The sequence below is a fragment of the Micromonospora sp. DSM 45708 genome, assembly GCF_039566955.1.
GTDB lineage: Bacteria > Actinomycetota > Actinomycetes > Mycobacteriales > Micromonosporaceae > Micromonospora.
This window is the reverse complement of sequence record NZ_CP154796.1, coordinates 2904378-3014464: the sequence shown is the minus strand read 5'-3', so window position 1 is coordinate 3014464 and position 110087 is coordinate 2904378. Positions and strand designations below refer to the sequence as shown.

The following is a 110087-nucleotide window of genomic DNA, read 5'->3' as shown; positions in this document are numbered from 1 at the left end:
CTCGGCCCGCCAGCCGGCCGGGGTGTCGCGTGGGCCGACGACCGCGCTGCCGCCGACCTCGGCCAGGCCGGCGACCCAGTCGACCTCGTCGTCCAGCACGTTCCACAGGCCGGCTAGGACGCCGCCGGGTGCGAGGACCCGGGCGATCTCCGGGCCGGCGAGCGCCATGTCGAACCGGTGCATGGCGTTGCCGGCCAGCACCGCGTCGACGGACGCGTCCGGCAGCGGGACCGCCTCGGCGCTGCCGGGCAGCGCGCGAACGCCCGGCAGCGCGCGGCGCAGCTCGGCCAGCATCGCCGGGTCCGGTTCGACGGCGGTGACGTCGGCGCCGACCGCGCCCAGCGTGGCGGTCAGTTTGCCGGTGCCGGCGCCGAGGTCCAGCACCCGGCGGCCGGGGGCGGGCTCGATCGCCCACCGCACTGCGGCCTGCGCGTAGTCCGGGCGGTGCTCGGCGTACGCGGTCGCCGCCGCGCCGAACGACGAGGAGTGCCGGCGCCGGTCGTCCTGGTCCACGCGGGTGCTCCTGTCGTCCGGCTCAACGCCCGTCGGTGGCGCCGGCGAGCGCCGCCATCAGGGGCAGGGGATTGACGTAGTCGCGGTACGACACGATCAGACCGGCCCGGACCCGGAACACCGCGATCACGGTCTGCGTGAACGGCGCGCCGGTCGCGACCACGGTGCCGTGGGCCTCGTACTCGACGATGACCACCTCGGGATCGGTGGTCTCGTGCCGCACCAGGTCGCGGTGCTCGTGGACCGTGATCAGGGAGCCGGCCGTCCCGGTCAGGTGCCGGCGGATCGCCGGGCGCCCCTGCACCCGCCCGGGCACGCCCGCCGGCCGGAACGGCCACTCGAGGTATCCGTCCGGGGCCATCAGGCCCACGAACGTCTCGACGTCCTGCTCGCGGCCGGCGCGCAGGACCCGCTCGACGACCTCGCGTGACGGTGGTGCCATTCCGGCCTCCTGAGTGGATCCGTCGGGATCTCACCACCGTAGGCGAATCCCCGGCGCACCGGCGCCCGCCCGGCGCAGCCACTTATTGGATTACCGGTAATGACATTACGAAAATTAGGTGGCCCAAATGGGGGCAAACCGTCGAGACACCATAATGACAGTTCTTGTGCGTAATGATTCAAGCTGGTGTGACCGCCCGCGTACCGCGCGGCGCGGGTCGACAGGAGGCCACGGTGCGCGGCATCGACAAGGTCGCCTGGAGCCGGCTGGGGCACGGCGCGATCCTCACGAGCAGATCGCCTGGCTCCCCCACGCCGACCGGCACCGCGTCGCCCCGGTCGACCAGATTCCTTCGATCACCTGCACCGCGCCGAGCAGCTCCGCTGAGGACCGGATCGCCGTTCAGGGTCGATAACCGGCCCTGGCGGCGGCCACCTCGGCGGCGCGGCGCTCGCGCCACCGCCGCTGGGCGTCGCTGTTGCAGTGCCGGCACACCTTCCGGAACCGCCCGGTGCCGGGGTCGACCTCCCGCTCGTGCCCGTTGCGGCACGTCGGCTGCTGCCGCCGCTCGCGGCGGTTGTCGCCACGGCCGAGCTGACGCAGGTGGGTCGGCTCGATGCAGTCGAGCACGCCGCAGTCGTGGCGCACCTCCAGACCCGGCCGGTACCCGCCGACGAAGACCGCGTACGCGGCGACGTGCGCCCACGCCCGGCCGGCCACCTTCTGGTGCACCCCGCGTCGGCTGCCGTAACCGCGCACGACCAGGCAGCCGCCGGGCTGGCGGGTCGACCGCGCCAACAGGTAGGCCCGCAGGGACTCCTGCGTGAAGTGTCGGGACAGCCCGGTCACCTGGGACAGCATCCGGCGAGCATAGGCCGGCGGCATCGACCACCGCGCGGACCTTCCAGGCCCCGGACTCCCGAAGCTGCGGCGAGCCCCAAAGTAGCCGATCATCCGAGTTCGTGGATGGGTGGCGGGTCGTTGGTCGATGCATGCGCCGTGACTGGGATCCCGAGGATCTGATCGCGTACTGGACGTTGCTGGATTCGGACTGGGAGTTGGTGGCCAACAAGACCGGGGTGACCCGGCTGGGGTTCGTCGCTTTGCTGAAGTTCTTCGAGATCGAAGGCCGATTCCCGCAGTACGCGGCCGAGGTACCGGAACCGGCGGTGAGCTACCTGGCCGAGCAGGTCAAGGTCGATCCGCAACTGTTCGCCGACTACAGGTGGTCCGGGCGGACGATCGAAAGTCACCGGGCACAGATTCGTGCTGCCCTGGGGTTCCGGGAGTGTTCCGAGGCCGACCAACAGAAGCTGACCGAGTGGCTGGCCCGGGATGTGTGCGCCAGCGAGCAGTTGCGGGATGCGGTGCTGGCGCAGTGCCGGGTGCTGCACCTGGAGCCGCCGTCGTTCGGGCAGATCTCGCGGCTGGCCGGGTCGGCGCTGACCTGTTCGAGAAACGGTTCTGCACCACGATCGAGCAGCGGTTGGACGCAGTCGAGGCCGGCGGCCGTCTGGAGTCGCTGTACCGGCCGTCGCCGGACGCGGCCGGTGGCGGGGAGACGTTCCTGTCGGAGTTGAAGGCCGACCCGGGGCCGCTGGGGGTGGATACATTCCTTGCCGAGGTCGGCAAGCTGCGCCGGGTCCGGGCGCTGGGCCTGCCGGTGGCGTTGTTCGAGGGCTGGTCGGAACGCCTCGCCGACGAGTGGCGGCACCGGGCTGCCCGTAGCTACCCCTCAGATCTGGAGGAGTCGAACCGGGACGTGCGGCTGACGCTGCTGGCCCCGTTGCGCCACCGGCGGACGACGGAGATCACCGATGGGTTGGTGGATCTGTTGGTTCAGCTGGTCGACAAGATCGGCTACCAGCGGTTTGGCTTCCGGTAGGCAAGGCCGAGCTTTTCGGCCGTGTCCTTGCTGCCACCGATCATCTCTGCGGTGGACTTCGGATCGACGTTCTTCATCGACTCGATGATCTCGGTGGCCAGCAGGTCCGGGTCTTGACCATAAACATCGACCACGAGGCCGAACTGTATGGACGGATCGCTGAACGAGTTGGTGCGGGCTGGGTGGTTGAACGTCAGGCGTGCGAGGTCGTACTCCTTTAACCAGGCTGTGCACCAGCCGGGGGCGCAGTCCCACCGGTTCAAGATCGTCGGATCAGCGCGGAGGCGATCGGCGACCCGCCGGGCCAAGGTTCTGGCCGGCCATTCCCAGGTATGGTCCTGCTCGGCTCGGATGATCTCCCGGTCGTATTGTGTCGCGTCGAACCGCATTTCCGGTGGCGGGTCGCCTGGCGTGGAGGAGCGCCAGTCCTTCCAGATCACCTCGGGCCCGTCACGCACGATCGTGACGTACAGCCCACCGCAGCAGCCCTCGGTGCAGTACGCCTCGGCGAGCCGGACCTCTTTGGGTTCGGTCGTAGCTCTGAGTCGCCCGCTGTAGATCAGCCGTTCTGGTTCCTCGGCGGGGCCTTTGTCGAAGATGGTCGCGACGATCGGCATTCCGGCGATGATGATCCGAGCCTCGATTTGCGGGAATCCGGCTGGACTCGGGTCGGGAACCACGACACGGATGGCGAATCGTTGCTCGGGGACGCCGTTGCGGGCCGTCTGGTCGATGATCCAGGCGGCGCGTCTGGCCTCGATCGGATCGTCGGCACCCGCGCTTCGGTTCAGCATGTCGGTCCACGGTGCGGAGGTCAGAACGTCGTTGATCTGGTCGATGAGGCCTTGGCGGATACCGCAGGCTACTGGTGCTGCCGGGCCGGTGCGCAGGTCCTCGGCGATCATGGTCAGCAGAGCTGCCCGTTCCAGCGTGGCCGGTCTCGTGCCGGCGAGGGCGACCCACCGCTGATAGGCAACAGCGGCCTGGTCGTACCGGTTGATCTCATACCGGTAGTTGCGGGTGCTGGTCATCGCGAGCAGCAGATTTCCCGCCTGATCCCACGTGCGGTCGTCCACGACCGGGCGGCCGAGTGTCTCCGCCAGTGAGTACCTTTCGGCGATCTGCCGCGCGAGGTCGCTGGACAGCAGGTCTCGTGGCGTCGACAGCACCCATTGACGTACCGCCGGGTCGGGATGTCCGGCCAACGCGGCCGCGGCGACGGTCCGGGAGTGGTTCCGTGATCGTTCGGCGAGCCAGATGAGGTCTTGCGCAGCGGTGGGGATCTTCGCCAGTGCCTCGATGGCCGGCCGTTCCGCGAAGCGCAGCAGCCCAATGGTCCTGATCGAGTCGGCGTCACTCTGCTCCGCGTTGCCGTCGAACAGCCCCAGCCCGAGCAGGACTGCCCGCCGGTCCGTGCCGTTCATGACGAGCCACCGGGCCGTCTGCAGAAGCCGCGGCGAGACCTCGGGAGCGAGTTCTTGCAGTGCTCGAGTCACGGCCCTGGCGCCGAACGCCAGATGGGTGCATTGCTCGTGCAGGTCCTGGGGCGACAGCGCCGGGTTGCTGATGAACACCCGCAGCACGGTCAGCAAGGCCTGTTTACGTTCGGAGCTCGGAGTATTCGGATGGTCGCCATTGTCCGGAAGAGGCTGCCCTCCGTCAGGCAGTGGCCCCCGCGGCGTCAGCAGATGCAGTCGCCGTGCATGCTCAAACAACGACACCGGGTGGTCGAGCGCACTACGCTCGTCGGTCGCGCTCACTGGACGGGGAAAGACTCGATTCTCTTCGTCATGCCCGCAACAGTACCGGTCCGATGATATTGGCGGCGACGGACTTTCTTCTCCAACGTCGCGATGAACGGTCAGATGTGACCCCAGCCCAGTCATCACCATTTGCCCGAGGAAGCTTCCAACCAGCCCACGAGCCGTTGCGTGATAACTTCGGTTATCAGGCAACACCGGGACCGAGCCCGGCACCCGACTCGCGATCTCCCCTGGTCGGCGCCGGTGAGGGCCGACCGCCGGGCTCGCGCCGATGCCGGTTCGATTCCCGGTTATCAGGCAACCTGGAGAATCACGGCATGGACGAGGCGATCCGCGAGCAACTCGGCACCGGGCACCCCCTCGCCGCGGCGCTCGACGCGTTCCTCGGCGACCTGGCCAACGGCAACGCCTCCGCGCACACCATCCGCGCCTACCGCGGCGACCTCCTCCAGTTCGCCGCGCACCACGACGCCGGGCCCGGCGAACTGACCGTCGCCCCGGTGCGCGCCTTCCTCGCCGAGACCGCCGGCCTCGCGCCGGCCACCCGCAAACCCAAACGCGCCGCGGTCGCCTCGTTCTGCCGCTGGGCGGTCCGCCACGACCTGCTCGACGCGAACCCGATGGACCGCATCGACACCGTCAAAGTCCCCAAGCGGCTGCCCCGCCCCGCGGCCGCCGCCGACGTCGCCAAGGTCCTCGCCGCCATCTGCCCCCGCCGCCCGCGCAAGGACCTCCCGGACGACCGGCTGCGCGACCGGGTGCTGTTCGAAACCATCTACGTGTGCGGGGCCGGGGCCGGCGAGGTCTGCGGCCTCTACGTCGAGGACCTCGACCTGCGCCTGGACGACGAACACGTACGCATCCACGGCAAGGGCGGCACCGTACGCACCGTGCTGCTCGACGACCGCGGCTACGTCGCCCTGCTCTAGCTCTACCTGCAGCGCACCGGCTACACGGCCGGGCCGCTGTTCCGCGCCTCCATCAACGGCTCCGGCGGGCCGCTGTCCTACGATGCCGCCCAGCACCGGTGGACCCGCTACTGCACGGCCGCCGGCGTCGACATCCACCAGCTACGCCACTCCCACGCCACCGAACTGATCAACGCCGGAGTCTCCATCGAAGCCGTACGCCGCAGGCTCGGGCACGCCTCCACCGAGACCACCCAGCTGTACGCCCTGCTCGACGACAAGGTCGCCGACGACGAAATCCGCGCCGCCCGGCGCCGTACTCGGGCACGAGGCTGACCCGCACGGTCTGCGGGTCGGCGACCCCCATCCCAACTTCCGGTCAAGATCGCCTACCTTGCGGCTCGCCGCAGCTTCGGGAGTTCCGGGCCTTCCACGGCCGCCGCCGGATCGGCGGCGGCCCGCCAGCCGTACGCGGTCAGCGCTGCGTACGGTCGTCGATCTCGGTGCCGGACTCGCCGGGTCGGGCGCCGATCGCCTCCTCGGCGGCGCGCCCACCGGTGCTCTCGTCGCCCTGCCGCAGCGAGCTACGCGGCAGCCCGGCCAGGTGCGCCGGGTCCTCGACCGGCTGGTCCGGCCAGTCGTCCGAGGTGCCGTCGGCCAGGCCGGCCCGGCGCAACACCTCGACCAGGTCGTCGTGCGACAGGCGCTCGGCCTCGGGAATCCCGGCCCCGCGCGCCATGGACCGCAGCGTCTTCAGGTCTTCGCTCGCGAATGTCTCGGCCATGCCGGAGCCTTCCCGCCGCTGCGGACAAGGAAACCCGCCTCAGGCGCGGGCCCCGCCGAGACCGAGGAGCACGGCCAGGCCGAGCGCGCTGCGCGGCGCGTACGGGATCCGCCACAGCCCGCCGTGCGCCGCCGCGTACGCTTCGTCCCGCCACGGGTGCTCCTGCGTCGGACCGCCGCCGGTGCGCAGGTCGTGCACGAGCAGCGCGGCCATCAGCGTGTTGCTGGTGGCCGGCTCGAACACCTCGACGCCGAAGCGGTGCGCGCCGGCGTACGCGGCGGCGAGCGCGCGGTTGCGCAGCACGGACCGGGTGCGGGTGGGCGGCGCGACGGTGAACGACACCGTCGCGCCGGCGTCGCGGGCCACCGCCGCGCGCCAGCGTTGCAGCCGCTTGGCCAGGGCGTAGTTGGGGCCCTGCTGGGGGACCAGGCTGTCGTTGACGCCCGGGTCGGCGCCGGGCGGGTAGTTGCGGCGCAGCAGCCGGCCGCCGGAGATCAAGCGCAGGGACCGGCGGGCCGGGCCGCGCGCGGCGTACCCGCGTCCGGCGTGGTCGACCGCGTCGCCGGGCACCGCGTACACGTCGGTGGGGGTGGCCAGGAACGCCAGCGCCGCGTCCGGGCGTTGCCGGGTCAGCTCGACGGTGAGCGCGTCGACGGCGGTGGCCACCCGGACGTTGGTGGCGCCGTCGGCGTAGACGTAGTTGCCGAGCACGAGCCGGCCGTCGACGCCGGCCAGCCAGCGGGCGGCCTGCGGCAGACGGTGCAGCAGGTCCGCGCCGGCGGCGGCGCTCAGCGCGGCGTCGTCGTCGCCGGTGCCGGCCGGCACCGGCAGGTGCAGGCGGCCACCGTGGCGGCGCGCGGTGCGCAGCACCCGGCGCCAGATCTCCGGGCGGGGCAGGTCGAGCGCGACCACGTCGCCGCCCCAGCGCAGCACCGACGGCAGCGGGCCCATCTCGGCGCCCGCGCCGAGCACCACGACCCGCTGGTCGCGCAGGTCCAGCCAGTCGGGGTTGGCCAGCACCGCGCCGACCGCCTCGGCGCAGCTCGGCTCGACCACACCCGCGGCCACCCAGGCGTCGAGGCGGCGGCGCAGGTCGTCGCCGCGCAGGCGTTGCCCCCGGTACGGCAGGGACAGTTCCCGTTCCACCGGCCCGACGCCGGTCACCGTGGCGGTGCGCAGCGGCGGTTGCGGGTCGGTCGAGGTGACCGCCGCGTCGAGCGGGACGTCGGGGCCGCCGCCGGGCGGCGCGTACCGCATGCGGGTGTGCAGCGCGGTCAGGCCGTCGCGGGCGACGGTGAGCGCGGCGGCGCGCGAGAGCAGGCCGGCCTCGACCAGTCGGCGGAAGTGGGTGAGGTAGCCGCGCCGCCAGTCGGTCTCGTGCTCGGCGGAGCGGGCGCCGACCGGGTCGACCGCGCGTAGCGCGTCGGCGACCACGGCGCGGCCCAGCGCGGTCGTGCTGCGCCGGCCGTCGCCGGTCGCGGGGAACACCACCCCGTCCACGGCTCACCTCCCTGCCCTGCGGTCGTGGGGTCACTCTGCCGCATCGGCGGCGGCGGCGCCCGTCGAGGGTCCGTCGCGGAGCCGGTCAGCGGCGGGCGGGGCGGCGTTCCGGTCGGGGGCGACCACGCTCCGGATCGACGCCGACCTGGACCGCGAAGGCCGGGTCGACGGCGAGCAGCGGTCGCGGGCCGAACAGCGCCATGGCGGTCAGCAACGCGTCGGTGTCCCGGCCCTGCCAGGTGGGACGGCGTTCGGGGTCGAGGTCGGCGTGTTCGTGGCGCAGCCGGCGCAGCAGGCGGCGCGCGGCGGCGCCGGTCTCCGGCACCTCGGTCAGCCACCACCCGCCCAGCGCGGTGGCCAGGCAGCAGAGCAGCAGCCCGGCGACCGAGGCGGGGCCGCCGGCGGCGCGGCCCTCGACCGCGCTGTCCACCAGCCGGGTCACGCCGACGGCGGCGACCAGGAACAGCGGCAGCGTGCCCAGGGCGACCCGCCGGCGCTGGGCGCGGGTGAGCAGCCAGCCGTCGCGGACCAGCCGGCCGACCATCCGGCGCAGCGCCCGCCCGACGTCGGGGTCGGCCAGGACGGCGGCCCAGGTCTGCGGGCGGCGCAGCGCGGTGTGCAGGGCGCGGACCAGGGTCGGCGGCCGGGCCGGCGGCGGACCCTCCGCGTGCAGGGTGGCGAGTTCGCCGACGGTCACCCCGCCGGTGCGGCGCAACGCGGCCACGCCCACCTGGCAGGCCAGCAGCGCCCGGTCGGTGAGGTACGCCAGCTCGACCCGGTCGGGTGTCTCACCCCGGGCCCGGCGGCCGGTCAGCTCCCGCACCGCCAGGGCGAGTGCGACGGCCACGGCGACCGCGCCCAGGTAGTCGAGGAGGAAGACCGGTCCGCTGACACCCCAGAGCATGGCGACAAGTATGGCCGTACGGTGATCCGGGGCGGGGGCCGGTGGAAACGGGTGGCCGGGTGCGACGCCGCCGGGCTAGCGTGCCGGCCGTGCGCATCCGTGACCATGTCGACGCCGACTGGGGCCAGGTCTGGCCGATCGTCGAGGGCGTCATCACCGCCGGGGACACTTTTCCCTACGACCCGGGCTGGTCGGCCGAGGTGGCACGGGAGGTGTGGGTGGAACGGCCGCCGGGGCGTACCTCGGTGGCGGTGGACCCCGACGGCGTCGTGCTGGGCACCGCCAAGATGGGCGCCAACCGGCCCGGCCCGGGCGCGCACGTGGCGACCGCGAGCTTCATGGTGGCCGCCGGCGCCCGGGGTCGCGGTGTGGGCCGGGCGCTGTGCGAGGACGCGCTGGACTGGGCCCGCCGGCAGGGTTTCGCCGCGATGCAGTTCAACGCCGTGGTGGAGACCAACACCGCGGCGGTGCGGCTCTACCGGCGGCTCGGGTTCACCGTGGTCGGCACCGTGCCGGAGTCGTTCGCCCATCCCACCCTGGGCCGGGTGGGCCTGCACCTCATGCACCGGTTCCTGTGACCGCCGAAAGTGTCGGGGGTGGTCGTTAAGTTGGCGGGGATCGCCGTCGTCGAAGGAGCCCCGCCATGACCACGCTCACCGACCGTCCACGCACCGCGCTGCTCGTCATCGACGTGCAGAACGGCGTGGTGCGCGGCGCCCACGACCGGGACCGGGTGGTCGCCAACATCGCCACCCTGGTCGACCGCGCCCGCGCGGCGGGTGTCCCGGTCGTCTGGGTGCAGCATCGCAGCGAGGAGTTGCCCACCGGCAGTGAGCAGTGGCGGATCGTGCCGGAGCTGGTGCGCCGCGACGACGAACCGCTGGTGCACAAGGCCTACGGCGACTCGTTCGAGGCCACCGACCTGGAGCAGGTGCTCGCCGCCGGGGGTGTCGGGCGGCTCGTCGTGACCGGCGCGCAGACCGACGCCTGTGTCCGTTCCACGCTGCACGGCGCGTTCACCCGCGGCTACGACACCACGCTGGTCGCCGACGCCCACACCACCGAGGACCTTTCCGCCTACGGCGCGCCCCCACCGGCGCAGGTGATCGCGCACACCAACCTCTACTGGAGCTTCCAGCGCGCTCCGGGCCGCCGCGCCGGCACGATCGACGCCGCCGACGTCGACTTCGCCGCCGGCGTACCGGCCTGACCGTCAGCGGCCCGCCGAGGCACCCGGGTGCGGCCGAGGAAAATGGCCTGGCCGGCACGGTGGCCGTCATGGATGACCCGCGGTGCGGGTATCGGCGATGATCTGCTCGGCCGTGGCGAGCGCATCTTCTATCTGTCGACGTTGCAGGCGCAGCTCCGAATGGTGTTGCCGAACGATGGATTCCTGCGCTCGTGCCTCCGCCGTGGCCAGCTTCGACACCAGACCTAGTTCGGTCTTGCAACGTACGTCGAGCATCGCGATGCGGCGGCTCTCCTCGGTCTCGGTCGGAAGTGCACCGTCCGGTGCCCAGATCCGGTCCGGGGCGTCGTGGGTCGTCACCCCGTGGCCCGCCAGGCACTGCCGCCACGATCCGATCAGCGTGCGCCCGTCGGCCGAGGAGATGGTCTCGCGATAGGTCTGCATGGCAAAGTGCTGCGACTGCAACGCCGGTAGCCGAAGGTCGCGCATGGGTGCCGACTTCGCACACGCGACGTAGCGACGCCGTTCGGCCTCGCTGAACGGGCGGGCGTTCTGCTCGGCGAGTTGCTGCTGTTCCGGGCCTGACGGTGGCCCGGCATAACCGTACCGGGCCGCTTCCGCCTCGACCCACAATCCATAGCGCAGGTTGGACCGTTGCGCGCTGGCGCGATTGTCGATCGCGGCGAACGTGTGTCCCGCCTGGGCCATGCACCGGGACAGAAGCACATTGATCGCGTAGTCGATGGTGCGCTGTTCGACCGTGGACACGTCGAACCGGTCCAATGGCAGAACGATCCGGCCATTGGTCGGGTCGACCTGTGCCGACAGGTCCGCGAGGGTCGGTGGGGCGGTGTCCTCGGGGCGGGCGGGACCTTGCTGCGGGGAGCAGCCGTTGAGGAGGAGCGCGAGCGTGACCAGCGTCATGCTGATCACACTCGCGCGCCTGACGAATGATGCCATTTCTCAGCAGAAAAGGTGGCTGCTGATGCGGTCCTGCCAGTTCTGCCCGCTCGAGCTGCCGGTGCCACCACCGTTGGCCAGATACGGGTCACGGAAGTTCGCCCCGTCGAGTTCCCGGTTGAACAGGATGAAGCTTCCCGACTGGTTGACGCCGTCGTAGAGGCGTACGGAACAGGAGGTGCCCTCGTTCTTGACCGAGTTGGCTCCGTTGTCGATGCGGGCCGTACACGGACTCGCCCACCGGATCGTGGCGTAGTCGTCGACCTTGGTGGTGGACATACCCCTGAAGCAGCCGGAGTAGTCGTCCTCACCCCACAGGCACACGCTGGTGGAGCCACACTGGCTCTCGGTCGCGTAGGCGGGTGCCTCGAACGCGATCGCGGTGCCCCCCAGGAGGGCGACGATCACCAGAATGCGACTCAGAACTCGTTTCACGATTGTTCCTCTCACTCAGAGCTAGCGGTGGCGTCGAATATCGGAGTCAAATTTCTTGCTCGACCTCCTCGTCGCACTCTCGTCGAATTGCCGACAGGTGTCCCGTACGGGTGCCGGGAAATCGCCGGTCAGTGCCAAGGTGCGCCGGACAGGACAAAAGTCTGCTGACGGCGAAGCGAGCGGGTCAAGCCATTGACAGCTTCTCGGACAGTCCGGCGCTGTCCGAGCACGCCGAGACTCTGTCCGGGTTTCTGTCCGACGCCTGTCCGGCGCCCCGGACAGGATGATCAATAGTGCTTGCTCGATGAGCAGCGGATCGTGAGAATGGTCGACATGGTCCGACGAGGAGCACCGAGGCCGCAGAATGCCAACGACGCCATCGAATTCGTCGCGCTGTTGCGTGAACTCAAGGAGTGGTCAGGGCTGACCTATCGGAAACTGGAACGGCTCGCGTCCCAGCGGGGCGATGTGCTCCCGCGCAGCACGTTGTCCGATGTGCTGAGCGGGCGGGCGACGCCCCGCCCCGAACTCCTCGTCGCGTTCGTCCGCGCGTGTGGTGACGGTGATCGGGTCGAGGAGTGGCTCCGGGTGTGGAGTCAACTCGCCGAGCAGGGACCGGCCGCCGCCGTCGACCCGGCCGAGCCGCCCGATGAGATGGTCGAGCGGGCCAGTCCGGCGGCCACGTCCAGAAGGAGGTTCGGCGTCCCGGCGCTCGTGCCCTCGGCCATCGCCGCCGTGGCCCTGGTCACCGCCGGCGCGTGGGGGCTTACCGACGACGACGAACCGCCCGGGAACCGAGGGGCCGTCGGGGGCCCGGCGTCGACGCCCACCGGTGCCGTGCCCGTACCGCCGAACGGTTGGGTGCGCATCCGCCCGGTCAGCGCCCCGCACCTCTGCCTGACCGACGGCCGCGTGCAGGATCGGCGGTACGTCCCGCTGGTGGCCGTGCAACGGCGGTGCGACGCGGTCGCCCCGCAGGACACCATGCTGGAATCGATGGGTGGCGACCTCTACCGAATCCAGTGGCACCATCCCGACTACGGGAAGGGCTGCCTGAAGGCCCTGAGCGACGGACCCGGCGTCGGTCTGCTGGAGCCGATTGACGATTGTCTCCAGGACAGTCGATTCCACCTCGAACCATCCGCACCGTACGGAAGCAACCGGTACGTGCTGCGGGTGGACGGCCAGGGCTGTGTGGGCATCAGGGAATCGGACGCCTCTGAGGGTGCCGAGGCGGTCATGGAACGCTGCGTGGGAAGGGGCGGACAGGTCTTCTTCATCGAGGCGGCGTCGTAACCGAGGTCGGGTCCGGGCAAGGCTGGTCCGGAAGTTGACGACGCGCCAGCGTTGCGCTAAGACAGGAGTCAGAGGTTGAGTCATACCGACTCAACTTGAGATCCCGGGTCAGGAGAACCGAGGAGGCTGAGCCATGTTGATGCGTACCGACCCGTTCCGTGAGATCGACCGGATGGCCGAGCAGTTCTTCGGCACCACCGCCCGACCGGCGGTCATGCACCTCGACGCCTACCGCGACGGCGACCACTTCTACGCCGCCTTCGACCTGCCGGGCGTCGACCCGGACAGCATCGACTGCACGGTCGAGCGCAACGTGCTGACCGTCCGCGCCGAGCGGCGCCGGCCCACCGGCGACAACGTCGAGCTGGTCGCCGCCGAGCGGCCGATGGGCACGTTCACCCGGCGGCTGTTCCTGGGCGACACGCTGGACACCGACCGGCTGGAGGCCGGCTACGACAACGGCGTGCTGACGCTGCGCATCCCGGTCGCCGAGCGCGCCAAGCCGCGCCGGATCGTGGTCACCACCCCCGCCGAGGGCAACGGCCACCGGCAGCTCACCACCGCCTGACGCGCCTGCCGCCGCGGCGAGACGCCGTCACGACGACGCGGGGGACGCCGGAGCGCCGGACGCCCCCGCGTCGGCCGGATAGAGCCGGGCCAGCGCGCCCGCGGTCGCGGTGAACCGGTCCCGCAGCTCCGCCGGGGCCAGCACCTCCACCTCGGCGCCGAGCTTGAGCAACTCGGCGTGGGCGTGCCGCGCCGACTCGATCGGCACGGTGGTCTCCCGCCAGCCGTCCGGGCCGGGTTCGCCGGCCGCCGCGCGGGCCGCCCGCGCCATCTCCGGCGGAAAGACGTAGGGCATGAACTCCAACGCGGCGGTGGTGAGCCGGATGCGCGCCTCGCCGCGGTAGACGTCGCGCTCGTACCGGGCGCTCCACTCCCGCCAGTAGGCGGCCAGGTCGAACCCGTCCGGGCGCTGGTGCCGCTCGTCGGTGACCACCGCGTCGAGCACCGCGCCGACCCGGTAGGTGCGCACCTGCTCCTCGCACCGGGCCACCAGGTACCAGCGGCCGGCCTTGAGCACCACGCCGAGCGGGGCGACCAGCCGGGTCACCTCCCGCGGGGCGCGCCAACGCCGGTAGCGCAGCCGTACCATCCGGTCCGCCCACACCGCGCCGGCCAGCGTGGCCAGGTGCGGGGTGGGTTCCGGGTGCCGGAACCAGCCGGGCGCGTCCAGGTGGAACCGGTCCCGGAGCCGGCCGCTGCGGTCGGCGAGTTCCTCGGGCAACGCGGCGCGCACCTTCAGCTCGGCCGCGGCCACCGTCGTCGCCAGGCCCAGCTCGGCGGCGGGCCCGGGCAGGCCGGCGAGGAACAGCGCCTCGGCCTCCGGCCCGGTCAACCCGGTGAGCCGGGTGCGGTAGCCCGCCAGCAGCCGGTAGCCGCCGGCCGGGCCGCGGTCGGCGTACACCGGGACGCCGGCGGCGCCGAGCGACTCGACGTCGCGGTAGACGGTCCGCACCGACACCTCCAGGGCGTCGGCGAGTTCCTGGGCGGTCATCCGCCCCCGGGCCTGCAACAGCAGCAACAGGGAGACCAGCCGACTGGCGCGCACCGGACGACGGTAACCCGCGCCGCGCATCCGGTCGCGGCGCGCCTCGTCGCGAAACACGCCGCCGACTGAGAGCCTTTCTCACATGCTGCGTCCCGAGGTCCTGCCCCGCGCCCGTGTCGCCCTGTCCGGCGCTCCGGCCGACTTCACCGAGGCGTGGCTGCGCAACCGGCGGCTGTCCGAGCACACCCGCGACGCGTACCGGCGGGACGTCACCGGCTGGCTGCGCTGGTGCGCCGAGCGGGGCCTGGAACCGCTGCGGGTCACCTTCCTCGACGTCAACGCGTACGGCCGGGACCTGGAGTCCACCCCGCGCGGGCGCGACGGCCGCCCGCTGACCCCGGCCACCGTGGCACGCCGGTTGTCCGCGCTGTCGAGCTGGTACGACTTCCTGGTCAAGCTGGGTGCGGTCCCGGCCAACCCGGTCGCCGCGGCCGACCGGCCCCGGGTCGACCGGGACCACTCCGCGACGATCGGCCTCAGCCCGGACGAGGTCGACGCGCTGCTCGCCGCCGCCGAGGCCGACACCGGCCCGACCGCCGCCCGCAACCGGGCCACCCTCGCCCTGCTGGCCGATCTGGGGCTGCGGGTCGGCGAGCTGGTCTCCCTGGACCTGGCCGACCTGGGCGCGGAGCGCGGTCACCGCAGCGTCCGCTTCGTCGGCAAGGGCGGCAAGGTACGCCGTCGCGCGCTCACCCCGGGCACCGCGTACGCGCTGGACGCCTACCTGGCGGAGCGGGCCGCCGCCCAGGGCGTCACGGTGCCGCAGCTGACCGGCCCGTTGCTGGTCACCGCCACCGGGGGCCGGCTGGACCGGCACGCCGTGTTCCGGCTGGTGCGTCGCCTGGCGCAGACCGCCGGGATCGCCGCCTGGGCGCGGTTGTCGCCGCACTCGCTGCGGCACGCGTTCGCCACCACGGCCCGCTCGGAGGGGGTGCCGCTGGAGGACGTGCAGGACGCGATGGGCCACGCCGACCCGCGGACCACCCGTCGCTACGACCGGGACCGGCACAACCTGGACCGCGACCCGGCGTACGCGATCTGGGCCGCCCGCGCCCGCCGTCGCGGCTGAGCGTCGCACCCGCGCCGTAGGGTGCCGGCATGCGACACGGGTTGGAGATCTCCTGCGGCGGCGCCTCGGTGACGGTCGCCGATCTGGTCGCGCTCGGCGAGTTGGCCGAGCGGTCCGGCTGGGACGGCGTGTTCCTGGAGGACTACCTCATCCACCACGCCGGTGACGACCCGCCGACCTGGGATCCCTGGCTGGTGCTGGCGGCGGTGGCCGGGCGCACCGAGCGGGTCCGGCTGGGCACCACGGTGACCGCGCTGCCCCGGCGTCGCCCGGCGAAGCTGGCCCGGGAGGTGCTCACCCTCGACCACCTGTCCTGCGGTCGGGGTCGGCGATCCGGCCGACCGGGGGCTGGCCGCGTTCGGCGAGCCGACCGACGTGCGGACCCGCGCCGCGATGCTCGACGAGGGCCTGGACCTGCTGGTCGCGCTGCTCGGCGGGGAGCGGGTCACCCATCGGGGCGTGCACTACCGTGCCGAGGGCGTGGCGCTGCGACCGGCGCCGGTGCAGTCGCCCCGGGTGCCGGTCTGGGTCGGCGGCAGCACCCAGGCCAAGGCGGTGCTGCGGCGCGCGGCCCGGGCCGACGGGATCGTGCCCTACAAGTTGACCGACACCGACGGCTGGTCCGACTTCACCGCCGACGAGGTGGCCGCCCTGGTCGCCGCGCTGCCGGCGACCCGCGCCGACGGTGAGCCGTTCGACGTGGCGGTCGGCGGCCGGCGGCGGCGCGCGGACGAGCGCGCCGAGCGCGCCTACCTGGCCGACCTGGCGGCGGCGGGCGCCACCTGGTGGCTGGAGTACGTGCCTGCCGGTGACCCGGCCGCGATGCGGGCCGCGGTCGCCCGCGGCCCGCTGCGCTGAGCCGGTCTCACTCCTGGCGGCGGGGGCAGAGGCAGAACGGCTGCCCGATCGGGTCGAGCAGCACGGTCCAGCTCTCGCCGCCCGGCTGGTGCTCCGGTCGGGTCGCGCCGGCCGCCAGCAGGTCCCGCTCCGCGACCGTCACGTCGTCGACGGTCAGGTCCAGGTGGTAGCGCTTGGCGCCGGTCCGGTCCGGCCAGGCCGGCGGCGTGTAGCCGGGCACCAGACCGAACCCGATCGACGTGCCGCCGGAGGTGATCATGGCGTACTCGGCCTCGCTGTGGCTGATCTCCCAGCCGAGGGCGTGGCCGTAGAACGCCGCGTGGGCGGCCGGGTCGGAACTGTCGAGGTTGACCATCGCGAGGTCGGCGTGCGTCGTCATGCCCGGGGAGTCTGCCGCCGGTACCTGTCATCTGCTGTCAGGTACCGGTGACGGGTCGCACGGTCAGCCGGCCGTCCGGGCCCCGGCAGGCCAGCGCGTCGGCGGCCAGGTGGCAGTCGCGGGTGCCGGCGGGCAGCGTCCCGCCCGGGTGTGGGCCGTCGCGGCCGACGGCGACGGCCAGGGTGCGACCGTCGCCGCCCGGGCGCAGCAGCACCTGCCGCGTCGGGTCGGGATCGCCGGGCACCGGCTGCCAGCCGGCCCCACCCGGCCACCGCCACGCCGGCGTGCCGGTGGCCGGGTCGAGCGCGCGCCGGTCCGTCACCCCGGCCAGGCAGAGCACCTGGGGACAGCCGGGCGCGGGCGCCTCCCCGACCGGCAGCAGCCGCCGCCAGCGCGGGGTGAGCGCCGGCAGGTCGTAGCCGGTGAGCGCGGTCCCGCCCGGCGCCGGGTGCCGCAGCACCAGGTGCCCGCCGACGACGAGGGGATTGTCCGGGGCGTACCCGGCCGGTGGCAGGCGGGTCTCGGCGACGGCCGCGCCGTGGCCAACGTCGTGCACCCGGGTCAGCCCGCTGTCGTGGACCACGACGATGCGCCCGGGCGCCGTGACGAGCACCGCCGTCGACGGCACCGGCACCGACCAGCGGTCCGCGCCGGTGGCCGGGTCGACGCCGCGTACCGCGCCCTGGACGCGCTGGCCGGGGTCGGCGACGCTGCGCACCTCGGTCACCGCGACCGCGGCGGCGCCGGCCGGCTGGACGCGGTCGGGGCGACGCCAGCGCCGCTGCCCGGTGTCGGCCGCGTACGCCGTCGTGCCGGTCACCTGGCGGGCGTCGTCGCGCTCGGTGACCAGCACCAGGCCGGCGACGGACGCGGCGGCCCACGCCCCGGCGGGCGCCGGGGCCCGCCACCGCGCCCGGCCGTCCGGACCGTACGCGGTCAGCGTCGACGGATCCGCGACCAGGAACAGCTCGCCGGCGGCCAGCAGGACGGCGCCGGCCGGCAGGACCGGACCGGTGACCGCTGCGGATCGGCCGGGCGGGGCGGCGGCGCCCAGCAGCAGGCATCCGGCGGCCAGCACCGGCGCGGCCCACCGGCGGCGTCGCCGGGGCCGGGCCGGCGGTGCGGGTGGTGGCCGGTCCAGTTCGATGGTCACCGGGTGGTCGGGCTGCCCGTCACGCGTCATCCACGGCTCCTCCCGGGGCGTGCGCCGACGGTAGACGATCCGCCGCCGGGCGGCGCAACCGGCTGCGCTCCGGGCACCGGTTGCCTACCGTCGGTGGTGATGGGCGGGCAGCAGTTGTGGCACCGACCGGCCCGGCGTCGCCGGCCGGTGCGCGCCGGCGTGCTGGTCGCCGGTCTCGGGCTGGGCACCTGCCTGATCGGGGTGGCCGGGCTGGCGGCGTGGAACGCGCAGGTGGTGCTCCAGGCCGACGGGCCGGTGCGGGAGACCGCGGACGGGTTCTTCCGGGACGTCGCCGCCGGCGACACCGACCGGGCGTACGGGCGGCTGTGCGCCGAGGCGCGTACCCGGTGGAGTCAGGCCGGGTTCGGCAGTTGGGTGCGGACCCCGCCGTTGGTCAGCGGCTACGAGATCGTCGACGTGTCGGTGTCGACCCGAGCGGGGCGGCCACGCGGCACGGTGGTGGTGCGGTTGAACCGGGACGGCGGCGGCAGCGAGGAGCGGGAACTGCCGGTGGTGCCGGAGGACGGCGGCTGGCGGGTGTGCGGGGACCCGTTCTGAGCCTCAGGCGCGCGGCCCGAGGTCCCCGGAGCGGTAGTGGCGCCGGCACAGCACCTGGTAGCGCACGTCGGCGGTGTCCACGGTGTCGCCGATGACGACCTGGGCGCCCTCGCGGACCACCCGGCCCTGCACCACCCGGGCGTTGAGCAGCCCTTCCCGGCCGCACCAGCACAGCACCTCGACCTGGATGCGGGCCACCTCGTCGGCCAGTTCGAACAGCCGTTGCGCGGCCGGGAACAGGCAGGAGCGGAAGTCGGTGGCCAGGCCGAAGGCATAGACGTCGACGTCGAACTTGTCGACCAGCTCGGCCATCTGCTCGACGTGGGCCAGGTCGTAGAAGGACGCCTCGTCGCAGATCAGGTAGTCCACGCGTACCCCTTCGGCCCACGCGTCGCGGACCAGGTCCCGCAGGTCGAGGCCGTCGGTGACCTCGATGGCCTCGTGGGCCAGGCCGATGCGCGTGGTGACCTGCGGGCCCAGCGAGCGGTCGATGCGGGTGGTGACCAGGCCGCGGCGGCCCTGCCGGGCGTGGTTGTAGTTCATCTGCAACGCCATGGTGGACTTGCCGCAGTCCATCGGCCCCCAGAAGAACTTCAACGCGGCGGCGTGCAGCGGCCGGCCGTCGACGCCGCGGGCGGCGGCGCAGCCGCCGGCACGGTCGTCGCCGGGCCCCGGCAGGGGGCGGGCCAGGCAGGTCGGGGCGGCAGCGGCGTCGTCGGTCACGTCGGGGCAGCCTAGCCGATCGACGTCGGCGCATCCGGGCCGCGATGATCCACGGCCCCGGCGACGGCCCGTGCTCAGAGCACCCGGGGCGGGGTGTTGCCGGCGGCGATGATGGCGCGGCGCATCGGCACGGCGGCCAGCAGCGCGAAGCCGACCACGAAGAAGATCAGCAGGGAGACCAGCCCCACCCGGTACGACGAGGTGAGCTGGAACACCAGGCCGAACGCGAGCGGGCCGAGCCAACTGGTGCCCTTGTCGCTGATCTCGTAGAAGCCGTAGTACTCGCCCTCCTTGCCGGCGGGGATGAGCTGGCTGAACAGCGAACGGCTCAGCGCCTGGCTGCCGCCGAGCACCAGGCCGATGCAGCCGCCGAGGATCATGAACGGCACGGGCGCCTCGGCGGGCAGCCGGAACGCGGCGATGATCACACCGGTCCAGAGCACGAGCGACAGCAGCACGGTCTTCCAGGCGCCGATGCGTCGGGCGAGCGCGCCGAGCGCGAGCGCGCCGCCGAAGGCGAGGAACTGCACCAGCAGGATGGTCACGATCAGCGTGCTCTGCTCCAGCCGCAGCTCCTCGGTGCCGTACTGGCTGGCGAGGGTGATGACGGTCTGGATGCCGTCGTTGAACACCAGGAACGCGAGCAGGAAGAACAGCGTCAGCGGGTACGCCTTGACCTCGCGCAGCGTGTGGCCGAGCTGCCGGAACCCGTCGGTGAGCACGTTGCCGCCGAGCCGGGCGGCGGCGGTGGGCCGTTCGCGCAGCCAGCGCAGCGGCAGCAGGGTGAACGCGGCCCACCACACGCCGGCCGAGACGATCGACCAGCGGGCCAGGTCGAGGGTGCGCTGGGCGTTGCCCTCCTCGCTGAGCACGGTGACGGCGACCAGGTTGAGCGCGAGCAGCAGCCCGCCGCCGAGGTAGCCGATGGCCCAGCCGCGGCTGGAGATGGCGTCGCGGTCGTCCGGGCCGCCGAGTTGCGGCAGGAACGAGTTGTAGACGACCACGGCGGCGCCGAAGGAGATGTTCGCGATCAGGAACAGCACGCCGCCGAGCAGGTACCGCTCGCCGGTGACGAACGCGAACGCGATGGTCGCGGCGGCGCCGGTGAACGCGGCGGCGGCCAGCAGCCGCTTCTTGTGCGCGGACCGGTCGGCGATCGCGCCGATGACGGGCAGCACGAACACGGTGAGGAAGACCGACAGCGAGATCAGGTACGGGTAGTAGGAGCCGGCCGCGACGCGGATGCCGAGCGGGTGCACCACGCCGTCGCAGCGGTCGGCGCCCAGCTCGCAGCCGGCGGCCAGTTCGGTGACGGTGGTCAGGAACGGCCCGAGGAAGACCGTGATGACGGTGGTCTGGAACGCGGAGTTGGCCCAGTCGTAGAGGTACCAGCCGGTGCGTTCGCGGCGGGTGCTGCCCGGGGGCGTGGGCTCGGCGACGGCGGGGGTGACCGTTTCGGCCATCGGGGCGGTCCTCGGGGGCTCAGGCGGCCCAGTGGCCGCGGCTGCGGTAGACGTCGCGGAGCACGCCGACGTGATCGGTCATGATGCCATCCACACCAAGATCAAGTAACTGGTGCATCCGGGCGGGTTCGTCGATCGTCCAGACGTGCACCTGCAAGCCGATGCGGTGGCAGTAGGCGAGGAACCGCCGGTCGACCACCGGGATCCCCCCGTAGGAGGCCGGGACCTGGGCGGCGGCCACGGACGGCGGCAGCCGCAGCGCCCGACCGTGCAGGGAGGCCATCCGCAGCCGGGCCACGCCGCGCATGCCCAGCCCGGTGGCGACCTTCGGGCCGGCCAGGGCGCGCAGCCGGGTCAGCCGGGCGTCGCTGAACGAGGCGAGCAGCACCCGGTCACCGGCGCCGGCCCGGCCGACCGCGGCGACGGTCGGCTCCACCCCGCCGTCGGCCTTGACGTCGACGTTGAACCGGACCTCCGGCCACGCGCCGAGGACGTCGTCGAGGCGGGGCACCAGGGCGGCGCCGCCGACGCGCACCGAGGCGAGGTCGGCGAAGCGCAGGTCGGCGATGCGGCCGGCCTCGCCGGTGACGCGGCGCAGCGTCGGGTCGTGGAAGACCACCGGCACGCCGTCGGCGGTGGCATGCACGTCGGTCTCGACGTACCGGTAGCCCAGGGCGACCGCGCGGGCGAACGCGGCAGCGGTGTTCTCGTCGCCGTCGGCCGCGCCGCCGCGGTGGGCGAAGGCCAGCGGCGCGGGCGCGTCGAGGTAGCCGTGACGGGGCTGCACGCCGGCAGTATGCCGGGCGACGGCAACCCTCCGGACGGCCGCCCGACAAAAATTCCCTATCGTTCCCTGAAATGGCTAGGATAGGGTGCGATGAGTAACGATATGTATTCGGTGGAGCAGGTGGCGGCGCGGCTCGGGCTGCACGTACGCACCGTGCGCGGCTACATCCGCACCGGCCGGCTGCCCGCGGTGCGCATCGGCAAGCAGTACCGGATCACCCGCGCCGACCTCGACGCGTTCACCGGCACACCTGCGCCACCGGCCGGCCCGGCGGCGCAGGTGTCGAGCATCGTGGCGCTCGACGGCGTCGACCGGGCCGCCGCCGACCGGCTCGCCACGCTGGTGCTGGCCGGCGTCAACACCCACCCCGACCCGGACCGTCCGCTGCGCGTGCAGACCGTCCACGACGAGGAGCGTCACCGCATGACGATCGTGATCCTGGGCGACCTGGCCGCCACCGCCGAACTGCTGCGCCTGCTCGACGCGGTGCTCGACGGCGACAACGGCCTGCTCGCCGGCGAGGCGGCCGGCCGTGGCTGACGAGCTGCGCGAACGCGCCGGCGTCACGGTGCTGGTCTGCGACCCGGCCGGCCCGCCGATCGCCACCGAGGCCGACGCGCTGGACCTGATCGGCGCGGCGTTCGACGGCGCCACGGTGGTGGCGGTGCCCGCCCACCGGCTCGACCCGCGCTTCTTCACGCTGGGCACCCGCTTCGCCGGCGACGTCATGCAGAAGTTCGTCACCTACCGGCTGCGCCTGGTGGTGGTCGGGGACATCTCCGCGTACCTGGCCGGCAGCGGCGCGCTGCGCGCGCTGGTCGCCGAGTCCAACCGGCACGACCAGGTGTGGTTCGTGCCGGACCTGGCCGCGCTCGACGACCGGCTGCGCGCCGCCGGCTGAGCGCTACCGCAGCCAGCCGGCGGTCAGGGCGGTCACCCCGAGCCCGTCGGTGTCGGCGAGCTTGACGCCGACGAACTGCCGGGCGGCGGGGGAGGTCTGCACGCGGGGCGCGGGTTCCGGGTCGGTCAGTGTCGCCACCACCGCCGCGGCGGCCTCGGCCGGCGACTGCGCGGCGGCGAACGCGCCGGCGCTGCGCCGCAGGTACGCCCGCAGCGCCGGCGCGTACGGCCCGGCGGCGGCGACGGCGGTGTCCGGGTCGATCCCGACGTTGGTGACGAACTCGCTGGCCACCGCGCCGGGCTCGACCACGCAGACGCTCACCCCGACGGTGGCCGCCACCGGGGCGAGGGACTCCATGAACCCCTCGACGGCGAACTTCGCCGCGCAGTACGCCTCGTTGAACGGTTGCCCGACCACCCCGCCGACGCTGGTCACCGTGATCAGCCGCCCGTTCGCGGCGCGCAGGTGCGGCAACGCGGCGTGGGTGACGTGCAGGACGCCGAAGAAGTTGACCTCCAGCACCGCCCGTACGTCGTCGACGCTCTCCTGTTCCAGCGTGCCGACGTGGCCGGCGCCGGCGTTGTTGACCACGGCGTCGAGCCGGCCGTGACGGGCCACCACGTCGGCCACGCAGGCGGTCACCGAGGACGGGTCGACCACGTCGAGCCGGCGTACCTCCAGCAGGTCGCCGACCCCGGCGGCGTCGGCGGCGGCGCGCAGCGGGCCGGCGCGGTCGGGGTCGCGCAGCGTGGCGACGGTGCGCCAGCCGGCGCGGGCCGCGCCCACGGCGGTGGCCAGGCCGATGCCGGTGGACGTGCCGGTGATCAGCACGACGGGTGCGCTCACGACTGCCACGGTCTCACCCTATGCCGGGGACGCGCGGCGGATTCAGCCGGTTCGGTGGCGCCGGTGCGCGCGGCTCGGGTCCACCGGGCGGCCGGGGTCGACGTGGCGCGGCCCGTCGGGCTCGTGCGGGCGCAGCGGGGCCAGGTCGTCGGTGATCGCGTCGATGATCCGGTCGGTGGCGCGGCGGGCCGCGCCGGGCACGCCGGGGCTCAGGTCGGCCAGGGGGACCGGGGCGCCGAAGTGCACCCGGATGACCGGGCGGCGGGCGAGCGCGCGGGCCAGGCCGCGCAGCATCCCCTTCGGCGCCCGGTACGGCAGCACCTCGTGCGAGCCCCACTGGGCGACCGGGACGACGGCGGCGCCGCTGGCGAACGCGAGCCGGGCCGCGCCGGTCTTGCCGCGTTCGGGCCACATGCCGGGGGCCAGCCCGATGCGTCCCTCCGGGTAGACCAGCACCACCGACCCGCCGGCCACCGCCTCCGCGGCGATCTCCAGCGAGCGGTGCACGGCGGTGGTGCCGCGGTCGACGCGGATGTGCCCGGCGTGGCGCATCAGCGGCCCGAGCACCGGGGCCCGGAACAGCCCGCCGGTGGCCATGATCCGGGGGGCGACCCGTCGGACCCGGCAGGCGGCGGCGAGCACCACCGGGTCGAACGGGCTGATGTGGTTGGCCGCCAGGATCAGCGGCCCGCGGCGCAACGGCTCCGGCACGTCGCCGGTGACCTCGAGCCGGCCGATCAGCGCGACGGCGGCGCGGGCGAGCGTCTGCGCGCCCCGCCACAGCAGTGGCGCGCGCCAGGGGGAGGTGTCCATCAGTGCTGGATGGTCGCACGGCCACGCCGGCGGAGGTGATCAGGGTCATTGGTCCCGGGTCGGTTCGGGCCCTGCGGCCCTGAACTTTCTTCTACGACGCCGAGTAGTATTTACTACGTCTCGTAGTAAGAAGGCTGGGGGTTCTCAGGTGGACGCGTTGGACGTCGCCCGCTGGCAGTTCGGTGTCACCACCGTCTACCACTTCCTGTTCGTGCCGTTGACCATCGGCCTGTCCGTGCTGGTCGCCGTGCTCCAGAGCAGGTGGCACCGCACCGGCAACGAGCGGTACCTCAAACTCACCAAGTTCTACGGCAAGCTGTTCCTCATCAACTTCGCCATGGGCGTGGTCACCGGCATCGTGCAGGAGTTCCAGTTCGGCATGAACTGGAGCGACTACTCCCGCTTCGTCGGCGACATCTTCGGCGCGCCCCTCGCGATCGAGGCCCTGGTCGCGTTCTTCCTCGAATCCACGTTCATCGGCCTGTGGATCTTCGGCTGGGACCGGCTGCCCAAACGCCTGCACCTCGCCGCGATCTGGGCCGCCGCGATCGGCACCAACCTGTCCGCCTACTTCATCCTCGCCGCGAACTCGTTCATGCAGAACCCCGTCGGGTTCCGCATCAACCCCGACAGCGGACGCGCCGAGCTGACCGACTTCGTCGCCGTGCTCACCAACAAGGTCGCCCTGGTCACCTTCCCGCACACCCTCGCCGGATCGTTCCTGGTCGCCGGCTCCCTCGTGGTCACCGTCGGGCTGTGGCACGTGATGCGCAACCGCGGCAGCGCCGACACCGACGCCTACCGCTTCGCCACGAAGTTCGGCTCCTGGGTGGTGCTGGCCTCCTCCGCGCTGGTGGTGCTCACCGGCGACATCCAAGGCAAGATCATGACCGAGGTGCAGCCGATGAAGATGGCCGCCGCCGAGGGCCTCTACACCACCGAGAGCCCCGCCTCGTTCTCCGTGCTCACCGTCGGCAGCCTCGACGGCAGCCGCGAGGTCTTCGCCCTCAAGATCCCCTACCTGCTGTCGTTCCTCGGCACCGGCGACCCCAACGGCACCGTGCAGGGCATCAACGACCTCCAGGCCCAGTACGCCAGCCAGTACGGCCCCGGCAACTACGCCCCGATCATCCCGGTCACCTACTGGAGCTTCCGCTTCATGATCGGCTTCGGCCTGGCCGCCGCCGCCATCGCGCTGCTGGTGCTCTGGAGCCAACGCAAGGGCCGCACCCCCACCAGCCGCTGGCTGCTGCGCGCCGGCCTGGTCATGCCGGTGCTGCCGCTGCTGGCCAACTCCTTCGGCTGGATCTTCACCGAGATGGGCCGCCAACCCTGGATCGTCTTCGGCGAGATGCTCACCCGCAACGGCGTGTCCCGCAGCGTCTCCCTCACCGAGGTGCTCACCTCCTTCACCGCCTTCACCCTCATCTACGCCACCCTCGCCGTGATCGAGTTCAAGCTGCTGGTCCGCTACGCCCGCGCCGGCGTACCCGACGTCACCCCGCAACCCGACGACGACGACACCGACGACGCGCAGCGCCCGCTCGCGTTCGCCTACTGACCGGAGCCCACCGTGGAACTGACCACCGTCTGGTTTCTCCTCGTCGCCGTGCTGTTCACCGGCTACTTCATCCTCGAAGGCTTCGACTTCGGCGTCGGGATGCTGCTGCCCGTGCTCGGCCGCGACGACCGGCAACGCCGCGTCCTGATCAACACCATCGGCCCCGTCTGGGACGGCAACGAGGTCTGGCTGATCACCGCCGGCGGCGCCATGTTCGCCGCGTTCCCCGAGTGGTACGCCACCCTGTTCTCCGGCTTCTACCTGCCGCTGCTGCTCATCCTGCTCGCCCTGATCGCCCGCGGCGTCGCCTTCGAGTACCGGCACAAACGCCCCGAGGCGTCCTGGAAACGCCGCTGGGACCAGGCCATCTTCGCAGGCTCCGCGATCCCGGCCGTGCTGTGGGGCGTGGCGTTCGCCAACATCTTCCGCGGCGTCCCCCTGGACGCCGACCACGAGTACGTCGGCGGCCTGCTCGACCTGCTGCACCCGTACGCGCTGCTCGGCGGCGTCACCACGCTCGGCCTGTTCGCCACCCACGGCGCGGTGTTCCTCGCGCTCAAGACCACCGGCGACATCCGGCAGCGCGCCGGCACGCTCGCCGTCCGGCTCGGCGCCGGCACCGCCGTGGCCGCCGTGGCGTTCCTCGGCTGGTCACTGACCATCCGCGCCAACGCCGCCGCCGTCGTGCTCGCCGTCGGCGCCGCACTCGCCCTGCTCGGCGGCCTGGCCGCGGCGAGGGTACGCCGGGAGGGCTGGGCGTTCACCGGCACCGCGCTGGCCATCGCGCTGGCCGTGGCGACGCTGTTCGCCGCGCTGTTCCCGAACGTGCTGCCGTCCACGCTCGACCCGGCCGGCACACTCACCGCCACCAACGCCGCGTCCACCCCGTACACCCTGAAGATCATGACGTGGGTGGCGGTGGTGTTCACTCCGATCGTGCTCGCCTATCAAGGTTGGACCTACTGGGTGTTCCGCCGCCGAATCGGGGTACAGAACATTCCGCAACACTGATGGACCTGCGGGCGCAGGGGTGGCGCGGGGCCGGTGCGAGGGGGTCGCACCGGCCCCGCGGGGCGTCCGGGGACCGCTCAGCGCGCCTCGCGCAGCTCCGCCAGCCGCGCCTCGATCTCCGCCAGCTCGGCGCGCAGCTTCTCCGCCTGCTGCTCCGCCTCGGCCCGCTCCGCGCCCAGGATCTGCTCCACCGCCTCCTGCACGCCCGGCACGTCCACCAACGCCACCATCCGCAGCGCCTCGGCCGGCTTCACCACGTACGGCCGGGCCAGCGCCTTCGCGCCCTGCTGCGCGGCGACCGTCCACTCGCCGTCGGCGTAGGCCAGCGTCACCGTCAACCCCGCCGGGCTCTTCGGCTTCGCCGCCTTCGCCACCCGCTTCGCCGGCTTCGGCTCCACCTGCTGCTGCTCCACCCTCGGCTCCTCCCGCCGCGGCGCCGGCACCCGCGGCGTGTCCAACACGAACTCCGGCTCCGGCACGGCCGGCGCCGGCGTCGGCTCCGGCTTCGCCTCGACGGCGGGACGACGGCCGGCGCCCTTCGGCGCGATCGCCACGTCGGTGGGGGAGAACGGCAACTCGTCGCGGCCGAAACGCACCACCACGAACTCCTCCGACGCCGCCGGGTCGGTCAGCTCCACCACCTGCCCGAGCTGCCCGGCCATCTGCCCGGCCGCCTCGGTGAACACCACCCGCGGCTTCCGGCCCGCCGCCAACGACTCACGGATCTGCTGTACCTCGTCAGTGGACAACCCCTGGACCGCCATCACGCCCTCTTCCGTACACCTGTTTGATTGCCGCCCTTGATACCAGGCCGGCACGACAGCACGACGGTCAACCCCCGAGCGCCCGCAACGCCGCGTCGGCGTGCGCGTTCATGTTCAGCTCGCTGCGCACCACCGCCAGCACCCGCCGGTCCGCACCGATCACGAACGTCATCCGCCGGGTGCTCAACGCGCCCAGCGGCACCCGCCGCCGCACCCCGAACGCCGCCGCCACCGCGCCGTCGACGTCCGACAGCAACGGATAGTCGAAACCGTGCCGGTCGGCGAACTCCGCCTGCCGGTCCACCGAGTCCCGGCTGATCCCCACCCGGGACGCGCCCACCGCCGCGAACTCCGCCGCCAGGTCCCGGAAGTGGCAACTCTCCGCCGTGCACCCCCGCGTCATCGCCGCCGGGTAGAAGAACAGCACCACCGGCCCGGCGGTCAGGAACTCCAACAGCCGCCGCGGCGTACCCGTCTGGTCCGGCAACGTGAAATCCTCGACCAGGTCACCCACACCCACCACATCACTCATGCCACGAGGATAGGGAGGCCCCAGCAGCCCGGCTCCGGCGTCCGCCCCGGCCCGGCCGCGCTCACCGCCAGACCGCCGCCACCCCGTCGGCCACGGCCGCGGCCTGCGCGAACCCGGCCCGCGCCGACGCCGCCCGCCGCGTCGGATCCAGCACGTTACGCCCGATCGCCGCCCGCGCCGCCCGATCCGGCGTCACCACCACCACCCGCGCCCCCGCCGAGCGCAACGCCGCCACCTGCGCCGACAGCCGCGGCATCGGCCCCACCGCGGCGCTCGTCGGCGCCAACACCACCACCCGCCCGGCCCCGACGGCCAGGTCCGCGTTCACCGCCGACCGCACCCCACCGTCGACGTAGCGCCGGCCACCGACCGTCACCGGCGGCCACACCCCCGGCACCGCGCAACTGGCCCCCACCGCGTCGACCAGCGACGCCCCGCTGCCGGCGTCGAACACCACGAACTCACCCGAAACCGCGTCGACCGCGGTCACCAGCAGCCGCCGCGGCGGCCACTGCCGCGCCGGCAACCGCGCCGCGATCACCGCCCGCCGCGACTCCTCCGACGGGGTACGCGCCGCCAACGCCACCGCACCCACCCGCGCGCGGGCCCGCACCGCGTCCCGCCCCCACCCGCCGGCCCACGCCCAGCGGGCCAGCACCCCCAACCCGAGCCGTGCCGGCACCTCGTCACGCGCCGGCCGCAACTGCGCCGCGTACCGCTGCGCCGGCGGCACCCCGGCACACACCTGCGCCCCGACCACCGAACCCGCCGACGTGCCCACCACCAGGTCCGCGTCCTCCAGCGACACACCCCGCCCGGCCAGCCCGGCCAGCAGCCCCAACTCCCAGGCCACCCCGGTCACCCCGCCGCCGCCCAGCACCAACGCGCGCCCCATGTGACCGTCCTCTCCGTCCCCACCGGTCCCGCCCACGGTAACGTCGCCCCCACCAGCAGGGCAGGGGAGAGCGCATTGACCTCGGTCACCATCGTCACCGGAGGTGGACGCGGCATCGGCGCGGCCACCGCGCGCCGGCTCGCCGCCGCCGGCCACGACCTGGTCGTCGGCTACCGCGCCGACCACGACGCCGCCGCGGCCGTCGCCGCCGACGTGCGCGCCGCCGGCCGACGCGCCGTCACCGTCGCCGCCGACACCACCGACCCCGACGCGGTACGCCGGCTCTTCGCCGCCGCCGACCAGCTCGGCCCGCTCACCGGCCTGGTCAACAACGCCGGCGTCACCAGCCCGATCGGCCCGTTCACCGACCTGCGCGCCGAGGACCTGCGCGAGGTCGTCGACGTCAACCTCGTCGGCTACGTGCTCTGCGCCCAGCAGGCCGCCCGCCGGATGACCACCGGCGGCGCCATCGTCAACGTGTCCTCCGCCGCCGCCACCCTCGGCAGCCCCGGCGAGTACATCCACTACGCCGCCGTCAAGGCCGCCACCGACACGCTCACCGTCGGCCTGGCCAAGGAACTCGCGCCGCGCGGCATCCGGGTCAACGCGGTCGCCCCCGGCATCATCCGCACCGACATCCACGCCCGTTCCGGCGTGCCGGACCGCCCCGAGAGCGCCGCCGGCCGCATCCCGCTGGGCCGCGCCGGGGAACCCGACGAGGTGGCCGGCGCCATCGCCCACCTGCTCGGCCCCGACGCCTCGTACACCACCGGCGCGGTCCTGCGCGTCGCCGGCGGCCTCTGACCGGCGCGGCGGCCCGGGTCGGACCCCGGGCCGCCGCAGCACGTCACTGCGTGAACAACTTCGCCGCCGTGATCAGCGTCTGCACCACGCCGTAACCCAGCAGCACGGCCACCACCAGCCACGACACCACCAGACGGACCTGCTGCCCGCCACCGCCGCGCTCACTCATGATCCGCTCCGCTCCGCCGTCACCGGCTGCCCGTGCGTCATCTCGTCCCGGCCCGACGCCGGCTCGTGGAACCGCCGCGGCACCGGTCGGATCAGCAGGTTCGCCACCAGCCCCACCGCCAGCACCCCGACCATCGTGAACAGCGCCGGCCGGTACGCCGCCGCGGTCAACGTGCCCGGCTCGCCCTGCGCGTCCAGGAACGCGTTGACGATCAGCGGACCGGCCACCCCGGCCGCCGACCACGCCGTCAGCAGCCGACCGTGGATCGCGCCCACCTCGAACGTGCCGAACAGGTCCCGCAGGTACGCCGGCGCGGTCGCGAACCCGCCGCCGTAGAACGACAGGATCACGCAGGCCAACAACACGAACAACGCCGGCGCGGTCTGCCCGACCAGCGCCAGCACCAGGTACAGCACCAGGCCCACACCCAGATACACCACGTAGATCGGCTTACGGCCGATCACGTCCGACGTCGACGACCAGACGAACCGGCCCGCCATGTTGAACAGCGACAGCAACCCGACGAACCCGCCGGCCGCCGCCACCGACACCGACGAGGCGCCGCCGTCGCGGAAGAAGTCCTGGATCATCGGGCTGGCCTGCTCCAGGATGCCGATGCCCGCCGTCACGTTGCAGAACAGCACCACCCACAGCAGCCAGAACGACCGCGTCCGCACCGCGTTCGCCGCGGACACGTTCGCGGTGGTCACCATCGGCCTCGCCGCCACCTTCGCCGGGTCGAACCCGGCCGGCCGCCAGTCCGGCGCCGGCACCCGCACGTTGAACACCCCGAACATCATGATCACGAAGTAGCCGACACCCAGCGTGACGAACAGCCACACCAGCGCCGACCCCGACGCCGTCGACCCGCTGTTCGACGGGTCGTACGCCGGGTCGAACAACGACAGCAGCTGCCGGGACAGGGGAGAGGCCACCATCGCCCCACCGCCGAACCCCATGATCGCCAGCCCGGTGGCCAGCCCCGGCCGGTCCGGGAACCACTTGATCAACGTGGAGACGGGGGAGATGTACCCGATCCCCAGACCGATCCCGCCCAGCACCCCGTACCCCAGATACAGCAGCCACAGCTGCGAGGTCGCGATGCCCAGCGCGCCCACACCGAAGCCCGCCGCCCAGAAGCACGCCGAGACGAACATCGCCTTACGCGGCCCGTTCGCCTCCACCCAGGTGCCGGCCACCGCGGCCGACAACCCCAGCATCACGATCGCGATGCTGAAGATCACACCGATCGCCGTCTGCCCCGAGTCGAAATGCGCGATCAGGGAGTTCTTGTACACGCTGGTCGCGTAGACCTGCCCGATGCAGAGATGGACCGCCAGCGCCGCCGGCGGGATCAGCCACCGGCTGTACCCCGGCGGCGCGATGGTGTGCCGACGATCGAGTGCGGAAAGCATCAGTGCTTCCTCCGTCCAGATGGCGAGAACCTCTCGCTTCATGCCCCCCGCGCGCGCAGTGCCCAAACCCGCCACGCGCCCGACGGTCGAAACCCGGAGCCGAACGGTCGACCGTACCCGCATCCGTCGCCCGACGACCACCGAGCGTGACCGCCGACCGGGGTGCGAGGATGAGCCCGTGAAGATCCTGTCCATCCAGTCCTCGGTCGCCTACGGCCACGTCGGCAACTCCGCCGCCGTCTTCCCGCTGCAACGCCTCCGCCACGAGGTCTGGCCGGTGCTGACCGTGCACTTCTCCAACCACACCGGCTACGGCGCCTGGCGCGGCCCCCTGCTCGCCCCCACCGACGTCGCCGACGTCATCGCCGGCATCGCCGACCGCGGCGTGCTCGGCACCGCCGACGCCGTCCTCTCCGGCTACCAGGGCGACCCCGCCGTCGGCGCCGTCATCCTCGACGCCGTCGCCCAGGTCAAGGCCGCCAACCCGGCCGCCCTCTACTGCTGCGACCCGGTCATGGGCGACGTCGGCCGCGGCATGTTCGTCCGCCCCGGCATCCCCGAATACCTGCGCGACACCGTCGTCCCCCGCGCCGACATCGTCACCCCCAACCAGTTCGAGCTGGAGTTCCTCGCCGGACGCCCCACCCACACCCTCGACGACCTGCTCGCCGCCGTCGACGCCGTCCGCGCCACCGGCCCCGAACACGTCCTGGTCACCAGCGTCCTGCACGGCGACCTGCCCGCCGACCACCTCGACGTCGTCGCCGTCTCCACCGACGGCGCCTGGGCCGTCACCACCCCGCTGCTGCCGATCAGCCCCAACGGCGGCGGCGACGTCACCGCCGCCCTCTACCTGGCCCACCTCGCCACCACCGGCTCACCCGCGACCGCCCTGGAACACACCACCAACTCCATCTACGCGGTCCTCGAAGCCACCCTCGCCGCCGGCACCCGCGAACTCCAACTCGTCGCCGCCCAGGACGCCATCGCCGACCCACCCACCCGGTTCACCGCCCGCCGACTGCGCTGAACACCTGGACGCCCCCGCCCCCGACCAGCGAAAATGCACACGTGCCAGCCCACCACCCGGCCACCGACGACCCCGCCTTCGCCCAACGCCTGCGCGACCTCACCCGGCTGCGCCGCATCCGCGACCGCATCGACCGCGAACACGCCCAGCCCCTCGACGTCGAAGCCCTCGCCCGCGGCGAACACATGTCCGCCGGCCACCTCAGCCGCCAGTTCCGCCAGACCTACGGCGAAACCCCGTACTCCTATCTCATGACCCGCCGCATCGAACGCGCCATGGCCCTGCTGCGCCGCGGCGACCTCAGCGTCACCGATGTCTGCTTCGCCGTCGGCTGCCAGTCCCTCGGCACGTTCAGCACCCGCTTCACCGAACTCGTCGGCGAACCACCCAGCGCCTACCGCGCCCGCCACACACCCGGCGCCGCCGAACCACCCCCGTGCCTCACCAAACACACCACCCGACCGATCAGGAATCGAGAAGCCCCCCGCCACCCCACCGAACTAGCGTGACCACCATGACCATCACGATCCACTACACCTTCCTGCCCCACACCGACGCCGACGCCGCCCTCGCCTTCTACCGCGACACCCTCGGCTTCGAGCTGCGCAACGACGTCGGCGGCGGCACCACCATGCGCTGGCTCACCGTCGGCCCACCCGAGCAACCCGAGACCGGCATCGTCCTGCACCCCCCGGCCGCCGACCCCGGCATCACCGACGACGAACGCCGCACCATCCTCGAACTCATCGCCAAGGGCACCTACGGCGCGCTCACCCTCGCCACCGACGACCTCGACGCGCTCTTCGACCGTCTCCAGGCCAGCGGCGCCGACGTCGTCCAGGAACCCACCGAACAGCCCTACGGCGTCCGCGACTGCGCCTTCCGGGACCCCACCGGCAACCTCATCCGCATCAACGAGCGGCGCTGAACCCCGGGGGAGGCGTTTCGACGGGCCTTTCCCGCCACCCGTACCGTACTATGTACGCCGGCCGGTGGGCCGCACACCGGCCGGCCCCACACCGCACCAACCGGACGGAGACCCATGACCACGGCCCACGCCGACCGACACGACGTCATCCGCGTCCACGGCGCCCGCGAGAACAACCTCCGCAACGTCGACGTCGAGCTGCCCAAACGCCGCCTCACCGTCTTCACCGGCGTCTCCGGCTCCGGCAAGAGCTCCCTGGTCTTCGGCACCATCGCCGCCGAATCCCAACGCCTCATCAACGAGACCTACAGCGCCTTCCTCCAAGGCTTCATGCCCACCCTGTCCCGCCCCGACGTCGACATCCTCGAAGGCCTCACCACCGCCATCATCGTCGACCAGGAACGCATCGGCACCGACCCCCGCTCCACCGTCGGCACCGCCACCGACGCCAACGCCATGCTCCGCATCCTCTTCAGCCGCCTCGGCCAACCCCACATCGGCCCACCCAACGCCTACTCCTTCAACGTCCCCTCCGTCCGCGCCACCGGCGCCATCACCGTCGACCGCGGTCCCGGCAAGACCCAGACCAAGAAAGGCACCTTCCACCGCCTCGGTGGCATGTGCCCCCGCTGCGAAGGCCGCGGCGCCGTCACCGACTTCGACCTCACCGTCCTCTACGACGCCGACCGCACCCTCAACGAAGGCGCCATCACCATCCCCGGCTACAGCATGGACGGCTGGTACGGCCGCATCTTCCGCGCCAGCGGCATGTTCGACCCCGACAAACCCCTGCGCGACTACACCGACCGCGAACGGCACGACCTCCTCCACAAGGAACCCACCAAGGTCAAGGTCGAGGGCATCAACGTCACCTACACCGGCCTCATCCCCGCCATCCAGAAGTCGATGCTCGCCAAGGACATCGACGCCATGCAGCCACACATCCGCGCCTTCGTCGAACGCGCCGTCACCTTCACCACCTGCCCCGACTGCGCCGGCACCCGACTGAGCCCCGAAGCCCGCTCCTCGAAGATCAACGGCATCACCATCGCCGACGCCTGCGCCATGCAGATCAGCGACCTCGCCACCTGGGTACGCGACCTGCACGAACCCTCCGTCGGCCCACTGCTCACCGCACTGGGGGACACCCTCGACTCCTTCGTCGAGATCGGCCTCGGCTACCTCAGCCTCGACCGCCCCGCCGGCACCCTCTCCGGCGGCGAGGCCCAACGCACCAAGATGATCCGCCACCTCGGCTCATCCCTCACCGACGTCACCTACGTCTTCGACGAACCCACCATCGGCCTGCACCCGCACGACATCGCCCGCATGAACAACCTCCTGCTACGCCTGCGCGACAAGGGCAACACCGTCCTGGTCGTCGAACACAAACCGGAAACCATCGCCATCGCCGACCACGTCGTCGACCTCGGCCCCGGCGCCGGCACCGCCGGCGGCACCATCTGCTACGAAGGCACCGTCGCCGGACTACGCGCCAGCGACACCGTCACCGGCCGCCACCTCGACGACCGGGCCACCCTCAAGGACACCACCCGTACCCCCACCGGCACCCTGCCCATCCGCGGCGCCGCCACCCACAACCTGCGCGACGTCGACGTCGACATCCCACTCGGCGTGCTGGTCGTCGTCACCGGCGTCGCCGGCTCCGGCAAGAGCAGCCTCATCCACGGCTCCCTGGCCCGGCGCGACGACGTCGTCAGCATCGACCAGAGCGCCATCCGCGGCTCCCGCCGCAGCAACCCGGCCACCTACACCGGCCTGCTCGACCCCGTCCGCAAGGCCTTCGCCAAGGCAAACGGCGTCAAACCGGCCCTGTTCAGCGCCAACTCCGAAGGCGCCTGCCCCACCTGCAACGGCGCCGGCGTCATCTACACCGACCTCGGCATGATGGCCGGCGTCGCCAGCACCTGCGAGGACTGCGAGGGCAAGCGGTTCCAGGCCGGCGTGCTCGACTACCACCTCGGTGGCCGCGACATCAGCGAAGTCCTCGCCATGCCGGTCGACGAGGCCGAGACGTTCTTCGGCGCCGGCGACGCGCGCCTCCCGGCCGCCCACACCATCCTCGCCCGACTCGCCGACGTCGGGCTCGGCTACCTCACGCTCGGTCAACCACTGACCACGCTGTCCGGAGGGGAGCGGCAGCGGCTCAAGCTGGCCACCCGGATGGGGGACAAGGGCGACGTCTACGTCCTGGACGAACCGACCACCGGCCTGCACCTGGCCGACGTCGCCCAACTGCTCGGCCTGCTCGACCGGCTCGTCGACGCCGGCAGGTCGGTCATCGTGATCGAGCACCACCAGGCCGTCATGGCGCACGCCGACTGGATCATCGACCTCGGCCCGGGCGCCGGACACGACGGGGGCCGCGTCGTGTTCGAGGGCACCCCGGCCGACCTGGTGGCCAAGCGCTCCACACTCACCGGCGAACACCTCGCCGACTACGTCGGGACCTGAGCCTCGGGCGGCGGTGTCGGACACCTACACCGCCGCCCGAGCCCGCCGCCGCGCGATTCGATAATGCACATTATGTCAAGTAAGGCGGAGCGGGGGTCTCCCCGTCACTCCACCACCGGATCCGCCAGGACCGCCGCCAGCACCCGCAGCGGCTCCGCATCCGAGCTCGACCCGGACACCATCGTGACGAGCGCCTTCCACAGCGCCCAGCCCCGGGCCCGCCGCCACACGTCGGCCGGCAACCCGACCGCCTCCCGGAACGCCGCGCGCTCGACGCCGACGCACCACGTCCAGGCCGGCACCAGATCGCAGGCCGGATCACCCACGCCGCACTGCCCGAAGTCGATCACCGCGGCGAGCCGACCCCGCGCGACCAGCAGGTTCCCGGCCGAGACGTCACCGTGGAACCACACCGGCGCCGCCGGCCAGGCGGACGTCACCGCGCGCGCCCACACCTCCCGGACGCCGGCGGCGTCCACCCGGTCACCCAGCGTGGCCAGGGCCTGCTCCACCTCGTCGCCGTAGACGCTCGGGTGGCAGCCCCGGAACGCCGAGTGCCGGCCCGCGACCGGTCCGCCCACTGTCGGCGCCCGGCGCAGCGCGGCCAGCAGGCCGCCGAGGTCCCGGGCCACGGCGACACGGTCCAGGCCGTCGGCGGCCTCCAGCGTGTCGCCGGGCAGCCAGCGCCGCACCGACCAGGGGTACGGGTAGCCGGCGCCGGGCGTGCCGGTGGCGACCGGCTCGGGTACGGGCAGCGGCAGGTGGCGGGCCAGGGCGGGCAGCCAGCGGTTCTCCTTGGCGACGCCGGGTACGTAACCCTCGGCGCTGGGCAGTCGGGCCAGCAGGTGCTCGCCGAGGCGGAACGTCCGGTTGTCCCATCCCTGGCGCGCGACGGCGGTGACCGGCAGGTGCGCCCACTGCGGGAACTGTGCGGCGACCAGGGCGCGGACGAGTGCGGCGTCGATCTCCACCATGGGTCCAGTCTGCGGGGTGCGGCAATCGCGTTTCCGGGTGCGCTCCCCCGCAGTGGCGACCTGGCGGGGACGCGAAAATCATGCATAATATCCCTTATGCATGACAAACCGGACCAAACGGTTGAGGCGCTGATCGAGGAGTTCCTGACCGCCCGGGCCACCCGCAAGCCCTCCCCGCACACCCTCGCCGCGTACCGGCGGGACCTCACCGGCGTCGCCGCGCTGGAGGTGGCCGACGGTGACGCCACTCCCCTCCCCCTGGGCCGACTGCCGGTCGGCGCGCTGTCCCCCCGGCTGATGCGCGCGGCGTTCGCCCGTTTCGCCGCCCCCCGCGCCGCCGCGTCGGTCCACCGCGCCTGGTCCACCTGGAACAGTTTCTTCACGTTCCTGGTCGCCGACGGCGTGGTGGCCGGGAACCCGATGCCGGCGGTGGGGCGGCCCCGCACGCCGCTCCCCCGGCCCAAGCCGCTGCGGGGCGAGGACACCCCGGAGGAGCTGCTGGCGGCGGTGGCGCGCGCCGAGGGCCGGCAGCGCGACCCGTGGCCGGAGCGGGACGTGGTGGTGCTGGCGTTGGCGCTGTGCGCCGGGTTGCGCCTGTCGGAGTTGCTGGCGCTGCGGGTGTCGTCGCTGGCCGGTCGCGACGGTGAGCGGCGGGTGGACGTGGCCGGTAAGGGCGGCCGGCCGCGCACGGTGCCGATCGAGGCGGGCGTGGACCGGGTGGTGGGTGGTTACCTGGACAGCAGGCGGCGCCGGTTCGGGGTGCGCAGTGTGCGTCCGGACGGGCCGTTGCTGGTGGACCGGCGGGGTGAGCCGTTGCGTCGGGGTGGTCTGCAGTATCTGGTGGAGTCGTGTTTCCGGCGGGCGGGCATCGGTGACCGGGTGCCGCGGGGGGCGCGGTTGCACGCGTTGCGGCACACGTTCGCGACGCGGTTGGCCGAGGACGGGGCGAGCGCGGCGGAGATCATGCGGTTGCTGGGGCATGCGTCGTTGGCGTCGTCGCAGACGTACATCGAGGTGACGGCGGGTCAGCAGCGGGCGGCGGTGGCGGCCAACCGCACGAACCGGGCGTTGTCGGGGTTGGGTCTCTAGTGGCTTGGGGGCGCGCCGGGCGGGCCGAGGTGGTTCGCGACGTGGGCCGGGTGGTGGGAGGTGCCCCGGGCGAGGCAGGGGTTCGGCTCGGGGTCAGGTGGTGTTCGGAGGGTAGCTCGGCGGCGTCGAGGAGCAGGACGGCGTCTTCGGTGTGCAGGTCGATGGCGGACAGGAGCTTGGTGTCTGGTCGGCAACCGTGGGTGTGCGGCTGGTGGTGGCAGGATCGGTCGGATGCGGGTGGATGCGGCGCGGGCGGTGGCGGTCGGCTGGGTGCGGGAGCGGATGCGTACGGATCCGTCGGTGGAGGGGGCGTTGTTCAGCGGCTCGACGGTGGGGTTGCCGGATGACGCGGAGCTGCCGGTGTGGTCGGACGTGGACGTGCTGTTGGTGCGGGAGTCCGCCGGTGTGAAGGTGGGCAAGTTCGTGCATCGGGGGGTGCTGTTGGAGGTCAGCTCGGTCACCTGGGCGGAGGTGGGTGAGCCGGAGGACGTGCTGGGGTCGTGGGTGTTCGCGCCGATGTTCCGTCGCGACGCGGTGATCGCGGATCCGTCGGGGCGGCTGGCGGCGGTGCGGCGGCGGGTGGCGGCGGGGTACGCGGATCCGGTGTGGGTGCGGCGGCGCTGTGCGGGGGTGCGGCGGCGGATCGAGGGTGGGTTGCGGGTGCTGGACGCCGGGGCGCCGCTCGCGGAGCAGGTGTTGGCGTGGGTGTTCCCGACGTCGCTGTTGGCGGTGTGGCCGGCGGTGGCGGGGTTGGTGGATCCGACGGTGCGGCGGCGGTTCGTGCGGGCGTCGGAGGTGTTGACGCGGTTCGGGTTCGGTGGGCGGTATGCGGGGTTGCTGGCGGCGGTGGACGGCGGTGGGGTGGGCGCGGGGCGGGTGCGGGAGCATCTGGCGAGTTTGGCGGTGGTGTTCGACGAGGTGGCGGGGCTGCCGCGGGAGGGGTTCGCGTTCGGGGCGGATCTGAGCGTGGCGGGGCGGCCGGTGGTGTTCGACGGTGGTGCGGCGTTGGTGGCGGCGGGGCGGCACCGGGAGGCGATGTTCTGGGTGGTGGTGACGTACGCGCGGTGTCTGGTGGTGTTGGGGGTGGTGGCGCCGGAGCGGGAGCGGGCGTTGCGGCCGGGGTTGGTGGCGGTGTTGGCGGATCTTCAGGTGGTGTCGGTGGCGGATCGGCGGCGGCGGGCGGATGCGGTGTTGGCGTCGTTGCCGGGGTGGCAGTCGGTGGTGGATGCGATCGTGGCGCGGGCTGTGGCAGGGTGAGGGGGACGCGACTGGCGGCACGGGGATGGGTGAACCATCGGGGAGCTCGTCGTGGGGGTCGACCGCCTGGGCCTCCGCGGGCGAGGTGTCGCATGTCTTCTTCTTCGGTGGTCGCGGGTTCGTCGGCGCGGTTGTTGCCGGGTGGGCCGGTGGCGGAGCGGGTGTTGGGTGAGGTGGCCGCGTCGGTGGCGGAGCTGCGCGCGGTGGGGGTGACGCCGGCGTTGGCGACGGTGCTGGTGGGTGACGACGACGCGAGCGCGGGTTACATCCGGATCAAGCAGCGGCAGGCGGCGGCGTTGGGGTTCGCGTCGCCGCACGTGCATTTGCCGGCGTCGGCGTCGCAGGCGGACCTGCATGCGGTGGTGGCGGATTTCAACGCCGATTCCGGGGTGCACGGGGTGTTGGTGCAGCATCCGATTCCGGGGGGTCTGGATTACGACCGGGCGTTGGCGGTGGTGGATCCGGACAAGGACGTGGACGGGATGCATCCGGTGAACATGGGCCGGTTGGCGTTGGGGTTGCCGGGTCCGTTGCCGTGTACGCCGGCGGGGATCGAGGCGTTGTTGGCGTTCCACGGGGTGCCGGTGTCGGGTCGGGAGGTGGTGGTGCTGGGTCGGGGTGCGACGTTGGGTCGGCCGTTGGCGATGTTGTTGGCGCAGAAGCGGCCGACGGCGAACGCGGCGGTGACGGTGGTGCACACGGGGGTGGCGGACTGGCCTCGGTACACGCGGCGGGCGGAGATCCTGGTGGCGGCGGCGGGGGTGCCGGGGATCGTGCGGCCGGAGCATGTGCGTCCGGGTGCGGTGGTGGTCGGTGGTGGGGTGCGGTACGAGGGGCGGCGGTTGTTGCCGGATGTGGACGAGTCGTGTGCCGCGGTGGCGGGTGCGATCACGCCGCGGGTGGGCGGGGTGGGTCCGACGACGGTGGCGATGTTGTTCCGTAACGCGGTGCAGGCGGCGCGGCGGCGGGTGGGGTTGGGGTGACATGGGCGGGCCCGCCGGTCGTGGCGGCCGGCGGGCCGGGGCAGGGTGTGTTTCGCGGCGGCGGTGTGCCTCAGCCGACGGGGATGCAGCTGTTGTCGGGTCCTGTGGCGCGGGCCCATTGCATCCGGGATCGGGTGGCGGGGCCGTAGACGCCGTCGGCTGTGGCGCCGACCTGGCGTTGTACGTTGATCAGCGCCGAGCGGGTCTGGGCTCCGAACACCTTGTCGACGGTGATGTTCTGCTCGTAGCAGTACTTCATGGTGTATTGCAGGGCCCACACGCCTTCTGAGACGTTTCCGGAGCCCATCACACAGTCCCAGTTGCCGCTGCCGTAGGTGGGGATCCTCGGCCTGGGTTCGTTACCCCAGTTCGTCGCCCACTGGTTGCAGTTGGGCAGCGCGGCGTGGGCGGTCGTGCTGGTCAGGGCGGTCAGGGCGGACGTGGAGAGGGCAAGTGCTGCGGCGGCGTGCAGCAGCCGTGGGGATCGGCGCATCGGTGCTCCTCGATGACGTTTGTCGGTCAGGTTCCACCGGTTGTATGCCGCGGTGTGGCCGTCGGCGGCGGCGACGGTCTATTGCGCGGGGCGACGGCCTATCGGCACGCTGGGGGCATGTCGCGTACGGAGCGTCCGCTTGATGCGTCGTCCGGGCCCGCCGCCGCCTTCGCGATGCAGTTGCGTGCCTTGCGGGTCGCCGCCGGGTCTCCGAAGTATCTGCAGATGGCTCGCCGGACCGGGCGTTCCCGGACCGCGTTGGCCGAAGCCGCGGGCGGCGACCACATTGCGCAGTGGGAGACGGTCGAGGCCTTTGTGCGGGCGTGCGGTGGTGATCCGGCGGAGTGGGTCGTGCGCTGGGAGCAGGCGCGTGCGGCGGCGTCCCGCGGCGCCCGAGCCGTGCCGTCGTCGCCGCGTCCGCATCCGGTGCCGGAGGGGTCAGCGCAGCCGGCCGGTCAGGAGGCGGTCGTGGGGGCGCGCGCGGGCGGCGGCCGGTCCGGGATCCGGCATCGGGCACGTGCCGGCGCTGTGCTGCTGCGGCGGGTGCCGCGACCTGTGCTGGGGGTGGGGGCGGCGGTGGTCCTGGTGCTGTTCGGTATGAGCGTGCCGCGGCCCGGGGCGTTGACGGGTCGCCACGATCCGGCCGGCGCCGCCGGCGGGATCCGTGTCGCCGGGCCGGCAGTGTCGACGCTTGTGGCCGTCAGCCGGTTCGGCAGGTTCGCCACCGGCGATCTCGCCGTGACCGGTGCGGGCGGGGTGGTGGAGGTCTGGGACACCCGCACGGTCGTGCGGCGCCATATTCTCGTCACCGGTGACGAGCAGGTCACTGATGTGCAGTTCGATCCGCTGAACCGCAATGTGCTGGCGACGGCCGGCACGAACGGTTTGTTGCGGCTGTGGAACACCACGGACGGCAAGCCTGTCCTCAGCATCGCCGGCCGGGCCGCCGGAAGCAGGATGGTCTTCGCGTTCGATCCGCGTCGGCGTGGGATCGTCGCGACCGTCGGCGGGGGCGGGACGGTGCGGATCCTGCGGACGGACACCGGCCGGCTCGTGCGGGAACTGCACACCGGGCTGGCCGACATCACCGCGCTGGCGTTCGACTGCCACAACGAGGGCGATCTGGCGGCCGGCGGCGACGGTGCCCTGGAGGTCTGGAGCAGCAGCGACGGCGCCCGCGTCAGCGTCGGGGAACGGATACCGGGGCGGGTCACGTCGATCCGGTTCGACCCGTTGACCCGGAACACCCTTGCCGTCGTCGCGGCGGGCGCGCCGCCGGGCATCTGGGATGCCAGTAACGGCCGTCGGGTGCGTTTTCTGCGCAGCGATGCCGGTCCTGCGGTCGTCGCGTTCAATCCGCTGATCAGGAACAGCATGGCTGTGGGCGACGGCCACGGCCGGGTGCGGATCTTCGACGCCAGTAACGGCTTGCCGGTGCACACTCTCGACGGCCGGTACGGTCCGGTCACCGCCGTGGAGTACGCGTCCGACGGGGCCGTTCTGGCCGTGGGCACCCGCGATGGAGCCGTCCGGCTCGAGGTCGTGGACGACTGGTGACCGGGCGTCGTCGGCGGCTGGTCAGCCGAGGTCGACGACGAGGGGGCGGTGGTCGGAGATGGTGGACGGTGGCGTGGCGACGGCGGTGACGGGTGGGAGCCGGTCGAGGTGGTGGGGGTCGGCGAGGATGTGGTCGAGCTGGACGCGGGGTTGTCCGGCCGGGTAGGTGGGGCGGCGGGCCAGGGGGCGCCAGCGGGACAGCGCGGCGGCGGGGCCGGCGGGGAGGTTGAGGTCGCCGAGCAGGATGCGCGGGGCGGGTAGGGCGCGCAGGGCGCGGACGACGCGGCGCAGTTGCCACACGTTCCAGCCGGGGACGAAGGACAGGTGGGTGGCGGCGACGGTGAGCGGGCCGTGAGGGGTGTCGAGGACGGCGGCGAGGACGACGCGGGGTTCGTCGCGCAGCAGGACGAGTCCGCCGCCGGGGCCGGGGATGTAGATGGGTGAGCGGACGGGCGCGGCGGGTAGGCGGGTGACCTGCCAGGAGCGGACGGGGTGGCGGCTGATGAGGCCGACGCCGTAGAGGGGTTCGCCGTGGCCGTCGTCGTCGTGGGTGAGGGGGCGGAAGTGTTCGCCGGGGGTGCCGACGACGGCGGCGGCGAAGCGGTGGTGGTCGGCGTGCAGGGCGTGGGCGGCGAGGGCGGTGAGGTCGAGTTTGCCGCTGCGGGTCTGGTCGCGGTCGACTTCCTGGAGGGCGAGCACGTCGGCGTCGAGGGCGGTGACGGCGGCGGTGAGTCGGTCGGGGTCGACGAGCCCGTCGGTGAGGGAGCGGCCGTGCAGCAGGTTGAAGGTGGCCAGGCGCACCTGCACACCCTACGTGGTGGTGGCAGGCTGGGCGGATGCTGAAGCTGTTGTGCTGTTCGGTGCTGGTGTTCGTGGCGGTGGCGTCGGTGGGGTTGTGGTTGCGGCGTCGTCGGGGGCGGTGAGGCTGGCCACAGGGGTGCCCGCCGGTGGCGGCGGGGTGGGCAGAATGCGGCCGTGGATGCCGGGTCGTTGACGACGTTGCTGGCCGCTGCCGCGTTGGCGGGGTGGGTGGACGCGGTGGTGGGTGGTGGCGGGTTGCTGCTGTTGCCGGCGTTGTTGCTGGCGGCGCCGGGGGTGCCGGTGGCGACGGCGTTGGGGACGAACAAGTTGGCGGCGATCTTCGGTACGTCGACGGCGGCGGTGACGTATGCGCGGCGGACGAAGCTGGACTGGGCGGTGGCGGGTCCGGCGGCGGGGTTGGCGGTGGTGACGGCCGGGTTGGGTGCGGCGTTGGCGGGTGCGGTGCCGGCGGGGGCGTACCGGCCGGTGGTGCTCGTGGTGTTGGTGGCGGTGGCGGTGTTCGTGGTGGCCCGGCCGCGGTTGGGGGTGGTGGCGTCGCCGGCGCGGCGGACCCGGTGGCGGGTGGTGGTGGCGGTGGCGGTGGCGGGGTTGGGTGTCGCGTTGTACGACGGGTTGATCGGTCCGGGTACGGGCACGTTTCTGGTGTTGGTGTTCACGGCGTTGGTGGGTGCGGATTTCGTGCACGCGTCGGCGATGGCGAAGGTGGTGAACGCGGGGACGAATCTGGGGGCGCTGGTGGTGTTCGGGCTGACGGGGCACGTGTGGTGGTGGTTGGGGGCGGCGATGGCGGTGTGCAACGTGGCCGGGGCGGTGGTGGGTGCGCGGATGGCGTTGCGGCGGGGTGCGGGGTTCGTGCGGGTGGTGTTGTTGGTGGTGGTGCTGGCGTTGGTGGCGCGGTTGGGTTACGACCAGTGGTCGGCGGTGCGGTGATGGCGGTGCGGGCGGAGCATGACCGGGCGGTGCTGGCCGGGTTGTTGGGTCGGGATCCGGTGTTGCACGCGTACCAGTTGGGTGATCTGGACGATTTCTTCTGGCCGTACACGTCGTGGTTCCGCTCGGGTGACGAGGTGGTGTTGCTGTACCACGGGGTGGAGTTGCCGACGTTGTTGGCGTTCGCGGCGCCGGATCGGGTGGCGGCGTTGTCGGGGTTGTTGGTGGCGGTGGCGCCGGTGTTGCCGGCGCGGTTGTGGGCGCACCTGTCCCCTGGTCTGGAGGCGACGGTGGCGCGGTGGTACGGGGTGTCGGACGCGGCGGCGCACGATCGGATGGTGTTGACGGATCCGGTGCGGTTGGCGGCGGTGCCGGCGGTGGGTGAGCCGTTGGGTCGGGCGGACCTGCCGCAGTTGCGGGAGTTGTACGCGGTGGCGTATCCGGGGAACTGGTTCGATCCGCGGATGGTGGACACCGGCCAGTATGTGGGGGTGCGCGAGGGTGGCCGGTTGGTGGCGGTGGCGGGGGTGCACGTGTGGTCGCCGCGGTGGCGGGTGGCGGCGGTGGGGAACGTGACGACGCATCCGGACGTGCGGGGGCGTGGTCTGGGCGCGGGTGTGGTGGCGGCGTTGTGCGCGCGGCTGCGGGCGTCGGTGGATCATGTGACGCTGAACGTGCGGGCGGACAACGCCGCGGCGGTGCGGTTGTACGGGCGGTTGGGTTTCACCCGGGTCGCGGGGTTCACCGAGTGCGCGTTGACGCGGGTGGCCGGCGGGTCGGGCGGGGTGTCAGCGGGCCCGGCTGGGTGAGTCGAACCGGCCGGCGCGGATCTCCCGTAGCGCCCGGCGGCGGGTGTCGCCGCGCAGCGTGTCGACGTAGAGGCGGCCGTGCAGGTGGTCGGTCTCGTGTTGCAGGGCGCGGGCGAGGAAGCCGCTGCCGGTGATGGTGAGGGGTTCGCCGTGCTGGTCGTGGCCGTGGGCGGTGGCGTGCAACGCGCGGGGGGTCGGGAAGTAGAGGCCGGGGATGGACAGGCAGCCCTCGTCGTCGTCCTGGAGTTCCTCGGACAGTTCCAAGGTGGGGTTGACGAGGTGGCCGAGGTGGCCGTCGGCGCCGTAGACGAAGACCTGGGCGTTGACGCCGATCTGGGGGGCGGCGACGCCGGCGCGGCCGGGCGCGCCGAGCAGGGTGTCCATCAGGTCCGCGACGAGGGCGCGGAGTTCGGCGTCGAAGGTGGTGACCGGTTCGCTGGGGGTGCGCAGGACGGGGTCGCCGATGATCCGGATCGGGCGCATAGTCATGCCCGGAAGGCTATCCGTTGCTTACCGGCCCGGGGTGCCCACCCGCCGGTGGGAGCAGCCCGGTGTCGGCGATGCGGTCGCGCAGCGGGCGGTGGCGCAGCGCGGTGAGCACGGCGTACAGCTCGTCGGCGAGCGGGACGGGCAGTTCGGTGTCGAGGTGGCGCATGGCGGCGGTGGTGGCGGCCCATTCGGCTTCGACGGCGGGCAGCAGCGCGCGGGCGCGGTCGGTGAGGGTGACGATGCGGTGGCGGGCGTCGGTGCCGGGGGTGAGGGTGACCAGGCCGGCGCGGCGCATGCCGGCGACGGTCTGGCTGGCGGCGGAGTGGGTGACGCCGACGCGCTCGGCGAGGTCGCGGATGGGCAGGGGTCCGTCGGTGACGAGGACGCGGACCACGGGTGAGTAGCGGGGCCGGTAGTCGGTGAGGCCGAGTCGGTCGTGGACGGCGGCGACGTCGCCGTCGAGCAGTTCCAGGACGTGGCGCAGCAGGGTGCCGAGGGCGTCGCGGTGGGGGGCGGTCACGTCCGCTAATGTAACAGCGCTGTTGTTTCCGGTGGTGGGAGGACCGCGGACATGTATCCCCCGATCGAGCCGTACGCGTCGGGTCACCTGGACGTCGGCGACGGCCAACGCGTGTACTGGGAAACCTGTGGCAATCCGGACGGGCGGCCGGCGCTGGTCGTGCACGGCGGTCCCGGCTCGGGCGCCGGCGCGTCGTGGCGGCAGCTGTTCGACCCGGCCGCCTACCGGGTCGTGCTGTTCGACCAGCGTGGCTGCGGGCGCAGCACCCCGCCGGCCGCCGACCCGGCGACCGACCTGTCGGTGAACACCACCGCCCACCTGGTGGCCGACATGGAGGCGCTGCGCGCGCACCTGGGCGTGGACCGGTGGCTGCTGTGCGGCGCGTCGTGGGGTTCGGCGTTGTCCCTGGCGTACGCGCAGGCGCACCCGCGGCGGGTCACCGCGTTGGTGCTGTTCAGCGTGGTGGCCAACACCCGCCGCGAGATCGAGTGGGTGACCCGGGACATGGGCCGGGTGTTCCCGCAGGAGTGGGCGCGCTTCCGCGACGGGGTGCCCGAGGCCGACCGGGACGGCGACCTGGCCGCCGCGTACGCCCGGCTGGTCAACGATCCCGACCCGGCGGTGCGGGAGCGGGCGGCGCGCGACTGGTGTGACTGGGAGGACGTGCACGTCTCGCTCGCCGGCGGGTACGCGCCCAGCCTGCGCTACGCCGACCCGGTGTTCCGGTACGGGTTCACCCGGCTGGTCACCCACCACTTCGCGAACCTGGGTTTCCTGACCGACGGGCAGTTGCTGCGCGACGCCGGCCGGCTCACCGGCATCCCCGGGGTCCTCGTGCAGGGCCGGCTGGACGTCAGCGGTCCGCCCGACATCGCGTGGCGGTTGACCCAGGACTGGCCGGACGCCCGGCTGGAGATCGTCGAGTCCGGCGGGCACGGCCAGGGCCACGGCATCGGCGAGCGGGTCGTGGCCGCCCTGGACGCGTTCGCCGCCGCCTGAACCGCCGGCGGTCAGCCGGCGGCCAGCAGCGCGCGTACCGGGGCGGCCTTCGCGGCGGCCTCGGCGACCTCGGCGGCGGGGTCGCTGTCCCAGGTGATGCCGCCGCCGGCCCACAGGTGCAGCCGGTGGGCGTCGGCGGCGGCGGTGCGGATGGTCAGTCCCAGGTCGAGCCGGTCCGGCCCGACCCAGCCCAGCGCGCCCATGCCGGCGCCGCGGCCGACCGGCTCCCGCGCCGCCACCTGGGCGAGCGCGGCGTGCTTGGGCGCGCCGGTGACCGACCCGCCGGGGCACAGCGCGCGCAGCAGGTCGGCCAGGCCCAGGCCGTCGGCGGGCGCCGCGGACACCGTCGACTCGGCCTGCCACAGGTCGCACCAGCGGCGTACGGCGAACAGCTCGTCGACGCGGACGGAGCCGGTGCGGGCCACCCGGGCCAGGTCGTTGCGTTCCAGGTCGACGATCATGACGTGTTCGGCGCGTTCCTTGGCGGAGGTGAGCAGGTCACGGCGGCCGGCGGCGGTGGCCGGGCGGGTGCCCTTGATCGGGCGGGTGACCAGCCGGCCGTGTTCGATCGCGACGAGCGTCTCCGGGGAGGCGCAGCCCAACGCCCAGCCGGGCCCGGTGAGGGCGCCGCCGTAGCGGGCGCCGGGCAGCGCGGCGAGGCGGAGCAGCGCCGGACGGGGGTCGCCGGCGTAGTCGGCGGCGGCGTGCCCGACGACGTTGACCTGGTAGACGTCGCCGCGGGCGATGGCGGCGCGGACCGCCTCGACGGCGGCGGCGTGCGCGGCCGGGGTCCAACTGTCCCGCCAGTCCCCCAGTCGCCAGCGGGTCGGCGGCGGCGCCCGGTGCGGGCGGTCGCCGTGGTGGTAGACCACCACGACCAGGTCGGGCAGCGCCGGCACGGGCGTGGGCGCACCGGTCGGCGCGCCGACGGCGTACGCGCCGGCGGCGGCGGACAGGAACAGCGCCGCCCCGCACGGCCCGTCGGGGGTGTGCCGGCCGGGCCGGGTCAGGTCGTCGACGCCGACGCCGTGCGCGGTGAGGAAGCGTTGCGCCAGGTCGGCGGGGTCGCCGCCGTCGCCGACGCGCCACTGCAACCGGGCGGTCTCGACCAGTCGGGACCGACAGCCGGGGGGCGCGCCGGGCACCGCGACCGGCACGTGTGGGAGCGCTTCCACACCGTGTGGACCGTTCCGCCTCATCCGTTCAGCCGATTCTGGGTGAACAAGCCGCGACCTTGCTCGATGGCGCGCGGTTTCGCTTGGTACTGTGCGTCACTGGTCATGTGAACCATGACACAGTGCCCCCACAGTCCGGAGAACCCGATGTGTCAGCACCAACCCACCTGCCCCTCCGCCGACGCGACCGACCGCGAAGCCGCCCGCGTCCTCGCCTGCTTTCCTGAGCAGGGCTGGAGCCTGCTCTGCAACGGCGTCATCATCTTCGAGGACACCGGTGAGCTGCTCCCCGACGGGCGGACCATCGCCCCGCACCGGGGACCGGCCCGCCACGCCCTCGTCGCCTGAGCGCTCACGCAGCGTCAGTGAGCGTACGCGCCGAACGGACACCGTCGGCGCGCCGGCCGGGGCGGCGATCCACCACCGCCCCGGCGTGAACGCCCTCAATCCTCGAACGCCTCCGGCGCCGGACACGAGCAGACCAGGTTCCGGTCGCCGTACGCGCCGTCGACGCGCCGCACCGGAGGCCAGTACTTCCCCGCCCGCTCCACCGCCCCCGGGTAGGCGCCCACCGACCGCGGATACGCGTGCGGCCACTCGTCGCCGGACACCATCGCCGCCGTGTGCGGCGCGTTCGACAGCGGGTTGTCGCCCGCCGGCCACTCCCCCGAGCCCACCTTGTCGATCTCCGCGCGGATGGCGATCATCGCGTCGCAGAACCGGTCCAGCTCGGCCAGGTCCTCACTCTCGGTCGGCTCCACCATCAACGTGCCGGCCACCGGGAACGACATCGTCGGCGCGTGGAACCCGTAGTCGATCAGCCGCTTCGCCACGTCGTCGACGCTCACCCCGGTCGCCTTCGTCAACGGCCGCAGATCCAGGATGCACTCGTGCGCCACCAGGCCCTTGTTGCCGGCGTACAGCACCGGGAAGTGCGCCCGCAGCCGCACCGCCACGTAGTTCGCGGCCAGCACCGCCACGCCGGTGGCCCGCGCCAGGCCGTCCGCGCCCATCATCCGCAGGTACGCCCACGGGATCGGCAGGATCCCCGCCGACCCGTACCGGGCCGCGGAGATCGCCGGCCGGCCGTCGACGGACGCGCCGACCGGATCGCCGGGCAGAAACGGCGCCAGGTGCGCGCGCACCGCCACCGGACCCACCCCCGGGCCGCCGCCGCCGTGCGGAATGCAGAACGTCTTGTGCAGGTTCAGGTGCGACACGTCCGCCCCGAACTTCCCCGGCTTGGCGAACCCGACCAGCGCGTTGAGGTTCGCCCCGTCGACGTACACCTGACCGCCGGCGTCGTGGACCTTCGCGCACAACTGCGCGATGCCCGTCTCGTACACCCCGTGCGTCGACGGGTACGTCACCATGATCGCCGCGAGGGCGTCCCGATGCTTGTCGATCTTCGCGTCGAGGTCGACCAGGTCGACGTTGCCGTCGGCGTCGCAGCCCACCACGACCACCCGCATGCCGGCCATCACCGCCGACGCGGCGTTCGTGCCGTGCGCCGACGACGGGATCAGACACACGTCGCGGTGCCCCGCACCGCGCTCCCGGTGGTAGGCGCGGATCGCCAGCAGCCCGGCCAGCTCCCCCTGCGACCCGGCGTTGGGCTGCACACTGACCGCGTCGTAGCCGGTCACCTCCGCCAGCCAACCCTCCAACTGGCCGATCAGCTCCCGGTAGCCGGCGGTCTGCGCGTCCGGCGCGAACGGATGCAGGTGCGCGAACTCCGGCCAGGTGACCGGCTCCATCTCGGTGGTGGCGTTGAGCTTCATCGTGCACGACCCCAACGGGATCATGCCCCGGTCCAGCGCGTAGTCGAAGTCGGCCAGCCGCCGCAGGTACCGCAGCATCGCCGTCTCCGAGTGGTGACTGCGGAACACCGGGTGGGTGAGCACGTCGCCGGTGCGGGCCAACCCGTCGGGCAGCGCCACCTCCACGTCACCGTCGACACCGTCGACGCCGAACGCCGCCCACACCGCCCGAAGGTGCGCGTCGGTGGTCGTCTCGTCGCAGGACACCCCGACCCGGTCGGCGTCGACCAGCCGCAGGTTCACCGTGCGGGCCGCCGCCGCGGCCACCACCTCGGCGGCGCGACCCGGCACGGTCGCGGTGACCGTGTCGAAGAACGCGACGTTCGCGACCTGCACGCCACCGGCGCGCAGCCCGGCCGCCAACCGCGCCGCCGCCCCATGGGTACGCCGGGCGATGGCACGCAGCCCGTCCGGACCGTGGTAGACCGCGTACATGCCGGCCATCACCGCCAGGAGCACCTGCGCGGTGCAGATGTTGCTGGTCGCCTTCTCCCGCCGGATGTGCTGCTCGCGGGTCTGCAACGCCAGCCGGTACGCCGGGTTGCCGTCCGCGTCGCGGGACACCCCGACGAGGCGGCCCGGCAGCATCCGCTCCAGGCCGGCGCGCACCGCCAGGTAGCCGGCGTGCGGCCCACCGAAGCCCATCGGCACCCCGAACCGCTGGGTGGTGCCGGCGGCGATGTCCGCGCCGATCTCCCCGGGCGCACGCAGCAGCATCAACGCCAACAGGTCCGCCGCGACGGTCACCAACGCGCCCGCGGCGTGCGCCGCCTCGACCAGCGGCGCGTGGTCCCGGACCACCCCGGACGCGCCCGGGTACTGCAGGTGCAGGCCGAAGAACTCCGCCGGCAACTCCTCGGCGTCCACGTCGACGACCCGCACCTGGATACCGAGCGGCTCGGCGCGACTGGTGATCACGGCGATGGTCTGCGGCAACGCGTCGGCGTCCACCACGTACACCGGGCTCCTGCTCTTCGACGCGCGGCGGGCGAGAGTCATCGCCTCCGCCGCGGCGGTGCCCTCGTCGAGCATCGACGCGTTCGCCGTGGCCAACCCGGTCAGATCGGTGACCATGGTCTGGAAGTTCAGCAACGCCTCCAGCCGGCCCTGACTGATCTCCGGCTGGTACGGCGTGTAGGCGGTGTACCAGGCCGGGTTCTCCAACACGTTGCGGCGGATCACCGCCGGGGTGTGCGTGCCGTGGTAGCCCAGGCCGATCATCGACACGGCGACCGTGTTGCGGGCGGCGAGCGCGCGCAGCTCGGCGATCGCCTCCCGCTCACTGGCCGGCGCCGGCAGGTCCAGGGTGCCGTGCCAGCGGATCACCTCGGGGATCGCCGCGTCCATCAGCTCGTCGACGGAGCCGTAGCCGACGGCCTCCAACATGCGGCGCTCGTCGTCCGGGCCGGGGCCGATGTGCCGGTCGGCGAACTGCTCAGCGGTCATGCGCGGCGCTCCTTGCGGGGGCGAGGTCGACGGGTCGGCCTCCCCCTGAGTCGCGCTGACGCGCTCCACAGCGCCTGCCCACGTGGTCCTTTTGCCTGAGAGGTTCCGGGGAGAATCTGCCCCTTCGGCGCCGTCGGGTCGACGGTCTCTCCCACGTGGGTGGTACCGGCACCCCCCACGCTACCAGCGGCCGTGTTTCCGGCTCATGTCCCAGGGTGTGTGATCACACCGGCGCCGGCTCGGCCAGCCCGGCGGCCAACGCGGTCAGCGTGGCGCCCAACGGCGCGTCCAGCCGCACCGTCGCGTACCCGTCACCACGGGTGACGCCCTGGTTGACGATCGCCACCGGAACGCCGAGCTTCGCCGCCCGCAACACGAACCGGCGCCCCGACATGACCGTCAACGACGACCCCAGCACCAGCAACGCCCGGGCCTCCTGCACCAGGGCGAAACAGTCCGCCACCCGGGGCGCCGGCACCGTCTCGCCGAAGAACACCACGTCCGGTTTGAGCATGCCGCCGCCGCACACCCCGCAATCGACGACCCGGAACCCGGCCACCGCCTCGTCCGGCAGCTCCACGTCGCCGTCGGGGTTGACGTGCGCCACCCGCGCGTCGAACCCCGGGTTCGCCTCGGTCAACCGCCGGTGCAGCTCGTCACGGCCGGTCAGGTTGCCGCAGTGCAGGCACGTCACCTCGTCGAGCCGGCCGTGCAACTCGATCACACCGGTCGCGCCGGCGGCGGTGTGCAGCCCGTCGACGTTCTGCGTGATGATGCCGCCGAGCAGCCCCGCGTGCTGCAACCGGGCCACCGCCCGGTGCCCGTCGTTGGGCGCCGCCCGGACGATGGTCCGCCACCCCAGGTGGCTGCGCGCCCAGTAGCGCCGCCGCGCCGCCGGGTCCCGGGTGAACGCCTGGTAGGTCATCGGGGTGTGCCGGCGCGCCGCGCCACTGGGCCCCCGATAGTCCGGAATGCCCGACTCGGTGGACAAGCCGGCGCCGCTGAGCACCACCACACCCCCGCCGGCCACCAGCCCGGCCAACACCTCGAACGCCTCACTCACCCCACCATGCTGCCTCGCCCGCCCCCGCCCGCCCACCCTTCGCCCCCACCCCCGGCGTTGATCATGAAGTTGGCGGTGGGTGACGCGCGGCGGATCGTGCCGCCAACCTCACGATCACCGAAGCCGGTCACCCGGCACGGCAGCCACCGGCGGGCTAGGTTGAGCACATGCGCGTCGTCATCGCCGGAGGCCACGGCAAGATCGCCAAGCTGCTGGAACGGGACCTCGCCGGACGCGGCGACACCCCACTCGGACTGATCCGCAACCCCGACCACGCCGCCGCGCTGCGCGCCGCCGGCGCCGAACCCGTCGTCTGCGACCTCGAACACACCGACGTCGACACCCTCGCCACGCACCTCACCGACGCGGACGCGGTGGTGTTCGCCGCCGGCGCCGGCCCCGGCAGCGGCGCCGACCGCAAGGACACCGTCGACCGGGGCGCCGCCGTGCTGCTCGCCGACGCCGCCGTCCGCGCCGGCGTCCGCCGCTACCTGCTGGTGTCCGCCATGGGCGTCGACGACCCACCCGCCCCCGACACCGACGACGTATGGGCGGCCTACCTGCGGGCCAAGAAAGCCGCCGAAGACGACGTCACCGGCCGCGACCTCGACGTCACCGTGCTACGGCCCGGCCGGCTCACCGACGACGAACCCGCCGGCCGCATCACCCTCGCCCGGCACGTCCCACCCGGCGCGATCAGCCGCGCCGACGTCGCCCGGGTGCTGCTGGCCCTGCTCCAGAACCCCGACACCGCCGGGCACACCCTCGAACTCGTCGCCGGCGACACCCCCATCGCCGACGCCGTCGACGCGCTCACCGGCTGACCCACCACGTCCGGCCCCCGCCGGTCCGGCCCACCCGCCCCACGGCGGGCCGGACCGGCACTCACCGCTGGTGACGCGGCAACGCCGGCTGCGGCGCACCCCCGCCAACCGGCGGCGCCTCCCGCGCGAGACGCTCCATCGTCCGCGCCAACTGCTCACTGCCGTCGTCGAGATGCCGGGCCGCCGCCCGCATGTGCGACATCATCATCTCCCCGAAGATCCGCAACGCCTCCCGCGTGGCCACCGAATCGTCCGCATCGCCACCGGCGGCACGCCGATACTCCATCACCGCCCGCTCGGCCTCCTGCTTCGCCTCCTCCGCCGCCGCCCGCAGATAACTCTCGTACTGCGCCCGGGCGTACTCGGCGACCCGACGGGCGTAGTCGTGAGCCTGCGCGATGATCTGCTCCGCCTCCCGCTGCGCCGCCGACAACAGATTGACCTCCTTGGCCGCCGGCCGCACCGGCTTGTCGGCACTCGGAATCACCCCGTGCCGGTGCAACTCCAGATGGTCGTTGAGCCGCTCGTTCTCCGCCCGCAGATTCGCCACCTGGGTGGCCAGCAGATCCAACTCGTCGGCCACCTGCATCCGGAACCGGTCCACGTCGGCCTGCTCATAGCCACGGCGGGTGAACGCCGCCGACCCGAACTCCCACCGCCGCACCCGGTCCGAGGTCAACCGCACCTGCACCGCGCCGGACACCTGCTGCGCGTCGTAACCACTGATCGGGGCCGCACTCATCGGACCATCTCCGTTCGCGACTGCGGGGCTCGCAAACCCAGCTCACTCCTCACGCTCACCGGGCCGTCTCCGTTCGCGACTGCGGGGCACGCAACCCCGGCTCACTCCTCACGCTCACCGGGCCGCTCCGGACTCGTCAGAGGCCGCCACGGCACGCCACGCCGGCCCGTACCACTGCTTGCCGAAACCCTCGTGGTGCAGCTGACCCGACCGGTAACCGGCCCCCGTCAACGCCGCCACCGAATGACTCACCATCTCGTCGGACCCGCACAGGTACACGTGCCGTGACCGCCAGTCCCCGTCGGCCAACACCCGGTCCACGACCCGCGCCGGCTCACCCGGCCGCACCGGATCCGACCCCGCCACATACGACACCCGCAACCACGGATGCGACGCGGCCACCTTGTCGATCGCCTCGCTGTCGTAGAACTCCAACCTCGACCGCGCCCCCACATACAGGTCCACCCGCCGGCCCGAACCCTCCGCCGCGACCTGCTCCACCAACGCCTTCACCGGCGCCCAACCGGTCCCACCGGCCAACAACAGCAGATCCGACGACCCGGCCCGCCGCAACGTCAACCCGTCCCCCACCGGCGCCGCCAGATGGATCTGGTCACCCGCCGCGCACCCGTACACCAACCGCGACGACACCGCGCCCCCCGGCGCGGCCCGCACGTGCAACTCCACCGTGCCGTCCGCGCGCGGCGCGTTCGCCGGCGAGTAGTACCGCCACGACCGCACCGCCGGATGCGACACCCCGATCGACTGACCCGGCGTGAACGGCAACAGGTACTGCGGTCGCACCGTCAACACCGCCACGTCGAACGTGCGCTGCTCATGGGTCAACACCTCCGCCACCCACCACGGCGGCGAATGCGCCTCCGCCGCCTGCGCGGCCTCCGTCATCACCCGGGCGACCAACCCGTACGCCGCCGCCCAGTCGGCGGCCAACTCCTCGGACCAGCCGTCACCGCAGAAATGCCGCAGCGTCTCCACCAGCGCCTCGCCGACCGCCGGGTAATGCTCGGCGCGCACCGCGAACTTGCGGTGATCCGCGCCCAGCTGCCGCAGGAAACCGACCAGCCGATCCACCTGGTCCACATGCGACACGATGTGCCCCAACGCCGACACCAGCCGGTCCCGCTGCCCGGCCATGTTCGTCGGGAACATCTGCCGGGTTTCCGGATGCGCCAGGAACAACGTCGAATAGAAGTAGAGCGGCACCTGGTCACCGTGCCCGGCGACCACCGACCAGCTCTGCTTGAGCCGATCCGCGTCCACGCTCAGGCGTTCCCCGCCGACACGATCTGACCCCGCACCTGGCCCAACACCACCTGCACGTCGGCGATCACCTCCGCCGGCACCCCCAACTCCACCAACGTGGCGCTCAGGTGCTCACCGACCTTCGCGTAGTGCGCCCCCGGAATACCCAACGGCTGGTGCGCCTCGGCCAACTCCCGGCCCGCGTACTCGTTCGGCCCACCCAGCACCACCGCCAGCATCAACGCCAGATGCCGCCGCTGCGCCACCATGTCCACGTCGGCGAAGTAGCCGGCCAACTCCCGATCCGCCAACACCCGGTCGTAGAACAGCTCCACCGCCGCCTTCACCGCCGCCGCGCCGCCGATGCGGTCGTAGTGGGAGATCGGGGTGGTCTCATTCGTCACCGTCATGCTCGGTCCTTCCGCCAAGGGGTCCGCGGCAACGCCGCGGCAGGGACAACGCCAGTCGACGCAACATCACACACCGTGACATCAACACGTCGACGACAGTGACGGACCATAGCGTGCCCGCCGCCACCGTTCACGCCGGCCCTATCAGAATCCCGACAACCCTCAACTACGGACAGTCAACGAAACGGCCCGAGGCGACGCACCCACCCCACCCATCCGGCCCACCCACCGTCTCTTTCGGACACTGCGCGGCTACCCATCGCGACCTGCGCACATCCCGCCCACCACCGACGCGACCCGACACCGACCCCCGGACCCACCCCGCACACCCCACCACGACCACGCACCGTCATCAAACGACAGATCGCGCCGGGCCGAAAAGCCACGACGCGATCCCACATACGAGACGCTGACGAATCACCCGGCCCGACGCCGCGCACGACGCGCCGCCAACTCGTCCCCCACCGAATCCGCCTCCGGCTCCGGCTCCACCGGAACCTCCCGACCCGACCCACCCACCGGCTCCGCCGGCAGATGCGACAACGAACCCTGGATCTCCTTGAACGCCCCACCGATCGCGATGCCGAACACGCCCTGGCCACCCTGCAACAGATCGACCACCTCCTCCGGCGACCGGCACTCGTACACCGTCGTCCCATCGGAGATCAACGTGATGCCCGCCAGATCGTCCACCCCACGCGACCGCAACGCCTCGATCGCCCGACGGATGTTCTGCAACGACACCCCGGCATCCAACAACCGCTTCACGACCTTCAACACCACCAGGTCGCGGAACGAATACAACCGGGACGTCCCCGAACCCGACGCGTCCCGCACACTCGGCACCACCAGCGACGTCCGCGCCCAGTAGTCCAACTGCCGGTAACTGATGCCCACCGCCGAACACGCGGTCACACCCCGGTAACCCACCTCGCCGTCACCGAACGACTCGGGCCCCACACCCGCCTGCTGCTCCGAATTCGGACCAGGATCCCGCGGCTCGTGCATCCGGACCAACCTCCCCGCCCGTGCGGTGCCACGTCGACTTCCCCGTACGCGCACCCCTCGACACGGCAACCCTAACGCCGCGCCACCGACAACGCCGACAGGAGACACCCGACACGCCGCGCCACCGAACCACGACAGCACACACGGCGGCCAGCCGCCACCACCGTGACAACCACCGCCGCGCACCCCCGGCCACCCGGCCGGCCACCGGTCAGCCCGCGAAATCCTCCGGACGCACCTGCTCCAGGAACTCCCGGAACTTCTCCACCTCGTCCTCCTGCTCGTCCGGAATCACGATCCCCGCCTCACTCAGGACCTGCTCCGCACAACGAATCGGCGCACCCACCCGCAACGCCAACGCGATGGAGTCACTCGGCCGCGCCGACACCCGCACCCCGTCACCCAGCAGCAGGTCCGCGTAGAAGACGTTCTCCTTCAACTCGGTGATCTCCACCGCCTGCAACGGCGCCTGCAACGCCGCCAACACATCCCGCAGAAGATCATGCGTCAACGGCCGCGCCGGCTTGACCCCCTGCTGCTCATAGGCGATGGCCGTCGCCTCGACCGCGCCGATCCAGATCGGCAGATAGCGGTCCCCCTCGACCTCCCGCAGCAGGACGATCGGCTGGTTGCTCGGCAACTCCACCCGAACTCCGACCACGCTCAGCTCGCGCACCGCCGCCTCCGTGTCGTCGTCACCTGCGCACCGCGCCCTTCCCTGCACGGTACACGGACCAGGACGCGAGAGTCCCACGCGCTACGTGCACCACGCCTCGACAGACGGGCTTACCCCGGCAAGCCTACGACACGCCCACCCCCGCCCGATCTTTCCGCGCCCACCCACGACGAAAGGGGCCGGGCACCCACCGGCACCCGACCCCCACCGACCACCTCACCGACCCAACGTCGACCGCAGCCCCACCCGCACCAACGCCGCGTGCAACTGCTGCGACAACGCCATCAACTCCCGCGCCGTCTCCGCCGCCCGCGCCCGCGCCGCCGGATCACTCTGCCGCGCCAACGGCGCCACCAACTGCGCGAACAGACCGACCTCCCGATCCGCCGCCGACCGGTACGCCCGCAGATGCCGCGGCTGGAACCCGTACGCCGCCAACCCCGCCACCGCACTCGCGATGATCAACGCATCCGCGTCGTACCACCCCGGCGGATCCGACACCAGCACACCGAGCCGCTCCAACTCGACCAACGTCGACTCGTCGACCCCGCTGCGGGCGATCAACTCCGCCCGGCCCAGCCGCACCTCCGGCGACTCCACCGGCTCCGCCGACTCCCGACCCGGCACCACGCCACCCGGACCGACCGCCACCAGATTCGGCCGCGCCCGCCCCGACGGCACATCCGAGCCGTCCCACTGCGCCAACTGATCCCGGATCACCCGCAACGGCAGATACTGATCCCGCTGCGCGGCCAACACGAACCGCAACCGCGCCACGTCGTCCCAGCCGTACTTCCGGTAACCCGACGGCGTCCGCTGCGGCTCCACCAGGCCCTCGGCCTCCAGGAACCGCAACTTCGAGATCGTCACGTCCGGAAACTCCGCCCGCAACTGCGCCAACACCTCGCCGATACTCATCAGCGCAGGCGCACGCGCCGCCCCGGCCGGCCTCGAAGCCGCAGGCTCGTTCACCCCCGGCCGGCCTCCTCCTCCGGGCGCGGACCGGCGATGAACACCACCCGGAACTTGCCGATCTGCACCTCGTCACCGTTGCTCAACGTCGCCGCCTCGACCCGCTCACGATTCACGTACGTGCCGTTCAGGCTGCCCACATCCCGCACCGTGAACGTGCCACCGTCCCGGTGGAACTCCGCATGCCGCCGCGACACCGTCACGTCGTCGAGGAAGATGTCACTGTCCGGGTGCCGACCACTGGTCGTCACATCGTGATCCAACAGGAACCGGGCACCCGCATTCGGGCCCCGCCGAACCACCAGCAACGCCATTCCCGGCGGCAACGAACCGGACATGCGGCTCGGCACCACATCGGTGTCCGGCCCCTCCAGCACTTCGTCGAGCGAACCGAGATTGAGCGTCGAAGTGACGTCGAGCGGGGGGAACTCGTCGTCGGGCCGCGTCATGGGACCACCTCACGGATCTGTTCGGTCGGCGTCGGGGAATGGCGGGTCTGGCCGCCGGGCGAACCCACACCCGGCGGCTGGCTCCCCATGCCCGGGAAGGCGCATTCCGCAACGCTCAAACTATTGGGTTCTCGGTCGACTGGGCGAGCCTAGCCAGCGCCGAAATGCAGGGCAACCGGACGCGCGGAACCAACCGCCGCCCGGCACGACACGAACTCAGCTCTCGGTGAGCTCGCGGTACGCGTCAGCGGTCAACAGACCCTCGACCGCCGCCGGATCATCCGGAGTGATCTCCACCAACCAACCCGCACCGTACGGATCCGTGTTGATCACCTCCGGTGTGTCGACCAACGCCTCGTTGCGCGCCGACACCGTGCCGCCCAACGGCGCGTAGATCTCCGACACGCTCTTCGTCGACTCGATCTCCCCCAGCGACTCACCGGCCGCCACCACCGCACCGGGGTCCGGCAGCTGCACGAACACGATGTCACCCAGGGCGTCCTGCGCGAAGTGCGTGATACCGACGCGGACGACACCACCGTCACCACCGACGACCCACTCGTGCTCGGCGGTGTACCGCAGATCCTCAGGAATCACCAACTGCGTCCTTCGTCATCGGTGCACCGGGAGAACCGGCGCGGGCCGCGACCGGTCAGGAAACCGGCCGGGCATGGTCCAGCTTGATCGGCGCGTGCAGCTGCGAAACCTCCACAACCTCACGATCCTCGGACGTCACGTTACCGGCGGCGTCCCGCACCGATGAGACCACCCCGCCCGGAATGTTCAACGCCGTACGCATCGTCGCCGGGTCACCGATCACCAGGATCGTGTACGGACCGTTCAACCGCCGCCCGTCCACCACCAGACCCCCACCCGACGCGTCCACGAAATACGTCGACGCGATGATCCGCACCGCGGTGCCGTCCGCACCCTGGATCTGCATCGCCTCCGCGCCGGCACCCCGCAACTCCTGCACCGCGTCCAGGATCCGCGTCGACGACATCGCCTTGTCCGGCCCCGAGAACCGCACCTCCAGCCCCGGGCCCACCGCCGGCAGCGTCCCCGCCAGGATGCCCAGCTCGTCCGCCCGCCGCGTCGCCTCCTCCAACGCCGCCTGCCGACCCTGCTCACCCGAGCGCAACTGGCGCTGACTCTCCTCCAACGCCTCGATGTCCTGCCGCAGCCGCCGCTCCCGCGAATCCAGATCCGACGAGATCCGGACCAGGTCCTCCTCCCGCGTCGCCGCGAGCGTCGGATCCGTCGACGTCGTCTTCAACTGCACCACCAACGTGAACCCCAACAACGCCAGCAGCACCGCGATCATCGCGCCCGCCGACGTCAACCGCCGGGACACCGGCGCACGATCCGCCGCGGCCCCCGGCTCCTCCGCCGGCGCCGGCACGTCCTCCCGCTCGACCGGCTCGACCGGCGCCAACGGGCTCAACTCGTCCGGATCGGGCGCGTCCGGACGCGGGTCCGGCTCACCCGCCGGACCCGCCGGCCGCTCCGGCCCCGCCGGCGACGGCCAACCCGTACCCGTCTCCCTGTGCTCCTCGCTCATCGCCACCAACCTACGCCCGGAACAGGTGCCGGCGGATCGCCGCCACATTCCCGAAGATGCGCACCCCGAGCACGACCACCACACCGGTGGACAACTGACCGCCCACCCCCAACTGGTCACCCAGATACACGATCAGCCCCGCCACCAGCACGTTCGAGATGAACGACACCACGAACTGCTTGTCGTCGAAGATCCGGTCCAGCTTCGCCCGCACCCCACCGAACACCGCGTCCAACGCGGCCACCACCGCGATCGGCAGATACGGCTGCAACGCCGCCGGCACCGTGGGGTCCAGATACACCCCCAGCACCACCCCGGCGAGCAACGCCAGCACCGCGATCATCGGCCACCTCCGGAGGGACTGGGAGAAACACCCGAGCCGGACGGCCCGGGACTGGACGAGCCCGCGACACCCGAACCCGACGGCACCGGACTCGGACTCGCCGACGGCTCGGCGTAGCGTAGCCGTGGCTCAGGAGCCGCCGGCAGGGTGAGGTCGTCGACCTCCTTCACCCCGAACGACAACCCCGTCGTCTTCGCGACCTCACGCATCAACGCCGCCGCCCGACCCTCGTCGAACCGGTCCCGCATCGACCCCGGCCCGATCGCCTGCACCTCGTACGGACTCGTCACCGGCCGGTAGTCCACCAGGATCGCCTCACCGGCCTGCCGGATCGTCGACGTCGCCGTCAGCCGCTGCCCGTTGATCGCCACGGCCTCCGCGCCCGCCGCCCACAGACCGTTCGCCACCTTCTGCAGGTCCGAGTACAACACCTGCGACGGGCCCGCCTCCGCACCCGTGACCGCGTCCTTGTCACGCGGCGCGTCCACCAACCGCACCACCACACCGTCGCCCCGCACCCGCCCCAGACCGGTCCCCGCCTCAAGAGTGCGCAACCGGGACGCCTGCGAGCCGCTCAACGCCGCGTCCCGCTGCCGGCCGACCTCCTCACGCAACTGCTCGGCCCGCTGGGTCAACCGGTCGGTCTCCGCCTCCCGCTGCTTGATCTCCGCGATCAACCCGGCCCGCGCCGTCGCCCGACTCGGCTCCTCCGCCATCGTCTCCTGGTACGCCACCGCGAACAGGAACCCGATCACCGCCAGGACCACCAGACCCACCGGTCGGGCCAGCACCTGCCGCACCCGGGACACCGGGCCGGTCGCACGCCGCGCCGCGGCGTCCCCGTACCCCGGGTCCAGCGGATTACGGAACAGTTCGGTCAGGAAGTCCGGTGCGTACACCCGCGCCGACGGGTCGCGTTCCCCGTCCCGCGGCGGCGCCGCCGTCACGCCGGCGCTCCCGCGCGCCGGGCCCGCATCGCCCGCACCAGCCGGCGCGCCTGCACCACGTACATCGCCCCGGCGGCCCAGTAGAGGACCAGGCCCCACCAGGCCAGCCCCCAGCCGATCGCCCCGGCGGCGGTGGCCACGCCCGGCGCGGCGTCGGCGAGCAGCAGGAGCGGGAACGCCGCCAGCAGCAGGAACGTCGCGGTCTTGCCCACGTAGTGCACCGGCGGCGGGCCGTAGCCGTACCGGCGCAGCACCCCCAGCGAGCCGAGCAGCAGCAGCTCCCGGGCCAGCAGCGCCGCGGTGAACTGCCAGGGCACCACGTCCCGGGCGGTGAACGCGAGCAACGTGGCGAGGATGTACAGCCGGTCGGCCAGCGGGTCCAGCAGCTCCCCCAACCGGCTCACCTGTCGCAGGCGACGGGCGATCCAGCCGTCCACCCAGTCGCTGGTGCCGCCCACGGCCAGCACCACGATGGCGACCACGTCGGCGCGGACCACCAGGAAGAGGTAGAGGAACAGCGGCACGCCCAGCAGCCGGACGAAGCTGATCAGGTTCGGCAACGTGAGGACGCGATCCGCCGCGACCGTCGCCGCATCCCCCGGGTGCTCCTCTGGAGCCGGCCGACGCGACACCCCTCACCCTCCCTCCGCAGCACGGTCCGGCAGCCGAACGAACGGCCGCCGGAGGAACGTGCGCGTTGCCGGCCGGTCAGACGCCGGCAGCTTCTGCGATCCCGGGCTGGGACCTTCCCGATGCGGCCCGGGATCGCTGCGATCACGGGCCGGCCAGTTGCGCTGCCACTATATCGGGCTTCCCGCTCCGTCCCCGGTGCCGTGCTGCGTGGCTGCTCAGCGTGGCGACGGTGGGGACCGTCACATCGCGTAGAGCGTCCTAGGATAGTGATGGAGCGGACGGGCGCGCTGGTCAGGCCGTGCGGGCGGTGGAGTCGGAACCGGCCTGCGGCGCGGTCACGCTCGCCGCCTGACCGAACGCCAGCAACGCCAGCAACAACTCGTGCTGCACCCGGTTGGGCATCCGGTCGAGCACCGCCTGCACCGCCCGGTGCCGCCGCTCCTGCAACTCGCGCAGCAGCGACTCCGCCGCGTTCGTGGGCAGGAGCCGCACCTCGCGCCGGTCCCGCGGGTCGGCGACCCGGCGCAGCAACCCCACCGCCTCCAACCGGTCGCAGAGCCGGCTCGCCGACGAGGGCACCACGTCCAGCAGCTCGGCCAGCCGGTTCACGTTGGTGTCGGGGTGCGACATGATCAGCGACAGCACCCGCAACTGGGTGGGCGAGACGCTGAGGTTGTGCCGCGAGGTGGCCGAGTCGAGCACACCGACGAGCGCCTCGGCAGCCGCCTCGACGGCCGCGGCAAGATTCGGAGGTCGCTCCACCGTTGTCCCCTGCGATCGTCCCGCTCGTGTTCGCCCCGCCGCTCCGGTCACCGCCGCGAGGCGTCGTCCGGCCGGCTGGAACCGCGCCAGTCCAGGCAGACGACGACCGCGTCGTCGCGGAGATCCGCGTCGGCATGGTACGCGTGCAGTTCGCGCATCACCGTACCAACTGCCTCGGTGGCCGGCTGCAACCGAGTGGACCGCATCGCCCGCGCCATCGCCCGCGTGCCGTAGGGCTCCTGCTCGTCCGGCTCCGCCGCGTACACCCCGTCGCTGACCACGAAGAGCCGGTCGCCCGGCTCCAGACCGAACTCCTGCACCGCGTAACGCGTCTCGGCGAACATGCCCAGCGGCAACTGCTGGTCCAATGTGACCGGGGTGACCCGGCCGCCGCGCAGCCGCAGCACGTGCGGGGAACCGGCGTCCACCGCCCGGACCACGCCCCGCCGCCCGTCCAGCTCCAACAGCAGCGTGGCCACGTGCCGGCTCCCCCGGTGCTGGTAGAAGATCGTGTCGGAGGCCAGCTCCGCCTGCTCCACCAGGCTGCCGCCGGAGCGGCGCGCGTTGCGCATCGCGTTGACGGTCACGGCGGTGAGCAGGGACGCGGACAGCCCGTTGCCGGCGCCGTTGAGCACCGTCACGGTGAGCCGGTCCCCGTCGACGGACCAGTCGAAGTGGTCACCGCCCACCGTGTACGCCGGTTCGAGTTGCCCGGCCAGCAGCACGTCACCGTGCCGGACGCTGCGCCCCGGCAGCAGGTCCCACTGCATCTCGGCGGCCATGCTGAGCCGCTCCCGGCGACGCGCCCGACGGTAGCGGTCGGTCTCCCGGTCGGCCGCCCGGATCGCCACCGCCAGGTCGCCGGCGGCGTCGCGGGCCGCCGCCACCGTCGCCGCGTCCGGCACGGCGGGCAGATCGACCATCAGCACCCCGAGCCGTTCGCCCCACACCGACAGCGGCAGGTAGGCACGGCACCGGCCGTCGTCCGCGGTGTCCAACACCGGCTCCTGGCTGCTGAAGCAGCGCTGCGCCACACCGTGGGAACGGAGTGGGCCGCCGTCCGGGCGCTCCGGATCCAGCACCGGCCACAGCCCGCTGGAACGGTAGTCGGCGACGAACACCTCCGCACGCGCGGCGCCGAGCGTGTGGCGCAGCACCGCGTCCGCGGTCTCCGCCAACTGGTCGGGTGGTGCCGTGCGCAGGGCACGCGACACCGATCCGGACGCCTCCGGCATGCTCATCCTCCGATGACGACTATTGCTACAGGGCAAACATCATACGGAGGACAGCCGACACCGGACGCGCCACCTCGGACGGGCGGGGACTCAGTCGGCCGGTCGCCACGCCAGCGCGCCGTGGAACGCGTCCGGCACCCGCTCCGGCTCGCCCACCGGCCGCCACCGCGCCACCGGCACCACACCCTCGACCGTCGGACGCCACCGGCCGAGCAGCGGCGGGAACCGCCCGGGCTCGCGCATCCGGAACGCCGGCCCCATCATGGCCAACGCCTCCGGGTACGCGGCGAGCTCCGTGCCGTCGAAGTCGATCGCCAGCCAACTGCCCGGCGCCGCCGCCTCGTAGAGCTCGTCGAGGGTCCGGGCGAGCGTGTCGTCGTCCAGGAACGCGGCCAGGCCGAGGAAGACCACCCCGACCGGTCCGCTCCCCCAGCCCGGCACGAAACGACGCAGTTGGGCCGGGTCGAGCGTACCGATGTCGGTGGCGTCACCGTAGCCGTAGCCGGCCCGGTCGCTGCCGGCCAACAGGCGCTGGCCGAGCGCGACCGTCCCCGGGTCCGCGTCGGTGTAGAGGACGGTCGCCCCCGGCGCCACCTCGTGCACGTTTCCACAGGTCGGCACGCCGGCACCGAAGACGAGGAACTCGCCCACCCCCGCGTCGGCGACGGCCCGCACCGTGCGGCCCAGAAAGGCGCGCAACGAGCGGAAGATCGCCGCGCACGGCCCGTACGCCGCCTCGAACGCGGTCGCCGCCGCCACGTCCACCGGTCGGTGGTCCCGGCCGCCGAGCCAGTGGTCGATCATGCGGGCGGTGCTGGGCCGGTCCGGCTCGACCATCGACGGGGCTCCCTCCCCTGCGCGCTGCCGCCAGCGTACCGACCGGCCGACTCGCGCGGTATCGCCCCGACGCAGCAGCGCCGGCCGCGATACTGGCGGCGCGGGCCGGCGGGGCGGCCGGCGGCGAGGAGGTACGGGGTGAACTCGGCGAACGGCGCGGCGGTGGTGGTCGGCGTGGACGGCTCCGAGTCGGCGTCGCGGGCGGTCCGGCTGGCCGCCCGGGAGGCCGGTCGCCGGAACCGGCCGCTGCGGGTGGTGCACGGCTTCATCTGGCCGCTGCTGCGGGTGCCGGTGTCGGCCCCTGCCCAGGCGCCACCCGGCGCCGGCCTGCGCCACCAGGCCGAGCAGCTGGTCGGCGACGCGGTCGCGACGGCCGAGGCGGAGTGCCCCGGGCTGCGGATCACCGGTGAGATCATCGACGGGGAGGCCGCCGCCGTGCTGCTCGGCGAGTCCCCCAGCGCCGCCCTGGTGGTGCTCGGCGACCGGGGCCTCGGCGGTTTCGCCGCGCTGGTGCTCGGCTCGGTGGCGGTGCAGGTCGCCTCGTACGCCGACTGCCCGGTGCTGGTCGCCCGCGGGACGGTCCGCGACGCCGGCCCGGTGGTGGTCGGCGTGGACGGCTCCCCGCTGTCGCGCGCCGCCGTCGAGTTCGCCGCCGGCACCGCGTCCTCGCGCGGCGCCCGGCTGCACGCGGTGCACGCCTACACGCACCCGGGCTCGACCGGGCCCGGCGACATGCAGCCCCTGGTGCACGACGAGGGCCAGCTCCGCGACGAGGAGGACCGGGTGCTGGTCGAGGCGCTGGCCGGGATCGCGGAGCGCTGGCCGGACGTGCCGGTGACCCGCGAGGTGGCGCACGCCCGGCCGGTGAAAGCGCTCACCGCGGCCGCACGCGACGCCCAACTGGTGGTGGTGGGCCGGCAGGGTCGCGGCGAGTTCACCGGGCTGCTGCTGGGCTCCGTGAGCCAGGGGCTGCTGCACCACGCCGACTGCCCGGTGGCGGTGGTCCGCGCCCTCGACTGAGCGGCGGCGCAGCGGTGCCCCGCGCCCGCGGCGTCCGGCCACGGTTGGGCCCGGCCCGGGCGGGTAGACGGGGCGGACAGCCACAGCGACCGGAGGAGGCGGCGATGCCAGGACCACGGCCGGGCAGCAACGCGTACGACAAGCAGCGGGCACGGTTGCGCGACCGCATCGAGCAGTCCGGGCGGGCCGCCGACCAGGAGGCGAACCAGGTGGCCAACCGGATCCTGCAGGACGACCGGGGTCAGCGCGGCGTCGTCCGGGGCGAACGGACCTACGGGCCCAAGGGCGAACGCGAACCGGGCGACCCGAAGTGAGGGCGGCACCCCTTGTCGACGGCGCCATTGCGGGCGCCGTCGGCAGTGCCGTGCTCAACGTGGTCAGCTACCTGGACATGACGGTGCGGGCGCGTCCGGCCAGCAGCACCCCGGAGACGACGGCCGGTCGCCTCGCGGACGTGACGCACGTCGACCTCGGGCCCGCCGAGGCGGCGGCGAACCGCCGCGCCGGTCTCGGGCCGGTGCTCGGCTACGCCACCGGCATTCTCGCCGGCGCCGCGTTCGGCCTGCTCGCCGCGCGACGCCGGGTGCCGCTGCCGCTGGCCGTGACGCTGCTCGGCGGCGGCGTGATGGCCACCTCGGACACCTCGATGACGCTGCTCAAGGTGACCGACCCGCGCACCTGGCGGCGGGCCGACTGGGTCTCCGACCTGGTGCCGCACCTGGCGTACGGGCTGACGGCCGCAGCCACCTGGCGGAGGCTGCGGCCGTCGTCGCCCCGCGGCTAGCGGTCGCTGTCGTCCTCGGCCACCGGCTCGCCGGCCGGGCCGTACGGCGACACCTGGCCCTTGGGCACCGGCCGACCGGCGTCGGCGTTGGAGGTGCCCCCGCCGCGTGAGCGGTCACCGCCGCCGACGGCGGACTTCCGGCTGTCCTGACTGGTCGCGCCGAGATCGTTGCGGCGCAACTCCTCCTGCTGGGGCTTGACCACAGGTCTCTCCCTTCCCGGTGGGAGCGCGTGGCCGTCGACCACGCACCCTGACCCGGGGTACCCGTCGCCGCCCGACGCATTCCGATGTCGCCGCGGGGTCTGGGCCGGCCCCGGGCGGGTATCCCGGTCGAATGCCGGACGATCGGAACGTGGCGCGGGCCCTGCTGGACCGGCAGTCCCGCACGTACGCGGAGGAGGCCGGGATCACGCTCGCGGACCGGCCCGGCCCGCTCTACCAACTGCTGGTGCTCACCACGCTGCTGAGCACCCGGATCCGGGCGAGCGTGGCGGTCGCCGCGGCCCGGGAGCTGTTCTCCGCCGGCTGGCGGACCCCGCAGGCGATGGAGGCGGCGAGCTGGCAGGACCGGGTCGACGCGTTGGGCCGGGGCCACTACCGGCGCTACGACGAGCGGACCGCCACCATGCTCGGCACCGGCGCCCGACTGTGCCTGGACCGGTGGCACGGCGACCTGCGCCGGCTGCACCGGGAGGCCGGCGCGGAGCGGACGGTGCTGCGCCGGTTCCTCACCGAGTTCCCCGGCATCGGCCCGACCGGGGCGGACATCTTTCTGCGCGAGGTGCAGGCGGTCTGGTCCGACGTGCGCCCGTACGCGGACCGTCGCACGCTGGCCGGGGCGCGGCGGTTGGGCCTGCCGGCGAATCCGGGCAGCCTGGTCGGCCTGGTCGGGGAGGCCGACTTCGGGCGGTTGGCCTCGGCGCTGGTCCGGGTGGCGCTCGGCGAGGAGTCGGCCGGCGAGGTGAGCCGGTCGGCCGCGGCGGCCCGCTGAGCCGGCGGGCTACTTCGCCGGGCCGGGCCGGGTCAGGTGCCAGGCCAGCAGCGAGGCGAGCAGCGCGAGCAGCACCACCCCGCCGGAGACGCCACCGCCCTCCCCGCCGCTCGCGCGGTGCCCGGTGGCGCCGAAGTAGATCACCGCCAGCCCGGCGAGCACGGTGACGAACGTCCGCATGCCTCGGTCCTTCACGCCCCGGACGGTACGGCCACCGGCGGCGGCGACGGACCGGTTCGCCCCGGTTGTCCCCCGTCCGGGTCAGTCCGTCATCAGGTCGTCGAGGGAGATGGCGTGGGTCATCAGCCAGCGGGCCAGCGCGGCCATCCCGAACAGCCACAGCGGCGCCGACTCGGTGGTGCCGTTCGTGGCGAAGATGGCGAACCGCAGGTCCGGGGCCCGGTACGCCTCGATCCGCCACTTGTGGTTCTTGTCCCGCCAGACCGCGGAAGGGTCCATGGCGTCACGGTAGGTGACCGGGCCGGGCCGTCGTCGCCGGTTGGCTCACCCGCCCGGAACGACGTACCCGCCGAGCAGCATGCGGAGCACCGCCACCGCGATCGACACCGCGATGCCGCCGACGAGCCACCAGCCCAGCCCGGCCCAGCCGGTGCGGCGCGGCCGGGCGGTGGGCACGTCCGCGCGCCACCGTTCCCGGTACGCCCAGGCGAGCGCGCCGAGGCCGAACGGCAGCAACCCGATCCAGAACCAGTACCAGCGCGTCCCGAGCACCGGTGGCGGGCCGGCGACCAGCGCGAGCAGCCAGCCGACGCCGATCACCAGGGCGAACAGCGCGGCCGTGGTCGCGATCGTGTCGGCGCGGGTGTCGCCGCCGTGGGTGGTGGCGTCCCGGGCCCGAGGATCGGCCAGCGGGTCGGGGTCCGGGGCGGGCCACCGGGCGTCGTCGCCGGCGGTCGGGGCGCCGCTGGCCGGGGTGGCGTCGCCGGCGTCCGGGTCGCCCTCGACGGAGCCGCCGTCCGGGACCGACGCGGGCACGTAGGCGTAGCGGAACTGGCCGTCGGGACGGGCCCAGACCACCGTCGAGCCGCCCTGGGCGTACCGGGGCTCGGGGCGGCGGGCCCACGGGCCGGAGTCGTCCCACCCGTCGGCCCGCGCGATCGTCAGCACCCGGCCGGCGGCGAGGTCACGTTCCAGTTCGGCCGCGTCGACCGAGCGCGGGGCCGACCACCAGGCGAGCGCCGCCCAGGCCAGCCAGCAGAGCAGCACCGCCAGCGGAAACACCCGGTTCAGCCACGCCCGGTCGGCCCGCATGGCGCGACGCGCGTCGGTCATGCCGCCACCCTGCCATCCCGGCGCAACGCTCAGCCCGGCCGGCGGACCACCTCGCGGGCGTCGTCGGGCAGCCGGCGGGTGAGACCGCGCCGGTCCAGCAGCTCCAGCAGCGGCACCGCCACCCGGCGGGTGGTGCCCAGCGCCTGCCGGGCGGCGCTGAGCGTGAACGGCTGCGGCAGCCCGGCCAGGACCCGCGCCGCGTCGTCCGGCGCGCCGGGCAGCAGCACCACGTTCTCGGCCAGTTTGAGCAACGCCCCGGCCCGTACGGCCGCGCCGATCTCCTTCGGGCCCAGGCCGAGGCCGGCGAGGTGGTGCGCCTCGGGCGCCTGGAACGGCCGGTCACCGTACTCGGCGCGGACCTTCGCCACCGCGCGGGCGACCGGGTCGGGCAGCGTCCCGGCCGGGGCGGGGGTGACCAGGCCGGCGTGCAGCCGCAGCGGCGGGCGCAGCAACGCGGTCACCAGCGCCCGGTCGGGCAGGCCGAGGCGGTGGCGCAGCGCGTCGACCGGCACGCCGGCGGCGAGCGGGTGCTCGGCGGCGTACCGGGCGACCTCCTCGGTGAGCCGGCGGCCCAGGTCACGCCAGTGCTCGGGGTCGGCCAGCCAGTCGCCGGCCACCGGCGTGGCGGCCGGCGGCACGCCCATCCGGGTGAGCTGCCCGGCCCGGACCAGCCGCCGCCGGCGCAGCTCGCCGACCGGGTCGGGCCGCCCGTCCAGCCCGGCCAGCACGGCGGCGCGGGCGGACGCCGCGCCCCGGCGACGCAGCGGCGGCGGGTCCACGTCCAGCACCGTCACGCCGCCGGCCACGTGGTGCCGGCCCGGGTCGCGCAGCAGCGCCCGGTCGCCGACCAGCAGCGGCAGCGGGCGGGCCAGACGCAGTCGTACCGTGTCCGGGCCCAACGGCCGGACCCGCGCCGGCACCGCCGCGGAACCGACGTGCAGCGTGAGGGTGGCCGGCAGGTCGGCGGCCGGGTCGCCGGCCAGCCGCACGTCGAGCAGGTCGGTGCGGCCGAACCGGCCGGGGCTCAGCAGCGCGTCGCCGCGTCCCACCCGGTCCCGGGGCAGGCCGCGCAGGTTCACCGCCACCCGCGCCACCGCGTCGACCTCGCGGTACGCGGCGCCCAGCGCGTGCAGGCCGCGCACCCGCACCGGCTCGCCGGTGGCGGCGAGTTCGAGTTCGTCGCCGACGCGCAGCCGACCGCCGCCGAGCGTGCCGGTGACCACCGTGCCGCTGCCGTGCACCGTGAAGGACCGGTCCACCCAGAGCCGGACCGGGGCGTCGTGGGCCGGGTCGGGCAGCTGGGCCACCAGGCGGTCCAGCGCGGCGCGCAGCTCGGGCAGACCCGCGCCGGTGACCGCGGAGACCGGCACCGCCTCCACCTGGCCGAGCGAGGTCGCGGCGATCTCCTTCCGGGCCCGCGTCGTCGCCGGCGCCGGGTCGGCCAGGTCCGCGCGGGTCACCGCCAGCAGCCCGTACGACACGCCCAGCGCGTCCAGCGCGGCCAGGTGCTCGGCGGACTGCGGCATCCAGCCCTCGTCGGCGCCGACCACGATCAGCGCGGCCGGCACCGGCCCCACACCGGCCAGCATGTTCGGCACGAACCGCTCGTGCCCGGGCACGTCGACGAACGCCAGCGTGCCGCCGGAGGGCAACGTGGTCCACGCGAAGCCCAGGTCGATGGTCATGCCCCGGCGGCGTTCCTCCGCCCAACGGTCCGGTTCCATCCCGGTCAACGCCCGGACCAGCGTCGACTTGCCGTGGTCGACGTGCCCGGCGGTGGCCACCACCCACACGGCGCTCAGCCCGCCACGCGCAGGATCGCCGCGTGCACGCGGTCGTCGGCGGCGGCCGGCACGGCCCGCAGGTCGAGCAGGAGCCGGCCGCCCAGCACCCGGCCGAGGATCGCCGGCTCGCCGGTGCGCAGCGGCACGGCGTAGCGCTCGGGCAGGCTCAGCGCCCACGAGTCCAGCTCCACGCCGGGCGCGCCGCCCCCGCCGACCACCGCGGCGGCCGGCACCACCTCGGCCTTGCAGCCGTCGGCGCCGAGCCGGTCCCGCAGCCGTTCGGTCCGGGCGCGCAGCCGGCCCGGGTCGGCGTGCAGCGCCGCCCCGGTGGGGGTGGCCGGCGCGTGCAGGGTGGCGGCGAGCGCGGCGAGGGTGAGCTTGTCCACCCGAAGCGCCCGCGCCAGGGGGTGCCGGCGCAGCTGCTCGACCAGCTCGGCGGCACCGAGCAGCAGGCCGGCCTGCGGCCCGCCGAGCAGCTTGTCGCCGCTGGCGGTGACCAGGTGGGCGCCGGCGCGCAGCGTGCTCGCGGCGTCCGGCTCGTCGGGCAGCAGCGGGTCCGGCCGGAGCAGGCCGGAGCCGATGTCGGCGACCACCGGCACGCCGAGTGTGGCCAGTTCCCCGACCGGCACCGCCGAGGTGAAGCCGGTGACCACGAAGTTCGACGGGTGCACCTTGAGCACGAAGCCGGTACGCGGGCCGATCGCGGCGGCGTAGTCGGCCCGGCTGGTGCGGTTGGTGGTGCCCACCTCGCGCAGCCGGGCCCCGGTGCTGGCCAGCAGGTCGGGCAGGCGGAACCCGTCGCCGATCTCGACCAGCTCACCGCGGCTGACCACGATCTCCCGGTCGGCGGCGAGCGCGGTGGCGGCCAGCACCAGCGCGGCGGCGCCGTTGTTGACCACGTGCACGGCGGCGGCGTCGGGCACGGCGGCGGCGAGCGCGTCCAGCGCCTCCCGGCCGCGCCGGGCCCGCCGGCCGGTGGTCAGGTCGAGTTCCACGTCGGTGTGGCCGGCGGCGGCGACGAGCGCGTCCACGGCGGCCGGGGCGAGCGGGGCCCGGCCCAGGTTGGTGTGCAGCACCACGCCGGTGGCGTTCAGCACCGCCCGCGGCGTACGCCGGGGCAGGTCGGCCAGCGCGGCGTCGCGTACCGCCTCGGGGGTGATCTCGCCGCGACGGGCGCGGTGCTGGGCCGCGACGACGGCGGCCTTGACCCGGTCGCGGCCGAACGTGCCGGCGGCGGCCGTCAGCGCCGGGTCGGCGAGCAGCGCGTCGGTGCGCGGCACCCGCCGACGCGGGTCCACCTCACGCATCGGCGCTCCCCCGGGATGATGTGGCGGAGACGGACGGGAATCGAACCCGCCTGGCCCGGATCCCGGACCACACCGGTTTTGAAGACCGGGAGGGGCACCAGCCGCCTGAACGCCTCCACGCAGCAGTCAACCACAGCGGCCCACCTGCCGCCCGGTGAGGTGTCAGGCCCGCCGGTCGGCGCGCTCGCGCTGCGGCACCACCGTGTACTTCGGGTCCCGTGCCGAGGCGACCCCGCCGTGGAAGATGCCGAAGCGGGTGCAGACGGCGGCGGCGAGCAGCGCGCCGCCGGAGGCCGCGGACAGCAGCCGGCTGCGGCGGCCGACCAGCGCGCCGGCCACCCCGGCGGCGGTGAGCACGCGGCCGGCGCGCAGCAGCTTCCCCGGCGTGCCGTCGGCGTAGGGCTCGCTGAGCAGGCCGAGCCGGTTCTCCACCCGGTGCGCGCCCCACAGCTCCAGCGCCGCGCCGGCGACCGCCATGCGTCGCGCCGGGCCGGCCTGCGCGGGCGGCGCGGCCAGCAGCCCGACGCCGGCGCCGCTGGCCAGCGCGCTGCCCGCGAAGATGACCGGCAGTTCCGGGTACGCCTCGTGCCACGACGGCACCGCCGTGTCGGCCAGCAGCACCCCGGTGTACGTGGCCAGCGCCGGCGCGGTGACGGCGGCGACCGGCCCGGCCGCGTGCCCGGCCGGGGGCAGCAGCCGGCGGCCCAGCCCGAGCACCCCGCGCTCCGGCAGGCGGGGCGCGCCCTCGGCGATCGCGGCCAGGCCGGCGGCCGGGCCGAACACGCTGAGGATCCAGGTGCCCACCGACATCGGCGAGGTCACCTTCGCCACCCGCAGCATGTGGTGGAACCGGCTGGGCCGGCCCAGGTCGTTGATGAGGAAGTACGCGCTGGCGCTCACCGCCGCCAGCGACGCGACCCGGCCGCCGCGGCGCAACGCCGGGCGGCCTGTGAGCTGCCCGCCGGCGGCCAGCAGCGAGGACCCGGCGGCGAGCCCGCCGGTGAACAGGTACGCGGCGATGTCCCACCGCCACACCGGTGGCTTGAGGACCGGCCGGCCGTAGTAGGAGGTGAACTCCGCCGGGGGCACGTTGAGCTGCTCGCCGCCCCGGCCGCCGCGTCGGCGGCCGACGGTCGGCGCGGCGTCGCGGGGCGGGTGCGGGGTCAGCCCCGCGTCGTGGGCGCCCGCATCGGTGCGACCGACGCCCGGCCCGGTGCCGGTGGCCCGGCTGTCGCTCTCGCGGCCGGTCGACACGAGCGCGCGGCGCTCGCCGGTGGCCTGCCGCGGCCCGGCGGCGGAGGTCCGCTCGGCGGCCAGGCGCTCGCGGAAGCGGCGGAACAGGGCACCCACCGGACGGTCCGGGTTCACGACGATCCTCCGACGAACGCGGCGACGGTCGCCGCCGCCATGGCCAACGCGGCCAGGCCGGCCCGCTTCCACATCTTCGGCAGGTCCCGGGTGGTGACCACCGGGTCCGGCGGCAGCCCGTACACCTCCGGCTGGTCGAGCAGCAGGAAGAACGCGCCGTCGCCGCCCACCCCGTCGGTCGGGTCGTGGCCGTAGAGCCGGGCCTCCGGCACGCCGCGTTCGTGCAGCGTGGCGACCCGCTCGGCGGCCCGCTCCCGCAGCTCGTCGAGCGGCCCGTACTGGATGGACTCGGTGGGGCACGCCTGCGCGCACGCCGGCGTCATGCCCGCGCCCAGCCGGTCGTAGCAGAGCGTGCACTTCCACGCCCGGCCGTCGTCCTTGCGCTGGTCGATCACGCCGTACGGGCAGGCGGAGATGCAGTAACCGCAGCCGTTGCAGATGTCCTCCTGCACCACGACGGTGCCGAACTCGGTGCGGAACAGCGAACCGGTCGGGCAGACGTCCAGGCAGGCCGCGTGCGTGCAGTGCTTGCAGACGTCGGACATCATCAGCCAGCGGAAGTCGGTGCGGCTCTCCGCGCCGGTGCCCCGCCCCGGTGGCTGCGCCCCGGGCATGCCGAGGAACTCCGGCCCGGCCGCCATCCGCGCCGCCGGCTCGCCGCGCCCCGCCGGCAGTCCCGGGTTCGTGCCGGTGTCGGTGGCCGTGCCGGCGCCCACCGCCGCCGATGCCGGGCTGCCGGCCGTCGGGCCGGTGGGGTCGCCCGCGAACGGCGGCGTCCGGTGCCCGGCCGGGCGGGGCTGCTCGATGAACGCCACGTGCCGCCACGAGTTCGCGGTCAACGCGCCGGTGTTGTCGTACGACATGCCGAGCAGGTCGAAGCCCGAATCCGGGACGCCGTTCCACTCCTTGCAGGCGACCTCGCACGCCTTGCAGCCGATGCAGACGCTGGTGTCGGTGAAGAAGCCCATCCGGGGCGGCGCGGCGACCCAGCCCGCGTCCGGGGCCGGGTCGAGCGGTCCGTACAGGCTGTTGGCGTCAGGCATGGTCTTCTCCGTCGCGCGCCGCGGCCTCGGGCGTCTGCTCGTCGGTGCTGCCGGCCGCGTTCTCGCCGCCCAACACGTCGGTGGTCACGATCGGCACCTTCCGGTCCGCCGTCATCCCGGCCCGCCGCTGGTAGTCACCGACCAGGTCGAGCAACGCCGGCCCGGTGGGCCGCCGGCCCGGCCGGATGTCACACGTGCCGATCTTGCTCTCCTGGATGAGCACGTTCGGGTCCAGCGTGATGCCGAACAGGTCGTTCGCCGAGTCGCCGGTGACCAGGCCCTCGCTGCCGAAGTGGTAGGGCAGCCACACCTGGTGGATGATCCGCCCGTCCACCCGCAGCGGGGTGAGCCGGTCGGTGACCAGCACCCGCGCCTCGATGGCGGCCCGCCCGCTGATCAGGTGGGCCCAGCCGAGATGCGCCAGCCCGACCTCGGCGGCCAGCTCCGGGGACACCTCGACGAACATCTCCGGTTGCAGCTCGGCCAGGCGCGGCACCGTCCGGCTCATCCCGCCGGCCGTGTGGTGCTCGGTGAGCCGGCTGACCGTGAACACGTACGGGAAGACCTCGCTGTGTGGCTCCGGGGGGCTCGGGTTGATCCGGTTCACCGGGTGCTCGTAGATCTTGCGGGTCGGGTTGGCCTGCTGCCCGTAGAGCGGGTTGCGCATCGGCGACTCGGCCGGCTCGTAGTGCGTCGGCAGCGGGCCGTCGAGGACGCCGCTCGGCGCGTACAGCCAGGCCTTGCCGTCGCCCTGCATGACGAACGGATCGTCACCGGCGAGCGCCTCCGGGCCGGAGGCGTCGTCCGGCGGCCGGTACGACGGCGGTTTGGTCTTCTCGAAGTCCGGCACGTCGTAGCCGGTCCACTCGCCGGCGTCCGGGTCCCACCAGACGTACTTCTTGCGGTCGCTCCACGGCCGGCCCTCCGGGTCGGCGGACGCGCGGTTGTAGAGCGTGCGCCGGTTCGCCGGCCAGGCCCAGCCCCACTCGGCGGCCACCCAGTCCTGCTCGTGCCGGGAGATGCGGCGGGCCGCCTGGTTCACCCCGTCGGCGTAGACGCCGGTGTAGATCCAGCAGCCGATCGCGGTGGAGCCGTCGTCCTTCGCCTCGGCGAACGCGTTCAGCGGACGGCCGGTCGCGACGTCGTAGCCGTTGATCTCCCTGAGCACCGCCTCGGCGCTCGGCTCGGCGTGCACGCCGTGCGTCGGATAGTCCCAGGTCAGATCCAGCAGCGCGCGGTCGCGGGGCGTGGTGGAGCCGGCCAGCTTCTCCCGCAGCACCCGGCCGAGGTGGTAGAAGAACCACAGCTCGGAGCGGGCGTCGCCGGGCGGGTTGACGGCCTTCTCCCGCCACTGCAACAGCCGCTGGGTCTGGGTGAAGGTGCCCTCCTTCTCCACGTGCGAGGCCGCCGGCAGGAAGAACACCTCGGTGCGGCACTCCTCCGGCACGATCTCCCCGGTGGCGATCTCCGGGCTGTTCTTCCAGAACGTGGCGCTCTCGATCAGGAACAGGTCGCGGACCACCAGCCAGTCGAGGTTGGCCATGCCGAGGCGCTGGGCCCGGCCGTGCGCGGAGCCGACCGCCGGGTTCTGGCCGAGCAGGAAGTAGCCCTTCACGTGCCCGTCGATCATGTTGAGGACCTGCTGGTACGTCCCGTGGTCGCCGGTCATCCGGGGCAGGTAGCCGTAGCAGAAGTCGTTTTCCGGCGTGGCCGCGTCACCCCAGTACGCCTTGAGCAGGCTGGCCGCGAACGCGCCCGAGTTGCCCCAGAAACCCTTCTGGCCGGGGTGCCGGATGCTGTCCACCCACTTGTCGAACGTCGGGTGGTCGGCGTGGTGCGGCATCGGCAGGTAGCCGGGCAGCAGGTTGAACAACGTCGGGATGTCGGTGGAGCCCTGGATGCTGGCGTGCCCGCGCAGCGCCAGGATGCCGCCGCCCGGCCGGCCCATGTTGCCCAGCAGCGTCTGGATGATCGACCCGGTGCGGATGTACTGCACGCCGACGCTGTGCTGCGTCCACCCGACCGAGTAGACGAGCGCGCCGGTGCGCTCCCGGCCGGAGTTCTCCGTCCAGGCGCGGGCCAGCTCCAGGAACTTCTCCTCCGGAATGCCGCAGACCCGGGCCACCATCTCCGGGGTGTAGCGGGCGAAGTGCCGCTTGAGGATCTGGTAGACGCAGCGCGGATGCCGCAACGTCTCGTCCCGCCGGGTCTGCGCCGGCACCGGCTCGCCGTGCGACTCGTGCTCCAGCCCGGAGGCCGAGTCACGCTCCTTGCCGGTGCCCCGGACCTTGGTGTGCTCCTCCTGCCCCTCGTACTGCCAGCTGACGTGGTCGTAGGAGCCGGTCTCCGGGTTGTAGCCGGAGAAGAGACCGTCCAGGTCCTCGGTGTCGGCGAACTGCTCGCTGACGATGGTCGCCGCGTTGGTGTACGCCAGCACGTACTCCCGGAAGTCCAGCTCGTTGTCCAGGATGTACCGCACCACGCCGCCGAGCAGCGCGATGTCGGTGCCCGCCCGGATCGGCAGGTACGTGTCGGCGAGCGCGCTGGTGCGGGTGAACCGCGGGTCCACGTGGAAGACCTTCGCGCCGCGCTTCTTCGCCTCCATCACCCACTGGAAGCCCACCGGGTGGGCCTCGGCCATGTTCGAGCCCTGGATGACGATGACGTCAGCGTTGGCGAGGTCCTGCTGGAAGTCCGTCGCGCCGCCGCGACCGAAGCTGGTCCCCAGACCGGGGACGGTGGCGGAGTGTCAAATGCGCGCCTGGTTCTCGATCTGGAGTGCCCCCATCGCCGTGAACAGCTTCTTGATGAGGTAGTTCTCCTCGTTGTCCAGCGTCGCGCCGCCCAGGCTGGAGATGCCCAGCGTCCGGTTGAGCGGACGACCGGCGTCGTCGACGTCCTCCCAGGTCTCGTCGCGGGCGGCGAGGATCCGGTCGGCGATCATGTCGAGCGCGACGTCGAGGTCCAGATCCTCCCACTCCGTCGCGTACGGCCGGCGGTAGCGGACCGTGGTCTGACGCAGCGGACTGGTCACCAGGCTCTTGCTGGCGGAGCCCTTCGGGCAGAGCCGGCCGCGGGAGATCGGGCTGTCCGGGTCGCCCTCGATCTGGGTGACCCGGCCGTCGGCGTGGAAGACGCGCTGCCCGCAGCCGACCGCGCAGTAGGGGCAGACCGAGCGGGCCATGCCGTCGGCGGTCTCGGTGCGGGCGGTCAGCTCGGCGGACCGCGCCGAGCGGGCGGCGACGCCGCGCCCCAGCGGGTCGGTGCCGGTGAGTTGCCGGTAGACCGGCCAGCCCTGGATGAACGTCTTCAGACCCACCCGGGCACCCCCTCCACACTGCGAACGGCTGACCCTAAGCACACTAGGCCAGCCGTCCGGCGCCCGCGAGCCGAGCGCGAAACAGCGCCGCCCCGACCGGAAGGTCGGGGCGGCGCTGGGCGTCGGTGTGCAGGTCGCCTCTCGGCGAGTGGCGCGACGCGGCTCCAGCCGAACGGAATTCCGCGAAGGCAATTTAGGTGAGGCCCGGGGACACTGGTCACACCGACGCTCTGCACAACGGTACCGGGGAGGTCCTTCTTCCGCCGGTCGTCGTGACGCCGGTCACCGACGATGGCGCCCGGAAGGCCGGGCACGGGTTACCCTGAGGCCATGTCGGCCGCCGCCAGCGCGTATCTCGCCCGTCCCGGGCGTCCCGCCGTGGTCGCGCGCACGCTGGACGAGCTGGCCGGGCCTACCGTCGGCATCGTCGAGCTGCCGGTGCGCCTGATGTGGAACAGCGAGCGCGCCTTCGACCTCGCCGACCCCGACGAGCTGCTCTGGATGTACGAGAACGTGCTGCGCGAGACCAGCCGGGTGGAGGACCTGCGGGAGTTGATCCACGCGGGGACGCTGCGCCGGGTGTGGCCGCTGCTCAACCTGCCCCGGGGCGTCCGCCTGGCCTGGGAGGGCCGGCACCGGAGTCTGCGTACCGCGTGACGCACCCGCACGACTTCTACCGGGAGGTGGCCCGGGTGGCGCTCGCCGCCGCCGGCCCGCACCGCTTCGTGCTCGGCGGCGGCGTGGCCTGGGCAGCGCACGGTCTGGTCACCCGCCCGACCGAGGACGTCGACCTGTTCGCCGACGTGGAGGGCGCCGCCGCGGCGGCGGCGGCCGACGTACGCGCCGCGCTGGAACGGGCCGGCTACCGGGTCGACGACGCGGACCCGGGCGGCCTGGGCGAGGTGTTCGACGGCTTCGACCGCGACCTGCGGGACTTCGTGGTGAGCCGCGGCGACCGGCGGATCCGGCTCAGCCTGGCCCGGTTGGACCGGCACCGCAGCCCGGTGGTGATGGACTTCGGCCCGGTGATGGACGTCCGGGATCTGCTCGCCAACAAGACCGCCGCGCTGGTCAACCGCCGGGAGGTCCGCGACTACATCGACGTCGCCGCCGCGCTGGACCGGTACGCGGTGGCCGAGCTGCTGGAGCTGGCCCGCCAGGTGGACCCGGCACTGGAGGAGGAGGACGTCCGGGCGGCCGGCCGCTACCTCGACGGGCTGACCGACCGCCGGTTCACCCGCTACGGCCTGGACGCGGCCCGCATCGCCGAGGTGCGCCGCCGGATGTCCGTCTGGCCCCGCTGAGCGAGCGTCACCGCCGACGGCCGGGGCACCGGAACTCCGCCAGCCCGGTACCCCGGCACCCGGTCAGCACGGAACGGCGGATCCCAGGTCGCTGAGGTAGGCGTCGGCGAACCACCCCTCCTGAGTGGTGCCGGCGATCCGCCCGTAGGTCCAGCTCGAATACGAGCCGTTCGGGCCGGTGACCGCGCTGCCGTATTCGAAGCAGTGGTAGTAGATCTTCGTGCCCCGCGCCGCCTGCCCGAGGGAGTCGCAGTGCAGGTAGGGGCCGGAGCGACGGGCCAGAGCGCTCGCGTTGACGTATCCGAAGTCGGCGTCTCCGTTGTAGTGCCCGTAGTTGCACAGCTCCATCGACGCGACATCGGCCTGCCGGGACGCCCCGGCGGCGGCGCTCGCCGGTGCCGCCACCGCGAGGCCCGCGATCGTCGTCAGGGCCGCGGTGGCGACGGACACTCCGCGCTTGATCTTCATCTGATGGTCCTTCCCTGGGTGGGTGTCGGACGGCGCCGGTGGGGTGCCGACCTTCTCAGAGCCACCATCGGGGTGTCGGGAAGGCGATGTCGCCTTGTTTCGGGGCAGATCGAAGGAGGACTATTCGAGCAAGTCGGTCGAACGCCACCTGTCCACGAGGAGCGTCCCGCATGGTCTACCGGATCCACTTCACCATCGACGACCTGGCTCGCACCCGGATGGTCGAGTCGCCACGACCCCTGACGGAACTGGTCCTGGCAGCGTGGGCCCTGCGACGCCGGAGCCAGCCGGCCCGCCTGGCCGCCTGGCGGCAGCAGGTCGTCACCCGTCTGCCGGCGCGGGCGCGCATGGTGTTCGACCTCGCGCCCATCGGTGGTTACACACCGTGTTTCCTGTCGCCCACCCGGCCTGTCGACGTGAAAGAACAACTGGAGTGGGTCCGGCGCACACCTCGATCGCGGATCGACGACCAGATGACCCGTTTCGCCGAGCACCGGCCGGTACCCGGCTGGGCACGCCGGCTCGGCGACGATCCGACGGTGCTGCAACAACTCGTCGACACCCTCGGCGAGCTGCACGGCACCATGATCGAGCCGTACTGGCCCCAGGTGGAGGCCCAGGTCGCGGCGGACAAGGCGGTCCGGGGGCGGGACCTCCTCGACGGCGGCCTGAACCGCCTGCTGAGCGGACTGTGCCCGCCACTGATCCGCTGGGCCCCACCCGTACTCCACGTCGCCACGGCATCCCGGGCCGACCTGGATCTACACCTGGGCGGACGTGGGCTGTTGCTGATCCCGTCGGTGTTCGGTCACCAGAGTCCCACCGTCAGCGACGACGTCGCCGGGGACGTCCCCTGTCTCAGCTACCCCGTCGGCTACCGGGGCGCTCCGCTGGGCCAGGTCGGACAGACCGACGACGCCAGCAGACCCCCCACGCACGTCGCCGCGCTGCTGGGCCGCACCCGCGCCACCATCCTCCACGCCGTCGCCGAACGACCTGGCCGTTCCACGAACGAACTCGCGGCGGCGACGGGCGTCAGCCCGTCCACCGCCAGCGAACACGCGACGGTGCTGCGTACCGCCGGGCTCATCGTCACGGCGCGCCGCCGGCAGACCGCGTTGCACGTACCGACCCAGGCCGGCATGTCGCTGCTCCAGGCCGCGCCCGGGCATGATCACGCGAATTCGCGCGAGGCGGATTCCGCCGCCCGCTGAGCGACGGGCCGGGACGGACCGCCGACCGGGTCACTTCGTCGGCTTGCCGCCGGTGACGCCGAGGATCTCCCCGGTGACGTAGCTGGACTCCTGGGAGGCGAAGAAGACGTACGCCGGGGCCAGCTCGGCCGGCTGGCCGGGGCGGCCCATCGGCACGTCGGTGCCGAACTGCTGCACCTTCTCCGGCGGCATGGTGGCCGGGATCAGCGGGGTCCAGATCGGGCCGGGCGCGACCGCGTTGACCCGGATCCCGCGCTCGGCCAGGTTCAACGCTAGCGCCTTGGTGAAGTTGGCGATGGCTGCCTTGGTGGTGGCGTAGTCGAGTAGCTGCGGCGACGGGTCGAACGCCTGGATCGACGAGGTGTTGATGATCGCCGAGCCCTCCTTCAGGTGCGGCACCGCGAACTTGCTGAGCCAGAACATCGCGTACACGTTGGTCTTGAACACCCGGTCGAACTGCTCGGTGGTGATGTCGTCGATGCCGTTGTCCTGCGCCATCTGGTAGGCCGCGTTGTTGACCAGGATGTCGATGCCGCCCAGGTCGGTGACCGCCCGGTCGATCAGCTCCCGGCAGTTCGCCTCCTCGCGCAGGTCGGTGCGGACCGCCACGCCCCGGCGGCCGGCCCGCTCGATCAGCCCGACCGTCTCGCGGGCGTCCGCCTCCTCCTCCTCGCCCAGGTAGGAGACGAGCACGTCGGCGCCCTCCCGGGCGAACGCGATGGCGACGGCGCGGCCGATGCCGGAGTCACCGCCGGTGATCACCGCCCGATTGCCGGCGAGCCGGTCGGCGCCCCGGTACGACTCCTCGCCGTGATCCGGCTTCGGGCCCATCTCCTGCGTCGAGCCGGGGGTGGACTGCTGCTGAGCGGCCTGCCCCTGCTGCTGGCCGTACTGCTCGGTGGGGTCCTGCGGGGTGTACTGGTCCTCGGTCATATCAGCGCCCCTACCCCGGCGGGTCCCCGGAAAACAGCGGTGGGTGACGGGATCGGAAACATTTGGGGGTGTTGTGGCGTGCGTGACAGCCGGTGGTTATGGTGCGCAGCGGCGCCCACGAGGCGCGTACCCCCATGGAAAGGCACCTCATGACCTCCTCCTCCGGCGCCTCGCGCCGCCAGGTGCTGGCCGTCGCCGCCGCCGCGGCGACCGCTCCGCTGCTCGCCGGCGCGCCCGCCGAGGCGAAGCCGAAGCAGCCGAAGACCTGGGACCTGACCGTCCTCGGCACCTCGGACACCCACGGCAACGTCTACAACTGGGACTACTACAAGGACGCCGAGTTCGACGACAGCAAGCACAACGACGTCGGCGTCGCGAAGCTGGCCACCCTGGTCAACCAGATCCGGGCGGAGCGCACGGGTAAGGCGACGCTGGTCCTGGACGCCGGCGACACCATTCAGGGCACGCCGCTGGCCACCTACTACGCCAAGCAGGAGCCGATCACCAGCACCGGTGAGACGCACCCGATGGCAGGCGCGATGAACGTGCTGCGGTACGACGCCGTCACGCTCGGCAACCACGAGTTCAACTACGGCCTGCCGCTGCTGGCCACCTGGATCAAGCAGCTCGGCTTCCCGGCGCTCGCCGCGAACGCGATCAATGAGAAGACCGGCAAGCCGGCCTTCCTGCCGTACGTGATCAAGGAGGTCCGGCTCGGCGGGCACGGCGCGCCGAAGCTGCGCGTGGGCATCCTCGGCCTGACCAACCCCGGCGTGGCCATCTGGGACAAGGCCAACGTCGAGGGCCGCCTGGTCTTCGCCGACATGGTCGCCACCGCCGCCAAGTGGGTGCCGGTGATGCGCCGGCGCGGCGCCGACGTGGTCATCATCTCCGCCCACGGCGGGGACAGCGGCACCTCCAGCTACGGCCCCGAGCTGCCGAACGAGAACCCGACCGCGCTGATCGCCGAGCAGGTGCCCGGCATCGACGCGATCCTCTTCGGTCACGCCCACAACGAGGTGCCGGAGAAGTTCGTCACCAACCTGAAGACCGGCAAGGCGGTGCTGACCTCCGAGCCGTCGAAGTGGGGCCAGCGCCTCACCCGGATGGACTTCACGCTGACCCGGGAGAAGGGCTGCTGGAAGGTCGTCGACTCGTCGGCCACCACGCTGAACACCAACACCGTGGTCGAGGACCCGGCGGTGCTCGCGGCCGTGCGCGGCCAGCACGCCAAGACGGTCGAGTACGTCAACCGGGTGGTCGCGCAGTCGAGCGTGGAGCTGTCCGCCGCCGAGTCGCGCTACAAGGACACCCCGATCCTGGACTTCATCAACCACGTCCAGACCGAGGTGGTCACCGCGGCGCTGGCCGGCGGCGCGTACGCGGGCCTGCCGGTGCTGTCGATCGCCGCGCCGTTCAGCCGCACCGCGGTCTTCCCGCAGGGCGACGTGCGGATCCGCGACGTGGCCGGCCTGTACGTGTTCGACAACACGCTGGAGGCGGTCGTGCTGACCGGGGCCGAGGTGAAGGCGTACCTGGAGTACTCGGCGAAGTACTTCGTCACCGTCCCGGTGGGCGCCACGGTCGACCCGGAGACGATCAGCGACCCGGCTGTGCCGGACTACAACTACGACGTGTTCTCCGGCGTCGACTACGACATCGACATCTCCAAGCCGGTCGGCCAGCGGATCACCCGCCTGGTGCTGGCCGGCACCGACACGCCGGTCGCGACCGACGCGCAGTTCGTGGTGGCGGTGAACAACTACCGGCGCAGCGGCGGCGGCAACTTCCCCGGCATCGTGAAGACCCAGGTCTACAACGCGCAGCAGGAGATCCGCCAGCTGCTGATCGACTGGGCGCAGGCCAAGGGCACCATCGACCCGGCCGACTTCTTCGTGCCGAACTGGAAGCTGGTCCGCGAGGGCGTACCGGTCTTCTGATCCTCGGGCGAGGGCCCCGGCGTCGCGCCGGGGCCCTCGCCGCGTCCCAGCGTCCAGATGCCGTACGCGACGGCGGCGCCGGAGCAAGCGTCGGCAGGTCGGTCGAGGCGTCTTCGTGGCGTGCGTGTCAGCCCCCGGCGCGCAGGTGCCACTCCGACTCGCCGCCGACCGGGTCGGGCCGGCCCGGGGGGACCTCGGTCTCGGCGGACTCCATTCGTTCCTCCGGACGCACCGGGGCGGGCAGCTCGCCGAAGCGGACATGCCGCAGGAACGCGTACTCCTCGTCGGTGAACGACGCGACCGGTTCGCTCATGCCCGCATTGTGCGCCCGCCCGCCCCGCGCCGGTATCAACCGTGACGGTGCGGGTATGCCGCCGCGACGGTCGTCGGCGACGAGGTGGGAGGGCGCCATGCGCGCGGTACGGATGACCGCTCCGGGGGTGCTGGAGCTGACCGAGGTGCCCACGCCGGAGCCCGGACCCGGCGAGGTGCTGCTGCGCGTCGGCGCGGTCGGCGCCTGCCACTCCGACCTGCACATCCTCGACGCCGAGGCGGGGGTGTTCCCCACCCCGATGACGTTGGGCCACGAGATCGCCGGCACGGTGGAGGCCGCCGGTCCCGGCGTGGACGGCTGGTCACCCGGGGACCGGGCCGCGGTCTACGGCATCATCGGCTGCGGCCGGTGCCGGGCCTGCCTGCGCGGCGAGGAGAACCGCTGCCGGGTCACCCCGGTCGGCGGCATCGGGCTCAGCCGCGACGGCGGGCTGGCCGACCACGTCGTGGTGCCGGCGTCCCGGCTCCTGCACGTGGGCGACATGGACCTGACCCAGGCCGCGCCGCTGACCGACGCCGGGCTGACCCCGTACCACGCGGTGGAGCTGGCCCGGCCCCGGCTGCGTCCCGGCACCACCTGCGTGGTGATCGGCATCGGCGGGCTGGGGCACATGGCGCTCCAGATCCTGCTCGCCACCACCGCGGTGCGGATCGTCGCGGTGGACACCAGCGTCGCCGCGCTGGACCTCGCCGACCGGCTCGGCGCCCACCACGTGGTGCGGGCCGGCGCGGACGCGGTGGAGAAGATCCGCGAGCTGGTCGGCCCGCCGCCGGACGGCGCGGACGTGGTGCTCGACTTCGTCGGCGCGCAACCCAGCCTGGACACCGCCCGGCAGGTCGTCGCCACCGGTGGTCAGCTGCTGCTGGTCGGCCTGGCCGGTGGCACGTTGCCGGTCCGGCCGGTCGCCGACGCGCCGCCCCCGGTGCCGTTGGAGACCGGCGTGGTGGTGCCGTTCTGGGGCACCCGCGCCGAACTCCAGGAGGTCATCGCGCTGGCCCGGGACGGCCGGCTGCGGGCCGACACGCAGACGTTCCCGCTGGACGAGGCGCCGCAGGCGTACGAGGCGTTGCGCCGGGGCGACATCCACGGGCGGGCGGTCATCGTCCCCTGACCGGGGGCAGACGGTCGATCAGCGCCAGCCCGGCCCGCACCGGCCGCCGGTCGAGCGCCTCGGCGAAGCCGACCCGCCCCTGACAGAAACGGACGAACATCCGCCAGCCGGACGGGCTGGCCAGCATCGCGTGGAACACGTCCGGTCGCCGCTCGAACGCGTCCAGCAGCCGGTGCCCGGCCCGCATCTCCGGCGTCAGCAGCCGCGCCACCTCCCGCGGGTACGCGTCCAGGTCACCGGCGGCGACCGCCGCGCCGGCCAGCCGGCCGGAACGCAACGCGTAACTGATGCCCTCCCGGCTCCACGGCTCCAGCAGGCCGGCCGCGTCGCCGGCGACAAGCACCCGGCCGTGACGCAGCGGGGAGTCCTCGGCGCGGCAGCGGGTCAGGTGACCGGAGTCGTGCTCGGGCGCGACCCCGGACAGCCCCAACCGGGCCACGAAGTCCCGCAGGTAGGCGCGGGTCCGCTCGCCGTCGCCGCGGGCGGAGATGACGCCGACGGTCAGCCGGTCCCCCTTCGGGAAGACCCAGGCGTACGAGCCGGGAACCGGGCCCCAGTCGAGCAGCACCCGGCCCCGCCACCGGTCCCGCTCGACGGCGGGCACCGGCAGCTCCAGTTCCAGCCCCAGGTCGACCTGGCGGAAGCGCACCCCCACGTGTCGGGCGGTCACCCCGGAGGAGCCGTCCGCGCCGACCACCGCGCGGGCGCGCACCACCTCGCCGTCGGCCAGCCGCAGGCGTACCTCGTCGGGGTCCTGCTCCACGGCGCGGACCGTGACCCCCTCGCGGACCTCGACGCCGGCGGACACCGCGGCGGCACGCAGCCGGTCGTCGAACTCCTCCCGGCGGATCATCGTGACCACCGGCGTGGCGTGACGGCGGGTGAACGCGCGTCGCCCGTCCCGGGTGAACGTGACCCGGTCGACCCGGTCCTGCGCGGGCACCTCGATCACGTCGCCGGCCTCGGCCAGCGACGTGCCGATCAGGCCGCCGCCGCACGTCTTGTACCGGGGGTGGGTGGCCCGCTCGACCACCAGCGTGCGCACGCCGGCCCGGGCCGCGGTGCGTGCGGCGGAGAGTCCGGCGGGCCCGCCACCGACCACGACGAGATCCCAGATGATCACGGATGCAGCCTAGGGCACCGGCGGGCCGGACGGCCCGGCACGACCCTCGATCGGGTGGGCATCATCGCCGGCCGCCCGGGTAAGCGCCGGTTGCCGACCGTCCGGCGGCCGGGCGGTCCACGCCGAGGAGGGAAACCGATGCCGCAGGTCCAGTTGTCCGCGGTCGAGGAGCGGGTCTACCAGGCGGTCACCGCGCTGGAGGTGCGGGGACACGTCCCCTACCCGGATCTGATCGCCGAGGAGGCCCAGATGACCGAGGAGGAGCTGCGCGAGCCGCTGCACACGCTCACCGAGCGGGGACTGCTGCACCGCGAGGACTCACCGATGACAGGCCTGGACTTCGGGCCCCGGTGGTGCGCGCGCCAGACGGCCTGACCGCGTCGTTTGCCCCACCGGGGTCCGGGTAGCGATCGGGGATGCGTGATCGACGGTCTGTGGGGGGCACGATGAGCGGGAACCGGCCGTCGGCGGACACCGGGTACGACGACCGGCGACGCTGGCGGGCGCTGAGCGTCGGCCTGGTCGCGGCGTTCATGACGCTGCTGGACGTCAGCATCGTCAACGTCGCCGTCCCGTCGATCGACCGGGCGCTGCACGCCACCCCGAGCGACCTGCAATGGGTGCTGTCCGGGTACGCGTTGACCTTCGGCCTGGTGCTGGTGCCGGCCGGGCGGTTCGGGGACGCGCGCGGCCGGCGGACCGCGTTCGTGGTCGGGGTGGGACTGTTCACGCTGACCAGCGCGCTCGCCGGGCTGGCCACGTCGGCGACCTGGCTGATCGTCGCCCGGCTCGTGCAGGGCGCCGCGGCTGGCGTGGTGAACCCGCAGGTCAGCGGCATGATCCAGCAACTGTTCCGGGGCGCCGACCGGGGGCGCGCGTTCGGGCTGCTCGGCGCCACCATCGGCATCTCCACCGCGGTCGGGCCGCTGCTGGGCGGGCTGCTCATCCAGCTCGGCGGCGCCGAGCACGGCTGGCGGTGGGTGTTCTTCGTCAACATCCCGGTCGGCATCCTCGCGATGGTGCTCGGCTGGCGGCTGATTCCGGCCCGGCCCGCCGGCCAGCCCGACCGGCACCGGCTCGACCCGGTCGGCGTGCTGCTGCTCGGTGCCGGGGTCACCGTGGTCCTGCTGCCGCTGGTGCAGCGGGAACAGTGGCAGGGCTCGACGAAGTGGCTGCTCATCCCGCTCGGCCTGCTGCTGCTGGCCGGCTTCGCGCTCTGGGAACGCCGGTACGCCCGGCACACCACGCCCCTGTTCGACCTGCGGCTGTTCGGGCTGCGCTCGTACACGCTGGGCTCGCTGATCGGGCTGGTCTACTTCGCCGGCTTCACCGCGATCTTCTTCATCTTCACGCTCTATCTCCAGATCGGGTTGGACTACAGCGCGCTGGTCGCCGGCCTGGCGATCACCCCGTTCGCGCTCGGCTCGGCGGTCGCCTCCGCGCTGGGCGGACGCGTGGTGACCCGGTACGGCCGACCGCTGGTCGCGATCGGACTGTTCGCCGTGGTGGTCGGGCTGGTCGCCACCGACCTGGTGCTGACCGGCGGGCCGCACCAGAACGTGCCACTGCGTACCGCGTTGCCGCTGCTCGTCGCCGGGCTGGGCAGCGGCCTGGTGATCGCGCCCAACCAGACGCTCACGCTGTCGGAGGTGCCGGTGCCGATGGCCGGCAGCGGCGCCGGCATGCTCCAGACCGGACAACGGATCGGCTCGGCCGCCGGCATCGCGGCGGTGGGCGCGCTGTTCTTCTCCACGCTGGCCGACAACCGGGGCGACTGGTCGGTGGCGTTCCGGCACTCGCTGCTGCTGGCCGCCGGCATCATCGTGCTGGCGCTGGTAGCCGCCGTGGTCGACATCATCGCCGGCCGCCGCCGGAAGGAGGGGCCCCCTGTTCACGCCTCCGGTAGAGGAACGGGCCCCGCTTGACACGTACGGCGCGCTGAAGGCCGGCACCCGTTACCGGGTGCCGGCCTTCATGCCGTCTTAGCTGTTCCAGTACTTGGCGACCAGGTCGGTGGCCTGCTTCTCCCACTGCGCGTACGCATCCGGGTAGGCCGACACCTGCACGGTCTGGGCGGCCTCGGTCAGCGGCATGTCCTGCCAACCGTCGACCTGCTTCAGGCCCTTCAGGAACGCAAGCGTCGAGTACTCGGGATCGGTGATCTGCTCGGCCGTACCCCAACCACTGGACGGACGCTGCTGGAACAGCCCCAGCGAGTCGTGGTCATTACGGTCGCCGAGATGGCCCAGGTTCTCCAACTTCGACTCCTGCAAGCTCGTCGCGATCGAGATGACCGCCGCCCGCTCCGGCAACCCGGCCTTCTTCGTCGCCGCGATGATCGCCTTCACGTTGGCGGTCTGCTCGTCGTCCAGACCGATCGTCGACTGCTCACCCTGCACCGCGGCAACCGCGACCGGCTTACCAGCCGTGGCGGCGTGGGCGGTGTCGGCGTGCGCGGCGATCGGACCGGCGAACACACCACCGGTAAACGCCAGACCAGCAATACCCAGAACGCTCTTACGCAGAATCGTGTTCACGAGGAGGCTCCATTCGGGGGTCGACACACCCCCGGGGGTGGGGGCGCGTGGCACCGTCAGGCGCACAAGAAAGGTTCACGGGGGATCCGGCTACTCACGGGGCAGGGCCTCTACGCGGCGCCGGAAGACTGTCCAACGACCGGGGGCCCACCATCATTCCCGGCGGGGGGTCGGCGGCGCGGGGGCGCTCGCCTTCCTCGGCCGTGCACCGGGATACAACGCCGCGACCCCCCGACCCATTCCACCGCCAGGGTGCCACCCACCACCCCGAAACCAGACATTCCACCCACCCGGCACACTCAGTGACACACCACCGATGCCCACAAACCGCCCCAGACGCCCATGGCGATCCACCCGCCGACGATCGACCACGAGTGGAACGCCACGGTCCGGACATTCCGTGACGCGCCGCCGGCCGGTCGGCGGTCGGCGGCGGAGAGACGGACCGGCCGGCCCCGCATCGGGGCCGGCCGGTTGTGGACGACGTGTCACCAGAGCTGCTGGACGATGTCCGCCGCCTGCTCCTCCCACTGCGCGTACGCGTACGGGTAGGCGGACACCTGGACGGTCTGGGCCGCGCTGGTCAGCGGCAGGTCCCGCCAGCCGCCGACGTTCTTCAGCGCGCCGAAGAACGCCTTGCTGGCGTACTCCGGGTCGGTGATCTGCTCGGACGTGCCCCAACCGGACGACGGGCGCTGCTGGAACAGGCCCTCCGAGTCGTGGTCGTTGTACGCGCCCAGGTGACCCAGGTTGTACAGCTTGGACTCCTGGAGGGAGGTGGCGACGCCGATCACGGCGCCCCGCTCCCCCACGCCGGTCTCCTTGGCCGCCCGGACGATGGCCTTGGCGTTGTCGAGCTGCGCGTCGTCGAGCGGGATGCGCGACTGCGCGCCTTCGACGCCGTGCGGCATGAGCTTCTCCCGGGCGGGCCGGTCGGCCTTCGTGGGCACCTTGTCGCTGCCGGTGGTCAGGCCGGACTTCGCCGCCTCGGCGGCGGTCTTCTTGCCGGTGGCGAGGTCGATGGCGGCCTTGGCGCCGGCGTGGGGTCCGCTGGTCACCGGCGCGGCGACGGCGGTGGGCGCGAAGGCCAGTCCGCCCAGGGCGGCCACGCCCGCGACGGTGAGTGCGGCGCGGCGGTTCTGGGCGACGGCGGTGGTCCTCGCGACGGCGGTCTTCGCGATGGCGGGGAGCCATCGAGTGAGGTGCTGCTGCACGATGGTTGCCCTTTCGGTCGTCACGACGCGCTCCGGGGTGAGCGCCCCTCGGGGGTTGCCAGCATCGGTCGGGTGCCGGGCGTACCGGGGTCACAACCAGGTCGGCCTGTCGGTCATTCCGGAAATGTCAGGCAGGGCCGGAGCTGCGGTCCGGGTCACTCCGGGAACCGCAGGAAACGGGACGATCAGGCCGGCTGGCCGGAGCGGACCAGGACGTGCCAGAGCTGCTTGAGGTGCTGCCGGGTCAGCTCCGCCGGCCCGCGGTCGGCCCAGCGGTGCGGCTCGCGTACCAGGGAGGCGGCGGCGCGGCCGATCAGGGCGGCGTGCAGCGGCTCCCCCGGCCGGCCGAACTCGGCGTGCACACGGACGGCCAGCGGCGGGATGTCCGGTCCGCGAAAATCGGCATCGACGCCGTCGACGGATAGCTGGAAGCCGGGATGCCAGCGCAGCGGGAACCCGTACCGGCCGGCGAGCCCGGCGAGGCGGCGGCCGGCGTCGGTGTCGCGGAACGACGGGTCGACCACGAGGGCCTCGACGTCGCGGGCGAGACGCAGCTCGCCGTGCAGCTGCGCCTCGACGTAGTCGTCCAGGGCGCGGCCGGCCCGCTCGGACGCCCGTTCCCGGCGGGACAGCAGCGTCCGCAGCAGCGTGGCGGTGTCCATCCCGGACACGCCCAGGCTCACGCCGGTGCCGGCGGTGGCGACGAGCAACGCGGCGAGGACCGGCTCGAAGACGGTGGCGGTGCCGACCTCGGTCGGCCCGAGGTGGCTGTCACCGAAGGTGAACGTGGTCCGGGCCAGCACCTCCGGACGCAGCCGCAGGTGGCAGGAGCCGAACCGGGGGCAGGCGCCGTCGGGATGCTCGAGCAGGTTGAGGCCGCCGTACTTCGGGCGCTGGGCGGCGGACACGCCCGGACGTTGGTACGCGCCGCCGAACATCGCCTTCTCCCAGATGTCCCGGTCGCCGCCGGGGAACGCGGTCAGTCCGCCGTTGCCGACGCCGGTCTCGAACTGGCTGCGGTACACGCCCTCGGCGTCGAGCGCCTCGACCACGGTGCGACCGTCGGGCAGCAGCCGGTCGGGGTGGAAGTTGACGGTCAGCCGGCCGTACCCGGTCACGGCCGCGCCGACCTCGTCGCAGCGGACGGTGGCCCCGGAGCCGGCGAGGTGTTCCGCGATCACGGCGAGCGCGGCCGGACGGTCGCGCAGCGCGATGTCGCACACGTGTCGCAGGGCGGCGGACTGCGCGGCGGTCAGGGTCGGTCCGGGCATGCCGGCGAGTATCGCCGGGACGGGCCCGAGGGGCGAGGGGGTTTCCGCGACGTGCGGCTACCGGCCGGCCGCGCCGAGGCGGGCGAGCAGGTGCGCGTTGCCGCCGGTGGTGCCGAGCTGGCGCAGCAGGTGTTCCAGGGCGGCCTGCCGGTCCAGTGTGGACAACGCGGACCGCAACGCGCGCAGGCGTTGCCGATCCGGGTCGGACAGCAGCGCCTCCTCCCGCCGGGTGCCGGAGGCGCGCACGTCGACGGCCGGGAACGTACGGCGGTCGGCGAGCCCCCGGTCCAGTTTCAGCTCCGCGTTGCCGGTGCTCTTGAACTCCTCGAAGATGAGGGTGTCGGCGGCGGAGCCGGTCTCCACCAGCGCGGAGGCCAGGATGGTCAGCGAGCCGCCCTCCTCGACCGCGCGGGCCGCCGCGAGCAGCTGTTTGGGCGGAGTGAGCGCGGCCACGTCGATGCCGCCGGAGAGCGTACGCCCGGCGGAGCGGACGGTGAGGTTGTAGGCGCGGCCGAGCCGGGTCAGCGAGTCGAGCAGCACGACCACGTCGTGTCCCAGCTCGACCAGGCGCTTCGCCCGCTCGATCGCCAGCTCCGCCACCGCGGTGTGGTCCCGGGGCGGACGGTCGAACGTGGCCGCGACGACCTCGCCCTTGATCGACCGGGACATGTCGGTGACCTCTTCGGGCCGCTCGTCCACCAGCACCACCATCAGGTGGCAGTCGGGATGGTTGACGGTGATCGCGTTCGCGCTCGCCTGCAGGACCATCGTCTTGCCGGCTTTCGGCGGTGACACGACCAACGCCCGCTGGCCCTTGCCGATCGGCATGACCAGGTCGATGACCCGGGTGGTCAACACGTGCGGCTCGGTCTCCAGCCGCAGCCGCTCGCGCGGGTGCACGGGGGTGAGCTGGTGGAAGTCGCGACGCCGCCGGGCCTGGTCGGCGACGAGGCCGTTGACGGTGTCCAGCCGGTCCAGCGGGACCGGCCGACCCGGGCGGGAGTCGCCGGTGACCCCGCCGGTGATCAGGTCGCCGCGGCGCAGGCCGTACCGGCGGACCTGACCGGCGCTGACGTGGACGTCGGCGGTGGACGGCAGGTATCCGTCCACCCGGAGCGTGTGGTGCCCACCGACGGTGTCGAGGACACCGCTGACGGGACGGTGCGTGGGGGGCATGGGTGGCCTTTCGTCGAGAGCGGTGTCGGCGGACGCGGACACCGGGGAAGGGCCGCGGTCGGGGACGGCCCGGCGCGGGGGCCGGGGTGTCGCCGCGGCGGAGAGGCCGGTCGGCGGAGGGCCAAGAGGCGGAGAGGACGGTCAGCGACCGGCCACAGGGGAATCGTCGGACGGCGGGCGGCGCATGGCGCCGGCATCCGGGGTCCACGAGCAGGCTAACCCGGCCCGCCCCGGTGGGCAAGCGGATCACCGGTGCGGTCGCGCACGACGCTTCGTTAGAGTGAAGGGCAGCCGCCGCACCGGGAAGGCCCGCACCGTGACTGCTACGACCGTGGTCGACCAGGTCGATCTGGGCGATCACGTCTGCTGGATCCACGACGACGACACCGACGCGCTGGATGCCGTCGCCCGCTTCGCCGCCACCGGTCTCCGCAGCGGCCACAAGGTGATCTGCTTCACCGAGACGTCGACCCCGCAGGCGGTCCGCCTCCGGGTCGACGCCGTCGGGGTCCCCACCGAGGCCGCCGTGGCCGCGGGGCAGCTACGGATCCTGCCCGCCGTGGACGCGTTCCCGGTCGACGGGCGAGCCACCCCGACCGCCCTGGCCGAGACGGTCCGCCGCGAGGTCGACCGGGCCCGACGCGAGGGCTACCCGGGGGTACGCCTCAGCGGCGACATGGCGTGGGTGCTGCGGTCCGGCGTCAGCCTGGACGATCTGCGACGCTACGAGCAGGCGCTCGCCCCGCTCTTCCCCGAGGGTCGGATCGCCGGCCTGTGTCTGTACGACCGCCGACGCTTCCCCGCCGAGCAGCTCCGACTGCTCACCGCGGCCCACCCGGGCACCGCCGGTCCGCACACCCCGCGCACCTGGTCGCCGCTGCTGCGCGCGTACCGCACCGGTGATCCGCGCGGGTTACGGCTGGTGGGACAGGTGGACCGCAGCAACCGCGACGCGTTCGTCGCGTTGCTGGGTGAGCTGACGTCCGGGGCCGGCCCGGCCCCGGTGCTGGACCTGACGGAGCTGAGCTTCGCCGACGCCGGCGCCGCCTCCGAGCTGTCGCGGGCCGGCCGGGTCAGCCGCGCCGGCATCCGGCTGGTGGGTTGCCGTCCGGCGCTGGACCGGCTGTTGCGCGTGTTGGACGGCGTGCCGGCCTGAGCCCGCCACCGGTACGGGCCCGCGACCCGAGCCGGTGGCGGCGGCCACCGCCGGTGCGTCAGCGGTGGCCGCGCCGTTCGTCGGGGCCGGCGGGGTGGTCAGTGACCGCGCGCGATCCACTCGTGCAGGTGCGGCGCCTCCGCGGCGACGGTGGTGTCGTCGCCGTGGCCGGTGTGCACCACCGTCTCCGGCGGCAGCGTGAGCAGCCGGGTGCGGATCGACTCGACGATGAGGCCGAAGTCGCTGTGGGAGCGGCCGGTCGCGCCCGGCCCGCCGGCGAAGAGCGTGTCGCCGGTGAAGACCACGCCCAGTTCCGGGGCGTACAGGCTGCACGCTCCCGGGCTGTGGCCGGGCGTGTGCAGGACCCGCAGCGTGGTGCCGCCGACGGTGACGGTCTGCCCGTCGGTGAGGTCGCCGTCCGGCAGTGTGTCCGGGTGGACCAGGTCCCACAGCACCCGGTCGGCCGGGTGCAGCAGCACCGGCGCGCCGGTGACACGGGCCAGTTCGGGGGCGACCCGGACGTGGTCGTCGTGGGCGTGGGTGGCCAGGATCGCCAGCACCCGCCGGTCGCCGACCACCTTCCGGATGGCGGCCACGTCGTGCGGCGCGTCGACCACCACGCACTCGTGGTCGTCGCCGATCACCCAGACGTTGTTGTCGACGTCGAACGTCTGCCCGTCCAGCGAGAACGTCCCGGAGGTGACGGTGTGGTCCACGTGCGCGGTCACGGGAAGACCACCACCGAGCGGAGCACGTCGCCGTGGTGCATCCGGGTGAACGCCTCCTCGACCTGGTCGAGGGCGATCTCCTCGGTGACGAACGCGTCCAGGTCGAGCCGGCCCTGACGGTAGAGCTCGGTGAGCATCGGGAAGTCGCGGCTGGGCAGGCAGTCGCCGTACCAGCTGGACTTGAGCGCGCCGCCGCGACCGAACACGTCGAGCAGCGGCAGCTCCAGCGTCATCTCCGGGGTCGGCACGCCGACCAGCACGACCGTGCCGGCGAGGTCCCGTGCGTAGAACGCCTGCTTCCACGTCTCCGGGCGGCCCACCGCGTCGATCACCACGTCGGCGCCGAACCCGCCGGTGACCGCGCGGATCGCCTCGACCGGGTCGTCCTCGGAGGCGTTGACGGTGTGCGTGGCGCCGAACTTCCGCGCCCAGTCGAGCTTGCGGGAGTCGGTGTCGACCGCGACGATCGTCGTCGCGCCGGCCAGGGCCGCGCCGGCCACCGCCGCGTCGCCGACACCGCCGCAGCCGATCACCGCGACGGAGTCGCCCCGGGTCACGTTGCCGGTGTTCATGGCCGCGCCGAGACCCGCCATGACGCCGCAGCCGAGCAGGCCGACGGCGGCGGGCCGCGCGGACGGGTCGACCTTGGTGCACTGGCCGGCGTGCACGAGCGTCTTCTCGGCGAACGCGCCGATGCCCAGTGCGGGCGTCAGCTCGGTGCCGTCGGTGAGCGTCATCAGCTGCGCCGCGTTGTGGGTGGCGAAGCAGTACCAGGGACGGCCGCGCCGGCAGGCCCGGCACTGCCCGCAGACGGCCCGCCAGTTGAGCACCACGAAGTCGCCGGGGGCCACGTCGGTGACGCCGTCGCCGACCTGCTCGACGATGCCGGCGGCCTCGTGACCGAGCAGGAACGGGTAGTCGTCGTTGATGCCGCCCTCGCGGTAGTGCAGGTCGGTGTGGCAGACGCCGCAGGACTGGACGCGGACCACCGCCTCACCCGGCCCCGGGTCGGGCACCACGATGGTGGTGACCTCCACCGGCGCGCCCTTGCGCCGCGACACGACTCCCCGGACTTCCTGACCCACGGCAGTTCTCCTTCGGTCTCGGTCCCCCACCGAACCTACCGCCGATCATGACCGACGGCGCGACGCCCGCCGATTGACGTGTCCGCTGGGCGGATTGTCCGGCGGCGGGGTCGTCGGCCCGCTCAGGCCGGCACCGCCACCGGCACCCGTTCGTCGGCCAACCGGCGGCGGGCGGCGTTGCGGTAGCGCAGCACCTGCACCGCCCCGAGTGCCCAGAGCAGGTACTGCACCGCGAACGCCCACCGGAACGCGGACAGCGGCGGGGTGTCCCGGCCGGCCGGGGTGGCCAGGTCGAGCACCACGCCGACGGCCAGGATCAGCACGATGGAGGCGACGAATCCGCCGACGTTGACGATGCCGGTGGCGCTGCCGATGCGGTGCACCGGGTTGAACGTGCGGGCGTAGTCGAAGCCGATCACCGATCCGGGGCCGTTGACCGCGAGCACCACGACCAGCGCGACCAGCAGCGCGTGCGGGGCGCGGCCGGGCCAGAGCAGCACCACCGCCCAGACCGCGGCGGTGGCGGCGGTGATGCTGAAGACCAGCACCGAGCGGTGGAACGGGTGCCGGGCGCACAGGTGCGCGATCACCGGCCCGCAGACCAGCGTCACCACGGTCATCAGGGTGAGCAGCCCGGCCGCGGCGGTCGGCGTGAAGCCCTGCCCCTGCACCAGGAACGGGTAGCCCCAGAGCAGCGCGAACACCGCGCCGGAGAACTGGGTGACGAAGTGCGTCCACAGGCCCAGCCGGGTGCCGGGCTGCGCCCACGCGTCGGCGAGCTGCCGGCGTACGGCCGCCGGGCCGGGAGCCGGCGCGGTGACGTGCGCGGCGTGCGGGGTGTCCCGGACCGCGGCGAGGACCAGCAGCAGCACGGTGCCGCCGAGCGCCGCCGCGGTCAGGAACGCCGGGGTCCAGCCCGCGTGGTGCAGCAGCGCCACCAGGGGTACGGCGCCGAGCACCGCGCCGAGCTGGCCGATGGTGCCGGTGAGCTGCACCAGCAGCGGGTTGCGCCGGCCCGGGAACCAGAACGCCACGATCCGCAGGACGCTGATGAACGTCATCGCGTCCCCGAGACCGACCAGCACCCGGGCGGCGACGGCGAGGCGCACGTCGGTGGCGACCGCGAACACGAGCTGCCCGGCCACCATGAGCGCGCCGCCGGCCAGCAGCAACCGGCGCGACCCGTAGCGGTCCAGCAGCACCCCGACCGGAACCTGCATGGCCGCGTAGACGGCGAGCTGGGCCACGGAGAAGGTGGCCAGCGCGGCGGCGTTGATGCCGAAGCGGTCCGCCGCGTCGACCCCGGTGACGCCGAGCGAGCTGCGGTGGAACACGGCGGCCACGTACGCGGTCACGGCCACCGCGTAGATCAGCGCGGCGGGCCGGCGGGCGACGGTCACCGGAGCGTCCCGAGCATGGTGGCGGCGGAGTCGATGTGCCCCGCCACCGCGTCGCGCCACACCGCCGGGTCGTCGCCGTCGAGCGCGGCGAGCTGGCCGGCGTGCTCGGCGAGGGCGACCTCGGCCCAGCCGGGCGAGAGCCGGAAGCCGGCCTCGCCCATCCGCAGCTGCCGGTCACGCAGCCGGTGGTAGAGCTCGGCGAGGATCTCGTTGCCGGCCGCCTCGACGACCGCCGCGTGGAAGGCCCGGTCGGCGGCCATCAGGGCGGTGAGGTCCCCGGCGGCGTGCGCCCGGCGCATCTCGTCGAGCCGGTCGGCCAGCTCGCCGCGGAGCGCGGCGCGGCGCGGCCACACCCCGCTCGGCGGCGTGCAGCTCCACCAGGCGGCGGGCCTCGATCACGTCGACGATCTCCCGGGCGGACACCGGCCGGATCAGCGCGCCGCGCTTCGGGTAGAGCTTGACCAGGCCCTCGGTCTCCAGCCGCAGCAGCGCCTCCCGGACCGGGGTACGCGACACCCCGGTCGCCTCCGCGATCTCCCCCTCGCTCACCAACCGGCCGCCCGGGTAGACCTGCTCCAGCACGGCCCGCTTGAGGTGCCGGTAGGCCCGCTCGGCGGCGGACAGGCCGGCCACGCTGCTGGGATACGTCATGTATCTATGATGCGCCGGGCCGCTCGGGAGTCGCCGGCGGCGTACCGGCGGGTGGCCTGGACCACGTCGGGCCGCAGCGTCACCCGCCGGGCGACGCCCAGAAGTCGCGCAGCAGCGCCGCCACCTCGGCGGTCCGCTCGATCTGCGGCATGTGCCCGGTGTCGCGGAACAGGTGACTACGCGTCCCCGGCAGCCGGGTCCGGGCGTACGCCAGGTGCGCGGCCGGCAGGATCAGGTCGCGGTCGCCCCAGACCAGCAGCGTGGGCAGGTCGAGCGCGGCCACCGCGTCGAGCAGTTCGGCGCGCCAGCGGGGGCGTACCCCACGCCATGTCCCCAGGTCGCGGACCAGTTCCCGCATCACCCGGGCCGCGTGCGGCTGCCGGGCCACCGCGAGCGCGGTGGCGATCCGCTCCTCGGTGACGTGGGCCGGGTCGACGAAGATCACCCGCTCGGCACGGCGGGCGATCGCCGGATGGGGACGCAGCAGCAGCCGCGCCAGCGGGGGCACCGCGAGCAGCCGCAGCGCCACGGTCACCTCCCGGCCGAAGCCGGCGCTGTTGAGCAGCGCCAGACCGGCCACCCGGTGCGGCGCGTCGGCGGCCAGGCGCATGGCCACCGCCCCGCCGAGCGAGTTGCCGACCAGCCGGGCCGGGCCGGTGACCCCGGCGGCGTCGAGGAACCCGGCGACCGCGCCGGCCAGGGCGGGCAGCGTGTGCGGTCCGGGCAGCGGCGCGGAGCCGCCGTGGCCGGGCAGGTCCACGGCGAGCACGCGGTGGTCGCGGGCCAGCGCGGCGTGCAGCGCGGTGAAGTCGTCGAGGGTACGGCCGATGCCGTGCAGCAGCACCACCGTAGGCCCGTCGCCGGTGATCCGGCAGCGCATCCGCAGACCGGCCACGACGCGCTCGTCGGCCGGCAGCAGTCCGACGGTCACGCCCGGCGTCCCGGCTCCCGCCCGACCGTGTCGCCGGAGATCGGCACGGTCGCGCCGGCGGAACCGGCCGGCACGGTCATGCCAGCGGTAGCCGCCGGCATGGTCGTGCCAGCAGAACCGCCCGGCGCGGTCGCGTCACCGGTGCCGGCCGGCGGGGCCGGTGACGCCGGCCGAGGCGCGGGGACCCGGGCCGGTCGTGGGCGCATGGCCAGGGCCAACACCCGGCCGAAGCCGGCGGGGGCGATGCGGGCGAGCAGGTCGGGCAGCTTGGCCGACCAGCCGATCAGCACCCGGCCGCGCCGCCGCCGCGCAGCGTGCAGGATGACCTCGGCGGCGACCGCCGGGTCGATGGTCAGCAGCTTCTCGAACTGCCGGCGGCCGACCTCGTACTCCTCCCGGGAGACGCCGCTGCCCACCCGCGCGCTGGCGGCGATGCGGGTCCGGATGCCGCCCGGGTGCACCGAGGTGACGCCGACCCCGTCGTCGACCAGCTCGTGCCGCAGCGCCTCGGTGAACCCGCGCACGGCGAACTTGCTGGCCGCGTACGCGGTCTGCCCGGCCGGGGCGATGAGGCCGAAAAGACTGGACACGTTGACCAGGTGGGAGCCCGGCTCGGCCTTGAGCGAGGGCAGCAGCGCGTGGGTCAGCCGCACCACGGCCCGGAAGTTGATCTCAATGACCCAGAGGAACTCGTCCAGCGTGACCTGGTCGAACCGGCCGCCCAACGCGACGCCGGCGTTGTTGATCAGCAGTCGGATCCGGGGATGGGCCCGACGGATCTCGGCGGCGACCCGGTCGGTGGCGTCAGCGTCGGCGAGGTCGACCACGTAGGTGTGGATCTCCCGGTCCGGGTGCCGGGCCCGGATCGACGCGACCACCGCGGCCAGCCCCTCGGCGTCCCGGTCGAGCAGGACCAGGTCGGCGCCGCGCCGGGCCAGGCCGTCGGCCAGCGCCGCGCCGATGCCGCTGGCCGCGCCGGTGACGACCGCGGTGCCGCCGGGAAAGTCGAGATCACGCATCGGTACCTCCGGAGGCGGCCACGGCCGCGGTGGCCGGCGCGCCGGCACGGGCGAACCGGACGCCGTCGGTCAGCGGCCCGTGCCGCATCAGGCGTACGTCGCGAGGGTAGTTCTGGTGCAGCCGCCACGGCGCGCGCGGGCCCTGCTTCGGCAACTGGTCGACCGCGCGCAGCACGTACCCGGACTTCAGGTCGATGATCGGCACCAGGTCGTCGGTGTCCGGGGCGAGCGGGGTGACGATCTGCTGCCCGGTGTCGTCGAGGTGACGCACCAGCCGGCAGACGTACGTGGCGACCAGATCGGCCTTCAGCGTCCAGGACGCGTTGGTGTAGCCGATCGTCATGGCGAAGTTCGGCACGCCGGAGAGCATCATGCCCTTGTAGGCGATGGTGGCGGCGAGGTCGACGTCGGCGCCGTCGACGGTCAGCGTCATGCCGCCGAGCGCCAGCAGGTTGAGGCCGGTGGCGGTGACCACGAGGTCGGCCGGCAACTCGTCGCCGGAGGCGAGCCGGAGGCCGCGCTCGGTGAACGTGTCGATGGTGTCGGTGACCACCGACGCCCGGCCCTCGGCCAGCGCGGTGAACAGGTCACCGTCCGGCACCACGCACAGCCGCTGGTCCCAGGGGTCGTAGCGGGGCGAGAAGTGGCGGTCGACGTCGTACCCGACCGGCAGTTGACCCTTCGCGGCGCGGCGCAGGAACCGCTTCACCAGACCGGGCGCCCGGCGGCTGAGCTGGAAGTTCGCCACCCCCAGCGCGACGTTCTTCCCGCGCGCCACCGCGTACGCGGTCCTCGGGGGCAGCCAGCGCCGCGCGGCCTCGGCGAACCTGTCGCGCGACGGCAGCGCGATGACGTACGTCGGGGAGCGCTGGAGCATGGTGACGTGGGCGGCCCGCTCCGCCATGGCCGGGACCAGGGTCACCGCGGTGGCGCCGCTGCCGATCACCACCACCCGCTTGCCGGTGAAGTCCAGCCGCTCCGGCCAGTGCTGCGGGTGCACCAGCGTGCCGGCGTACCGCTCGACGCCCGGCAGCGGGGGTGTGTAGCCCTCGTCGTAGCGGTAGTAACCGGAGTTGGTGAACAGGAAGCCGCAGGTGACCGTGGTGTCCTCGCCGGTGTCGTCGCGGTGGGCGTGCACGGTCCAGCGGGCGGTGGCGCTGTCCCACTCGGCGCGGGTGACCCGGTGCCGAAAGCGGATGTGGCGTTCCACGTCGTACTCGCGGGCGGTCTGCCGGACGTACCGGCGGATCGATCCGCCGTCGGCGATCGCCTTCGGGTCGGTCCACGGCTTGAACGAGTAGCCGAGCGTGTACATGTCCGAGTCGGAGCGGACGCCCGGGTAGCGGAACAGGTCCCAGGTGCCGCCGATGACGCCCCGGGCCTCCAGCACCGCGTAGGTCTTCCCGGGACACTCGCGTCCCAGGTGGACGGCGGCGCCGATGCCGGACAGGCCGGCGCCGACGATGAGAACGTCGACGTGGTCGGAGGCCATGGCTTCTCCCGTTCTCCCGCGGTGACCGGACCCTATCCACCGCCCCGGACCGCGGTCAACACCCTGTCGAGTCCGATCGACAGGGTGTTGAGCGGGTGTAGCATCGGCCGACATGACCACCGCCCGGACGCCGACCGGCGCCACGCCGAACCGTGGGCGGCGGGCCGGCCGCTCCACCGGCGACGACCGGGAGGTGGCGATCCTGGCCACCGCCGAGCGGCTGCTGCGGGAGCGCACGTTCGGCGACATCTCCATCGACGACCTGGCGCGGGGCGCCGGCATCAGCCGGCCCACGTTCTACTTCTACTTCCCGTCCAAGGACGCGGTGCTGCTCACCCTGCTCGACCGGGTCACCGAGGAGGCCGACACCGCCGCCGGCGACGTGCTGGACCGGCTCGCCGAGGATCCGCGCGCCCGGTGGCGGGAGCTGATCGCCCGGTTCCACGCCACCTTCGGCGGCCACCGCGACGTGGTGCTCGCCTGCGCCCAGGTGCGCGGCACCAACGCCGAGGTCCGGCGGCTCTGGGCCGAGGTGCTGGAACGCTGGGTCCGCGCGGTGCAGGCCGCGATCGAGATGGAACGCGCACGCGGCGCGGCCCCGGACGGGCTGCCCGCCCGGGACCTCGCCATCGCGCTGAACTCGATGAACGAGCGGGTCTGGTACGCGACGTTCGCCGGCGACGGCCCGGCGGTGGCCGAGCGGGACGTGGTCGACGTGCTGCTCGACGTCTGGCTGACCGCGATCTACCGCACCACCACGCCCCCGGTCGGGCCGGCCTGAGCCGCGGTGTGCGCCGCACGCAGCCGCTCCAGGGTCAGCGCGAAGTCGGCGCGGGACAGCACCGGACCGTTGTTCTTGCGCCAGCCGGGCCGCCACGAGTGTTGCTGAACCGGCACCTCCCAGAGACCGTCGCGGGTCCGCACCCAGATCGCCGCGCGCACTGTCGTCCCACCTGGCATCCGGGCCGCGCGCACCTCGAAGCCGGTGACCTCGGACCACGGCAGCAACCGGGACCGGTGCACGTGGCGCAGCAACAGCCCGCGCTCGTTGCGGTAGATACCGACCAGGTAGAGCCGGACCGCGAAGGTGAGCCAGACGGCCAGGAAGGCCGACGCCACCAGCAACCCCGCCCCCGCCGCCAGGTCGACGCCCCGCGCCACCGCCCGAGCGCCGGTCACCACCAGCACGGTCGCCATCGCGACGCCGACCAGGACGAACATCCCGGTGAACGCCTGCCATGGTCCCCATGGATTCGCCCGCTGCCATCGCCGCACGCCGTCACGCTAGCGCCGCCGGGCGAACTCCATGATCCAGTTGGTTTCCCAGGTGCGTTCGCCGTCGGTGGAGAACGCCTGCTCCCAGCGGCAGGAGGCGGGGGTGATCGCCGACCAGAGGAACCGGCAGCGCACCGGCCGTCCCTCGTCGGAGTCGTCGGCGTGGAACGTGCCGACGCCGTCGGTGAACCGGCCCACCACCGGCGGCAGCTCCAGCACCCCGCGGCGGCTGTTCATCCAGTAGATCGACCAGAGGCCGGTCGCCGGGTCGAGGAGCCGCACGGTGGAGCCGGAGAAGCCCCGGCTCGGGCAGCTCATCTCGTCGAAGCTGCCGGCGCCGTCGAAGAACGACCGCGCCTCGCTGACGCCGGCGAACTCGTCCCAGTCGTCGCTGCCCACGTGACGCTCCCGCAGCCGCCGGTTGGTCACGTCCCAGGTGCCGACGAGGAAGTCGAAGTCGCCCATCAGCGCCCCACCGGCCCCTCGGAGCGGGTGTCGGCCAGGTAGCCGGCCAGGTCGGGCCGGTCCGGCGCGAGCAGGTGCCGGACCCAGGCGGCCCGCTCGTGCTCCAGCACGCCCAGCTCCCACACGCAGCCGACGCCGGGCCGCGTCAGGTCGACGAAGTGCGCCGGGTCGTCGTCCGGGCAGGCCAGCGCCGGCTGCCCGGCGATCGCGATGCGGCACTCGACGACGTTGTCGAAGAACCAGCTGTACGCCAGCAGGTACGCGCCAGTGTCCGCGCCCCGGTGCAGCACCGTCCAGCTCACCGGCGGCGTGGTGCCGTCCGGGTCGGGCAGCAGCGCCGGCAGGTACGCGTACGCGGCGTCGACCACCTCCGGTTCGAGGCGACGTTCGGGCTGGTCGATGTGGTACCGCTTGACGTGCCGGCCGGCGACCTCGACGGTCCCCGGCACGGTCAACTCCTTGTCGTGGAAGGCCATGCGCCAGACGGTAGGCGCCCTTCCCTGACAGCTAGTGTCAGCGAAATGCGAGCCAGTCGACTCCTGTCCCTCCTGCTGTTGCTCCAGGCGCACGGGCGGCTCACCGCCGCCGACCTGGCCGCCCGCCTCGACGTGTCGGCGCGCACCATCTACCGGGACGTCGAGGCGCTGCACGCGGCCGGCATCCCGCTGTACGGCGAGGCCGGGCACGCCGGCGGTTACCGGCTCGTCGACGGCTGGCGGACCCGGCTGACCGGGCTCACCGCCGAGGAGGCCGACCGGCTGCTCTTCGCCGGGCTCCCCGGGCCGGCCGCCGAGCTGGGCTACCAGTCGGTCGTGGCGGCCGTGCAGCTCAAACTGCGGGCCGCGCTCCCCGCCCCGCTGGCCGACCGGGCCGCCCGGCTGGAGCAGCGGTTCCACCTGGACACCCCGGGCTGGTACTCCGACGGCGACCCGTCACCGCACCTGGCCGCCGTGGCCGAGGCGGTGTGGCGGGAACACCGGATCCGGGTCCGCTACCGGAGCTGGCGCGAGGAGGCAACCCGGGTGCTGGAGCCGTACGGGCTGGTGCTCAAGGGGGGCCGCTGGTACGTGGTCGCGGCCCGCCCGGAGCGGGCCGCGCCGGTCACCTACCGGGTCAACCAGATCCTCGACCTCGCCCCGCTGGACGAGCCGTTCGACCGGCCGGAGTTCGACCTGCCGGCCTGGTGGCGGTCGCACGTGGTCGCGTTCCGCGCCGGGCTGCACCGGACCGAGGCCACCATCCGGCTCTCCCCGCGCGGGCGGGAGCGGTTGCGCGAGATCGGCAGCGACATGGTGATCGCCGCCGCCGAGGCGAGCGCCGGTCCGCCCGACCCGGCGGGCTGGGTGTGGGCCGTCGTTCCCATCGAGTCGCTCACCCACGCGCATGGCGACCTGTTGCGGCTCGGCGCCGACGTGGAGGTCCTCTCCCCCGCCGACCTGCGCGCCCGCCTGGCCGGGACCGCCGCCGCGCTGGCCGCCCTCTACCACCCGGCCACCCCCGCCCCGACCTGTTGATCAAGGAGTTCGCGTCCAGGGTCGAAACCCACCCCGACACGAACTCCTTGATCACGTTGGTGGGGAGGGGTGGCCGGGAGGGTCAGGCACGTGGGTGGGGGTTTGGCATTGCGCTCGGCGCTTCCTGGTCGGGGTGGTGGCAGGCGGTGAGTTGGGTGCCGCCGTCGCGGGTGGTCAGTGCGGGTTGCTCGGTGGCGCAGCGGTCGGTGGCTTTCCAGCAGCGGGTGCGGAAGCGGCAGCCCGAGGGTGGGTCGAGGGGGGTGGGGACGTCGCCGGTGAGTCGGATGCGGCCGGCGGGGCCGAGGGTGGTGACGTCGGGGATGGCGGAGAGCAGCGCCCGGGTGTAGGGGTGCTGCGGCCGGGTGTAGATGGCGTCCCGGTCACCGATCTCGACGATGGTGCCGAGGTACATGACGGCGACGCGGTGGGAGAAGTGGCGGATCACCGCCAGGTCGTGGGCGATGAACACGAACGCCAGGTCCAGGTCGCGTTGCAGGCCGCGCAGCAGGTTGATGACCTGTGCCTGGATGGAGACGTCGAGGGCGGAGACGGGTTCGTCGGCGACGATCAGTTTCGGTTTGAGCGCCAGGGCACGGGCGATGCCGACGCGTTGGCGTTGGCCGCCGGAGAACTCGTGCGGGTAGCGGTTGTAGTGCTCGGGGTTCAGTCCGACCAGCTCCAGCAACTCCTGCACGCGTTTCTTCACGCCGCCGGGTGGGGTGATCCCGTTGACCTGCAACGGCATCGCCACGATCCGCCCGACGGTGTGCCGGGGGTTCAACGACGCGTACGGGTCCTGGAAGATGATCTGGAGGTCCTGCCGCAGGCCGCGCAGGTCACGGCGGCCGGCGTGGGTGATGTCCCGACCGGCGAACGTGATCGACCCGGCGGTGGGCTCCAGCAGCCGCACCAGCATCCGCCCGGTCGTGGTCTTCCCACACCCCGACTCCCCGACCAGGCCGAGCGTCTCCCCCGCACGCACGTCGAAGTCCAACCCGTCGACCGCCCGCACCACCGCCTTCCCCCGCAGCCCCTGCCGTACCGGGAAGTGCTTGCTCAACCCGCGCACCCGAAGCAACGGCTCGGTCTCGACACTCATCGGGCCACCCCCACCTGCGCGACGTCCTGCTGGTAGATGCGGGTCCGCTCGTCGGCCGGCAGGTGGCAGGCCACCCGATGCCCCGCCTGACCGGCGTCACGCAACTCGGGCACCTCCGCGCGGGACCGGTCGTCGGCGTAGCGGCAGCGCGGATGAAACGCGCACCCCGACGGAAGATGGATCAGGCTCGGCGGGTTACCCGGGATCGGCACCAGGTCCGCGTCCGCGTCACCGCGCAACGACGGCACACTCGACAACAGACCCCACGTGTACGGATGCTGCGGCGACCGCAACACCCGCGCCACACCACCCTGCTCGACCGCCCGCCCCCCATACATGACGAGAACGTCATCAGCCACCTGCGACACCACACCCAGATCGTGGGTGATCAACACGATCGCCGACCGGAACTCCTCCTGAAGATCCGCCAACAGATCCAGGATCTGCGCCTGCACCGTCACGTCCAACGCCGTCGTCGGCTCGTCGGCGATCAGCAGATCCGGATCGTTGACCAACGCCATCGCGATCATCGCCCGCTGCCGCATCCCACCGGAAAACTCGTGCGGGTACTGCTCGAACCGCCGACCCGGCTGCGGAATCCCCACCCGACCCAACATGTCCACCGCCCGCGCCCGCGCCTCCCGACGGCCGGCCCCCGGATGATGCACCCGATACGCCTCCGCGATCTGCCTACCGATCGTGAAGTAGGGATGCAACGCCGACAACGGATCCTGAAAGATCATCGCCATGTCCCGGCCCCGCAGCCGCCGCACCTGCTCCTCCGCAAGGCCGACAAGCTGACGCCCACCCACCCAGATCTCCCCCGAGATGGTGGCCCGCCGCGCATCGTGCAGCCCCAGGACCGCCAACGACGTGACGCTCTTACCCGAACCGGACTCCCCCACGATCCCCAACGTCCGACCCCGCTCAACGGCGAACGACACCCCATCCACGGCCCTGACCACACCGTCCTCGGTATCGAACCGCACCCGCAGATCCGTGACGCGCAGGTACGGGTCCTGCGGCATCCGATGCTCGACCATGTCGACTCCTCCCGCTCAGCTAAACCGGACCCGCGGATCGATCACCGCGTACAGCACGTCGACCACGATGTTGGCGATCACGATGAACACGGCCGCCAGCAGCACGGTCGCCATCACCACCGGCAGGTTGAGGAACTGCACCGCCTCCACGGTGGCCTTGCCGAGACCCTGGAGGCCGAAGATGGTCTCGGTGATGAACGTGCCGCCGAGGCTGGTGCCGATGTCCAGCCCGGCGATGGTGACGATCGGTGTGATCGCCGCGCGTAACGCGTGCCGGGTGTGCACCTGCCGCGCCGACAACCCCTTCGCCCGGGCGGTACGGACGAAGTCCTCCGACAGCGTCTCCAGCATCTGCGCGCGGGACAGGCGCGCGTAGAGCGCGGAGTTGAGGAAACCCAACGTCATCCAGGGCAGGATCAGCCCGGCCGCCCAGCGGGCCGGGTTCTCGGTCAGCGGGGTGTAGCTGGGGAACGGCAGCAGCCCGGTGGAGTAGACGAGCAGGTAGAGCAGGATCAGCCCGAAGAAGTAGACCTGCATGGACGCCCCGGCGAGGGTGATGCCGATGGCGGCACGGTCGAACGCCGTACCCCGGCGCAGCGCCGACACCATGCCCAGCGAGATGCCCAGGGCCAGCCAGAGCACGGCGCCGCCGAGGACGATGCTGAACGTCACCGGGGCACGCTGGACGACGATCTCGGTGACCGGCTGGTTGTTGCGGAACGAGTAGCCCAGGCAGGGCGCCGGACAGTCCTGCCGGAAGTCGCCCTCGCCGTAGCTGCGGCCGGCGAACACGCCGTGGACGAAGTCCGCGTACTGGCGGGGCAGCGGCCGGTCGATGCCGAGCCGGCGCTCGACCTGGGCGATGTCCGCGGCGGTGCAGTTCTTGCCGCACATCACCTTCGCCGGGCTGCTCGGCACCGCGAAGAACAGTCCGAAGGTGACCAGGCTGATGACGACCAGGGTCAGGACGGCGACGAGCAGCCGCCGGATGACGAAACGGAGCACGGGAAACACCTCCCCCGGGTGGGGCGGGGGCGGCCGGCGTGGCCGCCCCCGCCGACGACGGTCACTGCTTCACGTGGATGCCGTTGAGCGAGATGATGCCGAACGCGTCGCTGAGGAAGGCGTTGCCGACCTTGGAGCCGCGCAGCTCGTAGGTGGCGTCGTAGTAGCAGGGCACGACCGGCGCGTACTCCTGCATGATCGTGCGGTCGAGCGCCATCCAGCCGGCGTCCTGCTCGGCGGCGGGCAGGTTGCGGACCCGGTCGATCTCCGCGCTGACCGACGGCTCGTTCAGGTACGACAGGTTCTGGTTGCCCTCGGCCACGATCTCCCGGCCGTCGTAGACCGGCGGGATGACGGTCGAGCCGGTGGGCCAGTCCGAACCCCAGCCGCTGAGGTAGATGTCGTACGGGTTGTCCTTGCGGCCGATCTCGTCGTAGTAGCTGCTGTTGTCGATCGGCTTCATCACGATGTCGAAGCCCATGTCGGTGAGGTTCTTGCGCAACGCCTCGGCCTGCTGGGTGCGCAGCTCCAGGTTGGAGTGGGCGAGCACCAGCTTGGGGCGCTTGCCGGCCAACAGTTCGGTGACCTTCGCCTTGTCGCCGGTGACCGGGCCGTTGAACAGGTCGTACTTCTGGAAGCCGGCGGTGGTCGGTGACATCAGCGTGCTGGCCGGGGAACCGGCGGCCTGTCCGCCGAGCACCTTGAGCAGCGCGTCCTTGTCCACGGCGTAGTTGAGCGCCCGCCGTACGGCCAGGTCGGTGACCCGCTGCGTGTTGATGCTGAGCACCCAGGTGTACTGCGTGGGGCCCTTGGCCACCCGGTCGGCCACCCCGGAGCCGGTGGTGCGGGGCAGCACGGACGGCGGCACGTCGGCCCAGCTCAGTGTCGCCTGGTCGGCGGGTCCGTCGGCGACCAGACGTTCGGAGATCTGGGCCTGCTCCAGGCCGAACGTCACCCGGATCGTGTCCGGGTACGCGTTGCGGATCGGGTCGGTCGCCGCGTCCCAGTGGGGGTTGCGTTCCAGTTCCAGCGCCACGTCCCGCTGGTAGGACTTCACCCGGTACGGTCCGGACGAGAACGGCCGCAGGTCGTAGTTGGCCCGGGTGTCCTTGGCGACCGGCACCGGCGCGCTGGTGGGCAGTGCGGCGGCGTACGGCAGGTCGCAGTGCGGCTGCGGGAACGTGAACCGGATCGTCCTGTCGTCAGGGGTGTCGACGCCGTCGGGCACCGGCCGGCCGCCGTCGTACGGCCCCTGGTAGCTGGCGTTGTAGGTGCCGCCCGGGTAGAGCCACTGCTGGATGTAGTGCGGGCCCTCGTTGAGCGCCGGCGCGAACGACCGGGCGATGCCGTGGGCGACGTCCTTGCTGGTCACCGCCGAGCCGTCCTCGTACTTGACGCCGTCGCGGAGGGTGAACTCCCAGACCTTGCAGTCGTCGTTGACGTCCTTGCCGGGGTTGGTCGCCAGGTCGCCGACGAGCAGCAGCTTGCCGCTGCCGTCCTCCTTGTAGCCGTTGAGCGCCCGGTAGAGCTGCCCGCCGGTCACCTGCTGGGTGTTGACGTAGTTGCGGGCCGGGTCGAGGTGTTCGAAGTCGGCCGGCTGCATGACGGTCAGCGTGCCGCCCCGGGCCGCGCCGTCGACGGGTTTCGCCGGGCCCTGGTTGTCGGCGGCCTGGTAGGAGATCGAGCCGCTCTGGGTCTTCGTCTTCTGGTCCTCGCCGCCACCGTCGTCGGTGGTGGGGCTGCATCCGGCGGCGACCAGCGCCGCCGCGGCGAGGACACCGGTCAGTGTCCGGGTTCGGGTACGCACGGTGTGCTCCCTTCCTGCCCGGCGGCCCCCGCCGGCCGGGCACGTGATGGCCGGTGGGACTACCGGGTGGAGCGGGGATCCAGCGAGTCGCGCAGCGCGTCACCGAGCAGGTTGAACGCCAGGACCAGCAGGAAGATCGTCAACCCGGGGAACAGGGTGTACCAGGGGTCGCTCGCGACGTAGCCGATGCTGTTGAAGATCATGCGGCCCAGGTCGGGCGTGGGTTCGGTGACGCCGATGTTGACGAAGGCCAGCGCCGCCTCGATGGCGATGAACTGCGGCACCATCAGCGAGACGGTGACCAGGATGGGCGCCCAGATGTTCGGCAGGAGCTGCCGCAGCAGGATGTGACCGGTGCCGGCGCCGGCGGCCCGGGCCGCCTCGACGAACTCCCGCTCCCGCAGCGAGATCACCTGCCCGCGGACCAGCCGCGCGGTGTACGTCCAACTGAACAGCCCGAAGGTGGCGACGATCAGGGCCACCCGGAACGCCGGCGACGGGGACTCCCGGTCGGAGTAGAAGCGGTCCTGGAGGATCGGGATCACCGCGAGCGCGAAGATGAGGAACGGGAACGCCAGTGTGAGGTCGACCAGCCAGTTGACGACGCTGTCCAGCCAGCCCCGGGCCCAGCCGGCAAGCACCCCGACCGCGACGCCGATGAAGGAGGCCAGCAGCGCCGAGGCGAACGCGATGAACAGCGATGTACGCAGGCCGTACACCAACTGGAGCGCGATGTCGCGGCCACTGCCGGGCTCCAGCCCGAGCCAATGATCGGCGTTGATCCCGCCGGCATAGCCGATCGGCATTCCGAAATCGTTGAGCCGGCCGACGAACTTGTCCGTGGGATCGATCCCGGTGAGGTGGCCCAGCAGCGGCGCGCCGAGCGCGACCACCGCGGCGACGGCCAGGGTCACGGCGCTGGCCCGGGCCGTGCGGTCCCGCTTCAGCCGCAGCCAGGCAAGCTGGTTGGGAGATCTGCCGACGATCTCCGGGCGAGCGGCGACGGCTCCGGCCACCGGTTCGGGAGCGGCCGGATCGACGGGTGTGTCCACCGACGGCGGATGGGAAAGGTCGCTCATGAGGATCCTCCCGGGGGGCGGAAAACGTCCCTGCCACCTGACGGTAATGCGCCCGGGAACGGTGAAAAGAATCGTTACGGTAACGGCCGTTCCGGTTGTCGGGCATCGACAACGATCCGGCGTACGGAATGCATCGGCGCAATAACGGCGCTATCCGGTTGTCAACCGTTCAGCCATTCGTTCCACTGATTCTCGAATGCGTTGCCACGAACCACGGCCACGGTTGTCACCCGTTCAGCCATTCCGCCCCACGGCCTCCGCCGATCATGAGGTTGACCGCGTTCTCCGTCCGATTCGTCACCGCCACCTTCATGATCACCAGCGGGGCCACCGGTGGGGTGCCGGACCGGGGTGGGTGGGG

At 73.1% G+C, this 110087-nt stretch carries 118 protein-coding genes, 1 tRNA gene, 3 pseudogenes and 2 riboswitches (1 of these 124 only partly in view); of the genes and pseudogenes, 43 read left to right on the top strand and 79 right to left on the bottom strand.

The genetic code is table 11. The annotated features are described in order from the left end of the window. The 3 genes from VKK44_RS13410 to VKK44_RS13400 all read right to left on the bottom strand — a co-directional run. Positions 1-513, bottom strand: partial view of a class I SAM-dependent methyltransferase gene (locus VKK44_RS13410; protein WP_343447276.1) — the 5' portion only. Its footprint begins 267 nt before the window's first position; 513 of the gene's 780 nt are visible here — the first part of the coding sequence; the start codon lies at positions 511-513; its stop codon lies off the left edge, out of view. Positions 514-535: 22 nt separating this feature from the next. Beyond that, positions 536-955, bottom strand: a complete 420-nt coding sequence (locus VKK44_RS13405; protein WP_343447275.1) for a nuclear transport factor 2 family protein — start codon at positions 953-955, stop codon at positions 536-538. Between the two features lie 402 nt (positions 956-1357). Then, positions 1358-1816, bottom strand: coding sequence for an HNH endonuclease (locus VKK44_RS13400; protein WP_343447273.1), 459 nt, complete (start codon positions 1814-1816; stop codon positions 1358-1360). A gap of 131 nt (positions 1817-1947) precedes the next feature. Between VKK44_RS13400 and VKK44_RS13395 the strand changes: the two genes are divergently transcribed. Next, complete coding sequence (locus VKK44_RS13395) at positions 1948-2535, top strand: DUF4158 domain-containing protein (protein WP_343447272.1); 588 nt, start codon at positions 1948-1950, stop codon at positions 2533-2535. 23 nt (positions 2536-2558) lie between these two features. After that, the gene (locus VKK44_RS13390; protein ID WP_343447271.1) at positions 2559-2840 is read left to right on the top strand and encodes a hypothetical protein; all 282 of its coding nucleotides are present in this window, start codon (positions 2559-2561) and stop codon (positions 2838-2840) included. On the opposite strand, the gene VKK44_RS13385 is transcribed toward VKK44_RS13390, so the two are convergent. After that, positions 2816-4600 carry a hypothetical protein gene (locus VKK44_RS13385; protein ID WP_343447270.1) on the bottom strand — a complete coding sequence of 595 codons (1785 nt, stop codon included), beginning with the start codon at positions 4598-4600 and terminating at the stop codon, positions 2816-2818. The genes VKK44_RS13390 and VKK44_RS13385 overlap by 25 nt on opposite strands. A gap of 320 nt (positions 4601-4920) precedes the next feature. Here VKK44_RS13385 and VKK44_RS13380 point away from each other — a divergent pair, with 320 nt between their 5' ends. Together VKK44_RS13380 and VKK44_RS13375 are read left to right on the top strand one after the other, a co-directional pair. Continuing rightward, positions 4921-5532 (top strand): tyrosine-type recombinase/integrase, encoded by a 612-nt coding sequence (locus VKK44_RS13380; protein ID WP_343447269.1) that lies wholly within the window; start codon positions 4921-4923, stop codon positions 5530-5532. A 6-nt stretch (positions 5533-5538) separates the two neighbouring features. Continuing rightward, positions 5539-5847, top strand: coding sequence for a tyrosine-type recombinase/integrase (locus tag VKK44_RS13375; RefSeq protein ID WP_343447764.1), 309 nt, complete (start codon positions 5539-5541; stop codon positions 5845-5847). 139 nt (positions 5848-5986) lie between these two features. On the opposite strand, the gene VKK44_RS13370 is transcribed toward VKK44_RS13375, so the two are convergent. The 3 genes from VKK44_RS13370 to VKK44_RS13360 form a co-directional block, all read right to left on the bottom strand. Further along, positions 5987-6295 carry a hypothetical protein gene (locus tag VKK44_RS13370; protein WP_343447268.1) on the bottom strand — a complete coding sequence of 103 codons (309 nt, stop codon included), beginning with the start codon at positions 6293-6295 and terminating at the stop codon, positions 5987-5989. 39 nt (positions 6296-6334) lie between these two features. After that, positions 6335-7795 (bottom strand): hypothetical protein, encoded by a 1461-nt coding sequence (locus VKK44_RS13365; RefSeq protein ID WP_343447267.1) that lies wholly within the window; start codon positions 7793-7795, stop codon positions 6335-6337. A gap of 85 nt (positions 7796-7880) precedes the next feature. Further along, positions 7881-8699, bottom strand: coding sequence for a TIGR04222 domain-containing membrane protein (locus tag VKK44_RS13360; protein ID WP_343447266.1), 819 nt, complete (start codon positions 8697-8699; stop codon positions 7881-7883). Between the two features lie 89 nt (positions 8700-8788). Between VKK44_RS13360 and VKK44_RS13355 the strand changes: the two genes are divergently transcribed. Together VKK44_RS13355 and VKK44_RS13350 are read left to right on the top strand one after the other, a co-directional pair. Beyond that, on the top strand, positions 8789-9277 hold the full coding sequence (locus tag VKK44_RS13355; protein WP_343447264.1) for a GNAT family N-acetyltransferase: 489 nt from the start codon (positions 8789-8791) through the stop codon (positions 9275-9277). Between the two features lie 65 nt (positions 9278-9342). After that, on the top strand, positions 9343-9909 hold the full coding sequence (locus VKK44_RS13350) for a cysteine hydrolase family protein (protein ID WP_343447263.1): 567 nt from the start codon (positions 9343-9345) through the stop codon (positions 9907-9909). Positions 9910-9975: 66 nt separating this feature from the next. Here VKK44_RS13350 and VKK44_RS13345 read toward each other — a convergent pair whose 3' ends face one another. Next, the gene (locus tag VKK44_RS13345; protein WP_343447262.1) at positions 9976-10812 is read right to left on the bottom strand and encodes a hypothetical protein; all 837 of its coding nucleotides are present in this window, start codon (positions 10810-10812) and stop codon (positions 9976-9978) included. Positions 10813-10851: 39 nt separating this feature from the next. Continuing rightward, entirely contained in the window at positions 10852-11283 is a 432-nt protein-coding gene (locus VKK44_RS13340; protein WP_343447261.1) for a peptidase inhibitor family I36 protein, read from the bottom strand. 324 nt (positions 11284-11607) lie between these two features. Here VKK44_RS13340 and VKK44_RS13335 point away from each other — a divergent pair, with 324 nt between their 5' ends. Both VKK44_RS13335 and VKK44_RS13330 read left to right on the top strand, forming a co-directional pair. After that, positions 11608-12579 (top strand): helix-turn-helix domain-containing protein, encoded by a 972-nt coding sequence (locus VKK44_RS13335; protein WP_343447763.1) that lies wholly within the window; start codon positions 11608-11610, stop codon positions 12577-12579. A 133-nt stretch (positions 12580-12712) separates the two neighbouring features. Next, a complete protein-coding gene (locus VKK44_RS13330) occupies positions 12713-13147 on the top strand; it encodes an Hsp20/alpha crystallin family protein (RefSeq protein ID WP_343447260.1) in 435 nt (144 codons plus the stop codon). Between the two features lie 27 nt (positions 13148-13174). On the opposite strand, the gene VKK44_RS13325 is transcribed toward VKK44_RS13330, so the two are convergent. Beyond that, on the bottom strand, positions 13175-14191 hold the full coding sequence (locus VKK44_RS13325; RefSeq protein ID WP_343447259.1) for a helix-turn-helix transcriptional regulator: 1017 nt from the start codon (positions 14189-14191) through the stop codon (positions 13175-13177). A gap of 82 nt (positions 14192-14273) precedes the next feature. On the opposite strand from VKK44_RS13325, the gene VKK44_RS13320 reads away from it, so the two are divergent. Next, on the top strand, positions 14274-15260 hold the full coding sequence (locus tag VKK44_RS13320; protein ID WP_343447258.1) for a tyrosine-type recombinase/integrase: 987 nt from the start codon (positions 14274-14276) through the stop codon (positions 15258-15260). Between the two features lie 29 nt (positions 15261-15289). Then, positions 15290-16118: pseudogene (locus VKK44_RS13315) on the top strand (LLM class flavin-dependent oxidoreductase). 7 nt (positions 16119-16125) lie between these two features. On the opposite strand, the gene VKK44_RS13310 reads toward VKK44_RS13315, so the two are convergent. Continuing rightward, complete coding sequence (locus VKK44_RS13310; protein WP_343447257.1) at positions 16126-16497, bottom strand: VOC family protein; 372 nt, start codon at positions 16495-16497, stop codon at positions 16126-16128. 37 nt (positions 16498-16534) lie between these two features. Beyond that, positions 16535-17680 (bottom strand): outer membrane protein assembly factor BamB family protein, encoded by a 1146-nt coding sequence (locus VKK44_RS13305; RefSeq protein WP_343447256.1) that lies wholly within the window; start codon positions 17678-17680, stop codon positions 16535-16537. A gap of 99 nt (positions 17681-17779) precedes the next feature. On the opposite strand from VKK44_RS13305, the gene VKK44_RS13300 reads away from it, so the two are divergent. Further along, the gene (locus VKK44_RS13300) at positions 17780-18238 is read left to right on the top strand and encodes an Rv0361 family membrane protein (RefSeq protein ID WP_343447255.1); all 459 of its coding nucleotides are present in this window, start codon (positions 17780-17782) and stop codon (positions 18236-18238) included. Between the two features lie 3 nt (positions 18239-18241). Here VKK44_RS13300 and VKK44_RS13295 read toward each other — a convergent pair whose 3' ends face one another. From VKK44_RS13295 to VKK44_RS13285, 3 genes are all read right to left on the bottom strand, one after another. Further along, on the bottom strand, positions 18242-18961 hold the full coding sequence (locus VKK44_RS13295) for a thymidine kinase (protein WP_458351640.1): 720 nt from the start codon (positions 18959-18961) through the stop codon (positions 18242-18244). 74 nt (positions 18962-19035) lie between these two features. Further along, on the bottom strand, positions 19036-20424 hold the full coding sequence (locus VKK44_RS13290) for an MFS transporter (protein ID WP_343447254.1): 1389 nt from the start codon (positions 20422-20424) through the stop codon (positions 19036-19038). A gap of 19 nt (positions 20425-20443) precedes the next feature. Next, the gene (locus VKK44_RS13285; protein WP_343447253.1) at positions 20444-21211 is read right to left on the bottom strand and encodes a glycerophosphodiester phosphodiesterase family protein; all 768 of its coding nucleotides are present in this window, start codon (positions 21209-21211) and stop codon (positions 20444-20446) included. Positions 21212-21301: 90 nt separating this feature from the next. On the opposite strand from VKK44_RS13285, the gene VKK44_RS13280 reads away from it, so the two are divergent. After that, positions 21302-21751 carry a helix-turn-helix domain-containing protein gene (locus VKK44_RS13280; protein ID WP_343447251.1) on the top strand — a complete coding sequence of 150 codons (450 nt, stop codon included), beginning with the start codon at positions 21302-21304 and terminating at the stop codon, positions 21749-21751. Next, complete coding sequence (locus tag VKK44_RS13275) at positions 21744-22112, top strand: DUF4180 domain-containing protein (RefSeq protein WP_343447250.1); 369 nt, start codon at positions 21744-21746, stop codon at positions 22110-22112. The genes VKK44_RS13280 and VKK44_RS13275 overlap by 8 nt, the downstream gene beginning before the upstream one ends. A gap of 3 nt (positions 22113-22115) precedes the next feature. Here VKK44_RS13275 and VKK44_RS13270 read toward each other — a convergent pair whose 3' ends face one another. Both VKK44_RS13270 and VKK44_RS13265 read right to left on the bottom strand, forming a co-directional pair. Continuing rightward, positions 22116-22958, bottom strand: coding sequence for an SDR family NAD(P)-dependent oxidoreductase (locus VKK44_RS13270; protein ID WP_343447249.1), 843 nt, complete (start codon positions 22956-22958; stop codon positions 22116-22118). Positions 22959-23000: 42 nt separating this feature from the next. Further along, on the bottom strand, positions 23001-23771 hold the full coding sequence (locus VKK44_RS13265; protein WP_343447248.1) for a lysophospholipid acyltransferase family protein: 771 nt from the start codon (positions 23769-23771) through the stop codon (positions 23001-23003). Positions 23772-23919: 148 nt separating this feature from the next. On the opposite strand from VKK44_RS13265, the gene VKK44_RS13260 reads away from it, so the two are divergent. Continuing rightward, complete coding sequence (locus VKK44_RS13260) at positions 23920-25332, top strand: cytochrome ubiquinol oxidase subunit I (protein WP_343447247.1); 1413 nt, start codon at positions 23920-23922, stop codon at positions 25330-25332. 12 nt (positions 25333-25344) lie between these two features. After that, positions 25345-26343: a cytochrome d ubiquinol oxidase subunit II gene (gene cydB / locus VKK44_RS13255; RefSeq protein ID WP_343447246.1), complete on the top strand. Its 999-nt coding sequence runs from the start codon at positions 25345-25347 to the stop codon at positions 26341-26343. 77 nt (positions 26344-26420) lie between these two features. Here cydB and VKK44_RS13250 read toward each other — a convergent pair whose 3' ends face one another. From VKK44_RS13250 to VKK44_RS13240, 3 genes are all read right to left on the bottom strand, one after another. Next, complete coding sequence (locus VKK44_RS13250; RefSeq protein ID WP_343447760.1) at positions 26421-27107, bottom strand: hypothetical protein; 687 nt, start codon at positions 27105-27107, stop codon at positions 26421-26423. Between the two features lie 67 nt (positions 27108-27174). Beyond that, the gene (locus tag VKK44_RS13245) at positions 27175-27639 is read right to left on the bottom strand and encodes a peroxiredoxin (protein WP_343447244.1); all 465 of its coding nucleotides are present in this window, start codon (positions 27637-27639) and stop codon (positions 27175-27177) included. Between the two features lie 61 nt (positions 27640-27700). Beyond that, positions 27701-28534: a patatin-like phospholipase family protein gene (locus VKK44_RS13240; protein WP_343447243.1), complete on the bottom strand. Its 834-nt coding sequence runs from the start codon at positions 28532-28534 to the stop codon at positions 27701-27703. Between the two features lie 75 nt (positions 28535-28609). On the opposite strand from VKK44_RS13240, the gene VKK44_RS13235 reads away from it, so the two are divergent. Then, complete coding sequence (locus VKK44_RS13235) at positions 28610-29338, top strand: SDR family oxidoreductase (RefSeq protein WP_343447241.1); 729 nt, start codon at positions 28610-28612, stop codon at positions 29336-29338. Between the two features lie 43 nt (positions 29339-29381). Here VKK44_RS13235 and VKK44_RS13230 read toward each other — a convergent pair whose 3' ends face one another. Both VKK44_RS13230 and VKK44_RS13225 read right to left on the bottom strand, forming a co-directional pair. Continuing rightward, positions 29382-29507: an MFS transporter small subunit gene (locus VKK44_RS13230; RefSeq protein ID WP_343447240.1), complete on the bottom strand. Its 126-nt coding sequence runs from the start codon at positions 29505-29507 to the stop codon at positions 29382-29384. Beyond that, on the bottom strand, positions 29504-30922 hold the full coding sequence (locus VKK44_RS13225) for an OFA family MFS transporter (protein ID WP_343447238.1): 1419 nt from the start codon (positions 30920-30922) through the stop codon (positions 29504-29506). The genes VKK44_RS13230 and VKK44_RS13225 overlap by 4 nt, the downstream gene beginning before the upstream one ends. Positions 30923-31100: 178 nt before the next feature. On the opposite strand from VKK44_RS13225, the gene pdxY reads away from it, so the two are divergent. From pdxY to VKK44_RS13205, 4 genes are all read left to right on the top strand, one after another. Beyond that, a complete protein-coding gene (gene pdxY, locus VKK44_RS13220; RefSeq protein ID WP_343447237.1) occupies positions 31101-31952 on the top strand; it encodes a pyridoxal kinase PdxY in 852 nt (283 codons plus the stop codon). A 41-nt stretch (positions 31953-31993) separates the two neighbouring features. Then, positions 31994-32461 (top strand): helix-turn-helix transcriptional regulator, encoded by a 468-nt coding sequence (locus VKK44_RS13215; RefSeq protein ID WP_343447235.1) that lies wholly within the window; start codon positions 31994-31996, stop codon positions 32459-32461. A gap of 5 nt (positions 32462-32466) precedes the next feature. Next, positions 32467-32880 (top strand): VOC family protein, encoded by a 414-nt coding sequence (locus VKK44_RS13210; protein ID WP_343447234.1) that lies wholly within the window; start codon positions 32467-32469, stop codon positions 32878-32880. A 114-nt stretch (positions 32881-32994) separates the two neighbouring features. After that, positions 32995-35355, top strand: a complete 2361-nt coding sequence (locus tag VKK44_RS13205) for an excinuclease ABC subunit UvrA (protein ID WP_343447233.1) — start codon at positions 32995-32997, stop codon at positions 35353-35355. 104 nt (positions 35356-35459) lie between these two features. On the opposite strand, the gene VKK44_RS13200 is transcribed toward VKK44_RS13205, so the two are convergent. Then, the gene (locus VKK44_RS13200) at positions 35460-36329 is read right to left on the bottom strand and encodes an aminoglycoside phosphotransferase family protein (protein WP_343447232.1); all 870 of its coding nucleotides are present in this window, start codon (positions 36327-36329) and stop codon (positions 35460-35462) included. A 96-nt stretch (positions 36330-36425) separates the two neighbouring features. Here VKK44_RS13200 and VKK44_RS13195 point away from each other — a divergent pair, with 96 nt between their 5' ends. The 3 genes from VKK44_RS13195 (at position 36426) to VKK44_RS13185 (ending at position 39658) form a co-directional block, all read left to right on the top strand. Further along, positions 36426-37418, top strand: a complete 993-nt coding sequence (locus VKK44_RS13195; protein WP_343447231.1) for a tyrosine-type recombinase/integrase — start codon at positions 36426-36428, stop codon at positions 37416-37418. A gap of 231 nt (positions 37419-37649) precedes the next feature. Next, positions 37650-38675, top strand: coding sequence for a hypothetical protein (locus VKK44_RS13190; RefSeq protein WP_343447229.1), 1026 nt, complete (start codon positions 37650-37652; stop codon positions 38673-38675). Then, positions 38673-38754, top strand: a riboswitch (ZMP/ZTP riboswitch). It overlaps the preceding gene by 3 nt. A gap of 13 nt (positions 38755-38767) precedes the next feature. Further along, positions 38768-39658 (top strand): bifunctional 5,10-methylenetetrahydrofolate dehydrogenase/5,10-methenyltetrahydrofolate cyclohydrolase, encoded by an 891-nt coding sequence (locus VKK44_RS13185; protein ID WP_343447228.1) that lies wholly within the window; start codon positions 38768-38770, stop codon positions 39656-39658. A 70-nt stretch (positions 39659-39728) separates the two neighbouring features. On the opposite strand, the gene VKK44_RS13180 is transcribed toward VKK44_RS13185, so the two are convergent. Continuing rightward, positions 39729-40151, bottom strand: a complete 423-nt coding sequence (locus tag VKK44_RS13180) for a peptidoglycan-binding domain-containing protein (RefSeq protein ID WP_343447227.1) — start codon at positions 40149-40151, stop codon at positions 39729-39731. A gap of 117 nt (positions 40152-40268) precedes the next feature. Between VKK44_RS13180 and VKK44_RS13175 the strand changes: the two genes are divergently transcribed. After that, a complete protein-coding gene (locus VKK44_RS13175; RefSeq protein ID WP_343447226.1) occupies positions 40269-41708 on the top strand; it encodes a helix-turn-helix domain-containing protein in 1440 nt (479 codons plus the stop codon). 21 nt (positions 41709-41729) lie between these two features. On the opposite strand, the gene VKK44_RS13170 is transcribed toward VKK44_RS13175, so the two are convergent. Next, positions 41730-42509 carry an endonuclease/exonuclease/phosphatase family protein gene (locus VKK44_RS13170; RefSeq protein WP_343447225.1) on the bottom strand — a complete coding sequence of 260 codons (780 nt, stop codon included), beginning with the start codon at positions 42507-42509 and terminating at the stop codon, positions 41730-41732. Positions 42510-42737: 228 nt separating this feature from the next. On the opposite strand from VKK44_RS13170, the gene VKK44_RS13165 reads away from it, so the two are divergent. Next, positions 42738-43460: a sulfite exporter TauE/SafE family protein gene (locus VKK44_RS13165; RefSeq protein ID WP_343447759.1), complete on the top strand. Its 723-nt coding sequence runs from the start codon at positions 42738-42740 to the stop codon at positions 43458-43460. Beyond that, a complete protein-coding gene (locus VKK44_RS13160; protein WP_343447224.1) occupies positions 43460-44269 on the top strand; it encodes a GNAT family N-acetyltransferase in 810 nt (269 codons plus the stop codon). The genes VKK44_RS13165 and VKK44_RS13160 overlap by 1 nt, the downstream gene beginning before the upstream one ends. Here the strand turns inward: VKK44_RS13160 and def are convergent. Both def and VKK44_RS13150 read right to left on the bottom strand, forming a co-directional pair. After that, on the bottom strand, positions 44249-44758 hold the full coding sequence (gene def, locus VKK44_RS13155; RefSeq protein WP_343447223.1) for a peptide deformylase: 510 nt from the start codon (positions 44756-44758) through the stop codon (positions 44249-44251). The two genes, VKK44_RS13160 and def, sit on opposite strands and share 21 nt — an antisense overlap. A 10-nt stretch (positions 44759-44768) precedes the next feature. Then, positions 44769-45278 carry a MarR family winged helix-turn-helix transcriptional regulator gene (locus VKK44_RS13150; protein ID WP_343447222.1) on the bottom strand — a complete coding sequence of 170 codons (510 nt, stop codon included), beginning with the start codon at positions 45276-45278 and terminating at the stop codon, positions 44769-44771. 51 nt (positions 45279-45329) lie between these two features. Here VKK44_RS13150 and pip point away from each other — a divergent pair, with 51 nt between their 5' ends. After that, positions 45330-46277, top strand: coding sequence for a prolyl aminopeptidase (pip, locus tag VKK44_RS13145; RefSeq protein ID WP_343447221.1), 948 nt, complete (start codon positions 45330-45332; stop codon positions 46275-46277). An 11-nt stretch (positions 46278-46288) separates the two neighbouring features. Here pip and VKK44_RS13140 read toward each other — a convergent pair whose 3' ends face one another. Continuing rightward, positions 46289-47476, bottom strand: a complete 1188-nt coding sequence (locus VKK44_RS13140) for a chorismate-binding protein (protein WP_343447220.1) — start codon at positions 47474-47476, stop codon at positions 46289-46291. Positions 47477-47599: 123 nt separating this feature from the next. Here VKK44_RS13140 and VKK44_RS13135 point away from each other — a divergent pair, with 123 nt between their 5' ends. Continuing rightward, positions 47600-47800: a DUF5999 family protein gene (locus VKK44_RS13135; RefSeq protein ID WP_107157847.1), complete on the top strand. Its 201-nt coding sequence runs from the start codon at positions 47600-47602 to the stop codon at positions 47798-47800. A gap of 95 nt (positions 47801-47895) precedes the next feature. On the opposite strand, the gene gcvP is transcribed toward VKK44_RS13135, so the two are convergent. Together gcvP and VKK44_RS13125 are read right to left on the bottom strand one after the other, a co-directional pair. After that, on the bottom strand, positions 47896-50718 hold the full coding sequence (gcvP, locus tag VKK44_RS13130; RefSeq protein WP_343447219.1) for an aminomethyl-transferring glycine dehydrogenase: 2823 nt from the start codon (positions 50716-50718) through the stop codon (positions 47896-47898). Between the two features lie 73 nt (positions 50719-50791). Beyond that, positions 50792-50882, bottom strand: a riboswitch (glycine riboswitch). A 59-nt stretch (positions 50883-50941) separates the two neighbouring features. After that, positions 50942-51781, bottom strand: coding sequence for an NAD-dependent protein deacetylase (locus VKK44_RS13125; RefSeq protein WP_343447218.1), 840 nt, complete (start codon positions 51779-51781; stop codon positions 50942-50944). A 167-nt stretch (positions 51782-51948) separates the two neighbouring features. Here VKK44_RS13125 and VKK44_RS13120 point away from each other — a divergent pair, with 167 nt between their 5' ends. Next, positions 51949-52605, top strand: a complete 657-nt coding sequence (locus tag VKK44_RS13120; protein WP_343447217.1) for an NAD(P)H-binding protein — start codon at positions 51949-51951, stop codon at positions 52603-52605. 61 nt (positions 52606-52666) lie between these two features. Here the strand turns inward: VKK44_RS13120 and VKK44_RS13115 are convergent, their stop codons facing one another. The 15 genes from VKK44_RS13115 to VKK44_RS13045 form a co-directional block, all read right to left on the bottom strand. Next, entirely contained in the window at positions 52667-53347 is a 681-nt protein-coding gene (locus tag VKK44_RS13115) for a DivIVA domain-containing protein (RefSeq protein WP_343447216.1), read from the bottom strand. Positions 53348-53461: 114 nt separating this feature from the next. Continuing rightward, positions 53462-54628: a globin domain-containing protein gene (locus VKK44_RS13110; RefSeq protein ID WP_343447215.1), complete on the bottom strand. Its 1167-nt coding sequence runs from the start codon at positions 54626-54628 to the stop codon at positions 53462-53464. Between the two features lie 2 nt (positions 54629-54630). After that, positions 54631-55020, bottom strand: a complete 390-nt coding sequence (locus VKK44_RS13105; RefSeq protein ID WP_343447214.1) for a group I truncated hemoglobin — start codon at positions 55018-55020, stop codon at positions 54631-54633. Between the two features lie 417 nt (positions 55021-55437). After that, complete coding sequence (locus VKK44_RS13100) at positions 55438-56028, bottom strand: MerR family transcriptional regulator (RefSeq protein ID WP_343447213.1); 591 nt, start codon at positions 56026-56028, stop codon at positions 55438-55440. A 211-nt stretch (positions 56029-56239) separates the two neighbouring features. Next, positions 56240-56704, bottom strand: coding sequence for a bifunctional nuclease family protein (locus VKK44_RS13095; protein ID WP_343447212.1), 465 nt, complete (start codon positions 56702-56704; stop codon positions 56240-56242). Between the two features lie 216 nt (positions 56705-56920). Continuing rightward, positions 56921-57622: a transcriptional regulator FtsR gene (gene ftsR, locus VKK44_RS13090; RefSeq protein WP_343447211.1), complete on the bottom strand. Its 702-nt coding sequence runs from the start codon at positions 57620-57622 to the stop codon at positions 56921-56923. Positions 57623-57672: 50 nt separating this feature from the next. After that, the gene (gene odhI, locus VKK44_RS13085; RefSeq protein WP_007071101.1) at positions 57673-58125 is read right to left on the bottom strand and encodes an oxoglutarate dehydrogenase inhibitor Odhl; all 453 of its coding nucleotides are present in this window, start codon (positions 58123-58125) and stop codon (positions 57673-57675) included. Positions 58126-58341: 216 nt separating this feature from the next. Continuing rightward, positions 58342-58722, bottom strand: coding sequence for a glycine cleavage system protein GcvH (gene gcvH / locus VKK44_RS13080; protein ID WP_343447210.1), 381 nt, complete (start codon positions 58720-58722; stop codon positions 58342-58344). A gap of 55 nt (positions 58723-58777) precedes the next feature. Further along, positions 58778-59686: a DUF881 domain-containing protein gene (locus tag VKK44_RS13075; protein WP_343447209.1), complete on the bottom strand. Its 909-nt coding sequence runs from the start codon at positions 59684-59686 to the stop codon at positions 58778-58780. A gap of 10 nt (positions 59687-59696) precedes the next feature. Continuing rightward, positions 59697-60029, bottom strand: a complete 333-nt coding sequence (locus VKK44_RS13070) for a small basic family protein (RefSeq protein WP_007071104.1) — start codon at positions 60027-60029, stop codon at positions 59697-59699. Next, positions 60026-60976, bottom strand: a complete 951-nt coding sequence (locus VKK44_RS13065; RefSeq protein WP_343447208.1) for a DUF881 domain-containing protein — start codon at positions 60974-60976, stop codon at positions 60026-60028. Before VKK44_RS13065 ends, VKK44_RS13070 begins: the two co-directional genes overlap by 4 nt. Further along, positions 60973-61608, bottom strand: a complete 636-nt coding sequence (locus VKK44_RS13060) for a CDP-alcohol phosphatidyltransferase family protein (protein WP_343447207.1) — start codon at positions 61606-61608, stop codon at positions 60973-60975. Before VKK44_RS13060 ends, VKK44_RS13065 begins: the two co-directional genes overlap by 4 nt. A gap of 292 nt (positions 61609-61900) precedes the next feature. After that, positions 61901-62371 (bottom strand): MarR family transcriptional regulator, encoded by a 471-nt coding sequence (locus VKK44_RS13055; protein WP_343447206.1) that lies wholly within the window; start codon positions 62369-62371, stop codon positions 61901-61903. A gap of 47 nt (positions 62372-62418) precedes the next feature. Beyond that, positions 62419-63606 carry a PP2C family protein-serine/threonine phosphatase gene (locus VKK44_RS13050; protein ID WP_343447757.1) on the bottom strand — a complete coding sequence of 396 codons (1188 nt, stop codon included), beginning with the start codon at positions 63604-63606 and terminating at the stop codon, positions 62419-62421. A 90-nt stretch (positions 63607-63696) separates the two neighbouring features. Then, positions 63697-64443 (bottom strand): SAM-dependent methyltransferase, encoded by a 747-nt coding sequence (locus tag VKK44_RS13045; RefSeq protein WP_343447205.1) that lies wholly within the window; start codon positions 64441-64443, stop codon positions 63697-63699. Positions 64444-64581: 138 nt separating this feature from the next. On the opposite strand from VKK44_RS13045, the gene VKK44_RS13040 reads away from it, so the two are divergent. The 3 genes from VKK44_RS13040 (at position 64582) to VKK44_RS13030 (ending at position 66247) form a co-directional block, all read left to right on the top strand. Continuing rightward, the gene (locus VKK44_RS13040; protein ID WP_343447204.1) at positions 64582-65463 is read left to right on the top strand and encodes a universal stress protein; all 882 of its coding nucleotides are present in this window, start codon (positions 64582-64584) and stop codon (positions 65461-65463) included. 104 nt (positions 65464-65567) lie between these two features. Beyond that, positions 65568-65777, top strand: a complete 210-nt coding sequence (locus VKK44_RS13035) for a phosphatidylethanolamine-binding protein (RefSeq protein ID WP_343447203.1) — start codon at positions 65568-65570, stop codon at positions 65775-65777. After that, on the top strand, positions 65774-66247 hold the full coding sequence (locus VKK44_RS13030; RefSeq protein ID WP_343447202.1) for a hypothetical protein: 474 nt from the start codon (positions 65774-65776) through the stop codon (positions 66245-66247). Before VKK44_RS13035 ends, VKK44_RS13030 begins: the two co-directional genes overlap by 4 nt. On the opposite strand, the gene VKK44_RS13025 is transcribed toward VKK44_RS13030, so the two are convergent. Further along, positions 66244-66450, bottom strand: coding sequence for a hypothetical protein (locus VKK44_RS13025; protein ID WP_343447201.1), 207 nt, complete (start codon positions 66448-66450; stop codon positions 66244-66246). The genes VKK44_RS13030 and VKK44_RS13025 overlap by 4 nt on opposite strands. A 131-nt stretch (positions 66451-66581) precedes the next feature. Here VKK44_RS13025 and VKK44_RS13020 point away from each other — a divergent pair, with 131 nt between their 5' ends. Continuing rightward, complete coding sequence (locus VKK44_RS13020) at positions 66582-67238, top strand: hypothetical protein (RefSeq protein ID WP_343447199.1); 657 nt, start codon at positions 66582-66584, stop codon at positions 67236-67238. Between the two features lie 9 nt (positions 67239-67247). On the opposite strand, the gene VKK44_RS13015 is transcribed toward VKK44_RS13020, so the two are convergent. From VKK44_RS13015 to fdh, 9 genes are all read right to left on the bottom strand, one after another. Continuing rightward, the gene (locus VKK44_RS13015; RefSeq protein ID WP_343447982.1) at positions 67248-67433 is read right to left on the bottom strand and encodes a hypothetical protein; all 186 of its coding nucleotides are present in this window, start codon (positions 67431-67433) and stop codon (positions 67248-67250) included. Between the two features lie 66 nt (positions 67434-67499). Beyond that, complete coding sequence (locus VKK44_RS13010) at positions 67500-67697, bottom strand: hypothetical protein (protein WP_343447197.1); 198 nt, start codon at positions 67695-67697, stop codon at positions 67500-67502. Positions 67698-67742: 45 nt separating this feature from the next. Beyond that, on the bottom strand, positions 67743-68531 hold the full coding sequence (locus VKK44_RS13005) for a hypothetical protein (RefSeq protein ID WP_343447196.1): 789 nt from the start codon (positions 68529-68531) through the stop codon (positions 67743-67745). Positions 68532-68560: 29 nt separating this feature from the next. Then, positions 68561-70324, bottom strand: a complete 1764-nt coding sequence (gene selB / locus VKK44_RS13000) for a selenocysteine-specific translation elongation factor (protein WP_343447195.1) — start codon at positions 70322-70324, stop codon at positions 68561-68563. Between the two features lie 5 nt (positions 70325-70329). Beyond that, positions 70330-71622: an L-seryl-tRNA(Sec) selenium transferase gene (gene selA, locus VKK44_RS12995; RefSeq protein WP_343447194.1), complete on the bottom strand. Its 1293-nt coding sequence runs from the start codon at positions 71620-71622 to the stop codon at positions 70330-70332. Positions 71623-71643: 21 nt separating this feature from the next. Next, positions 71644-71739, bottom strand: a tRNA-Sec gene (locus VKK44_RS12990). Between the two features lie 45 nt (positions 71740-71784). Then, positions 71785-72990 carry an NrfD/PsrC family molybdoenzyme membrane anchor subunit gene (gene nrfD / locus VKK44_RS12985; RefSeq protein WP_343447193.1) on the bottom strand — a complete coding sequence of 402 codons (1206 nt, stop codon included), beginning with the start codon at positions 72988-72990 and terminating at the stop codon, positions 71785-71787. Continuing rightward, positions 72987-74033: a 4Fe-4S dicluster domain-containing protein gene (locus VKK44_RS12980; protein WP_343447192.1), complete on the bottom strand. Its 1047-nt coding sequence runs from the start codon at positions 74031-74033 to the stop codon at positions 72987-72989. The genes nrfD and VKK44_RS12980 overlap by 4 nt, the downstream gene beginning before the upstream one ends. Then, the gene (gene fdh / locus VKK44_RS12975; RefSeq protein ID WP_343447191.1) at positions 74026-77352 is read right to left on the bottom strand and encodes a formate dehydrogenase; all 3327 of its coding nucleotides are present in this window, start codon (positions 77350-77352) and stop codon (positions 74026-74028) included. Before fdh ends, VKK44_RS12980 begins: the two co-directional genes overlap by 8 nt. Positions 77353-77682: 330 nt before the next feature. Here fdh and VKK44_RS12970 point away from each other — a divergent pair, with 330 nt between their 5' ends. Continuing rightward, positions 77683-78009 carry a hypothetical protein gene (locus tag VKK44_RS12970; protein WP_343447190.1) on the top strand — a complete coding sequence of 109 codons (327 nt, stop codon included), beginning with the start codon at positions 77683-77685 and terminating at the stop codon, positions 78007-78009. After that, positions 78006-78656 carry a nucleotidyl transferase AbiEii/AbiGii toxin family protein gene (locus VKK44_RS12965; protein ID WP_343447189.1) on the top strand — a complete coding sequence of 217 codons (651 nt, stop codon included), beginning with the start codon at positions 78006-78008 and terminating at the stop codon, positions 78654-78656. The genes VKK44_RS12970 and VKK44_RS12965 overlap by 4 nt, the downstream gene beginning before the upstream one ends. Before the next feature lie 63 nt (positions 78657-78719). Here the strand turns inward: VKK44_RS12965 and VKK44_RS12960 are convergent, their stop codons facing one another. Continuing rightward, positions 78720-79124: a hypothetical protein gene (locus VKK44_RS12960; protein WP_343447188.1), complete on the bottom strand. Its 405-nt coding sequence runs from the start codon at positions 79122-79124 to the stop codon at positions 78720-78722. Between the two features lie 170 nt (positions 79125-79294). Between VKK44_RS12960 and VKK44_RS12955 the strand changes: the two genes are divergently transcribed. Further along, a complete protein-coding gene (locus tag VKK44_RS12955) occupies positions 79295-80338 on the top strand; it encodes a winged helix-turn-helix domain-containing protein (protein WP_343447187.1) in 1044 nt (347 codons plus the stop codon). Positions 80339-80368: 30 nt separating this feature from the next. On the opposite strand, the gene VKK44_RS12950 is transcribed toward VKK44_RS12955, so the two are convergent. Beyond that, positions 80369-81271: an SDR family oxidoreductase gene (locus VKK44_RS12950; protein ID WP_343447186.1), complete on the bottom strand. Its 903-nt coding sequence runs from the start codon at positions 81269-81271 to the stop codon at positions 80369-80371. A gap of 149 nt (positions 81272-81420) precedes the next feature. Here VKK44_RS12950 and VKK44_RS12945 point away from each other — a divergent pair, with 149 nt between their 5' ends. Beyond that, entirely contained in the window at positions 81421-83211 is a 1791-nt protein-coding gene (locus tag VKK44_RS12945) for a bifunctional metallophosphatase/5'-nucleotidase (protein WP_343447185.1), read from the top strand. Between the two features lie 127 nt (positions 83212-83338). Here VKK44_RS12945 and VKK44_RS12940 read toward each other — a convergent pair whose 3' ends face one another. Then, the gene (locus tag VKK44_RS12940) at positions 83339-83524 is read right to left on the bottom strand and encodes a hypothetical protein (protein WP_343447184.1); all 186 of its coding nucleotides are present in this window, start codon (positions 83522-83524) and stop codon (positions 83339-83341) included. Between the two features lie 97 nt (positions 83525-83621). Here VKK44_RS12940 and VKK44_RS12935 point away from each other — a divergent pair, with 97 nt between their 5' ends. Continuing rightward, positions 83622-84656: an NAD(P)-dependent alcohol dehydrogenase gene (locus VKK44_RS12935; protein ID WP_343447183.1), complete on the top strand. Its 1035-nt coding sequence runs from the start codon at positions 83622-83624 to the stop codon at positions 84654-84656. Here VKK44_RS12935 and VKK44_RS12930 read toward each other — a convergent pair. Further along, entirely contained in the window at positions 84643-85779 is a 1137-nt protein-coding gene (locus VKK44_RS12930) for a geranylgeranyl reductase family protein (RefSeq protein ID WP_343447182.1), read from the bottom strand. The two genes, VKK44_RS12935 and VKK44_RS12930, sit on opposite strands and share 14 nt — an antisense overlap. A 138-nt stretch (positions 85780-85917) precedes the next feature. Between VKK44_RS12930 and VKK44_RS12925 the strand changes: the two genes are divergently transcribed. Continuing rightward, entirely contained in the window at positions 85918-86154 is a 237-nt protein-coding gene (locus VKK44_RS12925) for a hypothetical protein (RefSeq protein WP_343447181.1), read from the top strand. A 71-nt stretch (positions 86155-86225) separates the two neighbouring features. Continuing rightward, positions 86226-87704, top strand: coding sequence for an MFS transporter (locus VKK44_RS12920; protein WP_343447180.1), 1479 nt, complete (start codon positions 86226-86228; stop codon positions 87702-87704). Positions 87705-87761: 57 nt separating this feature from the next. On the opposite strand, the gene VKK44_RS12915 is transcribed toward VKK44_RS12920, so the two are convergent. The 4 genes and pseudogenes from VKK44_RS12915 to rho form a co-directional block, all read right to left on the bottom strand. Continuing rightward, positions 87762-88316, bottom strand: a complete 555-nt coding sequence (locus VKK44_RS12915; protein ID WP_343447179.1) for a hypothetical protein — start codon at positions 88314-88316, stop codon at positions 87762-87764. 488 nt (positions 88317-88804) lie between these two features. After that, positions 88805-89530, bottom strand: a complete 726-nt coding sequence (locus VKK44_RS12910) for a hypothetical protein (protein WP_343447756.1) — start codon at positions 89528-89530, stop codon at positions 88805-88807. 185 nt (positions 89531-89715) lie between these two features. Beyond that, positions 89716-90801, bottom strand: a complete 1086-nt coding sequence (locus VKK44_RS12905; RefSeq protein ID WP_343447178.1) for a DUF3626 domain-containing protein — start codon at positions 90799-90801, stop codon at positions 89716-89718. A gap of 57 nt (positions 90802-90858) precedes the next feature. Continuing rightward, positions 90859-91959: pseudogene (gene rho, locus VKK44_RS12900) on the bottom strand (transcription termination factor Rho); the annotation flags it as partial. A gap of 334 nt (positions 91960-92293) precedes the next feature. On the opposite strand from rho, the gene VKK44_RS12895 reads away from it, so the two are divergent. Continuing rightward, entirely contained in the window at positions 92294-93133 is an 840-nt protein-coding gene (locus tag VKK44_RS12895) for an MEDS domain-containing protein (RefSeq protein ID WP_343447177.1), read from the top strand. Positions 93134-93231: 98 nt separating this feature from the next. On the opposite strand, the gene VKK44_RS12890 is transcribed toward VKK44_RS12895, so the two are convergent. From VKK44_RS12890 to VKK44_RS12855, 8 genes and pseudogenes are all read right to left on the bottom strand, one after another. Next, positions 93232-93861 (bottom strand): MBL fold metallo-hydrolase, encoded by a 630-nt coding sequence (locus tag VKK44_RS12890; RefSeq protein WP_343447176.1) that lies wholly within the window; start codon positions 93859-93861, stop codon positions 93232-93234. Continuing rightward, positions 93858-94946 (bottom strand): S-(hydroxymethyl)mycothiol dehydrogenase, encoded by a 1089-nt coding sequence (locus VKK44_RS12885; RefSeq protein WP_343447175.1) that lies wholly within the window; start codon positions 94944-94946, stop codon positions 93858-93860. The genes VKK44_RS12890 and VKK44_RS12885 overlap by 4 nt, the downstream gene beginning before the upstream one ends. A gap of 122 nt (positions 94947-95068) precedes the next feature. Beyond that, the gene (locus VKK44_RS12880; protein WP_343447174.1) at positions 95069-96346 is read right to left on the bottom strand and encodes an MFS transporter; all 1278 of its coding nucleotides are present in this window, start codon (positions 96344-96346) and stop codon (positions 95069-95071) included. Next, positions 96343-96699 (bottom strand): FCD domain-containing protein, encoded by a 357-nt coding sequence (locus tag VKK44_RS12875; RefSeq protein ID WP_343447173.1) that lies wholly within the window; start codon positions 96697-96699, stop codon positions 96343-96345. Before VKK44_RS12875 ends, VKK44_RS12880 begins: the two co-directional genes overlap by 4 nt. A 136-nt stretch (positions 96700-96835) precedes the next feature. Then, a pseudogene (locus VKK44_RS12870) lies at positions 96836-96997 on the bottom strand (GntR family transcriptional regulator); the annotation flags it as partial. 79 nt (positions 96998-97076) lie between these two features. Next, the gene (locus tag VKK44_RS12865; RefSeq protein WP_343447172.1) at positions 97077-97928 is read right to left on the bottom strand and encodes an alpha/beta fold hydrolase; all 852 of its coding nucleotides are present in this window, start codon (positions 97926-97928) and stop codon (positions 97077-97079) included. Beyond that, positions 97925-98947, bottom strand: coding sequence for an SDR family NAD(P)-dependent oxidoreductase (locus VKK44_RS12860; RefSeq protein WP_343447171.1), 1023 nt, complete (start codon positions 98945-98947; stop codon positions 97925-97927). Before VKK44_RS12860 ends, VKK44_RS12865 begins: the two co-directional genes overlap by 4 nt. After that, positions 98940-100439, bottom strand: coding sequence for a flavin-containing monooxygenase (locus VKK44_RS12855; protein WP_343447170.1), 1500 nt, complete (start codon positions 100437-100439; stop codon positions 98940-98942). Before VKK44_RS12855 ends, VKK44_RS12860 begins: the two co-directional genes overlap by 8 nt. Positions 100440-100551: 112 nt before the next feature. On the opposite strand from VKK44_RS12855, the gene VKK44_RS12850 reads away from it, so the two are divergent. Further along, complete coding sequence (locus VKK44_RS12850) at positions 100552-101220, top strand: TetR/AcrR family transcriptional regulator (RefSeq protein WP_343447168.1); 669 nt, start codon at positions 100552-100554, stop codon at positions 101218-101220. On the opposite strand, the gene VKK44_RS12845 is transcribed toward VKK44_RS12850, so the two are convergent. From VKK44_RS12845 to VKK44_RS12835, 3 genes are read right to left on the bottom strand one after another with little or no spacing between them, the layout of a single operon-like run. Further along, positions 101184-101714, bottom strand: coding sequence for a hypothetical protein (locus VKK44_RS12845; protein WP_343447167.1), 531 nt, complete (start codon positions 101712-101714; stop codon positions 101184-101186). The genes VKK44_RS12850 and VKK44_RS12845 overlap by 37 nt on opposite strands. Before the next feature lie 9 nt (positions 101715-101723). Further along, positions 101724-102179: a hypothetical protein gene (locus VKK44_RS12840; RefSeq protein ID WP_343447166.1), complete on the bottom strand. Its 456-nt coding sequence runs from the start codon at positions 102177-102179 to the stop codon at positions 101724-101726. Further along, complete coding sequence (locus VKK44_RS12835) at positions 102179-102655, bottom strand: hypothetical protein (protein ID WP_343447165.1); 477 nt, start codon at positions 102653-102655, stop codon at positions 102179-102181. Before VKK44_RS12835 ends, VKK44_RS12840 begins: the two co-directional genes overlap by 1 nt. 45 nt (positions 102656-102700) lie before the next feature. On the opposite strand from VKK44_RS12835, the gene VKK44_RS12830 reads away from it, so the two are divergent. After that, positions 102701-103693: a helix-turn-helix transcriptional regulator gene (locus VKK44_RS12830; protein ID WP_343447164.1), complete on the top strand. Its 993-nt coding sequence runs from the start codon at positions 102701-102703 to the stop codon at positions 103691-103693. Between the two features lie 82 nt (positions 103694-103775). Here VKK44_RS12830 and VKK44_RS12825 read toward each other — a convergent pair whose 3' ends face one another. From VKK44_RS12825 to VKK44_RS12805, 5 genes are all read right to left on the bottom strand, one after another. Further along, entirely contained in the window at positions 103776-104792 is a 1017-nt protein-coding gene (locus VKK44_RS12825) for an ABC transporter ATP-binding protein (RefSeq protein ID WP_343447163.1), read from the bottom strand. Next, a complete protein-coding gene (locus VKK44_RS12820; RefSeq protein WP_343447162.1) occupies positions 104789-105835 on the bottom strand; it encodes an ABC transporter ATP-binding protein in 1047 nt (348 codons plus the stop codon). Before VKK44_RS12820 ends, VKK44_RS12825 begins: the two co-directional genes overlap by 4 nt. Before the next feature lie 15 nt (positions 105836-105850). Further along, positions 105851-106840 carry an ABC transporter permease gene (locus VKK44_RS12815; RefSeq protein WP_343447161.1) on the bottom strand — a complete coding sequence of 330 codons (990 nt, stop codon included), beginning with the start codon at positions 106838-106840 and terminating at the stop codon, positions 105851-105853. Between the two features lie 61 nt (positions 106841-106901). Then, positions 106902-108647: an ABC transporter substrate-binding protein gene (locus VKK44_RS12810; RefSeq protein WP_343447160.1), complete on the bottom strand. Its 1746-nt coding sequence runs from the start codon at positions 108645-108647 to the stop codon at positions 106902-106904. A 59-nt stretch (positions 108648-108706) separates the two neighbouring features. Continuing rightward, a complete protein-coding gene (locus tag VKK44_RS12805; protein WP_343447159.1) occupies positions 108707-109726 on the bottom strand; it encodes an ABC transporter permease in 1020 nt (339 codons plus the stop codon). Between the last annotated feature and the right edge of the window lie 361 nt (positions 109727-110087).

Excerpts from the sequence above, each read along its gene's own strand:
- VKK44_RS13405 (WP_343447275.1), bottom strand. The coding sequence starts at position 955 with ATGGCACCACCGTCACGCGAGGTCGTCGAGCGGGTCCTGCGCGCCGGC.
- VKK44_RS13400 (WP_343447273.1), bottom strand. The coding sequence starts at position 1,816 with ATGCTGTCCCAGGTGACCGGGCTGTCCCGACACTTCACGCAGGAGTCC.
- VKK44_RS13395 (WP_343447272.1), top strand. The coding sequence starts at position 1,948 with ATGCGCCGTGACTGGGATCCCGAGGATCTGATCGCGTACTGGACGTTG.
- VKK44_RS13380 (WP_343447269.1), top strand. The coding sequence starts at position 4,921 with ATGGACGAGGCGATCCGCGAGCAACTCGGCACCGGGCACCCCCTCGCC.
- VKK44_RS13370 (WP_343447268.1), bottom strand. The coding sequence starts at position 6,295 with ATGGCCGAGACATTCGCGAGCGAAGACCTGAAGACGCTGCGGTCCATG.
- VKK44_RS13360 (WP_343447266.1), bottom strand. The coding sequence starts at position 8,699 with ATGCTCTGGGGTGTCAGCGGACCGGTCTTCCTCCTCGACTACCTGGGC.
- VKK44_RS13350 (WP_343447263.1), top strand. The coding sequence starts at position 9,343 with ATGACCACGCTCACCGACCGTCCACGCACCGCGCTGCTCGTCATCGAC.
- VKK44_RS13345 (WP_343447262.1), bottom strand. The coding sequence starts at position 10,812 with ATGACGCTGGTCACGCTCGCGCTCCTCCTCAACGGCTGCTCCCCGCAG.
- VKK44_RS13335 (WP_343447763.1), top strand. The coding sequence starts at position 11,608 with ATGGTCGACATGGTCCGACGAGGAGCACCGAGGCCGCAGAATGCCAAC.
- VKK44_RS13330 (WP_343447260.1), top strand. The coding sequence starts at position 12,713 with ATGTTGATGCGTACCGACCCGTTCCGTGAGATCGACCGGATGGCCGAG.
- VKK44_RS13320 (WP_343447258.1), top strand. The coding sequence starts at position 14,274 with ATGCTGCGTCCCGAGGTCCTGCCCCGCGCCCGTGTCGCCCTGTCCGGC.
- VKK44_RS13310 (WP_343447257.1), bottom strand. The coding sequence starts at position 16,497 with ATGACGACGCACGCCGACCTCGCGATGGTCAACCTCGACAGTTCCGAC.
- VKK44_RS13305 (WP_343447256.1), bottom strand. The coding sequence starts at position 17,680 with ATGACGCGTGACGGGCAGCCCGACCACCCGGTGACCATCGAACTGGAC.
- VKK44_RS13300 (WP_343447255.1), top strand. The coding sequence starts at position 17,780 with ATGGGCGGGCAGCAGTTGTGGCACCGACCGGCCCGGCGTCGCCGGCCG.
- VKK44_RS13290 (WP_343447254.1), bottom strand. The coding sequence starts at position 20,424 with ATGGCCGAAACGGTCACCCCCGCCGTCGCCGAGCCCACGCCCCCGGGC.
- VKK44_RS13280 (WP_343447251.1), top strand. The coding sequence starts at position 21,302 with ATGAGTAACGATATGTATTCGGTGGAGCAGGTGGCGGCGCGGCTCGGG.
- VKK44_RS13265 (WP_343447248.1), bottom strand. The coding sequence starts at position 23,771 with ATGGACACCTCCCCCTGGCGCGCGCCACTGCTGTGGCGGGGCGCGCAG.
- VKK44_RS13250 (WP_343447760.1), bottom strand. The coding sequence starts at position 27,107 with ATGGCGGTCCAGGGGTTGTCCACTGACGAGGTACAGCAGATCCGTGAG.
- VKK44_RS13245 (WP_343447244.1), bottom strand. The coding sequence starts at position 27,639 with ATGAGTGATGTGGTGGGTGTGGGTGACCTGGTCGAGGATTTCACGTTG.
- VKK44_RS13240 (WP_343447243.1), bottom strand. The coding sequence starts at position 28,534 with ATGGGGCGCGCGTTGGTGCTGGGCGGCGGCGGGGTGACCGGGGTGGCC.
- VKK44_RS13230 (WP_343447240.1), bottom strand. The coding sequence starts at position 29,507 with ATGAGTGAGCGCGGCGGTGGCGGGCAGCAGGTCCGTCTGGTGGTGTCG.
- VKK44_RS13225 (WP_343447238.1), bottom strand. The coding sequence starts at position 30,922 with ATGCTTTCCGCACTCGATCGTCGGCACACCATCGCGCCGCCGGGGTAC.
- VKK44_RS13210 (WP_343447234.1), top strand. The coding sequence starts at position 32,467 with ATGACCATCACGATCCACTACACCTTCCTGCCCCACACCGACGCCGAC.
- VKK44_RS13205 (WP_343447233.1), top strand. The coding sequence starts at position 32,995 with ATGACCACGGCCCACGCCGACCGACACGACGTCATCCGCGTCCACGGC.
- VKK44_RS13200 (WP_343447232.1), bottom strand. The coding sequence starts at position 36,329 with ATGGTGGAGATCGACGCCGCACTCGTCCGCGCCCTGGTCGCCGCACAG.
- VKK44_RS13195 (WP_343447231.1), top strand. The coding sequence starts at position 36,426 with ATGCATGACAAACCGGACCAAACGGTTGAGGCGCTGATCGAGGAGTTC.
- VKK44_RS13190 (WP_343447229.1), top strand. The coding sequence starts at position 37,650 with ATGCGGGTGGATGCGGCGCGGGCGGTGGCGGTCGGCTGGGTGCGGGAG.
- VKK44_RS13185 (WP_343447228.1), top strand. The coding sequence starts at position 38,768 with ATGTCTTCTTCTTCGGTGGTCGCGGGTTCGTCGGCGCGGTTGTTGCCG.
- VKK44_RS13180 (WP_343447227.1), bottom strand. The coding sequence starts at position 40,151 with ATGCGCCGATCCCCACGGCTGCTGCACGCCGCCGCAGCACTTGCCCTC.
- VKK44_RS13175 (WP_343447226.1), top strand. The coding sequence starts at position 40,269 with ATGTCGCGTACGGAGCGTCCGCTTGATGCGTCGTCCGGGCCCGCCGCC.
- VKK44_RS13160 (WP_343447224.1), top strand. The coding sequence starts at position 43,460 with ATGGCGGTGCGGGCGGAGCATGACCGGGCGGTGCTGGCCGGGTTGTTG.
- def (WP_343447223.1), bottom strand. The coding sequence starts at position 44,758 with ATGACTATGCGCCCGATCCGGATCATCGGCGACCCCGTCCTGCGCACC.
- pip (WP_343447221.1), top strand. The coding sequence starts at position 45,330 with ATGTATCCCCCGATCGAGCCGTACGCGTCGGGTCACCTGGACGTCGGC.
- VKK44_RS13140 (WP_343447220.1), bottom strand. The coding sequence starts at position 47,476 with ATGAGGCGGAACGGTCCACACGGTGTGGAAGCGCTCCCACACGTGCCG.
- VKK44_RS13135 (WP_107157847.1), top strand. The coding sequence starts at position 47,600 with ATGTGTCAGCACCAACCCACCTGCCCCTCCGCCGACGCGACCGACCGC.
- gcvP (WP_343447219.1), bottom strand. The coding sequence starts at position 50,718 with ATGACCGCTGAGCAGTTCGCCGACCGGCACATCGGCCCCGGCCCGGAC.
- VKK44_RS13120 (WP_343447217.1), top strand. The coding sequence starts at position 51,949 with ATGCGCGTCGTCATCGCCGGAGGCCACGGCAAGATCGCCAAGCTGCTG.
- VKK44_RS13115 (WP_343447216.1), bottom strand. The coding sequence starts at position 53,347 with ATGAGTGCGGCCCCGATCAGTGGTTACGACGCGCAGCAGGTGTCCGGC.
- VKK44_RS13105 (WP_343447214.1), bottom strand. The coding sequence starts at position 55,020 with ATGACGGTGACGAATGAGACCACCCCGATCTCCCACTACGACCGCATC.
- VKK44_RS13100 (WP_343447213.1), bottom strand. The coding sequence starts at position 56,028 with ATGCACGAGCCGCGGGATCCTGGTCCGAATTCGGAGCAGCAGGCGGGT.
- ftsR (WP_343447211.1), bottom strand. The coding sequence starts at position 57,622 with ATGAGTATCGGCGAGGTGTTGGCGCAGTTGCGGGCGGAGTTTCCGGAC.
- odhI (WP_007071101.1), bottom strand. The coding sequence starts at position 58,125 with ATGACGCGGCCCGACGACGAGTTCCCCCCGCTCGACGTCACTTCGACG.
- VKK44_RS13075 (WP_343447209.1), bottom strand. The coding sequence starts at position 59,686 with ATGAGCGAGGAGCACAGGGAGACGGGTACGGGTTGGCCGTCGCCGGCG.
- VKK44_RS13070 (WP_007071104.1), bottom strand. The coding sequence starts at position 60,029 with ATGATCGCGGTGCTGGCGTTGCTCGCCGGGGTGGTGCTGGGGGTGTAT.
- VKK44_RS13050 (WP_343447757.1), bottom strand. The coding sequence starts at position 63,606 with ATGCCGGAGGCGTCCGGATCGGTGTCGCGTGCCCTGCGCACGGCACCA.
- VKK44_RS13045 (WP_343447205.1), bottom strand. The coding sequence starts at position 64,443 with ATGGTCGAGCCGGACCGGCCCAGCACCGCCCGCATGATCGACCACTGG.
- VKK44_RS13035 (WP_343447203.1), top strand. The coding sequence starts at position 65,568 with ATGCCAGGACCACGGCCGGGCAGCAACGCGTACGACAAGCAGCGGGCA.
- VKK44_RS13020 (WP_343447199.1), top strand. The coding sequence starts at position 66,582 with ATGCCGGACGATCGGAACGTGGCGCGGGCCCTGCTGGACCGGCAGTCC.
- VKK44_RS13010 (WP_343447197.1), bottom strand. The coding sequence starts at position 67,697 with ATGGACCCTTCCGCGGTCTGGCGGGACAAGAACCACAAGTGGCGGATC.
- VKK44_RS13005 (WP_343447196.1), bottom strand. The coding sequence starts at position 68,531 with ATGACCGACGCGCGTCGCGCCATGCGGGCCGACCGGGCGTGGCTGAAC.
- selA (WP_343447194.1), bottom strand. The coding sequence starts at position 71,622 with ATGCGTGAGGTGGACCCGCGTCGGCGGGTGCCGCGCACCGACGCGCTG.
- VKK44_RS12980 (WP_343447192.1), bottom strand. The coding sequence starts at position 74,033 with ATGCCTGACGCCAACAGCCTGTACGGACCGCTCGACCCGGCCCCGGAC.
- VKK44_RS12970 (WP_343447190.1), top strand. The coding sequence starts at position 77,683 with ATGTCGGCCGCCGCCAGCGCGTATCTCGCCCGTCCCGGGCGTCCCGCC.
- VKK44_RS12960 (WP_343447188.1), bottom strand. The coding sequence starts at position 79,124 with ATGAAGATCAAGCGCGGAGTGTCCGTCGCCACCGCGGCCCTGACGACG.
- VKK44_RS12955 (WP_343447187.1), top strand. The coding sequence starts at position 79,295 with ATGGTCTACCGGATCCACTTCACCATCGACGACCTGGCTCGCACCCGG.
- VKK44_RS12950 (WP_343447186.1), bottom strand. The coding sequence starts at position 81,271 with ATGACCGAGGACCAGTACACCCCGCAGGACCCCACCGAGCAGTACGGC.
- VKK44_RS12945 (WP_343447185.1), top strand. The coding sequence starts at position 81,421 with ATGACCTCCTCCTCCGGCGCCTCGCGCCGCCAGGTGCTGGCCGTCGCC.
- VKK44_RS12940 (WP_343447184.1), bottom strand. The coding sequence starts at position 83,524 with ATGAGCGAACCGGTCGCGTCGTTCACCGACGAGGAGTACGCGTTCCTG.
- VKK44_RS12935 (WP_343447183.1), top strand. The coding sequence starts at position 83,622 with ATGCGCGCGGTACGGATGACCGCTCCGGGGGTGCTGGAGCTGACCGAG.
- VKK44_RS12925 (WP_343447181.1), top strand. The coding sequence starts at position 85,918 with ATGCCGCAGGTCCAGTTGTCCGCGGTCGAGGAGCGGGTCTACCAGGCG.
- VKK44_RS12920 (WP_343447180.1), top strand. The coding sequence starts at position 86,226 with ATGAGCGGGAACCGGCCGTCGGCGGACACCGGGTACGACGACCGGCGA.
- VKK44_RS12905 (WP_343447178.1), bottom strand. The coding sequence starts at position 90,801 with ATGCCCGGACCGACCCTGACCGCCGCGCAGTCCGCCGCCCTGCGACAC.
- VKK44_RS12860 (WP_343447171.1), bottom strand. The coding sequence starts at position 98,947 with ATGCGTGATCTCGACTTTCCCGGCGGCACCGCGGTCGTCACCGGCGCG.
- VKK44_RS12855 (WP_343447170.1), bottom strand. The coding sequence starts at position 100,439 with ATGGCCTCCGACCACGTCGACGTTCTCATCGTCGGCGCCGGCCTGTCC.
- VKK44_RS12850 (WP_343447168.1), top strand. The coding sequence starts at position 100,552 with ATGACCACCGCCCGGACGCCGACCGGCGCCACGCCGAACCGTGGGCGG.
- VKK44_RS12840 (WP_343447166.1), bottom strand. The coding sequence starts at position 102,179 with ATGGGCGACTTCGACTTCCTCGTCGGCACCTGGGACGTGACCAACCGG.
- VKK44_RS12835 (WP_343447165.1), bottom strand. The coding sequence starts at position 102,655 with ATGGCCTTCCACGACAAGGAGTTGACCGTGCCGGGGACCGTCGAGGTC.
- VKK44_RS12830 (WP_343447164.1), top strand. The coding sequence starts at position 102,701 with ATGCGAGCCAGTCGACTCCTGTCCCTCCTGCTGTTGCTCCAGGCGCAC.
- VKK44_RS12825 (WP_343447163.1), bottom strand. The coding sequence starts at position 104,792 with ATGAGTGTCGAGACCGAGCCGTTGCTTCGGGTGCGCGGGTTGAGCAAG.
- VKK44_RS12820 (WP_343447162.1), bottom strand. The coding sequence starts at position 105,835 with ATGGTCGAGCATCGGATGCCGCAGGACCCGTACCTGCGCGTCACGGAT.
- VKK44_RS12805 (WP_343447159.1), bottom strand. The coding sequence starts at position 109,726 with ATGAGCGACCTTTCCCATCCGCCGTCGGTGGACACACCCGTCGATCCG.